Consider the following 91,199-nt stretch of genomic DNA (forward strand, 5'->3'; position numbering starts at 1 on the left):
GAGCGGCGATGATCGATCGGGAATTGCGCCGGGCGGAAGCTGGCGACATCGCGGCCCTGAACCGGCTGATGCACGCCTCGCGCGCCTATGACGGCGAATATCGCGCCATGCTGGCCGGCTATGTCGTGACCCCCGAGCAGGTCGCGCGCGATCACGTCGTGCTGGCCGAGAGATGCGGCGAGACCCTGGGCTTCTACAGCCTGATCGTAGAAGACGAGCCGGAACTGGACCTGATGTTCGTCGCCGACGCGGCCCAGGGAACGGACCTCGGCCGCGTTCTGTTCGAGGACATGCGCGGCGAGGCGCGGCGGCGGGGCCTCGCGCGGGTGCGGATCGTCTCCCACCCGCCGGCGCTCGGCTTCTACCTGCGCATGGGCGCTGTGCAGGTAGGGACCTGTGAGCCGACCGGGCGCGTCAGCTGGGCGCGCCCGGTCCTCGATTTGGCTCCTTAGACCGCTTCGGCCAGGCGGCTCTTGGTGCGGCCGTACAGCAGGTAGACCACCACCCCGACCGCGTTCCAGACGAAGAAGAAGGTGATCGTCAGGGCGGTCAGGCTGGTGAAGAGATAGGCGCAGCCGAGCAGCCCCAGAGGCCCGATCAGCCAGATCACCGGCGCGCGGAAGGTGCGCGGCAGGTCGGGCAGGCGGCGGCGCAGGATCATCACCGCGGCGATGGTGGCGATGAAGGCGGCCAGCGTACCTGCGTTGGCCAGCGAGGCGATCTGCGACAGCGGCATCACCCCGGCGATAATCGCCGAGATCACCCCGGTCAGGATGGTCACCGAGGTCGGAACGCCGCGCTTGCCGACCGTGGCCAGGCGCCGCGGCAAGAGGCCGTCGCGGGCCATGGCGAAGAAGACCCGGCTCTGGCCGAACATGAAGACCATGATCACGGTGGGCATGGCCACGACCGCGGCGCCGGCGATCAGCGAGGCGGCGACGGGCTGGCCCAACTGGCGCAGGATGAAGGCAAGGGGCTCGTCGCTCTTGGAGAACACCTCGAACGGCGAGGCGCCCAGGGCGACGGCGGCGACGATCATGTAGATCAGGGTGCAGGCGACCATCGAGCCGACGATGCCGATGGTCAGATCGCGACGCGGGTTCTTGGCCTCTTCGGCCGCCGTCGAGATGGCGTCGAAACCGTAGAAGGCGAAGAAGATGATCGCCGCCGCGCCCATCATCCCGAACTTATGGTCGCCGATCTGCTCGGCGCCGAACCCGAACGGGGCGAAGGGCTGGAAATGGGCGGCGTCGAAGCTCGGCAGGGTGATGGCCACGAAGGCGGCCAGGGCGACCAGCTTCACGCAGACCAGGATGAAGTTGACCGTGGCGCTCTCGCGGGTGCCGACCAGCAGCAGGCCGGTCACCACCAGGGCGATGAACACGGCCGGCAGGTTGACGATGCCGCCGGTCTCCGGCCCGGTCAGCAGGGCCGCGGGGATCGGCCATCCCGCCTGCTGGATCAGGCCCGAGGCGTAGCCCGCCCAGCCCACAGACACCGCACTGCAAACCAGGGTGTATTCGAGGATCAGGCTCCAGCCGATAATCCAGGCGATCAGTTCGCCCAGGGCGGCGTAGGAATAGGTGTAGGCGCTGCCGGCCTGGGGCATCAGCGTCGCCATTTCGGCATAGCAGAGCGCGGCGCAGGCGCAGACCGCGCCGGCCACCGCGAACGACAGGATCACCGCCGGACCGGCCAGGCCCGCAGCCACGCCGGTCAGGGTGTAGATGCCGGTGCCGATAATCGCGCCGATGCCGAGCGCCACGAGATGCGGCCAGCCGAGCGTCGGCTTCAGGCCATGGCCGGCATGGGCGGGCGGCTCGATCGGCCGGCGACGGGTGATGAAACTCATGGACGTTCCCCGAACTTGTTCTTTCGCGACCATGGCCTGTCGCGCGTCGGACTTGAAGTGGGATGATTCTTCGCCGCTCGGCGAGCGACGATAGCCGAAAATACCTTGGCGCAGGCGCCGAGTGGCGCCAGCTTTCCTGTTCTCATTGTGAAGGTGGACTGATCATGCGCCTGGCGCCGCTCGCCCTTATCCTCGCCCTCTCCGCCACGCCCGCCCTCGCCGACGACGGCGCCTTGAACAATCTCATTACCGAATACGAAAGCTACAGCCTCTCGATCGACCCCATCGAGGCCGGGGGCCAGGGCGACCGCGCCGCCCTCTCGCAACTCCCCGACGACTCGCCCGCCGCCGATGCGGCGCGGGTGAAGGGGCTAAGCGCTCTGAAGGCCAAGCTCGCGGCGATCGACGCGGCCTCCCTCTCGGACGAGGGCAAGATCAACCGCGAGTTCCTGGCCTGGACCCTGGATCGCCGCCTGCAGAGCCTGGCGTTCGACGAGAACCGGATGCCGTTCTCCTCGGACGGCGGCTTCCACTGGACCATGGGCTATCTCGCCTCCTCGGTCCCGATGCGCAGCCTGGCCGACGCCCGCGCCTGGATCGACCGCATCAACGCCGTGCCGGTCTATTACGCGACCGAGATCGCGAACGCCCGCCGCGGCGCCAGGGACGGCTTCACACAGCCGCGCGCCACCGTCGAGCAGGTGATCGCCCGCGCCAAGGAACAGGCGGCCGCGCCGGTCGAGACCGACGTGATGATGGGCCCGCTCAACCGCCTGCCGGCCTCCATCCCCGCCTCCCAGCAGGACGCCCTGCGCAAGGAGGCCGCCGCCGCCATCGCCGGCAAGGTCCGGCCGGCCCAGGCGCAGTTCGTGACCTTCCTGGAAAAGGAATACCTGCCCCGGGCGCGCAAGGCTCTGGCCGCCCGCACCCTTCCGAACGGCGAACGCTACTACGCCTGGCTGGTGCAGGATCACACCACCACGGCCCTGACCCCGGACCAGATCCATCAGAACGGTCTGGACGAGGTCGCCCGCATCCGCAAGGAGATGGACGGGGTGATCGCGCAGACCGGCTTCAAGGGCGATTTCGCCGCCTTCCAGACCTTCCTGCGCACCGATCCGCAGTTCTACGTGACTACCCGCCAGGCCCTGTTGGAAAAGGCCTCCGAGATCGCCAAGCGGATCGACGACCAGCTGCCCGGATGGTTCGCCACCCTGCCGCGCCTGACCTACGGCGTGCGCCCGGTGCCGGCCGACATCGAGAAGACCTACACCACCGGCCGCTATTTCTCCGGCAATCCGAAACTGGGCGTGGCCGGCGGTTACATGGTCAACACCTACGACCTGCCCCAGCGCCCGCTCTATGAACTGCCGGCGCTCACCCTGCACGAGGCGGTGCCCGGCCATCACCTGCAGATCGCGCTCGGCCAGGAAGCCGAAGGCGTGCCCTACTTCCGACGCGAGGCGAACGTCACCGCCTTCACCGAGGGCTGGGGCCTGTATTCCGAGAAACTGGGCGGCGAGATGGGCATCTACCGCAACGCCTATGAGCGCTTCGGCCGGCTGTCCTACGAGATGTGGCGCGCCTGCCGCCTGGTCGCCGACACCGGCATTCACTGGAAGGGCTGGAGCCTCGACCAGGCCCGCGAGTGCTTCACGAAGAACTCGGCCCTCTCGCCGCTGAACATCGAGGTCGAGCTGGCCCGCTACGTCTCCTGGCCGGGCCAGGCGCTGGCCTACAAGACCGGCGAGATGAAGATCGTCGCCATCCGCGAGAAGGCCAAGGCCGAGCTGGGCGAGAAGTTCGACATCCGCCGCTTCCACGACGCGGTGCTGCTGGCCGGCCCGATGCCGCTGGACATGCTGGAACGCCGCGTCGACGCGTGGATCGCGGCCGAGAAGAAACGGTAAGAATTTTCTCCCTCCCCCTTCGCGGGGCGGGGGACCTTTAGTCCGGCCAGAGCTCCTGCACGTCGCCCTTGCGGTTCAGCACGCGGACCGCGCGCTTGACCACCGTCAGCAGCCGCTCCTTGCGGGCCTGCTCGTCGAAGGTCAGGGCGCCGCGGGCCAGGCCTTCCAGCAGGAAGCGGCCCAGGTCGCGGCTGGTCTGGAAGCGTGGATCCTCGCCGGCCTGGGCCAGGGCCAGGAACCGCTCGCCGACCTGGTTGTGGTCGAAGGCGCTCTGGGCGGCGGCCAGCCGCCCCTTCAGCATCGGGTCGGTGCGGGCGGCGGCCTCGAGTTCGGCGAAGGCGATGAAGGGCGTTTCGTGCAGCAACGCCCAATAGGCGTCGATGGCGTGTTCGGCCGCGTCCACGCCCGGCGCGGCCGGCGCTGTCGCGGCCTGCTCGAACAGGCGCGCCCGCTCGATCTCGATATGGGCGATGGCCGCCTCGACCAGCTCTTCGCGGCTGGCGAAGTGATAGAGCATGGCCCCGCGGGTCAGGTTCGCCGCGTCGGCGATCATGGCGTTGGTCGCCGCGTGATAGCCGATCTCCGCGAACAGCCGCATCGCCGCGTCCAGGATACGCGCGCGGGTGCGCCGAGACTTCGGCGTCTCCTTCGCAGGATAGGTTCGGGCGTCCATCGGACCTTGTTGTCGGAAGACCTGGGGAGGGTCGGCCTTCCCAAACCCTTAGTTCAAAAGGCGGGGCGACAAAAGGGCGACAACGAGTTTCATGAGACTGACACGCAATCAGCCTAGCGGATGTGCAATCTGCACAGCCAAGGGGCCAGGGCATGTCAGGTATCGCCGTCCGCAAGTACCGGACCGTCTTCATTTCCGACGTCCATCTGGGCACCAAGGGCTGTCAGGCCGAGTTGCTGCTCGACTTCATCCGCCATGTGGAGTGCGAGACGCTCTATCTGGTCGGCGACATCATCGACGGCTGGAAGCTGCGCTCGGGCTGGCACTGGCCGCAGTCGCACAACGACGTGGTCCAGAAGATCCTGCGCATGGCCCGCAAGGGCGTGAACGTGATCTACGTGCCCGGCAACCACGACGACCGGGTGCGCGACTTCGTCGGCGTACACTTCGGCGGAGTGGTGGTGGCGCGCGACGCGATCCACGAGGCCGCCGACGGCAAGCGCTTCCTGGTCCTGCACGGCGACGAGTTCGACGGGGTGGTGCAGCACGCCAAGTGGCTGGCCTTCGTCGGCGACTACGCCTACCGCGCGCTGATCGCGGCCAACACCCTGTTCAACCGGGTTCGCCGCCGCATGGGCTTCGGCTACTGGAGCCTCTCGGCCTTCCTGAAAACCAAGGTCAAGAACGCCCTGCAGTTCGTCGAGAACTTCGAGGCCGCCGTGGCCGACGAGGCTCGGCGCCGCGGCGTAGACGGCGTGATCTGCGGACATATCCACAAGGCCGAGATGCGCGACATCGACGGGATCGCCTATATCAACGATGGTGACTGGGTCGAAAGCTGCTCGGCCCTGGTCGAGCACGACGACGGCCGAATGGAGATCGTGCATTGGGCTCAGCTGCGCTCGTGGTCGGCCATTGACCGGACCATCCGCCTGGTCGAGCCGGAGCCGGCGCGGGAGACCCTGCCCGCCCCAGCCGCGGCCTGAGGCCGAGCTCTGCGATTGACAGCCGCTCTGATTTGGTGACAGTCGCGCTGTCATGATGCCGCCGACCCGCTACGCTTCGAGCCTGCGCGACCGTCAAAAGCAGGCCACCCGCGACCAGATCATGCACGCGGTTGCGCGCAAGCTGGAATCGGGTCCGCTGGAAGATCTGAGCTTCGCCGAGATCGCGGCCGAGGCCGAGGTCGGCGAGCGCACCGTCTATCGCCACTACCCGACCAAGGAAGCGCTGCTGGGCGCCTTCTGGGCGTGGCTGCAGGCCCAGGCGCTGAACCCGGCCCGGCCGGCGACGCGCATCCGCGACGCCATCACCGCCCCGCGCGAGAACGGCCAGCGGCCGATGCGCATCCTGCTGGTCACCGACGCCTGGGAGCCTCAGGTCAACGGCGTGGTCCGCACCCTGACCCGCGTGGTCGGCGAGCTGCGCGCCATCGGCCATTCGGTCGAGGTGGTCAGCCCCGACCAGTTCAAGACCTTCCCGCTGCCGACCTATCCCGAGATCAAGGTCGCCATCGCCGCGCACGAGCCGGTGCAGGAACGCTTCAAAGCCTTTGAACCCGAGGCCATCCACATCGCCACCGAGGGGCCCCTGGGCCTGGCCGCGCGGCGCATCTGCGTGGAATGGAAACTGCCTTTCACCACCAGCTACCATACCCGGTTCCCCGAGTACGTCTCGGCGCGCCTGCCTTTGCCGCTGGCGGCGGGCTACGCCTACATGAAGTGGTTCCACAAGCCGTCCGGCCGGATGATGGTCACCACCCCGACCATGAAGGACGAGCTGGAGCGCCACGGCTTCGGCAACATCTCGGTCTGGTCGCGCGGCGTCGACACCGTGCTCTTCCACCCCAAGCGCGAGGACGAGCCCGACATCTTCGAAGGCCTGGCCCGGCCGATCTTCCTGTCGGTGGGCCGCGTGGCGGTCGAGAAGAACATCGAGGCCTTCCTGGGCCTCGACCTGCCCGGCACCAAGGTGGTGGTCGGCGACGGCCCGCAGCGCGAAGAACTGATGGAGCGCTATCCGAACGCAGTGTTCACGGGCGCCAAGTTCGGCGAGGAACTGGCCGCTCACTTTTCCTGCGCCGACGTCTTCGTCTTTCCGTCCCTGACCGACACCTTCGGCCTGGTGATCCTCGAGGCCATGGCCGCCGGCGTGCCGGTGGCCGCCTATCCAGCCCCCGGCCCAATCGACATCATCCCGGGCTCGGGCGCGGGCGTCCTGGCCCACAGCGCCACCGAGGGCCTGCGCGAGGCCTGCCTGGAGGCGCTGAAGCTCGACCGCAAGGCGGTCCGCGCCTTCGCCGAGGGCTTCTCGTGGACCGCCTGCGCGGAAGACTTCGTGAAGAACCTCCAGCCCTATCCCGAGCCGGAGAAGACCCGCTTCTGGCGCAAGCTGCGTCGGCTGGCCCGCGTGCGCCGCCGCCGGCCCGAGGCGGCCTGATCCGTCAAGGGACGCAAGGGAGGACGCCGATGTCCGCCGTGGTCCAGTCCGTAAGCTTCCCCGGCCATTCCGGCGCGCGCCTCTCGGCCCGGCTGGAGCTGCCCAACGGGCCTGTGCGCGGCTACGCCCTCTTCGCCCACTGCTTCGCCTGTTCGAAGGACGTACTGGCCGCCCGCCGCATCTCCGCCAACCTCGCGCGGATCGGGGTGGCGGTGCTGCGGTTCGACTTCACAGGCCTGGGCGGCAGCGAGGGCGAGTTCGCCGACACCAGCTTCTCCTCGAACATCGCCGACCTGACGGCCGCGATCGACTATCTGCGGACGCATTATCAGGCGCCGGCCGTGCTGATCGGCCATTCGCTGGGCGGGGCGGCGGTCCTGGCCCTGGCCAAGGACGTCCCTGAAGCCAGAGCCGTCGTCGTCATCGGCGCTCCCGCCGACCCGTCGCATGTGCTCAAGACCATCGGCCCCGCGGCGCAGGATGCCCTGACCGACGGGACCGCCGTGGTCGAGCTCGGCGGCCGCAGCTTCACCGTGACCCGGCAGTTCGTCGAAGATGTCCAGGGGCATCGGCTGGAGGCGGCGATCCACGCCGTGCGCAAGCCGTTGCTGATTCTGCATTCGCCCGTCGACCAGGTCGTGGGGGTCGACAACGCCACCAGGATCTTCCTGGCCGCCCGACACCCCAAGAGTTTCGTCAGCCTCGACCACGCCGACCACCTGCTGACCGCCCCACAGGACGCCGCCGCTGCGGCTCAGGTCATTGGCGGCTGGCTCTCGCGCTACCTGCCTGCCGACGCTCCGCAGGGCGAGGCGGCGATCGAGCACGTGCGGGTGATGGAGACCGGCGAGGGGCAGTTCCAGAACGCGGTCCAGGCCGGCCGCCATCGCCTGTTCGCCGACGAGCCGGCCAGCGTGGGGGGAACCGACACCGGGCCCTCGCCCTATGACTTCCTGTCGATCGCGCTGGGCGCCTGCACTTCGATGACCCTGCGCCTCTATGCGGCGCGCAAGGGCCTGGCCCTCGGCCGCATCCAGGTCGACGTCAGCCACGAGAAGATCCACGTCCGAGACGGCGTCGCCGGAGCCGATACGCCGGTCCAACCCAAGATCGACTGCTTCACCCGCATCATTACGGTCGATGGCGAGGTCGGCGAGGAACTGGCCGCCAAGATCGCCGAGATCGCCGGCAAGTGCCCGGTGCATCGCACCCTGGAGAACAGCGCCCAGGTCCTCACCCAGGTTCGCGGCCGGGCCTGAACGCAAAAGCGCCGCGGACCTCTCGGCCCGCGGCGCCCTTACCACTCTCCTCGGTAAGCTTACGCGGCCGGGCGGGCCATCGGCGTCAGCTTCTGGACCATGGCCTTCTGACCTTCGTGCTGGCCCGCCGGCAGCGGAATCAGGCCGCGGCTTTGCAGATAGCCGCCCCGGCCGGTGGCCGCGTCGGACACGAACTCGTTGACGTAGTCCTGCAGCCCTTGGGTCACCCCGATGTGGGCCTTCTTCACGTAGATGTAGAGCGAACGCGACAGCGGGTACGAACCGTCGGCGATGGTCTGGGCCGAGGGCTTCACGCCGTTGACGGCCGAGCCCTTGATCTTGTCCATGTTCTCTTCGAGGTAGGACCAGCCGAAGACGCCCAGCGAGCCGGGGGTCTTCACCAGGGTGCCGACGATGGCGTTGTCGTTCTCGCCGGCGTCGACCCAGCCGTCCTTGCGGAGCGGATCGACGATTTCCTTGAACTTCTTTTCGTTGTTCGAGCGCAGTTCGTCGGCGGTCGGGAACTTGCGGGCGCCGGCCTCGATGGCCAGTTCGACGAAGGCGTCACGGGTGCCCGAGGTGGGCGGCGGGCCGTAGACGTTGATGCGGTTGCCCGGCAGGCCCGCGCCGATTTCGTCCCAGGTGCTGTAGGGGTTCTTCACGAACTTGCCCTGGCGCAGCACGTTGGCGGCGAGGCCCAGATACAGGTGCTCGGTCTTGAAGTTGTAGTCGGCGCCGTCCTTGTCGGTCGCCACGACGATGCCGTCGAAACCGATCTTGATCTGAACGATGTCCTTCACGCCCTTGGCGGCGCAGGCGTCGAACTCCGACTTCTTCATCGGGCGCGAGGCGTTGGCGATGTCCGGGAAGGCGTCGCCGACGCCGCCGCAGAACAGCTTGATGCCGCCGCCGGTGCCCAGGCTCTCGACCTTCGGCGCCTTCTTGCCGGTCTTCTTGGCGTAGTTCTCGGCCACGCGCGTGGCGAACGGGAACACGGTCGAGGAGCCTGCGGCCCAGACATAGTCGCGGGCGGCGAAGGCCGGGGCCGCGGCGCCCATGGTGGCGGTCGCCACGGCGGCGCAGAGCAGAAGCTTCTTCATGTGATGTCTCCTTCGAGCGCGCCGACTAGAAGTCGAGCTGCGCGCGCACCTGGAATTGCTTGACCTTGACGTCGCGGCCCGGGCCCGGGTTGTCGATGTCGGCGTTGGTGTAGTTGGCCTGCAGGCGGACGTAGGCGGTCGGGTAATAGTTCGCCCCGACGGTCACGCCCTTGTACTTGCCGGCGTCCTGCGAAAGCGTCCGGCCGGCCGCGGTGGCGGCGGTGTCGTAGGCGTCGCTGAGGTCGGCGTAGTCGTAACGGGCCAGCAGTTCCACGCCGCCGTAGCCTCCGGCGGTGATCGGGTTCAGGATCTTCGGACGACCGAATTCACCCTTGGCCGGGTCGTAGTTGCGCTGCTCGCCGGTCGGCCACCAGCTGACGAAGGCGTAGCCGACGTTGACGGTGGGGTCGCCGCCGGGCTGAACCGTCTTCAGGCGGTCGATCTTGATGCGGGCGTATTCGCCCTGCACCGAGAACGGACCATGCTGATAGGCGCCTTCGAAGGCGATGGTCTGGTCGGTGTCGCCGATGGCGCCGGTCGAATAGTAGCGGGTGTTGCCGTAGTTGGTGTTGGTGCGGCCGCGGTAGTTGAAGGCCGCTTCGTCGCCATGGTTACGGGTCCGCGCCCAGACGCCCAGGTGCAGCTTGTCCACGTCGCCGTTGATCGGCGCGTAGGTGGCGCGGGCGGTGAAGCCGACGCGTTCCTTGCTGCCCGGATTGGCGCCGGAGGTGTTGTCGACATCGGCGTTGTTCAGGCTGTCGCCGGCGACCTGGCCGGTGACGGTCCAGTTCTGGCCGTTCACCTTGCCCACGACCGACAGCAGGTACGAGTCGACGGCGATGTCGCCGTACGGGCCGCGGTCCAGGAAGCTGATGAAGCGGGTCGAGGTCATGTTCTCAAGGCCGGCGGCCTTGATGTTGCCGACCATCAGCGAGGTCATGTCGTTCGGCTTGAACTCGATCACCACGTCGTCCCAGGCCCAGGCCGCGCCGTTCCACGAACCGCCTTCGGCCTTGTAGGCGAGGTAGTTGTTCAGCTTGCCTTCGACGCCGAGGAAGACCTGACGGCCGCGGGCGTTGCTGGTCTTGTAGTCGGCCAGCGGCGCGGCGCGATCGACGTCCTGATAGACGTAGTCGAGCAGGATCCGGCCGCGGACCTTGAATTGAACGTCGTCGTTGGTCCACTGCGGCGCGCCCTTCCAGGCGGTGGTGGTGTCTTGCGCCGCGGCGCCGCCGGCGATGGCGAGCGCGAACACGCCCAGCGCCGCCCCGGCGCAAAGCGAGGTTTTGATCTTCATGATCAGGATCCTTGTAGAGCTATCCCCGTGACCCTTTCAGGCCTGGGGGCGGCTTAACGAGGTCCCGTGACGCTTCCGCCAAGGTTGGGCGACGCTACGTCGTCAGTTTCGTGACAGTTTTGCGTAATCGGCCGTTCGACCCAAGAACCGCCTGCTAAAGCAGCCGTCCACGGATGGTCTGCGACAAAAGGTCAATCAGGCTGACGGCGATCACGATGACGATCGCGATGGCCGAGACCCGCGAATACGAGAACGAGTTCAGGCTGTCGAACAGGATCTGGCCGATGCCGCCGGCGCCGATCAGACCCAGGACGGTCGCCGCCCGGCTGTTCGATTCGAAGCGGTAGAGAGCGTACGAGGTCCAGAGCGGCGCCACCTGGGGTATCACCCCCCAGACAACCTCCTGCAGCGGCGCCGCGCCGGTGGCGCGCACGCCCTCGACCGGTCCCTTGTCGATCGACTCGACCGCCTCGGAGAACAGCTTGCCCAGCACCCCGCCGGTATTGAGCGCCAGCGCCATCACGCCCGCGAAGGGGCCCAGGCCCACCGCGACCACGAAGATCGTCCCGATGACCAGGTCAGGCACCGAGCGCAGGGCGTCCATCAGCCGCCGGATGGGCAGCTGGATATAGGGCGGGGTGACGTTGCGCGCGCCCAGCAGGCCCAGCGGCACGGCGATGAGCACGGCGATCGCCGTACCCCACAGGGCGATCTGGATGGTCAGCCACATCTGGCCGATCAGGAACGCCCCGTCGCTGAAGTCCGGGTGCAGGAACTCGCGCCCGAACTGGCGCATGTTGTCCGAGTTCTGGAACAGCAGCGGCAGCTTGGCCATCTCGGCGGGGCCGAAGCTGATGATCAGCAGCACCGCGATTCCGCCCCACAGGGCGACGTCGAACAGGCGCTGGCCGAGCGGCTTGGTCGGCGGCTTCAGGAGATCGGCCTGGGTCACGCTGGCGGTCACGGGAGCGTCCTACTGCGCGACCGGCTGGCCGGTCTTGGCCTCGAGCGCGGCGCGCTCGGCGGCGATCTGGTCGAGCGACTTCTGGGCCTGGCCTTCCTTGACCTTGTCGCCGGCGTTGCGGGCTTCCAGCAGCTGCTCGGTCGCCTCCATCTCGCGCACGGGCAGAAGGTGCGAATTGTCGGCAGGGCGGAAGCCGCCGATCGACAACGCCGCCAGCAGCTTACGCTGGCGCTCCGGCTCGGGCCCCTCGCCCTGGGCGTAGGTCAGGAAAAACTGGCGCAGCTTCTCCTTGATCGCGGGATCGAGGTCCTTGCGCCAGATGATCGGGTCCTCCGGCAGCTTGGGGCTCTCCCAGATCACCCGCACCTGGTCGGCGACCGGCGAGCCGCGCTCGCGCTGCAGGCGGATGGCGGTGGAGTTGTTGGTGGCGACATCCAGCACGCCCTTGGCCACCGAGAACAGGTTCGCCTGGTGATTGGCGGTGCGGACCTGCTTGAAGCAGGCCTCGGGGCGGATGCCCTTGGGCGCGAAGAGGTAGGTCATCGGGGCGAGCGTGCCCGAGGTCGACTTGGCGTCGCCGATGCCGAAGGTCAGCGACTTGTCGCACTTCAGCACGTCTTCCAGCGTCGTCTTCGAGCTGGCGGGCACGATCAGCAGCGATTTGTAGCCGTCCGATCCGCTGGGATCGAAGGTCCGCGCGAACACCTCGCCGTTCGAGCGGCGCACCGCTTCCAGGCCGGACTGGTTGGAGAACCAGCCGGCGTCGGTCTGCTTGAAGCGCAGCGCTTCGATCAGGGCGGTGTAGTTCGAGGCGAAGAACGGCTTCACCGGAATGCCGATCGACTTCTCCATGTCGGCCAGGATCGGCTTCCAGAAGGTCTCCATGCTGGAGGAGTTCTCGGTCGCCAGGATCGAGAAATTGATGACCTTCGGCGGCTCGCCCGCGCCCGGCGCCTTTTCGGTCTTTCCGCAGGCGGCCAGGCCAAGCGTGGCCAGGCTGCTGCTCAGCAGCAGTCGACGGTCGATCATTTCGGCGCTCCTTCCCAGAAGACGTCTTCGAATTCCGGGCCGTAGATGTCGATGAGTTGCTTGCGTTCCAAGCCCGAGGCCGGGCCGTCATAGACAACCCTGCCAGCCTTCAGGGCCACGACGCGGTCGCAGTAACGCAGGGCGTAGTCGACCTGGTGCAGGGTCACGACCACGGTCAGGCCGTCCTGCTGGTTGAGATCGCGCAAGATCTCCATGACCCGCCGGGCCGAAACCGGGTCGAGCGAGGCGACCGGCTCGTCGGCCAGGATGATCTTGGCCTTCTGGACCAGCGCGCGGGCGATGGCGCCGCGCTGCTGCTGGCCGCCCGAAAGGGTGTTGGCCCGCTGGCCGGCGTACTCGGCCACGCCCACGCGGGCGAGCGCGGCCATCACCGCCTGCTTGGTCTCGGCCGGCCAGGCGCCGAACAGGCCGCGGGCGAAGGGAATGCGTCCCAGCGAGCCCAGGGCGACGTTGGTGAACAGGGTCAGGCGGCCGACCAGGTTGAACTGTTGGAAGATGAAGCCGATGCGGATGCGCGCCTCGCGCACCTTGCCGCTGATCTTGCCGTCGGACTGGACCGCCCCGCCGAACGCCTCGATCTTGCCCTCGCCGCCGTCGATGGTCTGGAGGCCGCTGATCGAGCGCAGCAGCGTCGACTTGCCCGAACCGGACGGGCCGATCAGGGCGATCATCTCGCCCTTGGCGACATTGAGGGAAACGGAGTCCAGCGCGCGACGCGAGCCGAAGCTCTTCGAGGCGTTCCGCACGGACAGCACGGCGGCTTCAGACATGGACGGCGAGGCTTCCCCGGATCGGCGCGCGCATTGGTGTGGACTCAGCTTTGATCGCCGCCCCCTGCGACGGCTTCATGACATGAGGTCCCGCTTGCGGTCCAGCGCCGGATGTCGCCAGCGCGGTCACAAGCCTTGGGACGAGCACGAAAAAGTCATCCGGCCGCAGCTTTCTGCAGCGCCGGGAGCTGGTCCCAGGCGAAGACGACGTTTTCCGAGCGCCACAGCGGCCCCGGATCGGTGAAGCCTCCGATCTCGCGCCCGCCCAGCCGCCGATAGAAGCCCATCGCCCTTTCGTTGCCGACCACCACGGCCAGGGCGCAGCCGCCATAGCCCCGGTCCGCGAGCTCGCTCGCCAGCGCCGCCATCAGCATCCGTCCCAGCCCGCCCCCCTGGACCTGCGGATCGACGTGCAGCCAGCGGATCTCTCCGCGCCCCTCGAACATCGCCTCGCTGGGCGCCCCGGCCGAGCCGAAGCCGACGATCGCCCCGTCGCGCTCGGCGACCAGGGTGGTCCAGCGGCCGGGATCGGCGAGCGTCTCGCGCCAGCGTTCGGCGCGCACGGCCTCCGTCAGCCCCTCCCAGGCCGCCGCGGTGGCGAGGCTGCGATAGGTCGCGCGCCACACCTCATCGTGCAGCCGGGCGATCGCCGGCGCGTCTTCGTAAACGGCTGTGCGCAAAGCGATTTCGCCACTCGTGAATCCGCTGGAAACCACGTCTGCGCCTCCCCCTCGCAAGCCCTGGCCGGGCCTGGGTTTGATGACAATTTTTGGGCGGGGAAACAAACCCCTTTACATCGGGGATCATCGCCCCTATTTCGCAGCGCTCCGGCGGACCCGATGTCCTCAAAAGCGCTGCTAACGCCGGTCTGGGTTCAACTACCAATGGGGGTTACGTGAATTGCACACGTACCATACGCCCCTGGACCTGGTCCGTGAGCGGTCACCGGAACGCCCTGTCGCCATCGCGCGACCGGACGCGGTGGCGGTAGCGGCGCGCTGGTTCCAGGATAATTTCAAAGGCGACGTCTTCTACGCGGTGAAGGCCAATCCTTCGCCGTGGGTCATCAAGGCCCTGGTGGAAAACGGCGTGACGTCCTTCGATGTGGCCTCGGTCCCCGAGATCGAGCTGGTCGCGCAGCACGCGCCGGGTTCGCGCATGGCCTTCATGCACCCGGTGAAGAGCCGCGCAGCGATCGCGGCCGCCTATTTCGAACATGGGGTGCGGACCTTCTCGCTGGACACCCACGAGGAGCTCGCCAAGATTCTGGCCGCCACCGAAGGCGCCAAGGACCTGAACCTCATCGTCCGTCTCGGCGTCGCCGCCGAGGGCGCGGCCTATTCGCTGGCCGGCAAGTTCGGCGTCGATCCGCACCAGGCCCCGGGCCTGCTGCTGGCCGCCCGCCGCGCGACCCAGGACCTGATGGGCGTCTCGTTCCACGTCGGCAGCCAGTGCATGCGGCCTACGGCGTACCAAGCCGCCATGACCCAGGCCTCGCGCGCCCTGGTCCGCGCCGGCGTGTTCGCCGACGTGGTGGACGTGGGCGGCGGCTTCCCGTCGATCTATCCCGGCATGATCCCGCCGGACCTGGCCGACTACATGGACTCGATCAACCGCGGCTTCGCCGAGATGATGGTCCACGAGACGACCGAGCTGTGGTGCGAACCCGGCCGGGCTCTGGTGGCCGAGGGCTCGTCGATCCTGACCAAGGTCGAGCTGAAGAAGGGCGACGCGCTCTATCTGAACGACGGCTCCTACGGGTCGCTGTTCGACGCGGCGCACACCAAGTGGCCCTTTCCCGTCCGGCTGCTCCGCGCCGAGAACGGCGAGTCCTACGAAGTGCAGGGCGCTCTGAAGCCCTATCGCTTCTGGGGCCCGACCTGCGACTCGCTCGACCACATGCCCGGCCCTTTCTGGCTGCCGGAGGATGTGCGCGAGGGCGACTATGTCGAGATCGGCATGATGGGCGCCTATGGCGTGGCCATGAACACCCGCTTCAACGGCTACGGCGACGCCGAGACCGTGCAGGCCGGCGACGCCCCCATGGCCTCGATGTACGGCCTGGCCCGGCGTTCCATTCCGGTTCCCCGCCAGGAGAACCAGAATGTCGTGAAGCTGTCGCGTGCGCGCGGAAAGAAGCGTCGGCGGAAATAAGCCGGCTGCTCTAAAGTTATAGGCGCGGCCGGTCGCTCCGTCCCGGCCGCGCCTTTTCCATTTCGGACGGGCGCTCAAACTCTAAAGGTCTCAGAGAATGAACGCTGACGTTCAGAAGTCGAACCGCAAGGCCGAATTGCTGGCCAACACCGTCGAGCACGTGGCGATCGACCAGTACGACGCCCGTCCGGTCATCGACGCCATGCGCAAGATGAGCTTCACCAGCCGCGACACCGCGCGCGCCGCCGACATCTGGTCGATGTCGCTGGAGGACAAGGACTGCTCGACCTGGCTGACCCTGGCGGGCTCCACCTCGGCCGGCGGCTGCATGCACATCTACCGCGACATGGTGAAGTACGGGATGATCGACACGATCGTCTCCACCGGCGCCTCGATCGTCGACATGGATTTCTTCGAAGCCCTCGGCTTCAAGCACTATCAGGCCCAGTCGAACGTCGACGACCGCGACCTGCGCGACCTCTACATCGACCGGATCTACGACACCTATATCGACGAGGAAGAGCTCCAGAACTGCGACGGCACGATCTACGAGATCTGCAACCTGCTGGAGCCGCGCCCCTATTCGTCGCGCGAATTCATCTGGGAGATGGGCAAGTGGCTGGCCGCCGGCAACGCCAAGAAGCCGGGCTCGCTGATCGAGACCTGCTACCACGAGGGCGTGCCGATCTTCTGCCCGGCCTTCACCGACTCGTCGGCCGGCTTCGGCCTCGTGAAGCACCAGGTCGAGCGCATGAAGGAGGGCAAGCCCTACCTGACGATCGACTCGGTCGCCGACTTCCGCGAGCTGACCGACATCAAGCTGGCGGCGGGCACCACCGGCCTGTTCATGGTCGGCGGCGGCGTTCCGAAGAACTTCGCCCAGGACACCGTGGTCTGCGCTGAAATCCTTGGCCACGAAGCCGAGATGCACAAGTACGCGGTCCAGATCACCGTGGCGGACGTGCGAGACGGCGCCTGCTCGTCCTCGACCCTCAAGGAAGCCTGCTCGTGGGGCAAGGTCGACGTGACCTGGGAACAGATGGTCTTCGCCGAAGCCACCACAGTCGTCCCGCTCATCGCCTCGGACGCCTGGCATCGCGGCTCGTGGAAGACCCGCACCAAGCCGCGCTGGAACAAGCTCTTCGAAAAGAAGGCCTAAGACTTCAAACGGCGTCCCTCGGGACGCCGTTTTTCTTTGGGCGCCGCCTCAGGCCGGCTGCTTGGCCCCGAACCGCTCGGCCGAGCGCGCCCTGGCCTTGGCGGCCTCTTCTTCGCGGTCCTTGGGCCGCGCGCTCGTTTCGAGGGTCTCGAACAGCCGATGGGCGGCGGCGGCGACCTCGTCCACAGCGGTGTCGAAGGCCTCGCGATTGGCCTTCGACGGGGCGTTGAAGCCCGACAGCTTGCGGACGAACTGCAACGCCGCGTCGCGGATTTCGGCGTCCGTGGCGGGCGGGTCGAAGTTGAACAGCGTCTTGATGTTGCGGCACATGGGCGGACGTCTCCTTCTCCTCGCATCCTAGATGGGGAGCCGGTCGGCGCACGCGACCCTGGCCGGGGCCTTGCGCAAAGAATGGGCCGCCGCCCCTATCCCGCGGCGCGGCGACCCAGTTTCGGCGACCGGGAGCCGTCGCTACTCGCAGAAGATCCGCACCTTGGTCCGCTCCTGGTCGACGTCGACGGTCAGGTCGTCGAGCTGTTCGACCAGGGCTTCCAGGTTCTCGGGCTTCAATTGGTTGAGGTCGATGGCCACGCCGTGCTCGGCCATGGCGGCGTTGACCTTGTCGCGAGCCTGCGCCGGGATGACGCTCGAGAGCCGCACCCCGGCCCGCAGCAATTGCATCGGCACCTTGATGTTGACCTTGGTCGGGCCATCCTCGTCCGGCTCGCTGGTGTCGACCACGACCCGCAGGTAGCGGGCCGGCGCCTTGCGCACAGGCGCAGCGCCCAACGCCGGCTGCGGCTCGGCCGCGCCGCGCTCCATGGCGGCGATCAGGCGTTCGGCCTCGTCCGGGGTGATCTTCCCCTCGGCCAGCATCTGCAGGATGGTTCGGCGGTCCTGGTCCATCTGGAAGACTCCTAGACGATCTTGATACGGACGTCGGCGTCCGCGGCCTGCACCTCGACCAGCGTTCCGCCGATCGCCATCAGCACGCCGCCCAGCCGCAGGGCGACGACGAAACTGTTCATCCCGAAGATCGCCGCCGGAACGAAGGCCAGCAGCGCCAGCAGCATCGCGAAGGGCGACAGCACCAGCAGCAGGGCGGTCAGGGGCAGCCACAGCCGCACCGTCTTCCGCCTGTGGATTGGCGCCTGCGCGCCGCTCCAGCGGCGGGCGGTGCGCTCGGCCCGCTCGCGCATGGCCCCATAGGGCCGTCGCATCGGAAAGGCGGTCATCGGCGTCCCTCCAGTTCGGCGATCGCCTGCTCGGCGTCGATCTCGCCGGCGGCCAGGCGCTCCAGCACCTCGCTGCGGGCAGGCGGCGGGGCGGAGACCTCCACGAAGTCGAGCGCCCCGGAAATGCGGTTCAGCCGCGCCTTGATGGTCGGGTACGAGACACCGAACACCTGCTCCATCTCCTTGATCGAGCCGTGGCTCTTCACGAAGGCGGCGACGAACACCTGGTCCTCGAAGGACAGGGCCGCCAGCTGCGGCGGCTCGAAGGCGCCCTCGATCGCCACTCCGTTCTCCAGCCGCACCTTCTCGACGACGAACGCCCGGCCTTGGGTGAGCTCGGTCAGGGCCTGCCAATCATGTGCGGTTTTTGAAGCGGTCATCAGCGTCACTTTGAATTTCTCAAACCATGACTCAAGAAATTCAATTTCTCAAGGTCGAAATTGAGATTCTTCAAATTTGCCGCCTCAGACTTGAACCTCATCGCCCACAAGGCATGATCGGGCCCTAGCCGGAGGGGTCGCATGAACCGTGTCGTGACAAGCCTGAGCATCGTCGCAGCGATGGCCGCCGGGGGCGTCGCCCTCGCCCAGCAGTCCAAGCCTGCGCAAGCGCCGCCCGCCGGCTATCTCGGCGAGGCCGGCCCCGACACCTACAAGATCCTCCCGCCCGCCCCGACGCCCGGCACGATCCGCTACCAGGCCGACCGCGCCACCTTTCTCGCGACGCGCAGCGAGAAGGACAGCGCCCGCTGGCGCCTGGCGGCCGCAGACGCCGACGAGGCCGCGATCGTCAAGGACATGAGCTGCGCCATCGGCATGGAGCTGACGCCGCAGACCGCGCCCAAGCTGACCAAGGTGCTGATGACCGCCCGTTACGACGTGCGCCGGGCGGTCAACACGCCCAAGGACATCTACAAGCGCCAGCGACCCTACCTGATCGACCAGGGCGACATCTGCGTGGCCAGGACCGAGGGCCTGGCCAAGAGCCCGGACTACCCGTCCGGCCACACCACCTGGGGCTGGACCGTCGGCCTGATCCTGGCCGAGCTGGTCCCCGACCGCGCGACCCCGATCCTGGCCCGCGCCCGCTCGTTCGGCGAGAGCCGGCTGATCTGCGGGGTGCACAATATGAGCGCGGTGGAATCGGGCCGCACCAACGGCTCGATCGTGGTCGCCGGTCTGCACGGCTCGCCTCAATTCCGCGCCGACATGGACGCCGCCCGCAAGGAGATCGCCGCCCTGCGCAAGGCAGCCAAGGCGCCCGATGGCGCGACCTGCGCCGCCGAGGCCGATCTCATCGCCAAGTCGCCGTACAACTAGGGCCGCTGCGTGGCGGTCAGATCCCCGCGTACCACTCGTAGCCGCGGTCTTCCCAGAAGCCGCCCTTGCCGCCCCCGATCCCGGTGAGGTCGGCGACCGCCTCGATGCGCATCACGTACTTGGCGTGCTTGTAGCCGAGCTGGCGCTCGACCCGCAGGCGCAGCGGCGCCCCATGCGGCACGCCCAGGGGCGCGCCGTTCATGTCGTAGGCCAGGATGCTCTGCGGGTGATAGGCGTCGATCAGGTCGATGCTCTCATAGTAGCGCCCCAGGCCCTCCGGCGCGTTCGGGTCCAGCGTGTCGGCGCAATGGAAGACCAGATAGCGAGCGCCCTCCTTCAGGCCCGCCCTGTCCAGCAGCGGCCCCAGCCGCGCCCCGCTCCACTTGCCGATCGCCGACCAGCCCTCGACGCAGTCGTGGCGGGTGATCTGGGTGCGCGCAGGCTCGGCCCGCAGTTGCGTGAGGCTCAGCGACAGCGGCCGCTCCACCAGGCCGTCGATAACCAGCCGCCAGTCCGCAAAGCCGCCGGCGACCAGGGCGCGGTAGTCCGCATCACCGGGCGACGTCGAGCCGTTGGCGCGGAAATCGGGCGAGATCTCGTGCTCGGCGAACTCCTGGGCCAGGGCCTTGCGGTCGACAACCAGCCTCTGCGCGCGGCGGGTCAGGCCCTCGGCCCGCGCGAGAGTTTTCTGCACCCCCGGACTGGTGGTGAGCTTGTCGCAGGCGGTCAGCGCCGCGCCCAGGGCCGCGACGGCCATGCCCGAAAGCCAGCGGCGGCGGTTCATGCGGCGTCTCCCGCGCGGATGGCGAACTTGCCCGTGATCATCGAACGCAGGCTGTTCATCGGCCCCGACACCGCCACCATCGCCAGGTGCACGATCACGAACAGCACGATCAGGCTGGCCGACAGGAAGTGGATGGTCCGCGCCGACTGCCGCCCGCCGAACAACTCGGGCAGCCAGGTGAAGCCGGCGTTCATGCCGGGCGACATAGAGAGGCCCGTCAGCACCATCAGCGGCAGCAGGACGGCGATGACCGCCAGATAGGCCAGCTTCTGAAGCGTGTTGTATCGCAGCGCCGCCTCGCCCTTGGGAAACCGCAGCCGCGCATGATCGGCGACCTCCGCCGCCAGATGGCGCGGCGACAGCTCGTCCCGCCGCGGCAGGAGGTCACGGCGCAGATGTCCGCCGACCAGCGCCGCGCTCCAGTAGACGAGGCCGTTCAGCACGAAAAGCCAGGCGAAGAAGAAGTGCCATCGCCGCCCGTCCGCCAGGCTGCGATAGCTCGGCAAGGTCGCCCAGGCCGGAAAGCCCCGCACCTGATTGTCGGAAAAACCCAGTACGCCGGTGGTCTCGAAGATCATCGGCCCGATCTTGGTCAGGCCGACCGCCTCCCCGCTCCGCTCGGCGGCGACCATCGACACCCAGGGCCGCGCGAAGGTCGAGACGTCGCCCCAATAGAGGGCCGGATGGGCGTTGAAGATCTGCAGCCCGCTTAGCAGCAGCACCAGCAGCGCCGCCACGTTGATCCAGTGGGTCAGGCGCACGACCAGGCTGTGGCGGCGCACGAGCACGCTGGCGGTCGGGGCAGGCGACATCGGGCTTCCTTCGATCGCGGGCGAGCTTGCCATGCCCTATCTACGACGGCCACCCGCGCAGGGATGCACGCGCCTAGACCTTGCGGACGAACTCGGCCCGCAGCACCAGCCCCTTGATCGTCTCGTGCCGGCAATCGATTTCCTGCTCGTCCCCGGTCAACCGGATGGAGCGGATGACCGTGCCGCGCTTCAGGGTCTGGCCGGCGCCCTTGACCTTCAGGTCCTTGACCAGGGTGACGCTGTCGCCGTCGGCCAGCAGGTTGCCGACCGAGTCGCGGACCTCGACGGCGCTCGCCGCCGCGCTCTTCTCGGCCGCCTGCGCGGCGCTGATCCATTCGCCGGTCGCCTCGTCGTAGACGAACTCGTCCTGTCCGCTCATGCCGCCCTCCAGTGCTTCGGAGCGGGGGCTTAGACCCTCGCGGTCGCCGACACCAGCGGCCTATGGCGCCGGCGCGGGCCGCCCCCTATGGTCGCCCGCGCAGGCCAGCGGGGGAAAGATCACGTGTCCGACCAGGGCGTCGAGGTGTGGAGCGGCGGCGTCAACACCTGGGAATGCGACGAGATGGGCCACATGAACGTCCGCTTCTGGGCGGCCAAGGCCCTGGAGGGGCTGGCGGGCCTGGCGGCGGTCCTGGGCATGCCGCGCGCCTTCGCCGCCGACGGCGAGGCGACGGTCGTGGTCCGCGAGCAGCACATCCGCTTCCTGCGCGAGGCCCATGCCGGCGCCTCGCTCCACGCCACAGGCGGGGTGATCGAGATCGGCGAGAGCGACGCGCGCCTGCTGGTCGTCGTTCGCCACCCGAACGGGGACCCGGCCGCGACCTTCCAACTCCTCGTCGAGCACGTCACCAGCCGCGATCTGCGTGCGTTCCCCTGGCCGGCGCGCATCCGGGCCAAGGCCGACGCGCTGCGTGTTCCGCTGCCCGCCTATGCCGCGGCCCGCAGCCTCGACCTGTCGCCGGTGACCGCCACCGCCGGCCTGCCGCGCGCGCTCGAGCTTGGCCTGACCCGCATCGGGCTCGGCGTCGTCGGCCCGCCCGAATGCGACGTGTTCGGACGGATGCGCCCCGAGATGTTCATCGGCCGGGTGTCCGACGGCGTGCCCAAGCTGTTCGGCGAGGTCCGGCCCGGCCCGGAGCCGGTCCCGGGCGAGCCGCCGCCGCGCATCGGCGGCGCGGTGCTGGAATACCGCGTCCTGCACCTGGACTGGCCGCAGGCCGGCGACGGGGTGGAGCTGCGCTCAGGCCTGGTCGACTGCAACGCGCGCACGCGCCGGGTCGTACACTGGATGGTCGATCCGCAGAGCGGTCGTCCATGGGCCAGCGCCGAGGCGGTGGCGATCTCCTTCGATCTCGACCGGCGCAAGGTGGTCGACATCTCGGCCGCCGCCCTGGACGCCTACCGCGCACAGCTGCGGCCGGGACTGGCCCTCTAGCCCGCTGCGAGGCGCAGGGCGGCCTGGACCAGATCCGGGCGCTCCATGGGCAGGAAGTGCGTCGTGCCCGGCACGGTCTCGACCGCGATCCGACCAGCGGCGACCAGGGCGTCCAGCTGGGGCCCTTCCCGGCAGGTCGATCCCTCGTCCGCCCGCAGGATGCGGATCGGGACCTGGGCGGCCTCGAAGGCGCCCCAGGTGTCATGGGCGTGCGAGGCGAAGTTCGAGGCCTCCCATTCGGGCGCGCAGCTCAGCTCGACCTGGCCGTCGGCCCGCACGCGGAATCCGTCGGCGACGTAGTCGGCCAGCATCTCGGCGGTCCAGGTCTTGAAGGCGCCGCGGCCCGTATAGGCGGCGACCACGCCGGCCCGGTCGGGAAACACCGCGCGGCGACGCAGCGCGCCCTGCACCAGCGGCGAGTTGGCGAATTGGGCCGGATCGACCTCGCCGGGCGCGGGCATCACGACGGGATCGAACAGCACCACCCGGCGCACCCGCTGCGGCGCCAGCGCCTGCGCGAGGACGCAGGCCGTGCCGCCCATGGAATGGCCCGCAAGCACCACGTCCCGCAGGTCCAATGTCTCCAGCAGCGCCAGCAGGTCGTCGCGCAGGCCGTTCCACGACGTCCGCCCCTCGGTTTCCGCCGGCAGCGTCGAGCGGCCATGGCCGCGCTGGTCCACGGCCAGGATCCGGAACTGCGCCGCCAGGGGCGCCAGGATCGAGCGATAGGTCCTCGCGTTGAACCCGTTCGCGTGCACGAACACGACATCGACCGGCCGGGCGGCGTCGCCGAAGTCGAGCAGCGCCATCGCCCCGCCTCGGGCTGGAAGCTCGACCAGGCGGGTGCGGGGCTCGTCAGCCAGGGTCGAATCCATTCACAAACCTCCGTGGACGCGTCATATGGCGCGAAAGGCCCCTCGAAACCACATTGACGCGCCGTTCGCCAAGATGCGCGAACGCCTTGGTTTTTCAGGCAATCCGAAGCTCGGGGCGAAAAGTGATCACGAGGGCGTGAATTAAAGCCTTGCCCTCGGCGCGAAGCCGGGCATATTCCAGACCAGCGCACGCGAGTTTCCCATCAGGGTCGCTTCGTTCGGCGCTTCTAACCTCCGTTTTCCAGGGGACCCAGGGACATGACCACCGAAATCCTTCGCAAGCTGCTCGTCGCCGGCGCCGCCGTCGCCGCTCTGTCCGTCGCCGCCTGCAGCAAGCCCGCTGAAAAGGCCGCCGACACCGCCGAAGCCACCGCCGCTGACGCGACCGCCGCTGCCGAAACCGCCACCGACGCTGCGGCCACCGCCGCTGACGCCGCTGCGGACGCCACGAAGGCCGCTGGCGACGCGACCGCCGCCGCCGCTGCTCCGGCTGACGCCGCCGCCGCTCCGGCTGCTCCGGCTGCCGACGCCGCTGCTGCTCCGGCCGCTCCGGAAAAGAAGTAAGTCTTTCGAACGCTACGCGTTCTTAAGCGGGGGCCGCCCTTCTGGGCGGCCCTTTTCTTTTGCGCGTTATAAGCGCCGTCATGAGCGCCGATTCCCCTCTCGACTGGACTGACGACGGCCAGCCGCATTCGCGGCTCTATGGCGACGTCTATTTCTCGGCGCAGGACGGTCTGGCCGAAACCCGCGCGGTCTTCCTCGACGGCTGCGGCCTGCCAGGCGCCTGGGCTGGACGCACGCGGTTCACGGTCGGCGAGCTCGGCTTCGGAACCGGCCTCAACATCCTGGCTCTTCTCGACCTCTGGCGCCGCGAACGGCCGTCAGGCGCGCACCTGCACATTTTCAGCATCGAGGCCCACCCCATCACCGCCCAGGAGGCCGGCCGCGCTCTGTCGCGCTGGCCCGAGCTCGCCGACCTCGCCGGGATGCTGACGGCCGCCTGGCCCGATGGCGCGCGTAGTTTCCATCGCCTCGACTTTCCCGAGCTCGGCGCCAGCCTCGACCTGGCGATCATGGAGGTCGAGCCGGCTCTGTCGGCCTGGGCCGGCCGCGCCGACGCCTGGTTCCTCGACGGCTTCTCGCCCGCCCTCAACCCGGCCATGTGGCGCGAGGAGGTGCTGGCCCTGGTCGCGGCGCGGTCGGCCCCCGGCGCGGTCTGCGCCACCTTCACGGTCGCCGGCGCGGTGCGCCGTGGCCTGGCCGCCGCCGGCTTCACCCCCGAGAAGAAGCCCGGCTTCGGGCGCAAGCGCGAGCGGCTGGAAGCTCGCCTCGGCGGCGCGCCCGCCCCCGTTCGGCCACCGCGGCGCGTCGCCGTCGTCGGCGCGGGAATCGCCGGCGCGAGCGTCGTCCGCGCCCTGCGCGCCCTCGGCTGCGCGCCGGTGCTGCTCGACGCCGCCGGTCCCGGCGCCGGCGCCTCGGGCAATCCCGCAGCCCTGGTCACGCCCCGGCTCGATGCCGGGCTCGGTCCGGTCGCCGCCCTCTTCGCCCAGGCCCTGCGCCGCGCCGCCGCGCTCTATGCGGAGGTCCCCGACGCGGTGATCGCGCCCGGCGTGCTGCAACTGGCCGCCGGCCCCCGCGACGAGGGGCGTTTCGCAAAGATCGCCGCAAGCGACCTCTTCGCAAGCGGCGCGCTGGAGTTCATCGCGGCCGACGAGACGACCCGCCGCCTGGGCGAGGCCGGGCCGGCCGCCCTGGATATGACCGCCGCCCTGACCGTGGCGCCGGCCGCGATCCTGACGGCCTGGGCGGGCGAGACCTTGAAGGCCGCCCCGGCGAGCCTGGTCCGGGAAGGAGACGCCTGGGCGTTGCTCGACGCCGCCGGCGGCAGGATCCTGGAAGCCGAGGCGGTAATCCTGACGATAGGCCCCTCTACCGGCGCCTTTCTGGCCGACCTGCCGATAAGCCCCGTCCGCGGACAGGCGAGCTGGACGAGGACCGCCGAACCGCCGCCCGCGGCCGCCTGGGGCGGCTATGCCGTCCCTCTCCCCCCTGTCGGCCTGCTGTTCGGCGCCACCCACGACCGCGGCGAGACCGCCTGCGACGTCCGCGAGGCCGATCACCTGCGTAACCGCGAGGCCCTGGCTGCAGCCCTGCCCGATCTCGCCGGCCGGATCGCGGAGGCGCCGCTGGAGGGCCGCGCCTCGATACGCGGCGCCACCCCCGACCATCTCCCGCTCGCCGGCCCCGCGCCGGACGCCGAGGGCGTCTTCGTGCTGTCCGGTCTCGGATCCCGCGGCTTCTGCCTGGCTCCTCTGCTGGCCGAGCACGTGGCCGCCCTGGCGATGAACGCTCCCTCGCCCCTCCCCGCCGACCTCGCCGACCTGGTCGCGCCCGACCGATTCCTCAGGCGCGCGGCCCGGAAAGGCCGTACCGTCCCAGGCTCAAAGGATGGAGCAAGAGTATGATCCGGACCCTGATCCCGGCCCTGGCGGGGCTGGTCCTGGCGGGATGCACGACCGCCGCCTCCGAAAAGTCTGCCAGCGCCCAGCCGCGCCCGGCCCGGCAATGCTTCTTCGCCAGCACCGTCAGCAGTTTCAGCGCCGTCGACGAACGCACCGTGCACGTCCGTGTCGGCGTCAAGGATGTCTACCGCCTCGACCTCTTCGGCCGCTGCCCCGACGTCGACTGGAACCAGCAGATCGCCCTCGTCTCGCGCGGCGGCAATTCGATCTGCTCGGGACTGGACGCGACGATCATCACCAAGGGCCCGATCGGACCGCAGCGCTGCCCGGTCAGCAAGGTCACCAAGCTGACCCCGGAAGAAGTGGCGGCCCTGAAGGCCAGGCCCTGAAACGAAAAGGCGCCGCCCCCGAGGGAGCGGCGCCCGTATCGCGAAGACTGACGTCTCCTAGAAGCGCTTCTTCACGGCGATCGCATAGACGCGGCCGAGCGGCGTGCCGCTGGACGGGTCGTAGTTGTACTGCGTGCCGATCGCGAACGGCGGTTCCTCGTCGAAGAGGTTCTGCACGGTCGCGGTCATCGTGGTGTCCCACGGCAGTTCGAGCCGGTACGTCAGGTCGTGCTGCCAGTATTCGGGGATCTTGGTGGTCGACTTGGTCGCCAGAGCCAGCCCGATCGAGTTGCTCTCGATCTGGTTGACGCTGCTGATGTGCCGGATCTGCCAGCGCAGGTTATGCGGACCGCGCGACCAGTTCACGAACGCGTTGGCCCGCAGCTTGTTGTAGCCGGTGAAGATCGAAGCCCGATAGGTGCCCGCACGCTTGGAGGTGCCGGCGACCGGGGCCGCGACGCCTTCGATGGTGTAGGCGTCTTCGTCGTACTTCAGCAGGTAGCTGCCGTCGAAGCCGGTGGTCAGCGCGCCGCCGAACACGTCGCCCACGTCCAGGCTGGCCTGGAAGTCGATGCCCGCAGTCTTCACTTCGCCGCCGTTGATGTACTGCGTGCGGTAGGACTGGATGTTCGCGCGGCCGCACCCTGCGTCGGTGAAGGTGAACCGCGAGCGCAGCGCAACCAGCTTCGGATCGGTGCTGGTGCAGACATTGTTCGCGGTGAACGCCGCCGCGACCATGTCCGTGGCCGATTCCAGCAGCAGCTGGTCCTTGAAGTCGAAGTTCCAGTAATCGACCGTCGCCTTGAAGCGACCCACGTTGACCATAGCCCCGACGCTGTAGGTGAAGGCGGTTTCGGCGTCGAGGTTCGGATTGCCGAACTGGTCGTTGGCGCGCCAGGTGCCGTTGGCGTTGGTCAGGCCGCGCACGAAGGTGTTGGTCAGGATCGTCGCCGACGGCGCGCGATAGGTCGTACCGACCGAACCGCGGAACGCCAGCCAGTCCAGCGCCTGCCAGCGCAGCGAGGCCTTCGGATTGAAGGTCTCTCCTTGGCCGATATACGACTCGTAGCGGGCCGCCAGGGTCAGCTCCAGGTCGTCGGTGATCGGCAGCAGGGTTTCGGCGAAGACCGAGGCGATCTCCCGCGAAACGTCATACTGGGCGAGGTTGGCGTTGAAGAGATACGGGCCGGTCGGAACCAGGCAGTAGGGCTGGCCGTCGCCGAACGGGACCGAGTCGATGCAGGGCGTCGCATTGACATCGTGCAGCACTTCCGGGTTCTGACGGTACTGGTCGTAGCGGTATTGAGCGCCGGCCGCCCATTTCACGCTGCCGCCGCCCAGCTCCCAGGGCAACTCGCCGTTGAACACCAGATCGGCGACGAACAGGCGGGTCGACATCTTGTTGACCAGTCGCTCGTCCATCCACGACACGACGTCGTTGCGGGCGGCGACCGCGTCGTTGAAGCCGGGGATCGCGGCGCTGCCGATATAGTAGGGGTTGGCGCCGACGTTCGAGAGGCTTTGCTCAAAGCCGTTGGCGAAGGGGTTGAAATAGTAGCAGCCGAGAGCCGCATTGCCTGCGCCGGTGGTGAAGTTGTTGGTTTCGGCCGCGGTGCACTGGTCGGACTGGCCGGCGCGGCTGCCATAGCCGCGGAGGCCCAGCTGCAGGCGGTTGACCGAGAGGTCTTCCTGGACGCGGGTGTAGTCCTGCTGCTGGTAGGTCAGGGCCGCATCCCACTTGATGCCGCCCCACATCTCGCCCTTCAGGCCGCCGGCGACCCGGAAGGTGTCGACCTTGTAGCTGTAGTGGGCGTGCTTGTCCTCGGTGTAGGGGTTGCCCCCGAAGCCGATCGGCCGCCACGAGGTCTGGCTGGTGACCACGCCGTTGGCCCCCGCGGCCGTCGCATTGGCCAGGGCTTGATTCAACGCCGTTTGGCAGCTCGCCGCATCGATGCCGTAGGGCAGCACCGTGCCGTTGCAGTTCGCGCTTCGGATCTGACCGACCAGGGCGACCAGGCCCGGGTTGCTCGCCGGAACGTAGAAGCGGCCCTGATCGGAGGGCGCGATCGCCGGGATCGGCGAGGTGCCGCCCGCCAGCAGCGGGGTCGGGAACTGGTTCGGACCGGTGACCGCCCAGCTCTGGTTGGGCGTGTCGTGCATGGCGTAGAGCACCTCGACATTGGCCGACAGCGTGTCGGTGATGTCGAAGTTGAACTTGCCGTAGGCCTGGAAGTGATCCTCGTCCTCAACGAGGTTGTCGAAGACCGTGTACTGGAACTGGCAGGAGTTGGCGTCGGGCGTGATCGTGCGCAGGCCGATCACCGCCGAGATGTTGTAGGGCGCGCCTCCGTTGGCCGCGCAGCCGACGTCCGGCAGGCCGCCGCCGATGGTCGCGGCCGTGAAGCCGGTGTTGGGCGAGCCGGCGAAGGACGAGACGACGTTGTACTGGCCCGGGTTGCCGGTGCTGGCCCAGCCGCCCAGCGGGTTCTGCAGGAAGCCGGCGTTGCTGGTCCGCAGGGCCCAGTCACGCTCCTTGATCGGCAGCTTGGAGCGGTGGCGGTAGCCGATCGCGATCAAAGCGTCGGCGTTGTCCCACTTCTTGCCCCAGGCGATGCTGGTGTCGTAGTCGCCGTCCGAGCCATCGATGAACTGGTACTGACCGCTGACCTCGAAGCCGTCCAGGTCGGTGCGGGTGATGAAGTTCACGACCCCGCCGATAGCGTCCGAACCATAGGTCGCCGCCGCGCCGTCCTTCAGCACCTCTACCCGGCCGATCGCGGCCGTCGGCAACAGGTTGATGTCGACGGAGTTCAGGCTCTGGGGCGAGACCGGCACGCGCCGGCCGTTGAACAGCACCAGGGTCCGCGAACCGGTGGAGGGCGAGTTGAGGTTGCGCAGGTTGATGGTCGCCGCGCCCGAGCCCGAACCGAAGCGGTTGTTCTCGCCGATCACCGCGCCCGACGACGGAATGGTCTTGATAAACTGGACCATGGTGGGGGAGCCACGGGCTTCCAGTTCCTTCTGACCGATGACGTCGACCGGCAGGGCCGCGTCTTCCGGAGTGCCGGCGATGAATGAGCCGGTGACGACCACCTCCTCTACCGTCGCTTCCTGGGCTGCGGCGGCGCCGCCGAACGCCAGGGCGACAGCCAGAATCGAGCCGCCGCAGAAATATCTGCTCTTCAACATAGGTGTTTCCTTTCCCCCTCGAACCCGCGCTCCGATTGAAATGCAGCGCTTTGTCTATGTTCGAGTATGCCGATCTTCCCCGGCTATTCGCGGGATGACCAGCCCAATCTTGTCGAGATCACGGCGTTCTTGAAACGCGTCCTAGGCTGCGCTTTTGAGCGAGCCAGGCATACCGAGTATTGAAAAATCTGGAAAACTCGCAGAGCCGGAACTCGAAACATTGTTTCCCGAAGGAAATGCCGGCCCGCCGAGCACGACCGAACGCCGTTCGGATCAGTCGGCATATTCGAAGATGCAGTTCAGCGGGGTGAAAGAGCGTGAACGCCGTAACGCCAATGTGTGGCGCCTCCGCATCGCCCACGAAAAAAGGCGCCGCAAGGGAAGCCTTGCGACGCCTTCAGAGATCAGTGCGGGCCGCTCGCAGCCCGTGCGCCGCCTAGAATTTCTTCTTCACGGCGATCTTGTAGGTCCGGCCCAGCGCGTTGCCGGTGAACGGATCGTAGTTCAGGTCGAGGCGGGCGAACGACGGCTCGCTGTCGAACACATTGTCGATCGACAGGTTCACCGTGACATCCCACGGGGCCAGCCAGCGGTAGTCGATCTCGTGCAGCCAGGTGTCGTCGATCTTGGCGCCGTTGGGCTGGATCGCGCCGTTCACCGCATTGGGGGCGAAGATCGAAGCCCGCTGGTCCACGTAGGAGTCGATGTAGTTCACCGTCCAACGCAGATTGTGGTTGCCGTGCGTGTACTCGGCGAACACCGAGCCCTTGAGCGGCGGCAGCGAGGTCGCGGTGAGCTGGTAGTTCAGGTAGCCGACCGCATCGAAGGCCTTTTCGATCGTCACGTCGCCGATCTTGAAGGGGTCGACCTTGTACTCGATCGTGTAGCTGGCCGAGAGCCCGACCCGGAAGTCGCCGCCCCAGACATCGCCGAAATCATAGTCCGCCAGCACGTCGATGCCCGAGGTCTTCACCGCCGGGCCGTTGGCCCAGAAGGTCCGCAAGCGGTGGACCAACAAGGCCGGCGGGCCCGCTGGCGGCGGACGCACGAGCACCGGCGCAATCACCTACCTTCTGTCCAACCCGGTTTATCGCGGCGTAAACCGCCACAAGGACAAGACCTATGAAGGCGCCCATCCGGCGATCGTCGACGAGGAGACCTGGAACGAAGCGCAAGCGCTCCTTGCTGTCCGCAAGGCCAAACACGACGGACCGACCTTCAGCCAGCGTGGGAAACTTGCCCACATCCTGTTCGACGACCGAGGCAACGCGATGCCCATGGTCCACAACCGGCGTCGCGGAAAGTTCTACCGATACTATCTCTCTCGACCGAAGATCACCGGGGTCGGCGAGGTCGGCAGCCTGCCGCGGATCTCGGCTGGGGTTTTGGAGCAGTTTCTGGTCGAGCGCCTGGCGCCGATGCTGTCGCCTGCTCATGCGCCAGACGCCGAGGCGATCGACCGCGTCGTCTCCGCTCTGGAGCGCATTACCCTGGGCGAGGACCAGATTGTGCTGCAGGTCAGCGAGACGGCTGTTTCGCCTGACGCGTTGAAGGCCTTTCAACATGGCCCCGACGGCGTCGCGGGCGTGCGCACCTTGCGCCTCGCGTTCCATATGCGGCGACGCCAGGGCGCGGTGATCATCGAGCCCACGGATGCGGCGCCAACGCCCGCCGCAAAGTTGGATCGGGCACTGATCCGCGCCGTGGTTCTCGCCCGAACCTGGGCTGAGCGGCTGGAGCGGGGCGAGGTCGAGACCATCAAGGCCTTGGCCCGGGCTGAAGGGCTCTGCAACCACTACACCACGCGGCTTTTGCCGCTCGCATATCTCGCGCCTGATATCGTCGCCCAGATATTGGAGGGCCGCCAGCCACGGGCCGTCAGTCTCGGAGCCCTGACCGCTGCTCCGCTCCCAGCGGACTGGGAAGCGCAACGGCGACGGTTCCAGCAGTTGGGAAGCGCCGCGGCTTGAAATCGCTGTTCTGAGATGAAACTTCGCTGATCTCCATCCTGGCTCCGCATCGGCTGCGGAGCCGAAATCGTCTCTGATGCAAGGCGTTAACCTGCAAGGCGGATGCCGTGTCGGCGTTACCGAAACTGGAAAATCGCTGATGATTTCGCTGTTAGCAGCGATATCCAGGGTGGCTCGCGGACCGAAACCTACACTTCTGGAATGGCCCTGGAGAGAACCGGGCGAATTGCGGGCGTCGGCGCCGCTTCGCGGCTCTCGGAGAGCCGGGCGTAGGGATGCATAGCCGCCTAACCGGCGGACTTCTTGAAGGTATTCTCGGGAAGGGAATTCACGCCGGTTCAGCGGCGAAAGGAATGGTGGACGCGACAGGGATTGAACCTGTGACCCCTACGATGTCAACGTAGTGCTCTCCCGCTGAGCTACGCGTCCGAACCAAGTCGGGCTCCCTTTCGGGACCGGGAGGCGGCGGTATAGCGGCGAGGGCTGGCTTAGGCAAGCGCCCCCGGACGGTTTTTCGACAGCCTCAGGCCGCGGCCATCATCCGCTCCACCTCGGAGACGATTTCCCGCAGGTGGATAGGCTTTGACAGCACCTTGGCGCCGGGCGGCGCGCTTTCGCCCGCGGCCAGGGCCACGGCGGCGAAGCCGGTGATGAACATGATGCGCAGGCCGGGATGGCGGGCGGCGGCCAGGCGCGCGACCTCTATGCCGTCCATGCCGGGCATGACGATGTCCGTCAGCAGCAGATCCCAGTTCTGGTCGAGCACGGCGGCGGCCTCGTCGCCGTCGGCGCAGGACGTCACCTCATAGCCGGCCCGCTCAAGGGCGCGGGACAGGAAGCCGCGAAGCGAGTCGTCGTCTTCAGCGAGGAGGATCCGGGGCATAGGCGCTCGCAAAGGCATAAACGTAAGCCCGCAGCCTACGCCATCAGATGTAAATCCACGATGAACCGCGCGGGCGCCCCGATGTGTTTGACCGCAAACGAGACGCATCGTCATATGGCGGCGATGAACGCCTGGGAGCCCATCGCCAACGACCGCGGCGCGCCGTTTCCCGCACCCTTCGAGGTGCGCCGCGCGCGACGGGACGGCGAGCCTGCGCCGACGCCGCTGGTGTTCGCCTCGCCCCATTCCGGCCGGTTCTATCCCGACGACATGATGGCGGCCGCCGCCCTCGACGCCCATGCCATCCGCCGCTCGGAAGACGCTTTCGTCGACGAATTGATCGAGTGCGCCAGCCGCCACGGCGCGGCGGTGATCAGCGCCAACCTGGCCCGCGCCTATATCGACGTGAACCGCGAGGCCTTCGAGCTCGACCAGGCGATGTTCGCCGACGAACTGCCCGACTTCGCCCGCGCCCGCACGGCCCGGGTGGCGGCGGGCCTGGGCGCCATCGCCCGCGTGGTGTCGGAGGGGCAGGAAATCTACGCCCGCAAGCTGACCTTCGAAGAGGCCCGGGGACGGATCGAGAATGTCCATGCGCCCTATCACGCCGCCCTCGCCCGCCTGCTGGGCGAGGCGCACGCGGCTCACGGCTATGCAATCCTGGTCGACTGGCACTCCATGCCCGCCGCCGCCGCGCGAGTGGGCGGCCGGGGCGGCTGCGACATGGTGCTGGGAGACCGCTTCGGGGCGGCCTGCGCTCCGCTGGTGACCCAGACGGTCGAGCGCGAACTGGAGGCGTTCGGCTACCAGGTGGCCCGCAACGCGCCTTACGCCGGCGGCTACACCACCGAGCACTACGGCCGGCCAGGGCGGCGCACCCACGCCCTGCAGATCGAGATCAACCGCGCGCTCTATCTCAATGAGATGAGCCTGCAGCCCACCGCCGGCTTCGCCAAGCTCAAGGCCAACCTGGAAGCGGTGATCGCCACCCTCGGCCGCACGGACTGGTCGGGGCTGAGAGCCTAGGCCGGCCGGCGCGCGCGCATGGCCTGGTTGATGGTGCCGTCGTCGAGCCAGTCGAGTTCGCCGCCGACCGGCACGCCGCGCGCCAGCATGGTCACCGACACCCCGGCCCCTTCCAGCCGTTCGGCCAGGTAGTGCGCGGTGGTCTGGCCGTCGACCGTCGCCGGCAGGGCCAGGATCACCTCCCGCACGGCCGGATCGGTCGCCCGACCGACCAGCGGGCCGATGCGCAGGGCTTCGGGCCCTACCCCATCGAGCGCCGAGAGCAGGCCGCCCAGCACGTGGTAACGGCCGCGGAAGGCGCCGGCCCGCTCCATGGCCCACAGCGCGCCCACCTCCTCGACCACGCAGATCAGCGAGGCGTCGCGCTGAACGTCGGCGCAGATGGCGCAGGGGTCCTGGGTGTCGAGCGAGCCGCAGACGCCGCAGGTCTTCACACGCTCGGCCGCGATCGAGAGCGCATCGGAAAGCGGCAGCAAAAGCTGATCGCGCCGCTTCAGCAGCGCCAGCGCCGCGCGCCGGGCCGACCGGGGCCCGAGCCCCGGCAGCTTGGAGAGCAGGCCGATCAGCCGCTCGATCTCAGGTCCGGCGGAGGCGGCCAAGGGCTCAGAACTTCGGCATTCCGGGCAGGCCCATGCCGGCCAGCGGGCCGGCCGCCTGACGCATCAGCTCGCCCTGCTGGGCGTCCAGCTTGCGCTTGGCGTCGGCATGGGCGGCGACGATCAGATCCGAGATCACCTCACCCTCGCCGGGCGCCAGCAGACTTTCGTCCAGGTCGACCGAGGCCAGTTCGCCGGTCCCACGCAGGGTCACCTTGACCATGCCGCCGCCCGACGTGCCCTCGACGACGATCTCGGCGATCTTCGCCTGAGCGTCGGCCAGCTTCTGCTGCATGGCCTGGGCCTGCTTCATGATGGATCCGAGGTCTTTCATGGCGTCTCTCTCGAAATGGGGCGCAAGGTCGGCCGCGGGCGCGGCCGGCGCGGTCACTCGTCGTCTTCGTCTTCCGGGGTCTCGGCGGCCGGCGCGGCCTCCGGCAGTGGAATGTTGCGGATGCTGAGGATCTCGGCTCCCGGGAAGGCCTGCATGACCGACACCACGAAGGGGTCGGCCTCGATTTCGGCGCGGACCTCCAGGGCCTCGCGCTTCTGACGCTCCCAGGCGCTCTCGGCTCCGCCGCCGCCGCGGGCGGCGATCAGCCAGGGCTGGCCGGTCCACTCCTTCAGCCGAGCGACCAGGCGCTGGGCCAGGTTGTTCGGCGCGCCCGGCACCGGTTCGTATTCCAGCGCGCCCTGGCGGAAGCTGATCGGACGCACATAGCGCTCGACGTCCAGCTGCAGGACGATGTCGCGCTTGAGCTTGATGAGGTTCAGGACGTCGGCGAACGAGTTGAGCGTCGGGACCGCGTCGCCCTGGGCCTGGGCTTCCGGCGGCGCCATGACCCGCGCCTGGGCGCTCACGCTCCCGCCGCCGACGCTCGCGGCCACGCCGCCTCCCCCGCCACCCCCGCCGCTCGGCGGGACGCCGGGCAGGCCCTCGCCGGCCTGGAGCCGCTTGAGGGCTTCCTCGGGTCCGGGCAGGTCGGCGGCGTAGGCCAGACGGATCAGGGCCATGTCGCAGGCCGCGGCCGCGTCGGGCGCGCGGCGCACTTCGTCGTGGGCCTTCAGCAGCATCTGCCAGATGCGCGAGAGATTGCCGGCCGAAACCGAGGCGCCGACCGCCGCCAGGCGCGCGGCCTGCTCCTTCGGCAGGGTCAGGGCCTGGGGCCCGATCGCCTTGGCGACCGAGGCGCCGTGGGTGTGGTCCATCAGGTCCAGCACGACTTGCCCCGGCTCGGCGCCGAAGTTGTACAGCGTGCGGAAGGTCTCGACCGCCGGCCCCGCATGGCCGCGCATCACCTGCTCGAACAGGCTGATGGTCTGGGCGCGGTCGGCCAGGCCCAGCATGTCGCGGATCGAGGCGGCCGTGACCGTCTGGCCCGCCTCGGCCTGGACGATGGCCTGGTCGAGCATCGACTGTGCGTCGCGCATCGAGCCTTCGGCCGCGCGGGCGATCAGCAGCAGCCCCTCAGCCTCGACCATCGCGCCCTCGTTGGTCGCGATCATCTCCAGGTTCTTGACCACCACGTCCGGCTCCACCCGGCGCAGGTCGAAGCGCTGACAGCGGGACAGGATGGTCACCGGCACCTTGCGGATCTCGGTGGTGGCGAAGATGAACTTGGCGTGGGGCGGCGGCTCTTCGAGGGTCTTCAGGAGCGCATTGAACGCCCCCGTCGAGAGCATGTGCACCTCGTCGATGATGTAGACCTTGTAGCGCGCCTCGACCGGCGCGTAGCGCACCCCGTCCAGCAGCTCGCGCATGTCGTTGACGCCGGTGCGGCTGGCGGCGTCCAGCTCCAGCACGTCCATGTGCCGGCCCTCGATGATGGCGCGGCAGTGGCGGCCTTCGACCTTCAGGTCCAGGCTCGGCTCGTGGATCTGGTCGGTCTCGTAGTTCAGGGCGCGGGCCAACAGGCGGGCGGTGGTGGTCTTGCCCACTCCGCGCACGCCGGTCAGCATGAAGGCGTGGGCGATCCGGCCGCTGGCGAAGGCGTTGCGTAGCGTGCGCACCATCGCCTCCTGGCCGTACAGGTCCTCGAAGGTGCGCGGGCGGTACTTGCGCGCGATGACGGTGTAGGCGGCGGATTCTTCGACGGACGCAGCCGGCGGCGCGGCGGGCGCGCCGAACATGTCGCTCGTATTGGGATCGCGTTCGAGCGTCTCGGGTTCTTCGTCTTCGGCCATCGGCGCCCGAGAGAAAAGGGGTGGGTGGAGACCGAACGACGACCCGGAGCGAAACTCGTTACGGCTGCTTCCTTCCGGACCTGACCGGGTTGGCGAGGCGTCCGCCCGTCGCCGATCTCCGCCCCCTATATCGCGACCTTGGCGCTCGCGCGCAAGCGCCAGCGCAGCTACAACTCCGCGCATGCCGCTCTCAGCTCACCAGAACACCTTCGCCGGCAACCCTTTGAACCGTGCGAGCGAAAGACGCGGCGATGCGTCGTGGCTGGCCGAAAAGCTGCTGGCGCCCGATTCGCTGGCCATCGCGCTGTGGAACGGCAAGCCGCTGGTCGAGAAGTCGCAAACCGGCGACCTGCAGATCGCCTACATTCCCTCACGCCTCGCCGAGGATCTGTCCGGCGGGGCCGAGCGGCTGCTGTTCATGGGCCTCTGGCAGGAGACGGCGGTCTTCGCCGTCGACCTGGAGGGCGGGCACGATCCGGTCGAGGGGCCGCTGGCCGGCATGGGCGCCTTCGAGGAGCTGCGGGCCGTGGCCATGCGCATGCCCGGCCCCGACGCCGCCATGGCGGCCACCGCCAAGTCGATGTTCGAGTGGCGCCGGCGCCATCGCCACTGCTCGGCCTGCGGCCATCAGAGCGACGTGGTCGACGGCGGCTGGAAGCGCCAGTGCCCCTCGTGCAACGCCGAGCACTTCCCGCGCACCGACCCGGTGGTGATCATGCTGGCCGTGCACGAAGACCGCTGCATGGTCGGCCGCCAGGAAATCTGGCCCAAGGGCATGTTCTCGGCCCTGGCCGGCTTCCTCGAACCCGGCGAGAGCATCGAGGAGGCCTGCGCGCGCGAGCTGGAGGAGGAGGCGGGGCTGAAGACCGTGTCGGTCGCCTATCACTCGACCCAGCCCTGGCCCTACCCGTCCTCGCTGATGATCGGCCTGATCGCCCAGGTGGCCAGCGACGAAGCCACGCCCGACCAGACTGAGCTTTCCGAAGTCCGCTGGTTCACCAAACAGGAGGCCCGCGACGTCCTGGCCGGGAAGGTGGAAGGCGTCTTCGCGCCCGGCCCCCTGGCCATCGCCCACCAGTTGCTGAAGACCTGGGCGGAGAGCGACTGACCACAACTCTCCCTATCCGCGAATCTGATTGACGACCGCACGCCATACGGGTTTCGCTGGCGCATCGAACGGCTGAATCGATCAGTGGGGGTAATCTTGAAGTTTAGTTTGATGTCGCTGGGCGCGCTCGGCGCCCTGGCGCTCGCCGCACCGGCCCATGCCGCCGCGCAGTTGGACCAGAGCAGCATTCCGAACGGTCCGTCCTTTTTGGCTCAAGGGACCGGTCTTAAGGCCGGCCAGATCGACGTGCAGTCGTTCACAGCGGGCCTCAAGGGGCGCCTTGAGAAGATCGATCTCGCGCTGAACCGCTGGGGACAGGCCGAGAGCTCCGTCTCCTTCAGTCTGCAACGCCTCTCGGGCGAGACCCTGTTCTCGACCCAGATCAGCGCTTCGAGCCTTTCGGAGGTGGCCTGGGACGACTGGTACTCGTCACCCATCGACCTCTCAAGCGCCAACATCCTGGTCAATCAGGGCGATCAGTTCCGCCTGGTTCTGACCGGAGCCCCCCAGTCGACGCCCGGCGCCATCGGCTGGTTCTACATGACGAACGGCACGCCGTTCTCCTATGCTGGCGGAAACGCGTCGATCGACGGCTACGCCTTCAACTGGGACTACGGTTTCCGCACCTATGTGAACTCCGCGGTGCCCGAACCGGCCGCCTGGGCGTTGATGATCGTCGGCTTCGGCGGCGCGGGTCTGGCGCTGCGGCGCAGCCGGCGACCGCAGGTCGCCGGCTGCTGAGTCGAGTGGAGAGTTGAGTTCGAACGCTGCTGACAAACTGCTGTCAGCAGCGTGGTCTAAGGGGCCCATCAAAGCGGAGAACCCCGATGTCCGACGAACTCGTCTTCTACACCAACCCCATGTCCCGCGGCCGCATCATCCGCTGGGCGCTGGAAGAGGTCGGCCAGCCCTACGAGGCGGTGGTGATCGACCTTTCGGCCATGAAGGACCCAGCCTATCTGGCCGTGAACCCGATGGGCAAGGTGCCGGCCATCCGCCACGGCGGCGTCGTGGTCACCGAGGCCGCTGCGATCTGCGCCTACCTCGCCGACGCCTTCCCGCAGGTGAATCTGGCCCCGCCGCCTGGCGACAAGCTGCGCGGTTTGTATTTCCGCTGGCTGTTCTTCGCCGCCGGGCCGCTCGAGGCGGCTGTCACCACCCGGATGCTCGGCTTCGAGGTGCCTCCGGACCGCCGCAGCACGGCGGGCTGGGGCTGCTATGACGACGTCCTGAACGTCCTGGAGCGCGAGCTGACCGGCCGCGCGTTCATCGCGGGCGACGCGTTCACCATGGCCGACCTTTATGTCGGATCGCACCTGTCCTGGGGCCTGCAGTTCGGCAGCATCGAGCCGCGCGAGGTCTTCAAGGCCTATGCCGAGCGCATGACCGCCCGCCCGGCCGCACTCCGCGCCGCGGCGATCGACGACGCCCTGATCCCGGCCGCCTAGCCTACCCGACCTTCAGGATCACCTCGACGTCGTCGCCACGGCGGGTGCGGCGCTCCAGCCGCGCCTGTCCGATAGCGTTCGAGAGGTCGGCGGCGAAAGCCCGCACCGGCGGCTTCAAGTCGCCGGTGACGACGATCGTATAGGGCGGCGAAAGCTGGCTCATGGTCCCGAACACCATCGAGTCCACGAAGGCCTCGATGCTGGAGCCGTGGCCGGGGATGGCCTGGATGGCTTCATGCAGCAGCCGCGCGAATTCCTTGGGGTTGCCGCAGCGGCTCGCGTCGATCTCGATGGTCTTCATCAGCCGGCGCGCGAACGGAACGGATCGGCCGGATAGACGCCGAGAATCTCGAACTTCTCGGAGAAGAACTTGAGCTCCTCGAAGGCCAGCGCCAGGTCGCGGTCCTCGGGACGGCCATCGACCTCCGCGTAGAAGAAGGTCGCGGTGAAGGCGCCGTTCTCCATGTAGCTTTCCAGCTTGGTCATGTTGACGCCGTTGGTCGCAAAGCCGCCCAGGGCCTTGTAGAGGGCGGCCGGAAGGTTGCGGACGCGGAAGATGAAACTGGTCACGCAAGGGGCGGTGAAAGGCGGCGGCGGCGGGTCCTTGTCGGCCGTCATCACCAGGAAGCGCGTGGTGTTGTTGTGCTCGTCCTCGATGTCGCGGACCAGGATCTCCAGGCCATAGAGCTCGGCCGAGAGGGCCGGTGAGACCGCCGCTCGGCTGCGGTCGGGATTGGCGGCCAGCAGCTTGGCGGCGAGCGCGGTGTCGCCCACCGGCTCGGTGCGCAGCTTCAGGCGGCGGATGGTCTTGCGGCACTGGCCCAGCGCGATGGGCATGGAGGTCGCGACCTTCACCTCGTCCAGGGTCACGCCCGGATTGACCATGAGCTGGAAGTGAATGGGCTTGAACCGCTCGCCGATGATCTTCAGGCCCGAGGACGGCAGCAGGTGGTGCACATCGGCGACGCGGCCGGCGATCGAGTTCTCGACCGGGATCATGCCCAGCTGACAATCACCGGTCTTCACCGCCTCGAACGCCTCCTCAAAGGTGGCGTGGGGGACGGGCTCCATCTCCGGAAAGGCCGCGAGGCAGGCCTCGTGGCTGTTGGCGCCGAGCTCGCCCTGGAAGGCGATCCGTCCCTTGGTCATGCGTGTTCCCTTGCGTACTCCGACCATTTTCCGCCGAGGTGGCGGCCGGTTCGGCTTAGAAAATGGTTTAACCTACAAGTCTTGAGCATTCGCTCGCGCGAATGCGCGGGCCCGTTCGAGATCGGACGGGTTGTCCACCGAGATCGGCGCCTCGTCGATGACGGCGGCCCAGATCGACATGCCGAGCTCAAGCGCGCGAAGCTGTTCCAGCCGCTCGCGGACCTCCAGCGGCGAGGGCGGGGCGGCGCAGAAGCGCAGCAGCGACTCGCGGCGATAACCGTAAACTCCGTGGTGGAGCCACACCGGCGCATCGCCATAGAGCACCGAACGGGTGAAATAGAGCGCTCGGGCGCTGCGGCCGTCCGGAGCCATGGCCGCGACCACCTTCGGAATGTCCGGGTTCGTCCGTTCGGCGACGTCCGCTTCGGCGACCATGACGGTCGAGATGTCGCAGCTTGGCTGGTCGGCCAGCAGCCGAGCCGCCGCCTCGACCACCACGGGATCGAGGAACGGTATGTCGCCCTGCAGATTGATGATGACGTCGTGCCGACCGTCGGGATCGAGCGCGTTCAGCGCCGCGACGATGCGGTCCGAACCCGACGGCAGATCGGGGTCGGTCAGCACCGCGGTCCCGCCTGCGGCTTGAACAGCCTCGACAATTTCGACGTCGCCTGCCGCGACCGCGACCGGGCCGATCCCGGCGCGCTCGGCCTGGCGCAGGACACGGACGATCATCGGCGTACCCTCGATATCGGCGAGGGGTTTGCCCGGCAGTCGGGTGGCGGCCATGCGGGCCGGAATGAGGATGATCGGTTTCATGACGCGCCCGAGCGACCAACTGGCCGGTTGCGCGGGCGGCGGTAGCGTGTAAGAGAGCCGGGCGCAATAAGGGGCGGGGATTCCCGCGCGGACGTCAGCCTGTGCGGCTGGCCGTTGAGAGGGCCGATTTAGAGACTATGAGCGACCTCACGTTCAACAAAGTCGCTGGCGCTGTGCTGGCGACCGGCCTGGCCATCATTGGCCTTCGCGAGATTTCTTCGGGCGTGTTCGCCCCCAAGGAAGTTGAAAAGCCCGGCTATGCGATCGAGGTCGCCGAGGAAGCCGGCGGCGAAGGTGGGGCCGCCGCGGCCGCCCCGATCGACTGGGGCACCGTCCTGCCGGTCGCCGACGTGAAGGCTGGCGAAGCGGTCTTCGCCAAGTGCAAGTCCTGCCACACCATCGAAGCCGGCGGCCCGAACGGCACCGGCCCGAACCTGCACGGCGTGCTGGGTCGCATCTCGGGCACCCATGCCGGCTTCGCCTACTCGCCGGCCATGGTCGAGCACGGCAAGACCGTCGGCGCCTGGACCTTCGAGGAGCTCTCGGAGTTCGTGGCCGCGCCGCAGAAGCACACCCCCGGCACCAAGATGACCTTCGTCGGCCTCAAGAAGCCCGAAGACCGCATCAACCTGATCGCCTATCTGAACACCCAGGGCTCCAACCTGCCCTTCCCGGCTCCGAAGCCCGCCGCCGCTGCGGCCCCGGCCGCGGACGGCGCGGCGGCTCCGGCCGCTGCGGAAGGCGCTCCGGCGGCTCCGGCCGAAGGCGCTGCGGCTCCCGCCGCGGGCGCGGCTCCTGCGGCTGCGGCCCCGGCGGCGAAGTAAGCCTTTCTAATATCTGCGAAAAGCGGTGGGTTCGCCCACTGCGCCAGCGACATAACGAGCCCTTGTCACCGACAGGGGCTCTTTTGCTGTGGCCATGTGATGGGCGTTGGCGTGGATGATCGTCGCTCCGTCCAGCATCATCGCCACATGGCCCTTCCAGAACACCAGGTCGCCGCGGCGCAGGTCGCCTTCGGCCACCGCGGTTCCGGCCTGCGCCTGCTGGTCGGTGTCGCGCGGCAGGGCGATCCCGCAGGCGCCGAACGCCTGCAAGGTCAGGCCCGAGCAGTCCAGCCCCAGGCTCTCGCGCCCTCCCCAGAGATAGGGCGCCCCGAGATAGAGCTCGGCGACGCCGGCGGGGTCGGCCGCGAAGGCGCCGATCGGGGCCAGGTGATCCTCGACGAACCAGCCGGCGCCGGCCGCCCTGGCGAAACGCCCCTGCCGCGCCTCGATGCGCAGCAGGCTTCCGAGGCTGTAGGGGCCGAGGGCGCGGGTCTTGATGCTGGGCTCGGCGAAGGCGTAGGTGCGGACCGCAGAAACCTTCACATCCGGGGCGCCATCGGCAGGTTTAAGCGCCGCCGATTCCACAAACCCGACATAGCCGTCGCGGCGGGCCTGCCCCCAGGCGAAGCCGCCGGTCTCGTCGAGCACGTCGAACCCTTCTCCGAAAAGGAGTTGGTCCATCTGCTCGGCGTCGGGCGACGGATCGCGCCGGATCGCCGCCGCGGGCGCGGCGCAGGCGTATCGGCGCCTATCGGCATAGCGATCGGCCGTGACGATAGCCTCCAGGTCGCGGGCGGCGAGGTCGCCGCGGGCCAGGACGACGCGCGGATCCAGGCTCATGCGAAGCGGCCCGCGATCATCCGGTAGAGGGCGCGGATCGACTGCACCTCGCCGCCCGAGGGCCAGCCGGGCCGGCCGCGCGGGTTCCAGGCGAAGATGTCGAAATGCGCCCACGGACCGGCGGGCGCGAACTTCTGGAGAAACAGGGCCGCGGTGACCGAGCCGGCCTGGGCCCAGGCGTCGGAATCGTTCTTCACGTCGGCGACGTCGCTGTCGATCGAGTCGACGTAGCCCTTCCACAGCGGCATGCGCCACATCGGGTCATCGACCTCCTTCATGGCGGTCTCGATCTGGCCGGCCAGTTCCTCGTCGTCGGTGTAGTAGGGCGGCAGCTGCGGCCCCAGCGCCATGCGCGCGGCCCCGGTCAGCGTCGCGAGGTCGAAGGTCAGGGCCGGCTCCAGCTCGCCCGCCCGGGTCAGGGCGTCGGCGAGGATCAACCGACCCTCGGCGTCGGTGTTGCCAACCTCGATGGTCAGGCCCTTGCGGCTGGCGAGCACGTCGCCGGGGCGCATGGCGTCGCCCGAGATGGCGTTCTCGACCACCGGCACGAGGATCGCCAGACGGACCGGCAGGTTCGCCGCCATCACCATCCGGCCGAGCGCGAGGGCGTGGGCGGCGCCGCCCATGTCCTTCTTCATGTTGCGCATGCCGGCCGAGGGTTTGATGTCGAGGCCGCCGGTGTCGAAAACCACGCCTTTGCCGACCAGGGCGACCAGCGGCTTGCCCGCCTGCCCCCACTGGATTTCGATCATTCGCGGCGCGCGCTCGGGAACCGCCGCCCGACCGACCGCATGGACCGCCGGATAATTCGCCTCCAGCAGGCCCTCGCCGGTGGTGACGGTGATGGTCGCGCCATACTGCTCGGCGATCTCGCGGGCAATGGTCTCGATCTGCAGGGGGCCCATATCGCTGGCCGGAGTGTTGACCATGTCGCGGGCCAGGGCGCAGGCGTGGGCGATCTGGCGCGCCTCGGAGAGGTCGACGCCCTCGAACACCAGACGCGGGCGGCTCTCGCCCTTCTTCTTGTATCGGTCGAAGCGGTAGCTCCCCAGCGCGAAGGCCAGGGCGATCTGGTCGGGGGCGATCGCAGCCGGGGCCGAGGCGATGCGGTAGTCGCCGGGCGGCAGCTTGGCCGCCAGGGCGCGGAAGCCCTGGGCCTGCGCCCGCTCGCCCAGGCCGTAGAGCACCCGGTCCATGCCGCCGGCGGTGTCGGGCACGACCAGGAGCTGGCCGGCCTTGCCCTTGAACTCAGAGAGGGCTGCAAAGCCCTTCACGAAAGCCGCACGGCCCTCGAGGAAAGCGGCGGTCTCGCTTTCGAGCAGGGCGTGGACGGGGACGACGGCGCCCTCGGCATGATCGACGACGACTTCGCTCATGGAGTCCTCCAGCCCGCCGGATGGCGGAAAATTATGCTTAACGCTTCCTTTAAGCGGGCGGGGGATGCTGGCGGCGCAATCCTCCGGAGCCCGTCTCTCCATGTGTCGCATGTCGCCGCTGGCCGCAACCGCCCTGGGCCTTACCCTCATCGCCTCGCCGGCCCTGGCGTTCGGCAAGCGCGAGCCCGCCAAGCCGCAGGCCGCGCCGGCCGCGGCCCAGACACAGACGGCGGAACCCGCGCCGCGCCGGAAGGCCGCCGCCGAGGAGCGGGCCCGGGTCGCGCGCCTGGACCCGCTGGCGCGGGCGGCGTTCTGGACCAACGAGGCGCAGATCGATCCGGCCGACGCCGAGGCGGGAATCCAGATGGCCGTGGCCATGCGCCAGATGGGCAACTATCCCGAGGCGGTCGCCGCCGCCGACCAGGTGCTGGTCAGCCACCCCAATAATGTCGAGGCCATGCTGGAGATCGCCCGCGCGCATGTGGCGCGCGGCCAGGGCTTCTACGCTATCGAGCCGGCGCGCAAGGCCCAGGCGTTGGCCCCGCGCGACTGGCGCATCCCCTCCCTGCTGGGGGTGGCTTACGAACAGGCGAGCCGGCCGGACGAGGCGCGCGCCGCGCACGAGCAGGCGATCGCGCTCGCCCCGCACAGCGCCGTGGCTTTGAGCAACTACGCTCTGTTCCGGGCCGCCCACGGCGAGACGCGCGAGGCCGAGGCGCTGCTGCGTCAGGCCGCCGCCCTGCCCGACGCCACCATCTCGGTGCGCCAGAACCTGGCGCTGGTGCTGGGCCTGCAGGGCCGGATCGCGGAGGCCGAGCGGCTCGCCCGCCAGGACTTGCCGCCGCAGACCGTCGAAAACAACCTGGCCTGGCTGCGCGCCGCCACTGCGCCCGCCTCGACCGCGAGCGGCGCGGCCGCGACCGCGCGTTCTTGGGAAAGCCTGCGCCAGCCCTAGAGCGAAATCCGATCCGAGCTTTGCTCAGGACGCTTTGAAGCGGAAGCGGCCAGCCAGCCTTCTTCGCGCAGACGGCCGACCCTGGCGCGCGACACCGGCGCCTCCAGTCCGCCCTTGAGCCGCAGCCTGAGGCGGCGGCCGTCCTCGACCACACCGACGATGGCCGAGCGCGCCACCCACCAGGACCGATGGGTCTGCACGCCCTCCAAACCCTTCAGCCCGGCCATGGCCTGGGATAGAGACATCAGCACCAGGGCCGAGCCCTGGGCAGTGTGCACACGGACATAGTGATCCTCCATCCGCAGGCATACGAGGTCGCGGCCCAGCCGGGCAGGCAGGCGGTCGCGCGGGTCGGCCGAACTGGCGTCCGGACCCGCGGGCGCCGGATCGCTGACCGACCGCGTGAACCACAGGACCGCGGCGGTGATCAATGCGCTGACCAGTAGGCATTGGCCGTACCATTCGAGCACGCTCACGCCGCGGACCACCGGCCATAGCCACAGCGCCAGCGCGCGGCTGATGACGGCCGGCAGGATGGCGAGCAGGGCGACCGTCGGCGGCGCCCACAGCCAGAGCGGCGCGCGGCCCCGCGCCAGGGCGGCCAGGCGCGGCAGGCTGAAGCCGAAGGCCAGCCATCCGGACCATAGGCACGCCACCCAATAGGCCACGCGCACCGACGGCGTTCCGTTGAGATAGTTGCCGAACGGGCCGATGACGCCAAGAACCAGCCCGACCGCCGTCGAGACCGCCAAGCCCTTCGCCAGGCCCCAGGTCGTTTGATTTGCGCCCGCTCGCATCGGCCAAGCTTAGCAAAGAGCGCAGCCCGCCCAAACGCGAACCCGTTCGCCCGTTCACGCAGAACCGCTGGCGGGCGGGCCGGCCGGATCGCCAGGAAGTGGGCCCGACACACTGGAGCCCGCATGTCCGTCCTCGCCCTGATCGCCTTCGCCGCCGCCCTCGCCACATCCGAACCGACGCCCGTGACCGCGCCAACGCCGGTCGCGGCGGCCGCGCCGATCGCCTTCTCGCGCCTCTCCGTACCCGACGGGGACGGTCCGGCCATTGAGGCCGGGGTCTGGCTTCCCAAGACGCCGGCCGGACGCCTGCCGCTAGTGGTCATCTCGCACGGCAACGGCGGCGATTTCCGGAGCCATGTCGACACCGCCCAGGCGCTGGCGGAGGCCGGGTTCGCGGTCGCGGCCCTGACCCATACCGGTGACAACTGGCGCGACCAGAGCCGGGCCACCGACGTCGCCAACCGCCCGCGCCAGCTCTCGGTGCTGATCGACTACATGCTCGGCGCGTGGGAAGGGCGCGCCGGACTCGACCCAAAGCGCATCGGCGCCTTCGGATTTTCCGCCGGGGGCGCGAGCGTGCTGATCGCGGCCGGCGGCAAGCCGGACCTGGGGCGCGTCGCCGAACACTGCCGAGCCCGTCCGGGATTCTATGACTGCCGGCTGATCAGCCCCGATCAGCACCGGATCTGGAGCCAGGCCGCGAGCACGTCCTGGCGCAGCGACCGGCGGATCAAGGCCCTGGTTGTCGCCGCCCCGGCGCTGGGCTTCACCTTCACCGAGGCCGGGCTCGCGGACGTCCGTCAGCCGGTGCAGCTCTGGCAGGCCGAGGCCGACAGCATTCTGCCGGCCCCGTTCTATGTCGAACCTGTGCGCGCGGCCCTGCCCACGCCGCCGGAATTCCATCGCGTCGAAGGGGCCGCCCATTTCGACTTCCTGACCCCCTGCACCCCGCAGTTGGCCAAGGTCGCCCCGGCGATCTGCGCACCGACGCCCGGCTTCGATCGGACGGCGTTCCACGAGTCCTTCAACCGCGAGGTCACGCGCTTCTTCGTCGGAACGCTCTGAGCGGGCCGCTCAATCCCCAGCGAAGGCCAGACCGCGGCAGGCCAGTTCCTCGACAAGGATGCGGAACGTCTTCGGGCCGACGCCATGGATCGACAGCAGCGTCGCGCGGCCGACGGCGGACGAGAACTCGGTGGGCGAAGCGGCTGTGTCGGCCACGCTCAACGGCCCTCCAGCGCGGCCTTGTTGCGCGCGTGAATCTCGTCGGCTTCGGGCGTCATGGCGTAGTCGAAGTCCTCCAGCTCGTAGACCGGGCGGATTTCGATCTCGCTGGGGCCCGGCATGGGGTTGGGACAGCGTTTCACCCAGGCGACCGCCTCGTCCATGTCCTTGACCTGCCAGAGCCAGTAGCCGGCGACCAGCTCCTTGGTCTCGGCGAAAGGACCATCGATCACCGTGCGGGTGTCGCCGTCGAAGGCGACCCGCTTGCCGAGCGACGAGGGCTTCAGCCCGTCGCCGCCCTGCATGATCCCGGCGGCGATCAGTTCCTCGTTGTAGCGGCCCATGGCTTCCAGCAGGTCGCCCGTCGCCGGGTGGCCCGCTTCGCTGTCCACGGTCGCCTTCACAAACACCACCACGCGCATCGTCTTTCCTCCGGCTGGCTGGGGCCTCGCGCCCATTTCCCCAAGAACGAACGAGGCGGCCGCGATCCGACAAGACCGCGGCGAAAAAATCGCTCGCCTTCAAGAGTCGGCGATCCGGTCGAGGCCGCGCAGGTCGAAGATCTCGATACGAGCGTAGTCGCGACGCAGAAGCCCCTGGCGCTGCAGGTCGCCCAGCACGAGATTGACGGTCTTGCGGCTGAGGCCGGTCAGTTCGGCCAGCGCCTGCTGGCTGAGGCTAAGCACCGCCGGGGGACGGCGGGCGCGGGCATAGGAGGCCAGCCGCGCGGCGATCCGCTGGCGCGGCGGCAGGGCGACGACGTCGGCGGCCATCTGCATGGCGCCGCGCAGCTGGCGATAGACCACCGCGGCCACCGCCTGCCAGACGTCGGGGCGGTCGCGGGCGATGCGCATCAGGCCGGCGTCGGAGATTCGCAGGACCAGGCTCGGCTCGGCGCAGACCGCGGTGGCCAGGCGCGGCCCGCCGCCGAACCGCATGGCCTGGCCCACCGCCGCCCCAGGGCCGGCGTGGCCGATGCGGACTTCGCGGTCGCCGGGCGCCTGGCAATAGAGGTCGACGGCGCCCTCGATCACCACCGTCAGCCCAGTCTCCTCGTCCCCTTCCGCCTGGGCCCACTGACCCGCCGCCAGGCGCGACAGACGGCCTTCCGCGAGCAGCGCCTCGGCGAGCCCGGCCGGATAGGGCGTGAGCCAACGGGCCTCGCGCAACAGGGCCAGGGCGGTCATCTCGTCAGAGGTCATGGGAAAATTGTAACCTTGGTTACAATCCTGCGAAAGCCGGCGCGCAAGGCTGGGACAAGGACAACACCGCTAGGGAGGCGACCATGACCGCCAGCGTGCGCGAAACCGACGGCTGCGGAGCCGAGATCGTCGACATCGCCGTGGCCCGCGCCAGCGACCGGGACATCGAGCTGATCCGCCAGGCCGTGTTCGACCGGGGCGTCGCCTTCCTGCACGGGCAGAACCTGACGCCCGAAGAGCACATCGCTTTCGCCGAGAAGATCGGGCCGATCGTGGTCAACCGCTACTTCCCGCCGTCGGAGAAGTACCCGCAGATCGCCAAGGTCGAGAAGACCGAGGAACAGACCACCAATATCGGCGGCGGCTGGCACACCGACCACAGCTACGACCAGGCGCCGGCCATGGGCTCGGTGCTGCTGGCCGTGGAGACCCCGCCGACCGGCGGCGACACCCAGTTCGCCAACATGTACGCCGCCTACGACGCGCTGTCGGACGGCATGAAGGAGACGCTGGGATCACTGCGCGCCCTGCACGCCAGCGAGCACATCTATGGGGTCGACGGCGTCTACGGGAAGACCGACCAGGCGCATCTGGCCGGAAAGACCGACACGCCCAGCGCGGTGCATCCGGTGGTCATCACCCATCCGGGCAGCGGCAAGAAGGCGCTCTATGTGAATCCGGCCTTCACGATCTGCTTCGACGGCTGGAGCGTCGAGGAGAGCCGCCCGCTGCTGACCTATCTCTACCAGCACGCGGTCAAGCCGCAGTTCACGACCCGGTTCTCCTGGAAGCCCGGCTCGATGGCCATCTGGGACAACCGCGCCACTTGGCACCTGGCGATGAACGACTATCAGGGCCATCGCCGGCTGATGCACCGCATCACCATCGCCGGGGGACCGCTGGCGGCCTGAGCGGCGGTCGGGCCGTCCCGACGCGTGTCCGGACAAAGCTTGGCTTGCAATCGCCGCGCGCGGACGGCCATCTGGCGCCATGAACACGACCGCTGACGCACCCAAGAAATCCGCCGGCCAGGAACTGAAGGAGATTCTCTCCACCGTGCTCACCGCGCTGGCCATCGCGCTGGTGCTGCGGGTGGCGCTGTTCCAGCCCTTCACCATCCCGTCGTCCTCGATGGAGCCGGGGCTGGTGACCGGCGACTACATCATCGTTTCGAAGTTCAGCTACGGCTGGAGCTACGCCTCGTTCCCCCTGCTGCCGCCGATGGGCAAGGGCCGGGTGTTCGGCGAAGGGCCCAAGCGCGGCGACGTGGTGGTGTTCCACCTACCCTCGGATTCGCGCAAGGACCTGATCAAGCGCGTGGTCGGCCTGCCCGGCGACCGGGTGCGGGTGCTGGGCGGGGTGCTGTTCGTGAACGACAAGGCGATCCCGCGGGTGGTGGACGGCCCCGGCTACGATCACGACGATCCGGAGCAGCAGGTCACCCAGATCCTGGAATCCAAGCCGGACGGCTCGCGCTACGTGACCTTCGACCGCGGCCCTGGCCGGCCGATGGACGACACCGACACCTATGTCGTGCCGGACGGCCACTACTTCATGATGGGCGACAACCGCGACAACTCGCTGGACAGCCGGTTTCCGCCCGAGGTCGGCGGCGTGGGCTTCGTGCCGGTCGAGAACATCGTCGGCAAGGCCCAGATCGTGCTGATGTCGTGGAAGGCCGGATCGTCGCTGTTCAAGCCGTGGACCTGGCTCAATCTGGACGGCGACCGCTTCTTCAAGCCGATTTCCTGAAGTCTCAGCGGCGCAGCAGCTCGTCGAGACTGACCGCGCCGTCGTGATTGCGGTCGAGGCTGGCGAACTCGGCCAGACTGACCACCCCATCGTGATCGAGGTCGAAGCGGCCGAAGCCGCTGCGATCCACCTGGCCGGCCAGGGACGGCAGGGCCGTGGCCCCGACCGCCAGGGCCGCGGCGGCGGCGAGGGCCATCTTCAGCCGGCTGCGGCGCGGACGGGCCGGCTTCGGCGCGACGGGCGACGGCGGAGCGACCTGAGCTTCGATGAAGCCGCGCAGGGCCTCGCTGGCGCTGACGCCATCGGCCTTGCAGCGGGCCATGAACGCCTGCTTGGCCGCATAGGGAATACGGATCTCTAGGGTTTCGCTCTTCTTCGGCGGCCGGGTCATGGTCTTGCCTGGGAACTGGACAGGGCGGCAATGAAGCCGGTTTCGGCGCCGAAGGACAGTGAACTCTTGGCCATGCGCGCGGCGCGTTTTCCGGCCGCCGGCGGCGGTGTAGACTGGCGGTTCGAAGCCTCGGAACGTCTCATGCGAAAGCCCGCCCTCGCCCTCGCCGCCCTGTTCGCCCTCGCCGTCCCGGCGGCCGCCCAGCAAGGGCCGCGCACGGAACGCGTCCAGTTCGCGCCGGGCGCCTCGGCCAAGGCGGTGAGCGGATCGATCAAGGGCTACGGCGCGATCGATTACCTCGTCTCCGCCAAGGCCGGCCAGACGCTGAGCGTGAAGCTGAAGACCAGCAACGCCTCGAACTATTTCAACGTCACCGGGCCGGGCGCGGACGCGGCGCTGTTCGTCGGCTCGACCTCAGGCGGGGACTACAGCGGCGTGCTGTCCGCCAGCGGCGACTACAAGGTCAGCGTCTATCTGATGCGCAACGCCGCGCGCCGGGGCGAAAGCGCGAAATACACCCTGACCGTCGCGGTCAAGTAGCGGCCCGTCAGCCGCCCGCCGCGCCCGCCGCCATCAGGTCGCGCACCTTCAGGGCGGCCGGCCCGAGGATGACGATGAACAGCACCGGCAGGAAGAAGACGATCATCGGCACGGTCAGCTTGGCCGGCAGTTGCGCCGCCTTCTTCTCGGCCGCGGCCAGACGCATGTCGCGGTTTTCCTTGGCCATCACCCGCAGGGCCGCGCCGAGCGGGGTCCCGTAGCGCTCGGCCTGGATCATGGCGGTCATGACCGACTTGATGCCGGGGTGGTTGGTCCGCCGGGCCAAGCCCTCGTAGGCCATGCGCCGCTCGGGCAGGTAGGAGATCTCGGCCGTCAGCAGGGTGAGCTCCTCGGCCAGCTCGATCGAGTTGCCGCCGATCTCCTGGCTGACCTTCTGGATCGCCGCCTCGATGGACATGCCGCTCTCGACGCAGATCAGCAGCAGGTCGAGGGCGTCGGGAAAGGCGCCGACGATCGAGTCGCGGCGCTTCTGGGCCATGTTGCTGATGAACAGGTTCGGCGCGTAGTAGCCGGCCGTGAGGCCCGCCACCGAGAACGCCACCCGGGTCATGGCCGGAAGCCCGAAGTCGTTGATGAAGAACAGGTAGAGCGCGGTCAGGGCCGCAAAGACGAAGGGCAGGACGAAGCGGAAGAAGTAGAAGGTCGAGACCGGCCGCGGGCCGCGGTAGCCGGCCTGGGCCAGCTTGTCGACGACCTGGGGATCCTCCAGCAGGCGCGATAGCTGCAGCCGCTCCACGACCTTCTTGTAGAGCCCCTCGTCGACATGACGCAGGCTGCCGGGCTGGGCCGCCCCGCCCTTGGCCAGGGCTTCGCGGGACTTGCGGCGCAGCTCCTCGCGCCGGGTCGAGACCGACTTCAGCCGCGCCTCCAGGCTGCTGCGGTTCATCATCGGCGTGACGATCGTCATGATCGTCGCGAAGCACAGCACGGCCACGAAGGCCGCGAGGAGGTTGGCCGGGTTGGTGAGGATCTCGACCATGCGTCAGAGCCGGAAATTGATCATCTTGCGCATCGAGAGCACGCCCAGCGTCATCCAGAACGCGCCGATCATCAGCATGATATGGCCGCGGGGATCGGTGAACAGCGGGCGCATATAGTCGGGCGCGGTCAGGAAGATCAGGCCCGCGACCGCCGGCGGCAGCGAGCCGATGATGCCCGCCGAGGCGACCGCTTCGGCCGACAGCGCCTTGACCTTCTCGCGCATCAGCTTGCGCGAGCGGATGACGGTCGAGAGGTTGCCCAGGGCCTCGGCCAGGTTGCCGCCAGTCTTGGCCTGGATGGCCAGCACGATGGCGAAGAACCGAACCTCGGGGGTCGGCATCTCGTCGTGCATCTTCTCGAGCGCCTGGTCGATGGTCATGCCCATGCCGATGCTCTCGACCAGGCGGTTGAACTGGCTGGCGAGCGGCTCGGGCGCCTCGCGGCCGATGACCCGCAGGCTGTCGTGCACCGGCAGGCCGGACTTGATGCCCCGCACCACGATGTCCATGGCGTCGGGAAAGGCTTCGGTGAACTTCTTGATGCGCTTGGCGCCCAGGGACCCCACGACCCAGCGCGGCAGGCCGAGACCGGCGGCGAAGGCCAGGCCCAGTCCGATCAGCGGCGACTGGCCGAGCACCAGCACCATCAGCAGCACGAAGACCGCGAGGCCCCCGCTGATCATCCAGAAGGTCGAGACCTTCATGCTGAGGCCGGCCTGCTTGATCTTGGCCTCGATCGTGACCCGGGCCTTCTTGCTCTCGCGGTCCTGGTCCTTGAGGGTCTTGAGGATCTGCTTGCGCCGCTGCTCCTGGGCGCTGGCGGCCGGGCGGCGGCGGCTGGCCTCGCGGGCCTCCGCGCCGCCGGCGATCACTTGGGCGCGCTTGAGGGTCTTGGCGTCGGCGCCGCCCGGCGTGGTCAGGACGAAGCCGAGGCCGGCGATGACGATGAAGCCGAGTACGGCGACCAGGAGGGTGGCGAGCATCCCTTACTCCGCCGCGTCCAGAGCTTCGGCGAGCTCGCGCTCGAGGCCGTAGTACCGGGCGCGATCCCAGAAGCGCGGACGGGCGATGCCGGTCGAACGGTGGCGGCCCATGACCCGGCCCTCGGCGTCGTCGCCGCTGATCTCGTAGACGAACAGGTCCTGGGTGATGATCACGTCGCCCTCCAGCCCGACCACCTCGGTGATGTGGGTGATCCGGCGCGAGCCGTCGCGCAGGCGCGCGGCCTGGATGATCACGTCGACCGAGCCGACGATCATTTCGCGGATGGTCTTCGAGGGCAGGCCGTAGCCGCCCATGGTGATCATCGATTCCAGGCGGCTGATCGCCTCGCGCGGGCTGTTGGCGTGCAGCGTGCCCATCGAGCCGTCGTGGCCGGTGTTCATGGCCTGGAGGAGGTCGAAGGCCTCCGGGCCGCGGACTTCGCCGACGATAATGCGTTCGGGACGCATCCGCAGGCAGTTCTTGACCAGGTCGCGCATGGTGATCTGGCCCTGGCCTTCCAGGTTCGGCGGCCGGGTTTCGAGGCGCACCACGTGCGGCTGCTGCAGCTGCAGCTCGGCGGCGTCCTCGCAGGTGATGACGCGCTCGGTCGGATCGATGAAGGCCGTCAGGGTGTTGAGCAGGGTGGTCTTGCCCGACCCCGTCCCGCCCGAGATGATGATATTGCATCGGCAGGCGCCGATGACGCCGAGAACCCGGGCCCCTTCGGGACTGATGGAGGCGTACTCCACCAGGTTCTTCATGGTCAGCTTGTCTTTCTTGAACTTCCGGATGGTGAGCGTCGGCCCGTCCAGCGCCAGCGGCGGGGCGATGACGTTCACGCGGCTTCCGTCGGGCAGGCGCGCGTCGCAGATCGGCGAGCTTTCGTCGACCCGGCGGCCGACCTGGCTGACGATCCGCTGGCAGATGTTCATCAGCTGGGCGTTGTCGCGGAAGCGGACATTGGTCAGCTGGACCTTGCCGGCCACTTCGATGAACACCCGGCCAGCGCCATTGACCATGACGTCGGCGATGTCGTCGCGCGCCAGCAGCGGCTCCAGCGGCCCATAGCCGAGAACGTCGTTGATGATGTCCTGGACGAGCGTGTCCTGCTCGGACACCGACATCGACACGTTCTTGATCGCCACCAGCTCGGCGACGATGTCGCGGATCTCTTCGGCGGCCTGCTTGGCGTCGAGCTGGGCGAGCTGCGCCAGGTCGATCGTGTTGATCAGGGCGTTGAAGATCGTGGTCTTGGTGGCGTGATAGTAGTCGCTCTGCTCTCGGACGACCTGGGTCGTGGGCGCGGGCCCCTGGGCCGCACGGAGCTGCTCGAAGGCCATGGTCGGCTTCGGACCGGCGGCGGGCTTGGCGGCCCGCGGCGGCTCGGAGGCCGGCGGCGGCGTCTGGACCGGGGCGGCTGGGGCCTCCGGCGCGGCCGGCTCGATCCGCTGCGGGCGCGTGGCGATGGCCGCTCCCTCCACCACCGGCGGCGGGGCCTGGCGGGGGGCAGGCCCCCCGGTGGCCGTAGGACGCTTGCCGAACATCTACTTCTTCTTGAACAGGCTGGAGAGCAGCGAGGTCTTCTGGACCGCCGGCGGCTCGCGGCGGGCGATCTGCTGAGCCAGGTGGTCAAGCCCCTCGGCCGAGCGCGACTTGGGGCCGACCTCGGCGATCATCTGGCCGTTGTTGGCGGCCTGGCCGAACAGCTTCGGGTCGAAGGGCAGGCAGAGCGCCGGCGTGAGGCCGAGCGCCTCGCCGAAGTCCTTGACCGGGATCTCAGGACGGCCGGGCACACCGACCTGGTTCAGCACCAGGCGGGGCGGCGCGTCGTTGGGCCGGGCGCGGCGCACCAGGTCGATCATGTTCTTTGCGTTGCGCAGCGAGGCGAGGTCGGGCGTGGCCACGATCACCAGGTCGTCCGACGACAGCAGAATCTTGCGCTTCCAGGCCGTCCAGACGTGAGGCAGGTCCAGGACGACGAACGGGGCTGCCGAGCGAATCTTCTGGGTGACCTCCTCGAAGGCCTCGGTCGAGATGTCGTAGTCCCCGTCGAGGGTGGCTGGGGCGGCGAACAGCGACAGCCGCTCGGTGCAGCGCGCCATCATCCGGTCCATCAGCACCGAATCGAGGCGGTCGGGCTGGCTCAGCGCGTCGGCGACGCCCTGTAGCGGATCCTGGTTGAAGTCGAGGCCGGCGGTGCCGAACGGCAGGTCTAGGTCGACCAGCACCGCGCCGGTCTGCAGCCGCTCGGTGATCGAATAGGCGACGTTGTGGGCGATGGTCGAGGCGCCCGCCCCGCCCTTCGCGCCGCAGAAGGCGATCTGGCGGCCCACGAAGGGCGCGGACGGATCGGCGTAAAGGCTGGTGGCCGTGCGCACGATCAGCAGGGGATTGAGCGGCGGAACCAGATACTCGGACACGCCGCGGCGCATCAGTTCGCGATAGAGGGCGATGTCGTTGGCGCCCCCGATGACCACCACCTTGGTGCCGGGATCGCAGACCTCGGCCAGGCGGTCGAGCAGGCCCAGTAACTGGACGCCGGGATCGGCGCTCTCGACCATGACCAGCGAAGGCGTCGCCTGGTTCTGATAGATCTCCACGGCCGCAGCCAGGCCGCCGGTCCGGACGACCACGGTCGCCCGCTCCATCCGCCGGTCGCCGGCCGCCTTCTCGGCGATCTCCGCGGTCTCGGCGCTGACGCAGAAGATGTGGACCGTGATCCGCGGCAGGCTGGCCTCGCCGAACGCGGCCTCGGCCCCGGCGATCATGTCATGGACGGGATTGGCCTCCGCACGCGGCGGCGGCGCATCGAGGCCGAAGGGGTCCTCATCGTGGTCGCCCCCCGTCTCAAGCAGGATCTGCTCGATCGGATCGGGTTTGCGCGACGGCGGCAGATCGGCGAACGGGTCGGATCCGGCGGCCGGCGCCGGGACGCCCGCGAGCGGATCGGCGCCCAAGGGATCAGCCGCGGCGGCGGGTGGCGGCTCGCGCCACGCATTATCGGCGGGCGCGAACTCGTCGTCGGCGTCGAAGTCGGGATCGAAGGGATCGTGACCCTGTTGCGGCTTCATGAAATCCCGCCTCGCCTCACTTGCCCGCCTGCGCGACCGCACCGCTGGCCTGTTCGTCCTTGGCCGCGGCCGTGACCTCGCCCTTGCGATACTTGTCGAGCACGACGTCGCGACGCTGGGCGTCCGGCGGCCCCATTGTCGCGGGACGCAGCAGGTCGCTCGGATTGGCGATCTGGGCGGCCATGTTCGCGGTGGTGGCGCAGCCGAAGTTCGCCTGGACCTCGTTGGTTCGCGAATGGGCGATGTTGGTCCATTCCCGCCCGCAGTTCGGCACGGTCACCGAATACTGCTGGCGCGTCAGCATGAGCGGTGCGGCGCGATCGCCCTTGGCATCGTAGCCCATGACGCTGACATCGGCGTTGGAGACGCCCTGATCGAGCAGGTAGCCACGTACGTGCTCGGTCGACCGCGCCACGGCCGCAGCGTCCGGCCCGCCGACCGGCGCACGCAGGACAATCGGCCCGCCCTCGGCACGCCAGCCCTCGGCGAAGTCCGCCAAGGCGTCAGACTGGGCGGCGGAAAGCCCCTGGCCGTGCACGGCCAAGCGGATCTCCTGCGGCTGGCTCTTCACCTCGGCGCGCCAGAGCTCAGTGGGCGTCCGCGGCGCGTCGGCCTTGCCAACGGGCGGCGGCGCCTGGGTCGCGCAGGCGCCGAGCGTCAGCGCCGCAAGCGAGAGGACGAAGAGGCGGGATGTGCTCATTCGATCACGTAGCCGTACGGCCCCTGGTAGGTGCGCCCGGCGGGGGCGTTCGGATTGGCCTTGTAGGCCTTGGTCAGCGAGCCCATCAGCACGGTCGACATGTCGTCGGCGATAATCAGGCCGTCGACCGGGGTCTGCAGGCGGTCGGGGCTGACGGGATTGACCAGATACGGCGTGACGATCACCACCAGCTCGGTCTCGCCGGCCAGGTAGTCGCGCGAGCGGAACAGGCTCCCGAGCACCGGCAGGGTGGTCATGCCCGGCAGGCCGTCGAGGTTCTGCTTGGTCTTCTCCTGCAGCAGGCCGGCGATCATCATCGCCCCGCCGGACGGCAGCTCGACCGAGGTTTCGGCCCGGCGCACGATCAGGGCCGGGATGGTCAGGGCCGTGCCGGCGGCGCCGTTGTTGATCGTGAAAGCGCCCTGGCTGGTCACCTCCGACACCTCGGTCGAGACCTTCAGGGCGATACGGCCGGACGACAGCACGATCGGGGTGAAGCCGAGGCCGACGCCGAAGGGCTTGAATTCGACGCTGATCGAGCCGGACCGGTCCTGAGCCACGGGGATCGGGAACTCGCCGCCGGCCAGGAACTTGGCCGACTCGCCGGAAACCGCGGTCAGGTTCGGCTCGGCCAGGGTCCGGACCAGACCGACGCGCTCGAAGGCCTTGAGGGTCGCTTCGCCCTTGTTGAGACCGGGGCTGCCGGCGGTGTCCTTCAGGGTGGCGGTGTCCCAGTTGCTGGCCTGGGTCGCGTCGCGCACCACCACGTCGCACATCTTCTGTGGGTCGAAGCTGCAAGGAAATTGCATGACCGGCTGCTTGGTGGTGTTGGTCTGCCAGCCGCCGGACACGCCCCCCAGCAGCGAGCCGTTCACGCCCCAGGTCGGAGAAACCCCGAACAGGTACTGGGTCTCGCCCAACTGCCCCAGCACGGCGTTCAGGTTGAAGCCGAGCTGCTTGATGACGTTGCGCTGCATCTCGACGATGCGCACCTTCAGCATCACCTGGTCCTTGCCGGCGATGGCCAGCATGTTGACCACCTGCTCCGGCTTTTCGACCGCGGCGCGGGCGATCTGGGCGGCGCGGTCGGAGTCGGCGAGGTTCGCGACCTGGCCCGACAGGATCAGGCTGCTGTTCATCGCATCGACCTTGACCCGCGCGCCCGGCACGAGGCGATTGATGGTCTGGGCGACGGAGGCGGGATCCTGATCGACCCGGACGTCCAGCGACAGGATTCGCCGCCCGGCGGCGTCGAAGAACACCGCGTCGGTCGAGCCGTTCTTCAATCCCATGATGATGATGCGCCGCGGCGAGCGCAGCATGGCGTCGGCGACGGCCGGGTTGGTCACCAGCACGTCGCGCACGTCGACCGGCAGTTCGACGATCGCCGACTTGCCGTTGGGCAGGGTCAGGGATTGGGTCGCCGGTCCACCGGAAAGGTTGACGCGCACGACCGCGGCCTGGCCGGCGACGCCGGCGGCCATGGCCGGCGCGGCGGCTTCGACCGACTGCGCCGAGACGGCGACAGGCGCCAGCAGGCTGGCGCCGAGGGCGGCAAGGGCGATCAGGAAGCGCGGGATCATGGGTTGGACACCTCGGCGATTTCTCCGGCGCGGAACACGCGGACCCCCTGGCTGTTGTTGCGGGCGGTCTCGCCGCGGCCCGGCCCGCCGCCGATGTCGGCGTAGGAGCGCAGGGCCAGCTGGATTTCGCCCTGGGCCTTGCCGCGGGCCATGACCTCGGCGTCGGAGGCCGGGACTTCGAGGGTCGCGACGCCGCCGACGATGGTCTTGGCGTCCTTCCCAGGTTCGATGCTCTGGTCGATCGCCAGGACGCGCAGGTTTCGCATCAGCACTTCGGTGACGAAGACCTTGTTGTTCCCGTCGCCGACCTGGCGGCTCTGCAGCACGTCGACGCGGTCGCCGGGCAGGATGAAGCCGCCGGCGGCGGTCTCGGCGTTGATCGGGACGGCCATGGCGCGCATGCCCGGCTGCAGCACCACCGCCATGAAGCCGCTCTGGCCGGCGCGCACGACCTTGCGCGCCACCACCGGTTCGCCGGCGGCGAGGGCTTCCTTGACGATCGCGCCTTCGAAGGCCTGCATCGGCCCCTGGGAGCTGATCACGTCGGAGGCGGCGCGGGCAGCCTTCTGCACGGCCTTGTCCGGCATCTGGGCCGGCAGGGCCGGGGCGGCGCCGTCGGTGACGAAGGAGGCGTTGAGCGCGTCGGCCGGCCAAGCCTGCCAGGTCAGGTCGGCGACGGTGAGGCGCGTGCCGATCGGCAGGTCGCGCTTGGCGACCAGAACCTGGGCGACGGGACGCGGCGGCGGAGCGGGCGCGGCGGCGACCGGTTCGGGCCGCTTCGGGGTCGCCATGCTGCGCACGACCAGCGCCATGCCGATGGCGGCGACGAAGGCGATGGCGAGAATGGCGATACGGACAGGTGCCATGAATGCGCGCTCGAGACGCCCGCCGGGCGGGCCTGAGACGCCTGCGTCCGCGTCCGCGTCCGCATGCGATTCGGTCTGTCAGCCTTTTGCCGACCTCCGGTTAATTGCCGCGCGCATGGTTAACGCGAACTAAAGCGGCGTTTACAAACCGCCCCAGGCGCGCATCAGGGCCGTCCCCGGAAAAGCCGCCATGGCGCCGACCGCGATCGCGACGCCGTAGGGCACGCTTTCGCCGGGCGTCGCCAGTCGTCCCATCCAGGCCGGGCCGCCGACCACAAAGGCGCGCATCCACATCGAGCGCAGCCCGATCAGGGCGAGAGCCAGGGCTCCGCCGGCGATCGCCGTATAGACCAGATAGGGAAGGACGGCCGGCCAGCCGAGCCATAGTCCGGCCGCGGCGAACAGCTTGGCGTCGCCCCCGCCGATCCAGCGCAGGGCGAACATGATCACGCCCATGACCAGGGCCGCGGCGCCGACCGCCGCGTGAAGGCCGATCTGGGGCAGAGAAAGGCCCAGGGCGAGCGCCGCCGGAAAGAAGGCCAGGATCAACAGGCCCGAGATCCAGTTGGGGATGGTGAAGCTGGTCACGTCGCGCAGGGCCGCGACGATCACCAGCACGGGGAAGACCAGCAGCAGGACGGCTTGCAGGATCGGAGGCATAGGCGGCGGCCCGGGAATTGACGTTCGCCGCGCAGATTGCCCCAGAGCCGTGAACGGAGGGTTGAAACGCAAGAGGGCCGCGACATGCGCGGCCCTCTCGTTCCGCCCCGCGCCATATGGTGCGGGGCCTGCGGGCGGGGCGTAGGCCGCAGCGGCGTTCGCCGCCGCGGCGCGGCGCCCTCGGAGAGAACCTCGCTTAGGAAGTCTTCTCGAGCTGGGTCTTGATGTTGTCGAACGCAGTGGTCAGGCCGCCCTTCAGGGTGCCCATGACGGTCACCAGCACGACGGCGATGAGCGCGGCGATCAGGCCGTACTCGATGGCGGTGGCGCCGGACTCGTCCTTCATGAAACGCGAAACGAACTTCGACATGGCTCGATCTCCTTTAGCTAGCGAGCAGACTGATGAGGTCGGGCTTGTCTGCTCGCCTCGAAACGCAGGCCAATATTCGCGCCACTGCACTTAATCTGCACAAAAGAAGTTTGGTTACTTTGGGATCAACACCAACCGCTGGAAACCATCCGAGCGCGGGCACGAAAAAAGCCGCCGGGACGCCGGCGGCTTCTTTTCTTCCAACATGGCCGGCCCTTAGGGCTGCGGCATGGCGTTGGCGACCGTCTGGAAGGTGTTGGTCAGCGCCACCTTCACCGGCGCCATCACGCTTACCAGGATGATGGTGATCAGCCCCGCGATGAGGGCGTACTCCACCGCGGTGGCGCCGGCCTGGTCGGCCAGGAACCGTTTGAGAAAGCTCTTCACCCCAACTCCTCCCCGGTCGCGATCCAGTCCAAAACGCGAAACCGCGGCGGCTTTCGCCGCCGCGGCGCAGCGTTCTCGAAGACGATCCGGTTAGGAGGTCTTCTCAAGTTGGGTCTTGATGTTGCCGAACGCGGTGGTCAGACCGCCCTTCAGGGTGCCCATCACGGTCACCAGCACGACGGCGATGAGCGCGGCGATCAGGCCGTACTCGATGGCGGTGGCGCCGGACTCGTCCTTCATGAAACGCGAAACGAACTTCGACATGCTCGATCTCCTTTTATTGGCGAGCAGATTGATGAGGCATCAAACCCACAATGGTCTGCTCGCCCCGAAACGCACGAGGACCTTCGCAGAGCGCGCTTAATCTCCAGTAAACAGCGAACGGTAAATCTATCTAAACTTATGGTTTACTTTGATTTACTGTAAATATTGATTAACCAAGCGGGGAAAAGCCGCCGAATCCACGGAATCGACATAATGATTCTCGCGCACACGAGGCGCGAAAATTCAGGCTTTATTGACCATTCCGGCCGAGTCTGCGGGTGACGGAAACTCTTCTCGGAAACCGCCATGCGTGGCTCGGCAGCCGGCTTCATCAGCGCCCTCACCCTCGCCTTCGCCGCCGGTCCGGCCCTCGCGGCCTCGACCATGGTGGTGCCGATCGACCAGAGCGCAGCCGTCTCCCTGCCCCGCGGCACCCGCGACGTGCTGATCGGCAACCCCGCCATCGCCGACGTCAACGTGCTGGACCCCGGCAAGGCCATCGTGCTGGGCAAGGGCTACGGGGTGACCAACATGATCGTGGTCGACCAGCTGGGGCGCACGGTCATGGAGCGGCAGATCGTCGTCACCGCCCCCGAAGGCCGTGTCTCGGTGATCCGCGGCTCGAAGGTCGACGATTACGCCTGCGCCGGCGGCTGCGAGCGCGAGCAGCGCAAAGCCCCGGCCGGCGATTCAGCTAAGCCTTAAACCTCCGGTTAGGCAGACTTTCGTAGGTTCGGGCGACCGAGCCGACGGAAGCCCTATGCGCCGCCTTGCCTGCAGACTTCGCGCCCTCTCCCGCCGCCTGGCGGAGGACCGCAAGGGCGCGACCGCGATCGAGTTCGCGCTGATCAGCATCCCGATGATGATGCTGATGCTGGGCGTGATCGAGCTGGGCCTGATCCTGCTGGTCTCGGTGACCCTGGAGACCGCCACCGAGTTCACCGCCCGCGACATTCGCACCGGCGTATTCCAGATGAGCGGCGCCAACAGCAAGAACGACTACAAGGCCAAGGTCTGCCGCAACATGAGCTGGCTGAGCGGCATGTGCACGACCAAGCTCTATGTCGAGACCCAGACGTTCGACACCTTCAACAGCGCCGGGGCCTCGGCGCCCGCCGAGCCCAGCGCCTTCGACCCGACCAAGACCTGCTGGTCGCCGGGCAATCCCGAGGACATCGTGCTGGTCCGGACCTATTTCGAATGGCCGATCATCACGCCGCTGCTGAAGCCGGTCTTCACGGACTACGGGAGCGGCGCACGGCTGCTGAGCTCGGCGCGGCTGTTCCGCAACGAGCCGTTCAATCCGAGCCTAAAGAACGCCGGCGCGAAAGGCTGAAGCTGACGCGGTGCGCGCGCGACCGGAACGGCGCGGCGGCGGTCGAATTCGCCCTGACCATTCCGGTCATGATCCTGCTCTACTACGGCATGGTCGAGGCCACCCAGGCGCTGCTGGTCAACCGGCGCGCCAGCTATATCGCCACCGCCGTCGGGGACCTGGTCACCCAATCGGCCCAGGTGCGCGAGAGCGACGTCACCGACATCTTCAAGGTCAGCTCGGCGGTGATGAAGCCGTTCCCGACCTCGGCGCTGGGCATGCGGATCACCAGCATCCAGTTCGACAACAGCGGTGTGGCCAGCATCGCCTGGACGCGATCCAGCGGCACGATCCCGGCCATGGACCTCAGCACCATCGACCCGAAGTTGAAGGTGCCGAACACGGCGCTGGTGCGAGCCGAGACCCGCTACACCTATTCGACGCCGTTCCAGAAGATGATGCCGGGCGTGTTTACCTTCAAACACAAGATGGACCTGCGCCCGCGGTCCGGCGTGGCCATCCCGATCATCAGCTGATCGCGGCCGCGAGACGGCCCGTCAGCGGCGAGACCGGGAGGTCGAAGCCGTCGAGGCCGGCGATCTCGCGCACCCCGATCAGGGCGTTGGTAAGGAAGGCCCCGTCGGCGCGAGCCAGTTCCCCCGGATTCGCCCGCACCTCGGCGACGTCGAGGCCCATAGAGCGCGCAGCTTCGATCACCCGCGCGCGGACGGTCCCGGCCAGGATCCCGCAGTCGAGGCTGGGGGTGAAGAGCCGCCCGCCCCAGACCCAGAAGACGTTGGCCGCCGCCGCGCAGGCGACGTCGCCGCGGCCGTTGAGCATCAGCGCCTCGTCCACCCCGGCCCCGGTCGCCTCGGCGCGGGCCAGGACATTGTCGAGATAGGAAAGCGTCTTCAGCCGCGCCGCGGGCGAGGTCTCGCTGCGACGGACGGTGCTGGTGATCAGGCTGGCCGGGCCCAGCGGCGCAGATGCCGGCGCGGCGGTGGCGAACATCCTGACCTGAAGCTGAGCGGGCCGGTCGAGGCCGCGGCCGCCCGATCCGGCGGTGAGCGTCAGCCGCACCGCGACCCGCGGCGCCGAAACGCCGGCCAGCGCCTGGCCCATCAGCGCCAGCGCCTGGGCGCGGTCGGGCGGCGGCAGGCCGAGCGCCGCGCAGCCGGCGCTCATACGGTCGAGATGGGCCTCGGGCCGCACGAGCCGGCCGTCCACAGCCAGCAAGGTCTCGAACAGGCCGTCGCCCAGCAGCAGGCCGCGGTCGTCGCCGGGAATTTCCGGGATCATGGGCAGGGCTCCGTGAGGGCGCGGGCGATGGCGGCGATCTTGGCGGCGGTCTCTTCGCGTTCGGCGACCGGCTCGCTGCCCTCCACGAGCCCGGCGCCAGCTCGCGCCTCGACCCGCCAGCCCGCCGCAGTCTCGACGCAGGCGGCCGTGCGGATCAGGACGCTGGAGTCGAGATCGCCGTCGAAGCCGAGCCAGAAGAGCGAGCCGCAGTAGGGACCCCGCGGGGATTCGAGCGAGGCGATGACCTTCATGGCCTGGACCTTGGGCGCGCCAGTGATCGAGCCGGGCGGGAAGGCGGCAGCCAGCAGGTCGGCGGCGCCGCGCCCCTGCGCCAGCCGTCCGGTCACGGTCGAGACCAGATGATGGACGTTGGCGAAGGTCTCCAGGGCGCACAGCGCCGGGACGCGCACGCTGCCCGGCGCGCAGACGCGGGCCAGGTCGTTGCGCATCAGGTCGACGATCATCAGGTTCTCGGCCCGGTCCTTCTCGCTCGCCAGCAACTCGGCGGCGAAGGCGGCGTCCTGCGCCGGGCTAGCGCCGCGGGGACGCGTGCCCTTGATCGGCTGGGTGAGAGCCGAGCGGCCGCGCACCTGCAGGAAGCGCTCGGGCGAGTTGGAGACCAGGGCCAGGCCCGGCAGGCGGAGATAGGCGGCGAACGGCGCTGCGCTCTGGGCGGCTAGGCGGGCGAGGAGGTCGAAGGGTCGCGCGTCCGGCGAAAGCTCACCGCCCCAGGCGCGGGCGATATTGGCCTGGAAGATCTCGCCGGCGCGGATGCGGGTCACCACCTGGGCGACCGCCGCTTCATAGGCCCCGCCGTCGCCTTCGACGAGACCGGCGGTCAGGGGGCCGTGCGAAGGCGGCCGGGGCGGCGCCTCGAGCCAGGCGAGGGCCGCGCGGGCGCGGGCGCGGGCGGCCGCCGCGTCCTCGCCACGGCCGATGGCGAGGACGCGGCGCTCCACGCTGTCGAAGGCGAGCACGGCGGAGTAGCGGGCGGCGGCCAGGTCGGGCCAGTCCGGCTGGCGGGCGAGGCCGAGCGCCTCGATGCGATCGCCGAGCTCGTAGGCGGCGAGGCCCACCACCCCGCCCTGGAACGGCGGCCCGTCCGGATCGCGAGGCTGCACCGGCCCGGCCAGTTCAGCCAAAGTTGCAAACGGATTGCGCGGATCGTCGGGCGTGAGCAGCAGGGTCGCGTCCGGATCACGCGCGACATAGGACCAGCGCCCCGCCTCCCCAGCTCCGCCGGAAACCAGACCGACGGCGAAGGGCTCGTCGGCGAAGGCCGAGAGGACCTCCACCGGATCGCGCCAGTCCGCCGGGAGCTGCACCACGCACCGCATGGTGCGCGCCTTAGCGCCGCGGCGCGGTGAGGGGAAGTCAGATGCGGCGCCCGCCGCCGCGCACGAACAGCAGGCCCAGGAAACCGACGCCGAGGAGGATGGTCACGGTGGCGAAGCCGCCCTGCTGGCTCTGGGTCAGCTTGGTGCCCCAATTGACCATCATCGGCCCCAGCCAGCCGGTGGCGACGCCCGACAGGGCATAGACCCCGAAGAAGGCCCCGGTCTGGTCGGGCGGGGTGATGCGGGTCAGCATTGTGCGGCTGGAGGCGTACTGGGCGGTGATGAAGACCGCATTGGAGAAGCCGATCAGGATGAATATCCACTCGGGCAGGGTGCGGAACACCGGCCCGTTCCACATCGGAGCGTGGGCGGCCGCATCATAGGCCCAGACGTAGAGGATACGGTCGGGCGCCATGCCCAGCATGGCGATGATGCCGAGCAGAGACATGAAGATTTCGACCCGCACGGCCCCCTTGGGGCCGAGGCCGGCGTCGAGCCAACGGCCGACGAAGCCGCCGAACACCGCGAGGATCGAGAGCACTATGCCGTAGAGCAGCATCTCGAGCGCGCCCCACTTCATCACGCCGATGGCGTAGAGCCCGGCATAGATGAGGATGGCGTTCATGCCGTCGACATAGAACATGCGGCTGACCAGATAGACGGCCGCGTCCTTGTAGCGGCGCACGGTGGCGATCATTCGGAACAGCTGCACCGCGCCATTGCGGAAGGCGGTCAGCATCGGAATGCCGGTCTTCGGCGCGTCGGGTGTGAAGAAGAACAGCGGCAGGGCTCCGATCGCGAAGATGCCGGCCGCCAGCAGAGCCACGACCCGCTCAGGCTCGTGCGCGGCGGGGTCGAGGCCGAACAGCGGCGCCTTGGGCACCCAGGCCCAGTCGACCTTGCCCGGCAGGGCGAAAGCCCAGGCCGTAAAGGCCAGCGCCACCACCGAGGTCAGGTTGCCGAGCGCCAGCGCCAGGCCCGAGGCCTTGTGTGCTCCGTTCAGGCCCGCGGCGCGGACCAGCAGCGAATTGTGCAGCACCTCGCTGAAGGCGAAGAGCAGGCCGATGGCGGTGGTCAGCAGCATGACCATGGTGACCGAGACGCCCGAACCGTCGGGGCGCGCCCACCAGAGGGCGACGATCATCGGGACCATCAGGGCGACGATCAGGCCAAGCCATCCCTTGCGCGGCCCGAGCTGGTCGATCGAGGCGCCCAGCAGCGGCGCGGTCAGCATCACCGCCCAGCCTGCGTACTGGCTCCAGCGGGAGATGATCTCCTGCCCGCGCACCGGGTCGCCGACCATCGCGCCCGCCACATAGGGCATGAAGATGTAGATGGTGATCAGGATCACATAGGGATTGCGTGCGCCCTCGAAGAGCGCCCAAGCGGCCCTGCCCCTGGTCAGGCGGCCATCGCCCATCACCTCGGCGTCGATAGGAAGATCGGCGACGGCCCCCGATCCAGCGGCTTCCACGCTACTCACCTGCGGCCTCCCGACACGACCGCACGACGAGGCGGACTTGTGCAGACGTTACGCCTTCGGCCGGCCTTGGGGAGAGGAAATCGCCAGTTTTCTGACTAAGCGGTCTCTCGCTTGGCCTGGGCCTTGCGCGGTTCTTCGGCGAGGCGGGCGTGGCGCAGGGCGGTGATTTCGCCGATCACCGACAGCGCGACCTCCCACGGCGCCTTGCCGCCGATGTCGAGGCCGATGGGGGCGTGGAGCTGCTGCAGCCGCGCCTCGGGGAACCCCGCGGCGCGCAGGGGAGCCAGCCGCTCGGCCAGGCGCTTGCGCGCGCCCAGCAGCCCGACATAGCCGGCCGCGGAGGGAAGAGCGGCGGCCAGGGCCTCCTGGTCCATCTCCAGATTGTGGGTGGCGATGGCGATCGCGCTCCAGGCGTCGGTCCCGATGGCGGCCAGGGCGGCGGCCGGATCGTCGCGGCGATAGGCGACGCCTGGCAGCGGCGGCGGGGCCTCCGGCCCCTTGGGCCGCACCAGGGTGGTCTCCATGCCGGCCTGGGCGCCCAGCGAGGCGATGGCCATGGCGGTCGGATCGGCGCCGATGACGATCAGGCGCGGAACCGGGTCGAAGGCCTGGACGATAGCGCCGTCCCAGGCGCGCGCGTGCGGGCCGCAGGCGCGGCGGCGTCCGTCGCTGACCCACACGGTCGGCCGGCGCGCCTCGTAGGCGGCGAGCAGTTCGGCCAAGGCCGGATCCTCGGCCTCGATCTTCTCGACGAAGATCTCGATGCGCGCACCGCAGAGCAGCTGGATATCGGGCCAGGGGCTGCCGGCGCCGTAGACCAGGCGCCGAGGTTCTCCGTCCTCAAGGCAGGCGAAGGCATGGTCGGCCACATCGCTCTCCACGCAGCCGCCGGAAAAATAACCGGCGACGACGCCCGGCGCGAAGACCATCTGGGTTCCGGGCGGGCGCGGACCGCCGCCTTCGACCGAGATCAGGGTGGCCAGAGCCAGCGGCGTTTTTCCTTGCCGGGCCTGGCGTAGGGCCGGTCGGACATCCTCGGCCATGCCGAACAGCGGCCATTCGGGGAGCGGGTCACGCATGGCTCGACTTTAACTCCCTGGAAAGGTCCTAGACACCGGTTCTTTAGGCATTGCCGTGAAGATGGGCGCTCCCAGCTTTCGTATCCAGCGTTCCCGGCTTCATGATCTCACCGCTCTCCAAGCTTGGCCTCGGCGCCGCGCAGTTCGGTCTCGACCAGACAGCCCTGGTGCGCGGCCGCGCGCCTCAGGCCGAGGCCCGCGACATTCTGGACATCGCCGCCCGCGCCCAGCTGAGCGTGCTGGACGTCGACGGCCATTCGGCCGTGGCGGAAGCCGCGCTCGGCGAGATCATGCCGCGCCCGAACCCGTTCAACGTCTCGATCTCGACCGTGCGCCCCGATCGCGGGCCGGACTATGTCGAGGCCGAGGCCCGCGCCGCCCTGCGCCGTCTGGGCGTCGAACAGGCCGACGCCATCCTGGTGCCGTGCGCGGCCGATCTGTTCGGCCCCTACGGCATGGCGCTGTGGAACCGGCTGAAGGCGATGAAGGACGCGGGCCTGACCCGCAAGATCGGCGTGGCGGTGTTCGCCTCCGACGACCCGCTGGGCGTGGCCCGTCGCTTCCGCCCGGACGTGATGCAGGCGCCAGCCTCTTTGCTCGACCAGCGGCTGCTGCTGGACGGCACCCTGGCCGCCCTGACCGGGCTCGGCATCGAGGTGCACCTGCGCTCGATCTTCCTGAACGGCCTTTTGTTCCTGCCGCCGGACCGGGCGCCGAACCATCTGAAAGCCGCGGCCAGCCGCATTTCGCGCGCCCGGCGGATGATCGCCGAGGGCCGCTCGGATCCGCTGCAGGCGGCCCTGGGCTTTGCGCTGTCGCGCGTCGAAGCGGCCAAGGTGCTGGTCGGCGTCACGTCCGCCGCCGAAGTCTCGGCGGTGATCGCGGCGGCCTCCAGCCCGCCGCCGGATTTGGATTGGGACGAGATGGCGATCGACGATCCGGTCGCCCTCGATCCCCGCGCCTGGGCCGCCGCCTAAGTCGCGCGCCCCGCGCTCCTGGGGGGAGCCGCACCATGATCCTCGCCGTCCTGCAATCCCGGATGACCTCCGCACGGCTGCCGGGCAAGGCGATGGCCCCGCTGAGGGGCGAACCGATGGTCTGGCGCCAGGTCGAGCGCATCCGCCAGGCGCGGAGCCTCTCGAAACTCATCGTCGCCACCAGCGTCGAGCCGGTGGACGATCCGCTGGCCGCCTTTCTGGTCTCGCGCGGCCAGGCCGTGCTGCGTGGAGCGGCCGGCAATCTCTCCGAACGTTTCGCTCGCGCGCTTGAGGCCGCCGGACCGGTGAGCCACGTCGTGCGCATCAAGGGCGACTGTCCGTTCGTCGATCCGGCGATCATCGACAAGGTGGTGCGGGAGGCCCTGGACAGCGGGGCCGCCTACGCCTCCAACCGCCGGCTGCGCAGCTATCCGCGCGGGCTGGAGGTCGAGGTCGCGACCGCAGGGGCGCTGGGCGTCGCCCTGGCGGCCACGGACCCCGAGGACGCGGCGACCGCCTCCCCCTTTGCGCGGGTGCGCGAGCAGGCGCAGCCGCAGGCCCACTGCGTAGCGCCGCGCGACCTGTCGGGGCTCGACTGGCGGGTGAAGACGCCGGCCGACTACGGCTTCGCCCGCGCGGTCTACGACGCGCTCTACGACGCCGACCCGGGCTTTTCGATGCAGGACGTGCTGGACATCATCCAGGGCCGCCAGGACCTGGCGCGCTGGGCGGCGTAAAGACCGCCGTTCATTCCGTGTCATCCCGGTTTCGGCGACGCCGAAGACCGGGCCCCATTCGCGCCTGAGCTTGGAGAATGAGGCGCGGCCCAGCCGCGTCCTGCCCCCATCCGGTGTTCATGGGTCCGGGTCTTGCTTCGCAAATCGGGATGACATGCGAGAAATTGGCCCCTACCGCTTGGCCCAGGCGCCGAAGGGATCGACGAATTCCTTGCCGAGCGCCTCGGCCACGGCCGGGTGGGTGACGGCCCCTTTCAGGACATTGAGCCCCTTGGCCAGGTGTGGATTCTCGCGCAGGGCGGCCAGGCCCTTGTCGGCCAAGGCCAGGCCGAACGGCAGGGTGGCGTGGACCAGGGCCTCGGAGGAGGTACGCGGGGCCGCGCCCGGCATGTTGGCCACGCAGTAGTGGACGACGCCATCGACCACATAGGTCGGGTCGGCGTGGGTGGTCGGGTGCGAGGTCTCGAAACAGCCGCCCTGGTCGATGGAGACATCGACCAGCACGCTGCCCGGCTTCATCCGCTGCAGGTGGTCGCGCCGGACCAGCTTGGGCGCCGAGGCGCCGGGCGTCAGGACCGCGCCGATCACCACGTCGGCCTTCAACACCTCCTCCTCCACCGCATCGAGGGTTGAGTAGCGAGTCAGGATCCGCCCCTGGAACAGGTCGTCGATCTGACGCATGCGCGGGATCGAGCGCTCGACCACCACCACCTCGGCGCCAAGGCCCGCGGCCATGCGCGCGGCGTTGATGCCGACCACCCCGCCGCCCAGCACGCAGACCCGCGCCGGCGGCACGCCCGGCACGCCCGAGATCAGAAGGCCCATGCCGCCGTTGTGCTTGAGCAGGGTCTCGCCGGCCGAGAAGACCGCGATGCGGCCGGCGACCTCGGACATCGGCGCGAGCAGCGGCAAGCCGCCGGCCGCGTCGGTCACCGTCTCGTAGGCGATGGCCGCACAGCCCGACTTCAGCAGCCCCTCGGCTTGTTCAGGGTCGGGGGCGAGGTGGAGATAGGTGAAGAGGATGTGGTCGTCGGTCAGCCGCACCCATTCACCGGGCTGCGGCTCCTTGACCTTCACGATCAGCTTGCTGTCGCCAAAGACCGTCTCGGCGTCGGGCGCGATGACCGCGCCGGCCCGGACATAGGCGTCGTCGGCATAGCCAGCGCCGGTCCCGGCCCCGGCCTGGACCATCACCTCGTGGCCCTTGGCGACGTATTCACGGACCGCGGTGGGGGTGAGGCCGACCCGGTGCTCGTTCGGCTTGATCTCACTGGGAACACCGACCTTCATCCGCCGCCTCCGTTGGGATTTCCTGCCGCTGGCCGCGGCATTGGAGGGCATAACGAATTCAGGTCAAGACAGGACGCAGGCGGCCATGCCTTCGCGGTTGATGGTCCCGGCGGCGCGGGTGATCTTGCCCGAGCGGCGCTTCACATAAGGGCCGGGCCGGGCCGCCTTCCACTTGAGCGGGCTGGGCAGGATGGCCGCCAGGCGCGCAGCCTGGGCCGGGGTCAGCTGGTCGGCGCCGACCCCGAAATTCTTGCGGGCGGCGGCCTCGGCCCCGTAGACGCCGGGCCCCCATTCGACCGAGTTGAGATAGACCTCCATGATCCGCGGCTTGCCCCAGATCACCTCGATCAGCACGGTGAAATAGGCCTCCAGTCCTTTGCGGACGTAGGAGCGGCCCGGCCACAGGAAAACGTTCTTGGCGGTCTGCTGGCTGATGGTCGAGCCCCCGCGCAGCTTGCGGCCCTTGGCGTTGCTTTCGAACGCCTTCTCCATGGCGTCGAAGTCGAAGCCGTTGTGATCGCAGAACTTGGCGTCCTCGGCGGCGATCACCGCGCGGACCAACTTGGGCGACATGTCGTCCAGCGAGCGCCAGCGGCGATCGAAGCCCTTACCCTCGAACACCCGCTGGATCATCAGCCAGGTCACCGGCGGCGGTACGAAGCGGTAGATGGTGGTGACCATCACCGGCCCGATCAGCCCGAACACCAGCACCAGCAGCAGCACGCCGCGCAGCAGCCGCCCCAAGAACCCCTTCGACGCCCTAGCCAAGACCCTTGCCCTTACCCCACGGCGAGATGTTAGCGATGCTTCGCCGTCTGGTCATCCGCCGCAGGGGCTTGAGAAAACTTGAACGTCACCGACGCCGTCGCCGCCCGCACCTCGATCCGCGCCTTCAAGCCCGACGTCCCGCCCGCCGCGATCGTGCGCGAGATCCTGGAGGCCGCCGCCCGCGCGCCCTCCGGCGGCAACCTGCAGCCCTGGCGGGTCTACGCCCTGGCCGGCGAGCCGCTGGCGCAGCTGAAGGCCGCGGTGGCGGCCAATCCGATGGGCGAGCCGATGGAGTACGACGTCTATCCGCCGGATCTATGGGAGCCCTTCCGCACCCGGCGGTTCCAGAACGGCGAAGGGCTCTACGCCTCGGTCGGCATCCCGCGCGAGGACAAGCCTGCGCGCCTGCGCCAATTCGCGAAGAACGGCGAGCTGTTCGGCGCGCCGGTCGGCCTGTTCTTCTGCCTCGACCGCAAGATCGGCCCGCCGCAGTGGTCGGATGTGGGCATGTACATGCAGACGGTGATGCTGCTGGCGACCGAGCGCGGCCTGGACACCTGCGCCCAGGAGTACTGGGCGCGCTATCCGCGGACCCTGGCCGACGTCCTGGGCCTGCCGGACGACCACATGGTGTTCTCCGGCATGGCGCTGGGCTGGCGCGACGAGACCGCCCCGATCAACAGCTTCCGGTCCACCCGCGACCCGTTCGAGGTCTGGGGCGAGCTGCGGGGATTCGACTAGACGCTCGCCACGCCGGCCGCGCCGTCCTCGTCGCCCCAGGCGACGCGCAGGCCGTCCTTGCTCATGGCCAGAGCGGTGATTTCGGCGCCCTTCTCGGCCTTCAGCGGGACGATCTTCTGGCCGGCCAGGTCGCAGGCCCAGACCCGGCCGTCGTCGAGGCCGGCGCAGACCCACTGGCCGCCCGGCATGCCGTCGACGCGCAGGACCATGGCGCTCTCGTCGAATCCTACCTCGGCCGCCTGCTTGCCCATCGGGCCGGTCGCGCCCGCGAAAGGCCAGGCCACCAGGCCGTTGGCGCCCGAGGTTATCAGGAGCTGGCCCTTGGCCACGAAGGCCAGGCTCTTCACCTTCACCGGGTAGCCGCCCATGCGGAGGTTCTTGTCGTCGGCGACGCGCCAACCGTGCAGGGCGTTCTCCTGCATGGCCGACATCAGGAACTTGCCGTCGGGGCTGAAGGCCAGGCCCACATGGCTGCCGGCCCACTTCAGGACATAGGGCTTCTGCTCGGCGATCTTGGCGTACCAGAGCCAGGCGCCGCCATAGGTGGCCGCGGCGATCCGCCGGCCCTTGGGCTCGAAGGCGACGGCGGCCACCGACTTCTCATGGACGAAGACGCGCGAGAAGGCCGGGTCTGCGCTGTCGCGCACGTGTAGCTCCTTGCCCGCGGCGAAGGCGATCAGCCTGGACTCGGGAGATGCATCGATCGCGTCGATCCAGCGGCCGGCGACCTTGGCGATCTCCTGCGCGCCCGACGGGCGGCTCCAGACCAGGCGGCCGTCGTCGCCGCCGGTCAGCAGGCCCTCGCCCGAGGGATGCAGGCAGGCGCAGAGGATCGCGCCGTTGTGCGCCTCAACGCTCTGGCCCGACTCGAATCGCACCGTGCCGTCGCCAAGGGCGAAGACGGCGGTTCCGTCCTTCTGGAACAGGGCCGCGGTGACATAGGCGTCGAACTGGAAAGTCATGGCGCGGGTCATACCTGCCTAACATCGGTCTTGGCGAGAGGCGGAATCGCGCAGATTCCCGCCGCGGAATCAGGCGCCCGGCCAGAGTCTGCAAACCAAGGCGGAAAAGTTCGCAGGTTCGGGCTTTACAAGCGCATTTTGTTTAGCGAAGGGTGTCAGCGACTGTGCAGCGGCCCCAAAGTAGGGGCCCTAGGGAAGGAAATTCATATGGGTGCGAAGCTGGGCGGCGGAGGCGGAAGCCGTTTCGACCTCGGCCAAAACAGCGACATCAACGTCACGCCCTTCGTGGACGTGATGCTGGTGCTCCTCATCATCTTCATGGTGTCGATCCCGGCCGCGACCGTGTCGATCAAGCTCGACCTGCCGCCGGCGGTTCCGCCGCCCCCGGGCACGAAGGTCGAAGAGCCGACGCTGATCAACGTGCAGCAGGGCGGCAAGCTGTTCATCGGCGACCAGCCGACCAGCCTCGACACCCTGACCGCGGACCTGACCCGCATCCTGAACAAGCCTGAGCCGACCGAAGAGCGCGTCTATATCCGCGCCGACCGGACCGTGCGCTACGGCGACTTCATGGCGGTGATGAACACCCTGCAGGGCAACGGCTTCTACCAGGTCGCCCTGATCAACGAAGAACTCTAAGAGCTCTTCGGACCAGAACCGAAAAGCCCGCCCAGGGAAACCCGGGCGGGCTTTTTGCTGTCTTGAGTTTCGCGAGAGCGCCAGATGCTCGCCCTTCTCCCCTTGCGGGAGAAGGCGGCCCCGCGCAGCGGGGTCGGATGAGGGGTCTTCAACGCGATGACGGAGAGGAGCGGGCGCAGACAGGCCCTCCTCGTCCGTCAGGCTTCGCCTGCCACCTTCTCCCACAAGGGGAGAAGGCAAGACGATCCTAGGCCGCGCAGGCCTCGAAGCCGGCCCGCAGCTTGGCCTCGTCCAGGTTGCGGCCGATGAAGACCAGGCGGCTGTAGCGCTTGTCGCCGTCCTTCCATTGTCCCTGGAATTCGCCCTCGAGGATCATGTGCACGGCCTGGAACACCAGGCGGCGGTCCTCGCCCTCGACGTCGAGGATGCCCTTGGCGCGCAGGATGTCGGGCCCCTGGTCCTGGAGGACCTGGTTCAGCCAGTTGGTCACCCGCTGGCCGTGGATCGGCCGGTTCAGCGTGAGCGAGATCCCGCGAATGCCCGCTGCCGCCGCATGGTCCTGATGATCATGGTGGTGGTGACCGTGGTCATGATCGCCGTGGTGATGATGATGGTCGTGATCATGGTCGCAATTCTCGTCGTGAACGTGGCCTTCTTCGCCGTGCGGCGGGTTCAGGAAATCGGGGTGGACCTCGGTAATGCGGCCCAGGTCGAAGCCGCCGCGGCCGAGAATGGCGTCGAGCGGTACGTTCGAGCGCTGGGCGCGGTGGATCGGAGCCAGCGGATTGAGGCGGCGGATCGCGGCCTCGACGTTCTTCAGCTCCTCCTCGGAGACCAAGTCGGTCTTGTTCAGCACGATCTGGTCGGCGAAAGCGATCTGCTCGACCGCCTCCTTGGAGTCGGCGAGCCGCAGCGGCAGGTGCTTGGCGTCGACCACAGCGGTGACGCTGTCGAGCTGGGTCTTGGCCTTCACGTCGTCATCGACGAAGAAGGTCTGGGCCACCGGGCCCGGATCGGCCAGGCCCGTGGTCTCGACGATGATCGCGTCGAACTTGCCCTTGCGCTTCATCAGCCCTGACAGGACGCGGATCAGGTCGCCGCGCACCGTGCAGCAGACGCAGCCGTTGTTCATCTCGAACACTTCTTCATCGGCCCCGACGATGAGGTCGTTGTCGATGCCCACCTCGCCGAACTCGTTGACGATGACGGCGTAGGTCTTGCCGTGGTCCTCGGTGAGGATGCGGTTGAGGAGCGTGGTCTTGCCGGCGCCGAGATAGCCGGTGAGGACGGTGACGGGTGTCTTGTCGGTCATGGACGCCATCTAGTCATTGAATGCGGCGAAGGGAACAGGCTGCGGCCTTCCACCGCTTGACCATTATAGAGTGTTATCGAATAACGCCGCCCCCCGGCCGCAGAACAAGGGTCCGCTTCGGTTCCCGACCGCCGCCATGCTAATAGAGCGACCGTGACCGCCTCCGCGCCCGAACGCCAAGGACCGATGGACGCCTTCCGGGGCGACCGCGTCTATCTGGGCGCCGACCACGCCCGCAACGAGCGGCGCACCTGGATCGTGGCGGGCATCTGCGTCCTGACCCTGGTGGCGCAGATCGGCGGCGGGATCGTCTTCAACTCCATGGCGCTGATCGGGGGCGGCGTGCACATGGGCGCACACGTCGCGGCCCTGGCGGTGGCGGCCGGCGCCTATCGCATGGCGCGGCGCTTCGCCCACGACCCGCGATTCTCGTTCGGCACCGGCAAGCTGGGCTATCTGGCGGGGTTCGCGAACGCCGCCGTGCTGGCGGTGAGCGCCGTGCTGGTAGCGGTGGAGAGCGGCCGGCACATGCTCTCGCCCAGCCCGGTGGCCTATGACGGCGCCCTGGCGCTGGCGGCGCTGGCGCTGGTCGTCAACCTGATCTGCGTGTGGCTGTTGCGGCCGGTGCACGACCACGCCAACGACAAGGAAGGCGACCTGAACCTCTCGGCCGCCCACCTGCACCTGGCGGGCGACGCCGGCGTCTCGGCGCTGGCGATCATCGGACTGGGCTTGGGCCGCGTCTTCGACTGGCCCTGGGCCGACGCCCTGGCGGGCTTGGCCGGGGCGGCGCTGCTGGCCCACTTCGCCTTCCGTCTGCTGGTCCGCACCGGGGCGGTGCTGCTGGACGTCAATCCTTCGCCCGAGCTGACCGCCGAGATCCGCCGGCGGCTGGAGAGCGAGGGCGAGCGGCTGATCGACCTGCACCTCTGGAAGCTGGGCCCCGGACACCACGCGGCGATCGTCGTGGTCGAGGCCGGCGGGCCCCAGACCGCCGAGGCCTATCGCGCGCGCCTCGCGGGCCTGCACGGATTGAGTCATGTGACCGTGGAAACACGCCAAACGCGTTGACTCTCAACGGCCCCTCTGTATAAGTCCGCGCCTCTCGCCCGCGGGCTATCTCGCGGGCGCAATCCATTTTGCTATAAGTCCTAAGGCGCAACGATGTACGCGGTGATCAAAACCGGCGGAAAGCAGTACCGGGTTCAAGCCGGTGACCTGCTGGTCGTCGAAAAGCTCGACGGTGAACCCGGTGCGGAAGTCGCGTTCGGCGACGTCCTCATGCTGGGCGACGGCGAGGCCGTGACCCTCGGCGCTCCGCTGGTCGACGGCGCGAAGGTCTCCGCCACCCTGATCGAAACCCGCAAGGGCGAGAAGGTGAAGATCTTCAAGAAGATCCGCCGCCAGGGCTATCGCCGCACCCGCGGTCACCGTCAGTCGGAAACCGTCCTGCGCGTCACCGCGATCGACGGCGCCGGCAAGTCGGCCAAGTGGGACGGCAAGGTCGACCTGACCTCGAAGGCCCTGCTGGACGCCCGCGCCCGGAACCTGAAGAACGTGGTCGCCGAGCTGGAGGCCGCTGCGGCTCCGGCCGCCGAAGCGCCGGCCAAGAAAGCCGCGCCGAAGAAGGCCGCCGCGCCGAAGGCCGAAGGCGAAGCGAAGGCTGCGCCGAAGAAGGCCGCCAAGAAGTCCGACGACGCCGCCGAATAAGCGCGTCCTAGAGAGTTAGGAGAGAGCTATGGCTCACAAGAAATCTGGCGGCTCCTCGCGCAACGGTCGCGACTCGGCTGGCCGCCGCCTCGGCGTCAAGAAGTTCGGTGGTGAAGCTGTCGTTGGCGGCAACATCATCGTGCGTCAGCGCGGCACCAAGTTCTTCGCCGGCGAAAACGTCGGCATGGGCAAGGACCACACCCTTTTCGCCACCGCCGCGGGTTCGGTGAAGTTCATCACCAAGCGTGATGACCGCACCTACGTGAACGTGGTCGTGCCGCAAGCGGCCGAATAATCAGGCGAACCTCTTGAAACCGGGTTCGCCGCAAGGCGATCCGGGCAGGAAGCTTCCGAGGGGGAGTCCGGACCGCCGGACTCCCCCTCTTCGTTTTCTGCAATAGGCCCCCAAAAGAGGGCCGGGAGGCAAGCCAATGTGCGCGATCGAACTGGAGCCCGTCATCACCACGCAGCGTCTGCGGCTGCGTAAGCCCCGCCGCAGCGACGCAGCCCAGCTGGCGATTCACGCCAACGACTTCGACGTGGCCCGCATGACCACGGGCATGCCCTATCCCTACGGCGTCGACCACGCCGAGGGCTTCCTCGAGAAGACCAGCGAGGGCGACCCCGCACGCGAGGCGGTGTTCGTCATCGACCACCCGGACCACGGCGCGATCGGCGTGCTGGGCTTCCACACGCAGGAAGGCCGCGATTCCGAGATCGGCTATTGGCTGGGCCGGCCATGGTGGGGCGAAGGCTACGCCACCGAGGCGGCCAAGGGGGCCCTGATCTGGGCCCATCAGGCCTGGGGGCGGCGTTTCATGCGCGCCGGCCACTTCACCGACAACCCAGCATCGGGCCAGGTGCTGTGCAACGCCGGCTTCCTCTATACCGGGGACGTCGAACTGCGCAGCAGCGTCGCCCGCGGCGGGCAGGCCACGCCGACCCGCATGATGGTGTGGCTGGCGTGACACCACGCCGCCGATGAAATGAAGCGCTCCGCGGCCCCAAGGCTCGACGGAGCGCTTCCCATGCTACAAAAGGCCCCGATGAAGTTTCTCGACCAGTGCAAGATCTATATCCGCTCCGGAAACGGCGGCGGCGGCGCTGTGTCGTTCCGCCGCGAGAAGTACATCGAGTACGGCGGCCCTGACGGCGGCGACGGCGGCAGCGGCGGCGACGTCTGGATCGAGGCGGTCGACGGGTTGAACACCCTGATCGACTATCGCTACCAACAGCACTTCAAAGCCGGCACGGGCGTGCACGGCATGGGCCGCAACCGCCACGGCGCGGCCGGCGAGGACGTGGTGCTGAAGGTGCCGGTCGGCACCGAGGTCCTCGATGAGGACAAGGAAACCCTGATCGCCGACATGGACGTCCCCGGCAAGCGCCTGCTGCTGCTGAAGGGCGGCAATGGCGGATGGGGCAACGACCGTTTCAAAGGCCCGATCAACCAGGCCCCGCGCCATGCCAATCCCGGCCAGGAAGGCGAGGAGCGCTGGATCTGGCTGCGACTGAAGCTGATCGCCGACGTCGGCCTGGTCGGCCTGCCGAACGCCGGCAAGTCGACCTTCCGGGCCGCGGCCAGCGCCGCCAAGCCGAAGATCGCCGACTATCCGTTCACCACCCTGGCCCCCAACCTCGGCATGGTCGATCTCTCGCCCAGCGAGCGGTTCGTGCTGGCCGACATTCCCGGCCTGATCGAGGGCGCCTCGGAAGGCGCTGGTCTTGGGACCCGCTTCCTCGGCCACGTGGAGCGCACCGCGGTGCTGATCCACCTGGTCGACGCCACCCAGACCGACGTCGCCGAAGCCTGGCGCACGGTGCGCGGCGAACTGGAAGCCTATGGCGAGGAGCTGGGCGACAAGACCGAGATCCTGGCGCTCAACAAGATCGACGCCCTGGACGACAGCGTCATCGAAATGCAGCGCGAGGCGCTGGAAGAAGCGAGCGGCGCCAAGGTGCGGCTCGTGTCCGGCGTCTCGGGCAAGGGCGTGACCGAGCTGCTGCGCGAGGCCTATGGCCTGGTGCGGGCCCGCAAGGCCGAGATCGCCGAGGAAGAAGCCCAGGCCATCGGCGGGACGGGCTGGGAGCCGTGAGCGAACTCACCGCCGCCAAGAAGGTCGTCGTCAAGGTCGGCTCGGCCCTGGTGGCGGGCGAGGCCGGACCCGATGCGGCCTGGCTGGCCGCCTTCGCCAGCGACGTGGCGCGGCTGCGCGCCCGCGGCCAGCAGGTGCTGGTGGTGTCGTCGGGCGCGGTGGCGCTGGGCCGCCGCCGGCTGGGCGTGGGCCGGCGCAAGCTGACCCTGCCGGAAAAGCAGGCCTGCGCGGCGGCCGGGCAGTCGGCGCTGATGCGGGCCTGGGAAGAGGCGCTGGAGCCGCACGGCATCGCCGCGGCCCAGGTTCTGATCACCCGCGACGACACCGAGATCCGCCGCCGCTGGCTCAACGCCCATGCGACGCTCTCGACCTTGCTGGCGCTGGGCGTCACGCCGGTGATCAACGAGAACGACACGGTCGTCACCGAAGAGATCCGCTACGGCGACAACGATCGGCTGGCCGCGCGCGTGGCTCAGATGATCGGCGCCGAGGCGCTGGTGCTGCTGTCGGACATCGACGGCCTCTACACCGCCGACCCGCGGAGCCATCCGGGCGCCGAACACCTGGCGCGCATCGCCCGCCTGACGCCGCAGATCGAGGCCATGGCCGGCGGCGCCAACGCCAGCGCCGGGGTCGGAACCGGCGGCATGGCCACCAAGATCATGGCCGCCCGCATCGCCCAGTCGGCCGGCTGCGCCACCATCATCACGCTTGGTCGCCGTCCTGCCCCGCTGGCCGCCATCGAGGCCGGGGAGCGGGCGACCGTGATCGAGCCTTCGGTCTCGGTGGCCGCCGCCTACAAGGCCTGGATCGCCGGATCGCTGGCCACGGCCGGAGCGCTGGTGGTCGACGATGGCGCTGCGCGGGCCCTGGCCGGCGGCAAGAGCCTGTTGGCCGCGGGCGTGAAGGCGATTTCGGGCCGCTTCGACAAGGGCGATGCGGTGCTGATCAACGACGAGGCCGGCCACGAGATCGGCCGCGGCCTGGTCCGGTACGATTCGGCCGACGCCGAAAAGATCCGCGGCCTGAAGTCGGACGCCATCGAGGCTGTCCTGGGCTTCAGCTACGGCCCGGTGGTCCATGCCGACGACCTGGCGCTGTCAGCGCGCGCGCCGGCCTAGGCTCCAGGGTCTGAAATCGGGATTGCGGATTTGCGACGGGGCTTAAACGAGCCTACTAAACCTCAAACTGAGCATTAGGGCGCGATGGACGACGCGACGGCGAGCAGGGCGCAGACAGGCGCCGGCACGGGCAGGCTGGAGACCCTGGCCGCAGGCATGCCGATCCCGTTTGGCGGCGATCGCGTGGCGTTTGTCCCCCAGGGCCTGGCCGACGCATTCAAGCCCGGCGATCGACTGGTGGTGGTGCAGGAGAGCGGCGACCTGCTGCATGTGCCCGCCGCCGTCCAGGCCATTGCGGCGGGCGCCGTCGGCCGCGCCCACGCCGCCTTCGCGGGGCTGGCGCAGGTGTCGGACGCCGCCATCACCACCTTCTTCGAGGCCTTCGCCGCCAACCTGGCCGACGACGGCGCATGGAGCGCCATCGCCAGGGCCAACGCCGAGGACGTCGCGCGCGCCCGCGCGCGCGGGCGCTCCACCACCCGCCTGGCGGTCAGCGAGGCGATGCGGGCCGACATGATCCACGGCCTGCGGGTCTGGCGCGACACGAAAGGCGGTCGCGGCCGCATCGTCGAACAGGTCGTTCACCAAGGTTGGACCATCGACCAGGTGGCCGCGCCCCTCGGCGTGGTCGGCTTCGTCTTCGAGGGCCGCCCCAACGTCTTCGCCGACGCCACCGGCGTGCTGCGCACCGGCAACACCGTGGTCTTCCGCATCGGCTCCGACGCCCTGGGCACCGCGCGGGCGATCGTCGAGCATGCGCTGGACCCGGCGCTGGAGGCCGCCGGCCTGCCGCCCGGTTCGGCCGCCCTGGTCGACAGTCCCGAACACGCGGCCGGCTGGGCGATGTTTTCCGACCCGCGCCTGGCGCTGGCTGTGGCCCGCGGCTCCGGCCCGGCCGTGGCCCAACTGGGCGCCATCGCCCGCCAGGCCGGGACTCCGGTCAGCCTGCACGGCACGGGCGGCGCCTGGATGACCGCCGCCGCGGACGCCGATCCTGAGCGGTTCAAGGCCGTCGTCTACCACTCGCTCGACCGAAAGGTCTGCAACACCCTGAACGTCTGCGCCATCGTGCGGGAGGCGGCCGCGACGCTGGTGCCGGCCTTCCTCGAAGCGCTCGACCTGGCCGGCGAGCGCCGCGCGGGCGTGAAGCTGCACGTCGTCGAGGGTTCGGAAGGCGCCCTGCCCCAGGCCTGGCGCCAGGCCCGCGTGGTCGTCGGCCGCGCCGAAGGGCCCCTCGAGGAGCCCAAGGTCGAACTCCTGCCCGAAGACCAGCTGGGCCGAGAGTGGGAGTGGGAAGAGACCCCGGAGCTGACCCTGGTGCTGGTCGAGTCGGTCGATGAAGCGGTCGCCCTGTTCAATCGCTACAGCCCGCAATTCGCCGCCACCCTGATCTCTGAGGACGCGACCGCGCACGAGCGGTTCTACGGCGGGGTCAACGCCCCGTTCGTCGGCGACGGCTTCACCCGCTGGGTCGACGGCCAGTTCGCCCTCAGCCGCCCAGAGCTCGGCCTGTCGAACTGGGAGAATGGGCGCCTGTTCGCGCGCGGCGGCGTGCTGTCGGGCGACGGCGTCTTCACCGTGCGCGCCCGCGTGCGCCAGGCCGACCGCAATATCGACCGCAATCCGGCCACGGCGAAGACGCTTTGAGCCCGAGAGACGCCCATGTGGTTCGCGGGCGCGGCTAGGCGCCGTCCCGTCGCGGGGCGCCCTGCGGCCCTTCGTCTCGGCTTCGACCTGAAGCCGGGCATGCGCGTCGGCCTCTATGGCGGCTCGTTCAACCCGGCCCACGAGGGTCACGCCCACGTCGCCGAGACCGCGCGGCGGCGCCTTGGTCTCGACCGGGTGATCTGGCTGGTCTCGCCGCAGAACCCGCTGAAGTCGGGGCATGAGACGGCGCCGTTGCCTGCGCGCATGGCCGGCGCGCGCAAGGTGGCGCGCGGGCGCAACATGATCGTGAGCGACGCCGAGACCAGGTTCGGATCGCAATACACCATCGACACCCTGCGCGCGCTGAAGGCGCGGTTTCCAGGGGTTCAGTTCGTCTGGATCATGGGCGCCGACAGCCTCGCGAGCTTCCACCGCTGGCGCGGTTGGACCCAGATCATGGCTGAAGTTCCGGTCGCCGTAGTCTCGCGTCCGTGGATTTCGCTGAAGAGCCGCTCGTCACCCGCCGCTCGGCGGTTCGCCGCCGCCCGGGCCCCTATTCAGCAGGCCAAGCTATTGCCGGGGACCGATCCGCCGCGCTGGGTCTTCCTGACCGGACCGCTGAATTTCCAGTCCTCGACGCTGTTGCGGGAACGCATGCGCGGCGGGCGGAATTGAAGACTTTGTGAGCCTGGGCTGACCGAAGCCGCCGGCCGTGCTATGGATGGCCCAGCGAGGCAACAAAGGAGCGACCCCGCTGAGCCCTGACCCTGCGCCTAGAGCGCAAGAAGCCCCGGTTTCCGCGGCTTCCACCGACCCGGAGGCGACCATCACCGCCCTGGGCGATATGATCCTGCAGCGCCTGGACGACGACAAGGCGCAGGATGTCGTCTTCATCGACCTGAAAGGCAAGAGCGCCGTCGCCGACGCCCTCATCGTGGCGTCCGGCCGTTCGCACCGGCATGTCGGCGCGATGGCCGACCATCTGCTGCGCGCGCTGAAAGAGCACGGCCACGGCAAGGCCCGGGTCGAAGGCCTGCCCCACTGCGACTGGGTGCTGATCGACACCGGGGACGTGATCGTCCACCTGTTCCGCCCGGAAGTGCGCCAGTTCTACAACATCGAGAAGATCTGGTCGGTCGACGCCCCGCACCGGACGCAGGCAAGCTGATAGTCTCATAGATCCTCCCCCGCTGGGGAGGTGGCGCGCGAAGCGCGACGGAGGGGGACGGCTCCCAGAGTCAAAGTCCCCCTCAGTCGGCCGAACGGCCGACAGCTCCCCCAGAGGGGGAGCATCTGACCGGTGACGCCCCTCAATGAAGATCACCCTCCTCGCCATCGGACGCCTGGCCCGCTCGCCGGAAGTCGAGCTGGTGAAGATGTATGTCGAGCGCGCCACGGCGGCGGGACGGGCCCTGGGCTTGGGCCCCGTCGAGGTCGTCGAGGTCGAAGCGAAAAAGCCCGGCAAGGCGGCCGAGGCCGAGGTGCTGCGTCCGCACCTTGAGGGCGCGCATGTCATCGCCTGCGACGAGCACGGGGCCGCGCGGCCTTCGCGGGCCTTCGCCGCCGAGATCGGTCGCCTGCGCGACGACGGCGTGCGCCGCCTGGTGTTCGTGATCGGCGGCGCCGACGGGCTCGACCCGACCCTGCTGGCCGCAGCGAACGGCAAGCTGGCCTTCGGGCCGCAGACCTGGCCGCACGCCCTGGCCCGCGCCATGCTGGCCGAGCAGGTCTATCGCGCCGTGACCATCCTGGCCGGCGGCCCCTATCACCGCGATTGAGGCCGGTGCGGCGGCGGAGTATCGGTTGCTGATGATCCGCCGGCGCCTTCTCCTGCCCGTGAGCGGCGCGCTCGCCGCCAGCCTGGCCGCCGCGGCCCTCGCCTACGCCGCCGGCGACAGCCAGATGCGGCTGGAGCGGCTGAACGTACGCGAGACCACCCTGAACGCCGAGCAGGGCCGCAACCTGAACCGCATGGCGCGGCTGCTGACGGCGCTTGCCCAGTTCCGCCGCGATCCGCCGCCCGCCCTGCTGGTCAATCCTGACGACGCGACGCAAGCGGTGCGCGCGGCGATCCTGGTCAAGGCGGTGACGCCCGAGCTGCAGAAGCGCGCCAGGGCCTATGCCGCCCAGGCCACCGAGATCGCCCGCCAGCGGCGGTTGGCGGCGGTGGCCAGCGAGACCCTGTTCACCAGCGACTCCGAACTGGCCGAGCGGCGCGAGCGGCTGGAAGCGACGCCGCCCGGCGCCCTGCCGCTCGAGGACGGACCGACCAGTCCGCCCGCAACCCTGCTGCGCCCGGTGGGCGGGGCGCTGCTGCACCGCTTCGGCGATCCGGTCGCCGGCGGCGGCGAGGCCAGCGGCGTGACCTTCGCCGCCGAAAAGGGCGCGCGGGTCGCCGCCCCGGACGGCGGGCTCGTCCAGTATGTAGGCCCTGTTAAGGGGTGGGGAGTCATCCTGATCATACGGCTGGCGGGCGGATACCACCTGGTATTGGCCGGCCTGGACCGGGCCAGCGTCGAGATCGGACAATCGGTCGCGGCCGGCGCCCCCGTCGGATGGATGCCGGGCGAAAAACAGGCCCCATCTGAGCTCTATCTGGAGGTCCGCGAACGCGGAACGCCCGTCGATCCGGCGAGATGGCTGGACAGGCAGGCGGATTAGGTCGAACCATTTCCGCCGAAATTGGCGTGGAACGTGGTTCTGGAATTTTCCGGAGCGGCGCCGTTCCGCCGCAAGGGAGGCTCAAGGGCCTGATATGCGTAAGTATCTTCTGATCGGGGTTTCGGCTTTCGTGCTGGGCGCGGGCTCCATGGCCTACGTAAGCCAGCAGGCGCTCGCCTCGGCCCAGGCGCCCAAGGCCAAGACCTATAAGATGCTCGAGCTGTTCGGCGACGTGGTGGACACGGTCGAGCGGCAGTACGTGACCGAGGTCGACGACCAGAAGCTGATCGAGGCCGCCATCGACGGCATGCTGACCTCGCTCGACCCGCATTCGGGCTATCTGAACCCCGACAGCTTCGACGACATGCGCGACCAGACCCGCGGCGAGTACGGCGGGCTGGGGATCGAGGTCACCAGCGAAGAGGGCGTGGTCAAGGTGATCTCGCCCATGGACGGCACCCCGGCCTTCCGCGCCGGGATCAAGCCGGGCGACTTCATCACCGCCGTGAACGGCGAGAGCGTGCTGGGCCTGTCGGTCAACGAGGCGGTCAAGCAGATGCGCGGCAAGCCCGGCGAGACCGTCACCCTGACCATCGCCCGCGAAAAGACCGACCCCTTCGACGTGAAGGTGGTGCGCGAGGTCATCAAGCCGAAGTCGGCCACCGCCAAGATGGAAGGCGACTACGGTTATCTGCGCGTCTCGGCCTTCAACGAGAAGACCACCGAGGAGGCCCAGGCGGCGCTGGCGGACCTGCGCGCCAAGAACCCGAAGATGAAGGGGCTGATCCTCGACCTGCGCAACAATCCGGGCGGGCTGCTGGACCAGGCGGTCGGCATCTCGGACATGTTCCTGGAAGGCGGCGAGATCGTCTCGCAGCGCGGCCGCGACCCGCGCGACATCGAACGCTACAACGCCCGGCCCGGCGACGACGCCGGCGGCCTGCCGATGGTGGTGCTGGTGAACTCGGGCTCAGCCTCGGCGGCCGAGATCGTGGCCGGCGCCCTGCAGGACCGCAAGCGCGCCGAGGTGGTCGGCCTGACCAGCTTCGGCAAGGGGTCGGTGCAGACCGTCATCCCGCTGCGCGGCGGCATGGACGGGGCGCTGAAGCTGACCACGGCGCGCTACTACACCCCGTCCGGCCGCTCGATCCAGAAGACCGGCATCGAGCCGGACCTGGAGGTCGCCGAGACCCGCGAGCAGGCCCAGCGTATCGCCAACCGCGCCTTCCAGTTCTCGGAGGCTTCGTTCCGCAACGCGCTGAACGCCGAGGAGGGCAAGGCCCGTCGCGGCGCCCACGTGCCGGCCGAATCGCCGCCCGAGGGTTTCGACGAGCAGAAGGGCGACTTCCAGCTGGCCCGCGCCAAGGACGTGCTGAAGTACGGATCGGTCGCCGCGACGCCCAAGCTGCCCAAGCCGGAGCCCAAGATGGCCGCCGTCGTCGCGCCGAAGGCCGGTGTACCCGCCGGGACGATCGACAAGCCCTTGCCCGACAAGAAATAACCTGCGGCGAAACCCTGCGCCGAAGTTAACGCCTCGGCGCTGATGTTCACTGTATAAGTCGTTTGTTAACCATATTCGCGGACGCTCCAATGCTGGAACGTTCCGTGACCATGGCCATGTTTTCGAAGAAGCAGTTCGCGATCGCGGCGCCGGCGCCGGCGCCTTCCCCCGCGCTCCCCGAGCTGGCGATGCGCGCCTTCTCCAACCCTTATGTCGGCGCAGGCGCCGCCGGGGTGCTGTTCCTGCTGGTGCTGATCGCCCTGATCGCCCTGATCGGCGACCCGAAGGCCAGCTCGCCCGTGGTGCGGCTCTCGCTCGCCAAGATCACCGCCGGCCCGACCCCTGAAGGTTGGCGCGAGGGGCTGAGCCAGAACGGTCAGCCGACCGTGACCGAAGACATCTTCCAGCTTTCCGAGACCCCGATCGGGGCGATGGGCGAGGCGACCATCACCGTCCAGGGCGCGCGGCCGTTCCACGCCGCCGACCCGCTGCCGCCCGCCCCACTGGCCGGCTTCCACACCCAGGGCCCCAACGGCCCGCTGCCGATCATCGCGGCGGGCGGCAAGACCCCGGCCGAGGCTTATGCGCGGCCCTTCACCCCGAACGGCCGCCCGAAGGTGGCGCTGGTGATCGGCGGCCTGGGCCTCAACGCCGCAGCCACGCGGCAGGCGATCGACACCCTGCCGCCGGAGATCACGTTGTCGTTCGTGCCCTATGCCGAGGGCCTGCAGGGCTGGATCGACCTGGCCCGCGCGGCCGGCCATGAGGTGCTGCTGGAAACGCCGATGGAGCCTAACGACTATCCCGACAACGATCCGGGCCCCTACACCCTGATGGCCAATGCGCCAGGCGCCGAAACGGTGAAGAAGCTGGAGTGGGTGCTGTCGCGGGCCACCGGCTATTTCGGCGTCACCAACTATCTCGGCTCGCGGTTCATGACCTCGGACAACGGCATGAGCGCGTTCCTGACCGCCCTGCGCGGGCGCGGCCTGGCCTTCATCGACGACGGTCAGGCCGCGCGCCGCACGGGCCCCGGCCGCGCCTCCGCCCTGCGGGTGATCGACGAGCAGCTTTCGGGCGAGGCCATCGACCAGCAGCTGCTGGCCATCGAGGCCGGGGCCCTGCAGAACGGCCAGGCTCTCGGCTCCGGCTTCGCCTACCCTGTGACGCTTTCACAGGTCGCTAAATGGGCTGAATCGGTCGAATCTAGAGGGTATCAGCTGGCTCCGGCTTCCGCTTTGGCCGCGCGTCGCTAAATGGAATGAGATGACCGACCTGTCCGCCTATCGCCCGAACGTGGGAGTGGTTCTGTTCCATCCTGACGGCCGCGTGTGGCTGGGCAAACGCTTCCAGACGCCCGAACCCTACAACTGGCAATTCCCGCAGGGCGGCGTCGACGCGGGCGAGGACCTCTATCTGGCCGCCAAGCGCGAGCTGGCCGAGGAGACCGGCGTCGTCAGCACCACCCTGCTGGGCCGCACCGACGGCTGGCTCGCCTACGACTTCCCGCCAGGCCACAACGGCTCGAAGATCGCCAAGGGCTGGAAGGGCCAGCGCCAGGTCTGGTTCGCCCTGCGCTTCGACGGGCAGGAGAGCGAGATCGACCTGAGCGGCCACGGCCATCCTGAGTTCGACGCGTGGCGCTGGGGCCGGCTGGACGAAGCCCCTGGCCTGGTGGTGCCGTTCAAAAAGGCGATCTACGAGGCGGTGGTGCGGGCCTTCCACGACTTCGCCGGCCTGCCCGGCCGCGCGGCCTGATCGCCCCAGGATGACCGACGCCCCTGCGCCCGTCGTCATGGTCCATGGCGCCTTCTGCGGCGGGTGGGCGTTCGAGAATTTCCGCCAGCCCTTCGAGGCGGCCGGCCATCAGGTGACCGCGCCCGACCTGCGCGGGCACGGCTCCCAGGACAGCTCCAGCGCCGTGGTCGGCGTCTCGATGGCCGACTACGCCCGCGATATCGCCCGCCTGTGCGAGGAACAGGCCGCACCGCCGATCCTGGTCGGACATTCCATGGGCGGGCTGGCGGCGGCCATGGCCGCGCGCCGCGCCAAGGTGCGCGCGCTGGTGCTGCTGGCGCCCTCGGCCCCGTGGGGCGTCGCGGGCTCGTCGATGGAGGAGGCGGTCACCGCCATGGGCCTGCACCTGCTGGGGCCGTTCTGGGCTCAATCAGTGACGCCGGATCGCGGCGTGATGGCCACCTACAGCCTCGACCGCATGGCCAAGCCCGACCGTGACGCGGTGACCGCGCGCCTTCGGCCCGAAAGCGGCAGGGCGCTGTGGGAGACGCTGAACTGGTGGCTGGACCCGATGATGACCACCAGCCTGGCGTTCGGCCGCGGCGACGCGCCCTGCCTGGTGCTGGGCGGCGAGCGCGACGTGGTGCATCCGCCGGCGACGGTGCGCCAGACCGCCGGGCGGCTGAACGCGACCTTCATCGAGGCCCCCGGCATGAGCCACTGGCTGCTGGGCGAGCCCGGCTGGCGAGAAGTCGCCGAGATCTCCCTGGGCTGGCTGGAGGACGCCGCGGCGCAGGCCTAGGCGCCCTCCGCGGGGCGATCTACTTCACCCCCAGCACCTTCTTCAGGAACATGATCTCGGTGGTGCGGACCGCCTCGACGTTCTGCTTCTTGCTGACGCCGTGGCCCTCGTCCTTGGCCAGGACGTACCAGACGTCCGTGCCCTGGGCGCGCAGCTTTGCGACCATCTGTTCGGACTCCGACTGCGGCACGCGCGGGTCGTTGGCGCCCTGATAGATCATCATCGGCTTCTTCATCCGGTCGCTCATGAAGACCGGCGAGATCTTGTCGAACACGGCCTTCATCTTCGGGTCGCGCTCGTCGCCGTACTCCACCCGCCGCAGGTCGCGGCGGTAGCCCTCGGTGTTCTGGAGAAAGGTCGTCCAGTTGGAGATGCCGTAGAGGTCGATCGCCCCGGCGATGCGATCGTTGTAGTGCGCCGCCACCGCCAGGGACATGTAGCCGCCGTAGGACTGGCCAACGATGGCGACGCGGCTGGCGTCCAGGTCCGGCTGGGTCGCCACCCAGTCCAGCAGCGCGCCGATGTCCTTCACGGAGTCCTCGCGCTTCGGCCCGTTGTCGAGGTCGAGATAGGTCTTGCCGTAGCCGGTCGAGCCGCGGACGTTCGGAATGATGACTGCGGCCCCGATTTCGTTCACCCACGATTGGCGACGGGGGTTGAAGTTGGGCTGTTCCTGGCCCTCGGGACCGCCATGGATCTGGATGATCACCGGCAGCTTTTCGCCCGCCTTGGCGGCCGGCTTGTAGATGAAGGCCGGGATCGAGCGCTTATCGAAGGTCGGGAAGCGGAACAGCGTCGGCTCCACCAGACGGGCCGGATCAAGGCCGCCCAGTTCGCTCTGCGTCCAGCGGACCAGCTGCTGGTCGTCCAGGCTGTAACTCCAGGCGTCGCCAGAGGACGTAGAGGTCGAAAGGCTGAGGCCCAGCCTGTGGCCGTCCGGCGAGAAGCCCAGCCCGGTGAGCACGCCGAGCGGCAGCTTCGGGGCGGCCAGCAGCTTTCCGGTGGCGACGTCCTTCAGCAGGACCTTCGAATACCCCTCCTCATTGACCATGTAGGCCAGGGTCTTGCCGTCGGGCGAGAGATCGAAGGCCTCGGCCGACCACTTCGCCCCGGGGTCCAGGTCACGGGCCTTGCCGGTGGCGATGTCGATCACCACGGGCCGGGTGAAGTCCGAACCATCGTCCGACAAGGTCACGACGCCCGCGCCGTCTGCGGTGAAAGCGCCGCCCTGATAGGCGACCTTGCGGCCGATCGCGCCAATCTGCTTCAGCGTTCCGCCGGTCAGGTCTAGGACGAAGAGGTCGGTGTGGGTGGCCGAGACCGAGCGGCTGACCAGCAGCGACTTGCCATCCGGCGAAAACGCCTCGACCGACATGGCGCCCGTCCCCTCGTGAACGACGCGGCGGCCCTCCGGGTTTGCGGTGTCGGCCAGCAGGATGTCGTAGTTGGGATCGCCTGGGGTGACCTGGCTCCAGGCGACCTGGCGGCCATCCTTCGAGAAGGTGAAGGCGGCGTTGCGGGTCTTGGGCGCGGTGAGCTGAACCTCCTCGCCATTCAGACCGCGCAGATAGGCCTGGTAGTACTCCGCCCCGCCGACGTCGCGCGGATAGACGAAGCGCTGGGCCCCTGGCTGGGCCTTGGCGCTGTTCACCGGCTCGTCGAAGAAGGTGAGCTGGGTGCGGGCGGCCCCCGGCGCGGCCACGCGGTGGATTTGGTTCACCTCGCCGAAGCGGGTGGCGATCAGCATCGAGCCGTCGGCCAGCCAGTCCTCGAACACCGCGGTGCGCGCGTTGTAGTAGGGCGCGATGGCGGCCCTCAGGACGGCCGGCGTCTCGGGCACGTTGTCGTAGACGATCTGGCCCGCCTCGCGGCGGGGAAGGTCGGCGGCGGTTGCGGCGGCGGCGCAGGCGAGGCTGAGGGCCGTGCCAAGCAGCAGGGCGCGCGTCGTCATGAGCGGAACTCCAAACAGCAAGGGTTTGGAGGGGACCCTAGAGAGCGTTCCGCGATACGAAAACGCTCAATCGACCAAAGCCGCCGCCGAAGGGCGTCAGTGACCGGACGGGCTGAGGAACTTCAGGCCGAGGATGCCGCTAACGATCAGGCCGACGCAGACCAGCCGTGCGACCGTGGCCGGTTCCTTGAAGAGGACGATGCCGAGGATGACGGTGCCGACCGCGCCGATGCCGGTCCAGACCGCATAAGCGGTGCCGAGCGGCAGCGACTTCACGGCGATGCCCAGCAATGCCATGGAGACCACCAGGCTGACGCCGGTGAACACCGTCGGCCAGAGCCGGGTGAAGCCCTCGGTGTATTTGAGCCCGACGGCCCAGCCGATCTCACAGATGCCGGCGACGAACAGAACGACCCATGCCATGGCTTGCGCCTCCTAGCTTATGGGGCCGTCCCCGATGACAGGCGTGATGTGCGGGGGTCGTCCCCCGCGCCCGAAAAAGGGAGATAGGGCGCCCGTCGCCGGGCGCCAGTCCTCTTAGAACTTGCGTTCCGAATAGAGCACTTCAGCCGTGTCCCACTTGTCGCTGACGGGCGAGCCGTCCGGCTTCTTCAGCTGCAGGAACACCAGGCCGATCGACTCGTGGTCGGTGAAGTACTCCCACGAGTTGGTGATGCGCTTGTAGTCGGTCGCCGGGGCGAAGTCGTTGCGCTGTTGCAGCAGCTCGGGCTTGTGCAGGAACGAGAAGATGTTCAGGCCGACGATGATCGGCTTTTCCTGGTTGATCTCGTAGTTCACCGTCAGCCGGCAGACGTCCTTGTTGGAGCCCTGCGGCCACAGGGTGATCGTGTAGGGCTTGGCGACCAGGGTGCCGACATAGGTGCCCTCGCGCTTGTTCTTCTTGTAGCCGCCGAGCGCAGTGGCCAGCTGGTCGAAGTTACCGCCCTTGACCAGCGGTTTGCAGAAACGGGTGACCACGTCGATGATCTGGCCTTCGGCCCCGGTGGTCGGGATCGTGTAGGTCTTTTCCTCCGCCGGCGGAGCGGCGGGCGCGACGGGCGCGGCTTCAGCCGGGGCGGCGGGCGGCGCGGGGGCCGGCGCCGGCTCGGCCGGGGTTTGGGCGGTGGCCGCCGTGGCGAGGCCGGCGAGAGCGATCAGACTGACGATGGCGGTGCGCATGGCGGGTCCCCTAACTGACTCGGCGCATAACAATAGGAACACGTCATCCCTCGCAACCCCTCTAGCGCCGCAATTGGGCCAATCGGGGGCGATTGAGTCGCCTAAAAGCAAAAGGGCCCCGGAATCCCGGGGCCCTTCGCTTCGATAGGGTGTCGGCTCAGGCCGCGACTTCGCTGGCCTGTTCGGCCAGGATCGTCAGGCCGTCCGGCGTCACGTCGGCGAAACCGCCTTCGATCGCAAAGACCTTCACGGCGCCGCCGCTGTAGACCTTCACCTCGCCGACCTTCAGCGTCGTCATGAACGGCGCGTGGTTGGCCAGGACGCCGAAGTCGCCTTCCGTACCCGGCGCGTCGACCTGATCGACCTCGCCGGAGAACAGTTCGCGCTCGGGCGAGACCAGGGAAAAGTGCAGCTTACCGGCCATGGGGCTTAGGCTTCCGCAGCCAGCTTCTCGGCCTTGGCCACCGCGTCTTCGATGGTGCCGACGTTGTAGAAGGCCGCTTCCGGCAGGTAGTCGTATTCACCATCCACGACCGCCTTGAACGAGCGGATGGTGTCTTCCAGGCTCACGAAGATGCCCGGCATGTTGGTGAACTGCTCGGCCACGTGGAACGGCTGGCTGAGGAACTTCTGGATCTTCCGGGCGCGGGCCACGGTCAGCTTGTCCTCTTCCGACAGCTCGTCCATGCCCAGGATGGCGATGATGTCCTTCAGGGCCTTGTAGGCCTGCAGGGTTTCCTGGACGCGGCGGGCGACGC

Annotated in this window: 99 protein-coding genes, 1 tRNA gene, 1 other RNA gene and 3 pseudogenes; 46 read left to right on the plus strand and 58 right to left on the minus strand. The window is 68.8% G+C overall.

All coding sequences use genetic code 11. The features are described 5' to 3' along the window. Positions 1 to 8 precede the first annotated feature (8 nt). Positions 9 to 452 carry a GNAT family N-acetyltransferase gene (locus ACE3T2_RS06385; RefSeq protein WP_374655869.1) on the plus strand — a complete coding sequence of 148 codons (444 nt, stop codon included), beginning with the start codon at positions 9 to 11 and terminating at the stop codon, positions 450 to 452. Here the strand turns inward: ACE3T2_RS06385 and ACE3T2_RS06390 are convergent. Then, positions 449 to 1,852, minus strand: a complete 1,404-nt coding sequence (locus ACE3T2_RS06390) for an amino acid permease (RefSeq protein WP_374655871.1) — start codon at positions 1,850 to 1,852, stop codon at positions 449 to 451. The two genes, ACE3T2_RS06385 and ACE3T2_RS06390, sit on opposite strands and share 4 nt — an antisense overlap. Before the next feature lie 164 nt (positions 1,853 to 2,016). Between ACE3T2_RS06390 and ACE3T2_RS06395 the strand changes: the two genes are divergently transcribed. Then, positions 2,017 to 3,762: a DUF885 family protein gene (locus ACE3T2_RS06395; protein ID WP_374655873.1), complete on the plus strand. Its 1,746-nt coding sequence runs from the start codon at positions 2,017 to 2,019 to the stop codon at positions 3,760 to 3,762. 37 nt (positions 3,763 to 3,799) lie between these two features. Here the strand turns inward: ACE3T2_RS06395 and ACE3T2_RS06400 are convergent, their stop codons facing one another. After that, on the minus strand, positions 3,800 to 4,435 hold the full coding sequence (locus tag ACE3T2_RS06400; protein ID WP_374655875.1) for a TetR family transcriptional regulator: 636 nt from the start codon (positions 4,433 to 4,435) through the stop codon (positions 3,800 to 3,802). 152 nt (positions 4,436 to 4,587) lie between these two features. Here ACE3T2_RS06400 and ACE3T2_RS06405 point away from each other — a divergent pair, with 152 nt between their 5' ends. The 4 genes and pseudogenes from ACE3T2_RS06405 (at position 4,588) to ACE3T2_RS06420 (ending at position 8,133) form a co-directional block, all read left to right on the plus strand. After that, complete coding sequence (locus ACE3T2_RS06405) at positions 4,588 to 5,421, plus strand: UDP-2,3-diacylglucosamine diphosphatase (protein WP_374655877.1); 834 nt, start codon at positions 4,588 to 4,590, stop codon at positions 5,419 to 5,421. A gap of 121 nt (positions 5,422 to 5,542) precedes the next feature. Further along, a pseudogene (locus ACE3T2_RS06410) lies at positions 5,543 to 5,665 on the plus strand (TetR family transcriptional regulator); the annotation flags it as partial. A 111-nt stretch (positions 5,666 to 5,776) separates the two neighbouring features. Further along, complete coding sequence (locus ACE3T2_RS06415) at positions 5,777 to 6,874, plus strand: glycosyltransferase family 4 protein (RefSeq protein ID WP_374656062.1); 1,098 nt, start codon at positions 5,777 to 5,779, stop codon at positions 6,872 to 6,874. A 29-nt stretch (positions 6,875 to 6,903) separates the two neighbouring features. Further along, on the plus strand, positions 6,904 to 8,133 hold the full coding sequence (locus ACE3T2_RS06420) for an alpha/beta fold hydrolase (RefSeq protein ID WP_374655879.1): 1,230 nt from the start codon (positions 6,904 to 6,906) through the stop codon (positions 8,131 to 8,133). Between the two features lie 59 nt (positions 8,134 to 8,192). Here the strand turns inward: ACE3T2_RS06420 and ACE3T2_RS06425 are convergent, their stop codons facing one another. The 6 genes from ACE3T2_RS06425 to ACE3T2_RS06450 form a co-directional block, all read right to left on the minus strand. After that, positions 8,193 to 9,233, minus strand: a complete 1,041-nt coding sequence (locus ACE3T2_RS06425) for a substrate-binding domain-containing protein (RefSeq protein WP_374655881.1) — start codon at positions 9,231 to 9,233, stop codon at positions 8,193 to 8,195. A 25-nt stretch (positions 9,234 to 9,258) separates the two neighbouring features. Next, a complete protein-coding gene (locus ACE3T2_RS06430; RefSeq protein WP_374655883.1) occupies positions 9,259 to 10,530 on the minus strand; it encodes an OprO/OprP family phosphate-selective porin in 1,272 nt (423 codons plus the stop codon). A 154-nt stretch (positions 10,531 to 10,684) separates the two neighbouring features. After that, entirely contained in the window at positions 10,685 to 11,494 is an 810-nt protein-coding gene (gene phnE / locus ACE3T2_RS06435; RefSeq protein ID WP_374655885.1) for a phosphonate ABC transporter, permease protein PhnE, read from the minus strand. Positions 11,495 to 11,503: 9 nt separating this feature from the next. Continuing rightward, positions 11,504 to 12,523, minus strand: a complete 1,020-nt coding sequence (phnD, locus tag ACE3T2_RS06440; protein WP_374655887.1) for a phosphate/phosphite/phosphonate ABC transporter substrate-binding protein — start codon at positions 12,521 to 12,523, stop codon at positions 11,504 to 11,506. Continuing rightward, on the minus strand, positions 12,520 to 13,314 hold the full coding sequence (gene phnC / locus ACE3T2_RS06445; protein WP_374655889.1) for a phosphonate ABC transporter ATP-binding protein: 795 nt from the start codon (positions 13,312 to 13,314) through the stop codon (positions 12,520 to 12,522). The genes phnD and phnC overlap by 4 nt, the downstream gene beginning before the upstream one ends. A gap of 155 nt (positions 13,315 to 13,469) precedes the next feature. Next, positions 13,470 to 13,994 (minus strand): N-acetyltransferase family protein, encoded by a 525-nt coding sequence (locus ACE3T2_RS06450; protein WP_374655891.1) that lies wholly within the window; start codon positions 13,992 to 13,994, stop codon positions 13,470 to 13,472. Between the two features lie 220 nt (positions 13,995 to 14,214). Here ACE3T2_RS06450 and ACE3T2_RS06455 point away from each other — a divergent pair, with 220 nt between their 5' ends. Then, entirely contained in the window at positions 14,215 to 15,468 is a 1,254-nt protein-coding gene (locus ACE3T2_RS06455; protein ID WP_374655893.1) for a type III PLP-dependent enzyme, read from the plus strand. 97 nt (positions 15,469 to 15,565) lie between these two features. Then, positions 15,566 to 16,627, plus strand: coding sequence for a deoxyhypusine synthase (locus tag ACE3T2_RS06460; RefSeq protein WP_374655895.1), 1,062 nt, complete (start codon positions 15,566 to 15,568; stop codon positions 16,625 to 16,627). Between the two features lie 48 nt (positions 16,628 to 16,675). On the opposite strand, the gene ACE3T2_RS06465 is transcribed toward ACE3T2_RS06460, so the two are convergent. The 4 genes from ACE3T2_RS06465 to ACE3T2_RS06480 all read right to left on the minus strand — a co-directional run bounded on the left by ACE3T2_RS06465 (position 16,676) and on the right by ACE3T2_RS06480 (position 18,242). Then, positions 16,676 to 16,957 carry a DUF2277 domain-containing protein gene (locus ACE3T2_RS06465; protein ID WP_374655896.1) on the minus strand — a complete coding sequence of 94 codons (282 nt, stop codon included), beginning with the start codon at positions 16,955 to 16,957 and terminating at the stop codon, positions 16,676 to 16,678. A 141-nt stretch (positions 16,958 to 17,098) separates the two neighbouring features. Then, positions 17,099 to 17,533 carry a hypothetical protein gene (locus ACE3T2_RS06470; protein ID WP_374655898.1) on the minus strand — a complete coding sequence of 145 codons (435 nt, stop codon included), beginning with the start codon at positions 17,531 to 17,533 and terminating at the stop codon, positions 17,099 to 17,101. An 11-nt stretch (positions 17,534 to 17,544) separates the two neighbouring features. After that, entirely contained in the window at positions 17,545 to 17,862 is a 318-nt protein-coding gene (locus ACE3T2_RS06475; RefSeq protein ID WP_374655900.1) for a hypothetical protein, read from the minus strand. Beyond that, a complete protein-coding gene (locus ACE3T2_RS06480; protein ID WP_374655902.1) occupies positions 17,859 to 18,242 on the minus strand; it encodes a DUF2089 domain-containing protein in 384 nt (127 codons plus the stop codon). The genes ACE3T2_RS06475 and ACE3T2_RS06480 overlap by 4 nt, the downstream gene beginning before the upstream one ends. A 141-nt stretch (positions 18,243 to 18,383) precedes the next feature. Here ACE3T2_RS06480 and ACE3T2_RS06485 point away from each other — a divergent pair, with 141 nt between their 5' ends. Further along, on the plus strand, positions 18,384 to 19,181 hold the full coding sequence (locus ACE3T2_RS06485) for a phosphatase PAP2 family protein (RefSeq protein WP_374655904.1): 798 nt from the start codon (positions 18,384 to 18,386) through the stop codon (positions 19,179 to 19,181). Positions 19,182 to 19,197: 16 nt separating this feature from the next. Here ACE3T2_RS06485 and ACE3T2_RS06490 read toward each other — a convergent pair whose 3' ends face one another. The 3 genes from ACE3T2_RS06490 to ACE3T2_RS06500 form a co-directional block, all read right to left on the minus strand. Then, positions 19,198 to 19,965 (minus strand): molybdopterin-dependent oxidoreductase, encoded by a 768-nt coding sequence (locus ACE3T2_RS06490; RefSeq protein WP_374655906.1) that lies wholly within the window; start codon positions 19,963 to 19,965, stop codon positions 19,198 to 19,200. Then, positions 19,962 to 20,777 carry a cytochrome b/b6 domain-containing protein gene (locus ACE3T2_RS06495; protein WP_374655908.1) on the minus strand — a complete coding sequence of 272 codons (816 nt, stop codon included), beginning with the start codon at positions 20,775 to 20,777 and terminating at the stop codon, positions 19,962 to 19,964. Before ACE3T2_RS06495 ends, ACE3T2_RS06490 begins: the two co-directional genes overlap by 4 nt. Before the next feature lie 73 nt (positions 20,778 to 20,850). After that, positions 20,851 to 21,108: an alkylphosphonate utilization protein gene (locus ACE3T2_RS06500; protein ID WP_374656064.1), complete on the minus strand. Its 258-nt coding sequence runs from the start codon at positions 21,106 to 21,108 to the stop codon at positions 20,851 to 20,853. 171 nt (positions 21,109 to 21,279) lie between these two features. Here ACE3T2_RS06500 and ACE3T2_RS06505 point away from each other — a divergent pair, with 171 nt between their 5' ends. Beyond that, positions 21,280 to 22,212, plus strand: a complete 933-nt coding sequence (locus ACE3T2_RS06505) for a thioesterase family protein (protein WP_374655910.1) — start codon at positions 21,280 to 21,282, stop codon at positions 22,210 to 22,212. On the opposite strand, the gene ACE3T2_RS06510 is transcribed toward ACE3T2_RS06505, so the two are convergent. Then, complete coding sequence (locus ACE3T2_RS06510; protein ID WP_374655912.1) at positions 22,209 to 23,087, minus strand: alpha/beta fold hydrolase; 879 nt, start codon at positions 23,085 to 23,087, stop codon at positions 22,209 to 22,211. The two genes, ACE3T2_RS06505 and ACE3T2_RS06510, sit on opposite strands and share 4 nt — an antisense overlap. A gap of 258 nt (positions 23,088 to 23,345) precedes the next feature. Between ACE3T2_RS06510 and ACE3T2_RS06515 the strand changes: the two genes are divergently transcribed. From ACE3T2_RS06515 to ACE3T2_RS06525, 3 genes are all read left to right on the plus strand, one after another. Beyond that, the gene (locus ACE3T2_RS06515; RefSeq protein ID WP_374655914.1) at positions 23,346 to 23,651 is read left to right on the plus strand and encodes a hypothetical protein; all 306 of its coding nucleotides are present in this window, start codon (positions 23,346 to 23,348) and stop codon (positions 23,649 to 23,651) included. A gap of 80 nt (positions 23,652 to 23,731) precedes the next feature. Then, on the plus strand, positions 23,732 to 25,552 hold the full coding sequence (mnmD, locus tag ACE3T2_RS06520) for a tRNA (5-methylaminomethyl-2-thiouridine)(34)-methyltransferase MnmD (RefSeq protein WP_374655916.1): 1,821 nt from the start codon (positions 23,732 to 23,734) through the stop codon (positions 25,550 to 25,552). After that, positions 25,549 to 25,938 (plus strand): DUF6491 family protein, encoded by a 390-nt coding sequence (locus tag ACE3T2_RS06525; protein WP_374655918.1) that lies wholly within the window; start codon positions 25,549 to 25,551, stop codon positions 25,936 to 25,938. The genes mnmD and ACE3T2_RS06525 overlap by 4 nt, the downstream gene beginning before the upstream one ends. Before the next feature lie 57 nt (positions 25,939 to 25,995). On the opposite strand, the gene ACE3T2_RS06530 is transcribed toward ACE3T2_RS06525, so the two are convergent. Then, entirely contained in the window at positions 25,996 to 29,127 is a 3,132-nt protein-coding gene (locus ACE3T2_RS06530) for a TonB-dependent receptor domain-containing protein (protein WP_374655920.1), read from the minus strand. 436 nt (positions 29,128 to 29,563) lie between these two features. Next, positions 29,564 to 30,100, minus strand: a complete 537-nt coding sequence (locus tag ACE3T2_RS06535) for a hypothetical protein (protein ID WP_374655922.1) — start codon at positions 30,098 to 30,100, stop codon at positions 29,564 to 29,566. Here ACE3T2_RS06535 and ACE3T2_RS06540 point away from each other — a divergent pair. Beyond that, on the plus strand, positions 30,084 to 31,097 hold the full coding sequence (locus tag ACE3T2_RS06540) for a recombinase family protein (RefSeq protein ID WP_374655924.1): 1,014 nt from the start codon (positions 30,084 to 30,086) through the stop codon (positions 31,095 to 31,097). The genes ACE3T2_RS06535 and ACE3T2_RS06540 overlap by 17 nt on opposite strands. A gap of 354 nt (positions 31,098 to 31,451) precedes the next feature. On the opposite strand, the gene ACE3T2_RS06545 is transcribed toward ACE3T2_RS06540, so the two are convergent. Together ACE3T2_RS06545 and cpdR are read right to left on the minus strand one after the other, a co-directional pair. Further along, positions 31,452 to 31,526: transfer RNA gene (locus ACE3T2_RS06545), tRNA-Val, on the minus strand. Positions 31,527 to 31,620: 94 nt separating this feature from the next. Next, a complete protein-coding gene (gene cpdR / locus ACE3T2_RS06550) occupies positions 31,621 to 31,980 on the minus strand; it encodes a cell cycle two-component system response regulator CpdR (RefSeq protein WP_374655926.1) in 360 nt (119 codons plus the stop codon). Between the two features lie 123 nt (positions 31,981 to 32,103). Here cpdR and ACE3T2_RS06555 point away from each other — a divergent pair, with 123 nt between their 5' ends. Then, positions 32,104 to 33,006, plus strand: coding sequence for an N-formylglutamate amidohydrolase (locus ACE3T2_RS06555; protein ID WP_374655928.1), 903 nt, complete (start codon positions 32,104 to 32,106; stop codon positions 33,004 to 33,006). Here the strand turns inward: ACE3T2_RS06555 and recR are convergent. From recR to ffs, 4 genes are all read right to left on the minus strand, one after another. After that, the gene (recR, locus tag ACE3T2_RS06560; protein WP_374655930.1) at positions 33,003 to 33,605 is read right to left on the minus strand and encodes a recombination mediator RecR; all 603 of its coding nucleotides are present in this window, start codon (positions 33,603 to 33,605) and stop codon (positions 33,003 to 33,005) included. The two genes, ACE3T2_RS06555 and recR, sit on opposite strands and share 4 nt — an antisense overlap. Before the next feature lie 4 nt (positions 33,606 to 33,609). Next, on the minus strand, positions 33,610 to 33,993 hold the full coding sequence (locus ACE3T2_RS06565; protein ID WP_374655932.1) for a YbaB/EbfC family nucleoid-associated protein: 384 nt from the start codon (positions 33,991 to 33,993) through the stop codon (positions 33,610 to 33,612). Further along, entirely contained in the window at positions 33,990 to 35,786 is a 1,797-nt protein-coding gene (locus tag ACE3T2_RS06570) for a DNA polymerase III subunit gamma/tau (protein WP_374655934.1), read from the minus strand. The genes ACE3T2_RS06565 and ACE3T2_RS06570 overlap by 4 nt, the downstream gene beginning before the upstream one ends. 22 nt (positions 35,787 to 35,808) lie before the next feature. After that, an RNA gene (gene ffs / locus ACE3T2_RS06575) (signal recognition particle sRNA small type) lies at positions 35,809 to 35,907 on the minus strand. 60 nt (positions 35,908 to 35,967) lie between these two features. Here ffs and nudC point away from each other — a divergent pair. From nudC to ACE3T2_RS06590, 3 genes and pseudogenes are all read left to right on the plus strand, one after another. Further along, positions 35,968 to 36,894: an NAD(+) diphosphatase gene (gene nudC, locus ACE3T2_RS06580; RefSeq protein ID WP_374655936.1), complete on the plus strand. Its 927-nt coding sequence runs from the start codon at positions 35,968 to 35,970 to the stop codon at positions 36,892 to 36,894. Positions 36,895 to 37,524: 630 nt separating this feature from the next. Then, positions 37,525 to 37,635: pseudogene (locus ACE3T2_RS06585) on the plus strand (PEPxxWA-CTERM sorting domain-containing protein); the annotation flags it as partial. An 86-nt stretch (positions 37,636 to 37,721) separates the two neighbouring features. After that, entirely contained in the window at positions 37,722 to 38,342 is a 621-nt protein-coding gene (locus ACE3T2_RS06590; protein WP_374655938.1) for a glutathione S-transferase family protein, read from the plus strand. Position 38,343: 1 nt separating this feature from the next. Here the strand turns inward: ACE3T2_RS06590 and ACE3T2_RS06595 are convergent, their stop codons facing one another. The 3 genes from ACE3T2_RS06595 to ACE3T2_RS06605 all read right to left on the minus strand — a co-directional run bounded on the left by ACE3T2_RS06595 (position 38,344) and on the right by ACE3T2_RS06605 (position 40,310). Beyond that, the gene (locus ACE3T2_RS06595) at positions 38,344 to 38,643 is read right to left on the minus strand and encodes a hypothetical protein (protein WP_374655940.1); all 300 of its coding nucleotides are present in this window, start codon (positions 38,641 to 38,643) and stop codon (positions 38,344 to 38,346) included. Beyond that, positions 38,643 to 39,491, minus strand: coding sequence for a prephenate dehydratase (locus ACE3T2_RS06600; protein ID WP_374655942.1), 849 nt, complete (start codon positions 39,489 to 39,491; stop codon positions 38,643 to 38,645). Before ACE3T2_RS06600 ends, ACE3T2_RS06595 begins: the two co-directional genes overlap by 1 nt. A gap of 72 nt (positions 39,492 to 39,563) precedes the next feature. Then, positions 39,564 to 40,310: a 3-deoxy-manno-octulosonate cytidylyltransferase gene (locus tag ACE3T2_RS06605; RefSeq protein ID WP_374655944.1), complete on the minus strand. Its 747-nt coding sequence runs from the start codon at positions 40,308 to 40,310 to the stop codon at positions 39,564 to 39,566. Positions 40,311 to 40,447: 137 nt separating this feature from the next. On the opposite strand from ACE3T2_RS06605, the gene ACE3T2_RS06610 reads away from it, so the two are divergent. Then, the gene (locus ACE3T2_RS06610) at positions 40,448 to 41,134 is read left to right on the plus strand and encodes a cytochrome c family protein (protein WP_374655946.1); all 687 of its coding nucleotides are present in this window, start codon (positions 40,448 to 40,450) and stop codon (positions 41,132 to 41,134) included. Between the two features lie 6 nt (positions 41,135 to 41,140). On the opposite strand, the gene ACE3T2_RS06615 is transcribed toward ACE3T2_RS06610, so the two are convergent. Together ACE3T2_RS06615 and ACE3T2_RS06620 are read right to left on the minus strand one after the other, a co-directional pair. Then, positions 41,141 to 41,974, minus strand: coding sequence for a C40 family peptidase (locus tag ACE3T2_RS06615; protein WP_374655948.1), 834 nt, complete (start codon positions 41,972 to 41,974; stop codon positions 41,141 to 41,143). After that, positions 41,971 to 43,350 (minus strand): M17 family metallopeptidase, encoded by a 1,380-nt coding sequence (locus ACE3T2_RS06620; RefSeq protein WP_374655950.1) that lies wholly within the window; start codon positions 43,348 to 43,350, stop codon positions 41,971 to 41,973. The genes ACE3T2_RS06615 and ACE3T2_RS06620 overlap by 4 nt, the downstream gene beginning before the upstream one ends. 100 nt (positions 43,351 to 43,450) lie before the next feature. Between ACE3T2_RS06620 and ACE3T2_RS06625 the strand changes: the two genes are divergently transcribed. Then, positions 43,451 to 44,305, plus strand: a complete 855-nt coding sequence (locus tag ACE3T2_RS06625; RefSeq protein WP_374655952.1) for a tetratricopeptide repeat protein — start codon at positions 43,451 to 43,453, stop codon at positions 44,303 to 44,305. On the opposite strand, the gene ACE3T2_RS06630 is transcribed toward ACE3T2_RS06625, so the two are convergent. Next, positions 44,302 to 45,102: a LytTR family DNA-binding domain-containing protein gene (locus tag ACE3T2_RS06630; RefSeq protein WP_374655954.1), complete on the minus strand. Its 801-nt coding sequence runs from the start codon at positions 45,100 to 45,102 to the stop codon at positions 44,302 to 44,304. The two genes, ACE3T2_RS06625 and ACE3T2_RS06630, sit on opposite strands and share 4 nt — an antisense overlap. A 123-nt stretch (positions 45,103 to 45,225) precedes the next feature. Here ACE3T2_RS06630 and ACE3T2_RS06635 point away from each other — a divergent pair, with 123 nt between their 5' ends. Further along, positions 45,226 to 46,167 carry an alpha/beta hydrolase family protein gene (locus ACE3T2_RS06635; protein WP_374655956.1) on the plus strand — a complete coding sequence of 314 codons (942 nt, stop codon included), beginning with the start codon at positions 45,226 to 45,228 and terminating at the stop codon, positions 46,165 to 46,167. Between the two features lie 9 nt (positions 46,168 to 46,176). Here ACE3T2_RS06635 and ACE3T2_RS06640 read toward each other — a convergent pair whose 3' ends face one another. From ACE3T2_RS06640 to ACE3T2_RS06650, 3 genes are all read right to left on the minus strand, one after another. Next, complete coding sequence (locus ACE3T2_RS06640) at positions 46,177 to 46,323, minus strand: hypothetical protein (RefSeq protein ID WP_374655958.1); 147 nt, start codon at positions 46,321 to 46,323, stop codon at positions 46,177 to 46,179. Between the two features lie 2 nt (positions 46,324 to 46,325). Beyond that, positions 46,326 to 46,748 (minus strand): YciI family protein, encoded by a 423-nt coding sequence (locus tag ACE3T2_RS06645; protein ID WP_374655960.1) that lies wholly within the window; start codon positions 46,746 to 46,748, stop codon positions 46,326 to 46,328. Positions 46,749 to 46,847: 99 nt separating this feature from the next. Further along, positions 46,848 to 47,528: a Crp/Fnr family transcriptional regulator gene (locus ACE3T2_RS06650; RefSeq protein WP_374655962.1), complete on the minus strand. Its 681-nt coding sequence runs from the start codon at positions 47,526 to 47,528 to the stop codon at positions 46,848 to 46,850. Positions 47,529 to 47,611: 83 nt separating this feature from the next. Between ACE3T2_RS06650 and ACE3T2_RS06655 the strand changes: the two genes are divergently transcribed. Together ACE3T2_RS06655 and lepB are read left to right on the plus strand one after the other, a co-directional pair. After that, positions 47,612 to 48,439, plus strand: a complete 828-nt coding sequence (locus tag ACE3T2_RS06655) for a TauD/TfdA dioxygenase family protein (protein ID WP_374655964.1) — start codon at positions 47,612 to 47,614, stop codon at positions 48,437 to 48,439. Between the two features lie 79 nt (positions 48,440 to 48,518). After that, complete coding sequence (gene lepB, locus ACE3T2_RS06660) at positions 48,519 to 49,280, plus strand: signal peptidase I (protein ID WP_374655966.1); 762 nt, start codon at positions 48,519 to 48,521, stop codon at positions 49,278 to 49,280. A 4-nt stretch (positions 49,281 to 49,284) separates the two neighbouring features. Here the strand turns inward: lepB and ACE3T2_RS06665 are convergent, their stop codons facing one another. Continuing rightward, positions 49,285 to 49,671 (minus strand): hypothetical protein, encoded by a 387-nt coding sequence (locus ACE3T2_RS06665; RefSeq protein ID WP_374655968.1) that lies wholly within the window; start codon positions 49,669 to 49,671, stop codon positions 49,285 to 49,287. A gap of 141 nt (positions 49,672 to 49,812) precedes the next feature. Here ACE3T2_RS06665 and ACE3T2_RS06670 point away from each other — a divergent pair, with 141 nt between their 5' ends. Next, complete coding sequence (locus ACE3T2_RS06670; protein WP_374655970.1) at positions 49,813 to 50,211, plus strand: hypothetical protein; 399 nt, start codon at positions 49,813 to 49,815, stop codon at positions 50,209 to 50,211. A 7-nt stretch (positions 50,212 to 50,218) separates the two neighbouring features. Here ACE3T2_RS06670 and ACE3T2_RS06675 read toward each other — a convergent pair whose 3' ends face one another. From ACE3T2_RS06675 to ACE3T2_RS06725, 11 genes are all read right to left on the minus strand, one after another. Further along, the gene (locus ACE3T2_RS06675; RefSeq protein ID WP_374655972.1) at positions 50,219 to 51,211 is read right to left on the minus strand and encodes a type II secretion system F family protein; all 993 of its coding nucleotides are present in this window, start codon (positions 51,209 to 51,211) and stop codon (positions 50,219 to 50,221) included. A gap of 3 nt (positions 51,212 to 51,214) precedes the next feature. Beyond that, positions 51,215 to 52,195, minus strand: coding sequence for a type II secretion system F family protein (locus tag ACE3T2_RS06680; RefSeq protein WP_374655974.1), 981 nt, complete (start codon positions 52,193 to 52,195; stop codon positions 51,215 to 51,217). 3 nt (positions 52,196 to 52,198) lie between these two features. Then, complete coding sequence (locus ACE3T2_RS06685; protein WP_374655976.1) at positions 52,199 to 53,740, minus strand: ATPase, T2SS/T4P/T4SS family; 1,542 nt, start codon at positions 53,738 to 53,740, stop codon at positions 52,199 to 52,201. After that, positions 53,741 to 55,267: a CpaE family protein gene (locus ACE3T2_RS06690; RefSeq protein WP_374655978.1), complete on the minus strand. Its 1,527-nt coding sequence runs from the start codon at positions 55,265 to 55,267 to the stop codon at positions 53,741 to 53,743. Positions 55,268 to 55,283: 16 nt separating this feature from the next. Continuing rightward, positions 55,284 to 55,967, minus strand: coding sequence for a CpaD family pilus assembly protein (locus ACE3T2_RS06695; protein ID WP_374655980.1), 684 nt, complete (start codon positions 55,965 to 55,967; stop codon positions 55,284 to 55,286). Further along, positions 55,964 to 57,550 carry a type II and III secretion system protein family protein gene (locus ACE3T2_RS06700; RefSeq protein ID WP_374655982.1) on the minus strand — a complete coding sequence of 529 codons (1,587 nt, stop codon included), beginning with the start codon at positions 57,548 to 57,550 and terminating at the stop codon, positions 55,964 to 55,966. Before ACE3T2_RS06700 ends, ACE3T2_RS06695 begins: the two co-directional genes overlap by 4 nt. Next, a complete protein-coding gene (gene cpaB, locus ACE3T2_RS06705) occupies positions 57,547 to 58,416 on the minus strand; it encodes a Flp pilus assembly protein CpaB (protein WP_374655984.1) in 870 nt (289 codons plus the stop codon). Before cpaB ends, ACE3T2_RS06700 begins: the two co-directional genes overlap by 4 nt. A gap of 141 nt (positions 58,417 to 58,557) precedes the next feature. Then, complete coding sequence (locus ACE3T2_RS06710) at positions 58,558 to 59,076, minus strand: prepilin peptidase (RefSeq protein ID WP_374655986.1); 519 nt, start codon at positions 59,074 to 59,076, stop codon at positions 58,558 to 58,560. Between the two features lie 196 nt (positions 59,077 to 59,272). Further along, complete coding sequence (locus tag ACE3T2_RS06715; RefSeq protein WP_374655988.1) at positions 59,273 to 59,446, minus strand: Flp family type IVb pilin; 174 nt, start codon at positions 59,444 to 59,446, stop codon at positions 59,273 to 59,275. A 216-nt stretch (positions 59,447 to 59,662) separates the two neighbouring features. Next, positions 59,663 to 59,833, minus strand: coding sequence for a Flp family type IVb pilin (locus tag ACE3T2_RS06720; protein ID WP_374655990.1), 171 nt, complete (start codon positions 59,831 to 59,833; stop codon positions 59,663 to 59,665). A gap of 90 nt (positions 59,834 to 59,923) precedes the next feature. Next, positions 59,924 to 60,097, minus strand: coding sequence for a Flp family type IVb pilin (locus ACE3T2_RS06725; protein ID WP_374655992.1), 174 nt, complete (start codon positions 60,095 to 60,097; stop codon positions 59,924 to 59,926). 306 nt (positions 60,098 to 60,403) lie between these two features. Between ACE3T2_RS06725 and ACE3T2_RS06730 the strand changes: the two genes are divergently transcribed. The 3 genes from ACE3T2_RS06730 to ACE3T2_RS06740 are packed head-to-tail and all read left to right on the plus strand — an operon-like array spanning position 60,404 to position 61,948. Beyond that, positions 60,404 to 60,802, plus strand: coding sequence for a pilus assembly protein N-terminal domain-containing protein (locus ACE3T2_RS06730; RefSeq protein WP_374655994.1), 399 nt, complete (start codon positions 60,404 to 60,406; stop codon positions 60,800 to 60,802). Between the two features lie 55 nt (positions 60,803 to 60,857). After that, positions 60,858 to 61,433, plus strand: a complete 576-nt coding sequence (locus tag ACE3T2_RS06735) for a TadE/TadG family type IV pilus assembly protein (RefSeq protein WP_374655996.1) — start codon at positions 60,858 to 60,860, stop codon at positions 61,431 to 61,433. 2 nt (positions 61,434 to 61,435) lie between these two features. Further along, a complete protein-coding gene (locus ACE3T2_RS06740) occupies positions 61,436 to 61,948 on the plus strand; it encodes a TadE/TadG family type IV pilus assembly protein (RefSeq protein WP_374656066.1) in 513 nt (170 codons plus the stop codon). Here the strand turns inward: ACE3T2_RS06740 and ACE3T2_RS06745 are convergent. The 4 genes from ACE3T2_RS06745 to ACE3T2_RS06760 form a co-directional block, all read right to left on the minus strand. Beyond that, positions 61,941 to 62,711, minus strand: coding sequence for an aminotransferase class IV (locus ACE3T2_RS06745; RefSeq protein WP_374655998.1), 771 nt, complete (start codon positions 62,709 to 62,711; stop codon positions 61,941 to 61,943). The genes ACE3T2_RS06740 and ACE3T2_RS06745 overlap by 8 nt on opposite strands. Next, complete coding sequence (locus tag ACE3T2_RS06750) at positions 62,708 to 64,048, minus strand: anthranilate synthase component I family protein (RefSeq protein WP_374656000.1); 1,341 nt, start codon at positions 64,046 to 64,048, stop codon at positions 62,708 to 62,710. The genes ACE3T2_RS06745 and ACE3T2_RS06750 overlap by 4 nt, the downstream gene beginning before the upstream one ends. A 37-nt stretch (positions 64,049 to 64,085) precedes the next feature. Further along, positions 64,086 to 65,531 carry an MFS transporter gene (locus tag ACE3T2_RS06755; RefSeq protein WP_374656002.1) on the minus strand — a complete coding sequence of 482 codons (1,446 nt, stop codon included), beginning with the start codon at positions 65,529 to 65,531 and terminating at the stop codon, positions 64,086 to 64,088. A 95-nt stretch (positions 65,532 to 65,626) separates the two neighbouring features. Continuing rightward, on the minus strand, positions 65,627 to 66,610 hold the full coding sequence (locus ACE3T2_RS06760; protein WP_374656004.1) for an XdhC family protein: 984 nt from the start codon (positions 66,608 to 66,610) through the stop codon (positions 65,627 to 65,629). Between the two features lie 101 nt (positions 66,611 to 66,711). Here ACE3T2_RS06760 and ACE3T2_RS06765 point away from each other — a divergent pair, with 101 nt between their 5' ends. Together ACE3T2_RS06765 and ACE3T2_RS06770 are read left to right on the plus strand one after the other, a co-directional pair. After that, the gene (locus tag ACE3T2_RS06765; protein WP_374656006.1) at positions 66,712 to 67,587 is read left to right on the plus strand and encodes a bifunctional regulator KidO; all 876 of its coding nucleotides are present in this window, start codon (positions 66,712 to 66,714) and stop codon (positions 67,585 to 67,587) included. 35 nt (positions 67,588 to 67,622) lie between these two features. Continuing rightward, positions 67,623 to 68,324: a cytidylyltransferase domain-containing protein gene (locus ACE3T2_RS06770; protein WP_374656008.1), complete on the plus strand. Its 702-nt coding sequence runs from the start codon at positions 67,623 to 67,625 to the stop codon at positions 68,322 to 68,324. A 171-nt stretch (positions 68,325 to 68,495) separates the two neighbouring features. Here the strand turns inward: ACE3T2_RS06770 and ald are convergent, their stop codons facing one another. Further along, on the minus strand, positions 68,496 to 69,614 hold the full coding sequence (gene ald / locus ACE3T2_RS06775; RefSeq protein WP_374656010.1) for an alanine dehydrogenase: 1,119 nt from the start codon (positions 69,612 to 69,614) through the stop codon (positions 68,496 to 68,498). A 63-nt stretch (positions 69,615 to 69,677) separates the two neighbouring features. Beyond that, entirely contained in the window at positions 69,678 to 70,382 is a 705-nt protein-coding gene (gene mtgA / locus ACE3T2_RS06780) for a monofunctional biosynthetic peptidoglycan transglycosylase (protein ID WP_374656012.1), read from the minus strand. Between the two features lie 78 nt (positions 70,383 to 70,460). On the opposite strand from mtgA, the gene ACE3T2_RS06785 reads away from it, so the two are divergent. Further along, positions 70,461 to 71,123, plus strand: a complete 663-nt coding sequence (locus ACE3T2_RS06785; RefSeq protein WP_374656014.1) for a nitroreductase — start codon at positions 70,461 to 70,463, stop codon at positions 71,121 to 71,123. Here ACE3T2_RS06785 and ACE3T2_RS06790 read toward each other — a convergent pair. Continuing rightward, a complete protein-coding gene (locus ACE3T2_RS06790) occupies positions 71,120 to 72,085 on the minus strand; it encodes a WD40 repeat domain-containing protein (RefSeq protein WP_374656016.1) in 966 nt (321 codons plus the stop codon). The genes ACE3T2_RS06785 and ACE3T2_RS06790 overlap by 4 nt on opposite strands. Positions 72,086 to 72,292: 207 nt before the next feature. Between ACE3T2_RS06790 and ACE3T2_RS06795 the strand changes: the two genes are divergently transcribed. After that, entirely contained in the window at positions 72,293 to 72,724 is a 432-nt protein-coding gene (locus ACE3T2_RS06795) for a biopolymer transporter ExbD (protein WP_374656018.1), read from the plus strand. A 247-nt stretch (positions 72,725 to 72,971) separates the two neighbouring features. Here the strand turns inward: ACE3T2_RS06795 and ACE3T2_RS06800 are convergent, their stop codons facing one another. Then, positions 72,972 to 74,045, minus strand: coding sequence for a GTP-binding protein (locus ACE3T2_RS06800; protein ID WP_374656020.1), 1,074 nt, complete (start codon positions 74,043 to 74,045; stop codon positions 72,972 to 72,974). 144 nt (positions 74,046 to 74,189) lie between these two features. Here ACE3T2_RS06800 and dmeF point away from each other — a divergent pair, with 144 nt between their 5' ends. From dmeF to ACE3T2_RS06875, 15 genes are all read left to right on the plus strand, one after another. After that, positions 74,190 to 75,107 carry a CDF family Co(II)/Ni(II) efflux transporter DmeF gene (gene dmeF / locus ACE3T2_RS06805; protein ID WP_374656022.1) on the plus strand — a complete coding sequence of 306 codons (918 nt, stop codon included), beginning with the start codon at positions 74,190 to 74,192 and terminating at the stop codon, positions 75,105 to 75,107. Positions 75,108 to 75,200: 93 nt separating this feature from the next. After that, positions 75,201 to 75,746 (plus strand): 50S ribosomal protein L21, encoded by a 546-nt coding sequence (gene rplU / locus ACE3T2_RS06810; protein WP_374656024.1) that lies wholly within the window; start codon positions 75,201 to 75,203, stop codon positions 75,744 to 75,746. A 28-nt stretch (positions 75,747 to 75,774) separates the two neighbouring features. Beyond that, positions 75,775 to 76,041: a 50S ribosomal protein L27 gene (gene rpmA / locus ACE3T2_RS06815; RefSeq protein ID WP_374656026.1), complete on the plus strand. Its 267-nt coding sequence runs from the start codon at positions 75,775 to 75,777 to the stop codon at positions 76,039 to 76,041. Between the two features lie 136 nt (positions 76,042 to 76,177). Beyond that, positions 76,178 to 76,714: a GNAT family N-acetyltransferase gene (locus ACE3T2_RS06820; RefSeq protein WP_374656028.1), complete on the plus strand. Its 537-nt coding sequence runs from the start codon at positions 76,178 to 76,180 to the stop codon at positions 76,712 to 76,714. Positions 76,715 to 76,792: 78 nt separating this feature from the next. Beyond that, positions 76,793 to 77,842: a GTPase ObgE gene (obgE, locus tag ACE3T2_RS06825; protein ID WP_374656068.1), complete on the plus strand. Its 1,050-nt coding sequence runs from the start codon at positions 76,793 to 76,795 to the stop codon at positions 77,840 to 77,842. Beyond that, on the plus strand, positions 77,830 to 78,963 hold the full coding sequence (gene proB / locus ACE3T2_RS06830; RefSeq protein WP_374656070.1) for a glutamate 5-kinase: 1,134 nt from the start codon (positions 77,830 to 77,832) through the stop codon (positions 78,961 to 78,963). The genes obgE and proB overlap by 13 nt, the downstream gene beginning before the upstream one ends. An 84-nt stretch (positions 78,964 to 79,047) precedes the next feature. Then, the gene (locus ACE3T2_RS06835) at positions 79,048 to 80,610 is read left to right on the plus strand and encodes an aldehyde dehydrogenase family protein (RefSeq protein ID WP_374656030.1); all 1,563 of its coding nucleotides are present in this window, start codon (positions 79,048 to 79,050) and stop codon (positions 80,608 to 80,610) included. A gap of 15 nt (positions 80,611 to 80,625) precedes the next feature. Then, positions 80,626 to 81,285, plus strand: a complete 660-nt coding sequence (locus ACE3T2_RS06840; RefSeq protein ID WP_374656032.1) for a nicotinate-nucleotide adenylyltransferase — start codon at positions 80,626 to 80,628, stop codon at positions 81,283 to 81,285. A gap of 46 nt (positions 81,286 to 81,331) precedes the next feature. Further along, the gene (gene rsfS, locus ACE3T2_RS06845) at positions 81,332 to 81,778 is read left to right on the plus strand and encodes a ribosome silencing factor (RefSeq protein ID WP_374656034.1); all 447 of its coding nucleotides are present in this window, start codon (positions 81,332 to 81,334) and stop codon (positions 81,776 to 81,778) included. Positions 81,779 to 81,923: 145 nt separating this feature from the next. After that, on the plus strand, positions 81,924 to 82,388 hold the full coding sequence (gene rlmH, locus ACE3T2_RS06850) for a 23S rRNA (pseudouridine(1915)-N(3))-methyltransferase RlmH (protein WP_374656036.1): 465 nt from the start codon (positions 81,924 to 81,926) through the stop codon (positions 82,386 to 82,388). A 31-nt stretch (positions 82,389 to 82,419) separates the two neighbouring features. Beyond that, entirely contained in the window at positions 82,420 to 83,271 is an 852-nt protein-coding gene (locus tag ACE3T2_RS06855) for a murein hydrolase activator EnvC (protein WP_374656038.1), read from the plus strand. A gap of 94 nt (positions 83,272 to 83,365) precedes the next feature. Next, on the plus strand, positions 83,366 to 84,772 hold the full coding sequence (locus ACE3T2_RS06860; protein WP_374656040.1) for a S41 family peptidase: 1,407 nt from the start codon (positions 83,366 to 83,368) through the stop codon (positions 84,770 to 84,772). Positions 84,773 to 84,861: 89 nt separating this feature from the next. Further along, the gene (locus ACE3T2_RS06865) at positions 84,862 to 86,028 is read left to right on the plus strand and encodes a divergent polysaccharide deacetylase family protein (protein WP_374656042.1); all 1,167 of its coding nucleotides are present in this window, start codon (positions 84,862 to 84,864) and stop codon (positions 86,026 to 86,028) included. Positions 86,029 to 86,038: 10 nt separating this feature from the next. Further along, on the plus strand, positions 86,039 to 86,530 hold the full coding sequence (locus tag ACE3T2_RS06870; RefSeq protein ID WP_374656044.1) for an RNA pyrophosphohydrolase: 492 nt from the start codon (positions 86,039 to 86,041) through the stop codon (positions 86,528 to 86,530). 10 nt (positions 86,531 to 86,540) lie between these two features. Next, positions 86,541 to 87,311, plus strand: coding sequence for an alpha/beta hydrolase (locus tag ACE3T2_RS06875; RefSeq protein ID WP_374656046.1), 771 nt, complete (start codon positions 86,541 to 86,543; stop codon positions 87,309 to 87,311). Between the two features lie 19 nt (positions 87,312 to 87,330). On the opposite strand, the gene ACE3T2_RS06880 is transcribed toward ACE3T2_RS06875, so the two are convergent. The 5 genes and pseudogenes from ACE3T2_RS06880 to ACE3T2_RS06900 form a co-directional block, all read right to left on the minus strand. Beyond that, positions 87,331 to 89,262, minus strand: coding sequence for a S9 family peptidase (locus tag ACE3T2_RS06880; RefSeq protein WP_374656048.1), 1,932 nt, complete (start codon positions 89,260 to 89,262; stop codon positions 87,331 to 87,333). 96 nt (positions 89,263 to 89,358) lie between these two features. Next, positions 89,359 to 89,685 (minus strand): quaternary ammonium compound efflux SMR transporter SugE, encoded by a 327-nt coding sequence (gene sugE, locus ACE3T2_RS06885; protein ID WP_374656050.1) that lies wholly within the window; start codon positions 89,683 to 89,685, stop codon positions 89,359 to 89,361. Positions 89,686 to 89,799: 114 nt separating this feature from the next. Beyond that, positions 89,800 to 90,441: a hypothetical protein gene (locus ACE3T2_RS06890; RefSeq protein ID WP_374656052.1), complete on the minus strand. Its 642-nt coding sequence runs from the start codon at positions 90,439 to 90,441 to the stop codon at positions 89,800 to 89,802. A 157-nt stretch (positions 90,442 to 90,598) separates the two neighbouring features. Continuing rightward, positions 90,599 to 90,865 carry an ATP synthase F1 subunit epsilon gene (locus ACE3T2_RS06895; RefSeq protein ID WP_374656054.1) on the minus strand — a complete coding sequence of 89 codons (267 nt, stop codon included), beginning with the start codon at positions 90,863 to 90,865 and terminating at the stop codon, positions 90,599 to 90,601. 5 nt (positions 90,866 to 90,870) lie between these two features. Next, positions 90,871 to 91,199, minus strand: a pseudogene (locus tag ACE3T2_RS06900) (F0F1 ATP synthase subunit beta); the annotation flags it as partial.

The organism is Phenylobacterium sp. (assembly GCF_041919955.1).
Classification (GTDB): Bacteria; Pseudomonadota; Alphaproteobacteria; order Caulobacterales; family Caulobacteraceae; genus Phenylobacterium.

Excerpts from the sequence above, each read along its gene's own strand:
- ACE3T2_RS06385 (WP_374655869.1), top strand. The coding sequence starts at position 9 with ATGATCGATCGGGAATTGCGCCGGGCGGAAGCTGGCGACATCGCGGCC.
- ACE3T2_RS06390 (WP_374655871.1), bottom strand. The coding sequence starts at position 1,852 with ATGAGTTTCATCACCCGTCGCCGGCCGATCGAGCCGCCCGCCCATGCC.
- ACE3T2_RS06395 (WP_374655873.1), top strand. The coding sequence starts at position 2,017 with ATGCGCCTGGCGCCGCTCGCCCTTATCCTCGCCCTCTCCGCCACGCCC.
- ACE3T2_RS06400 (WP_374655875.1), bottom strand. The coding sequence starts at position 4,435 with ATGGACGCCCGAACCTATCCTGCGAAGGAGACGCCGAAGTCTCGGCGC.
- ACE3T2_RS06405 (WP_374655877.1), top strand. The coding sequence starts at position 4,588 with ATGTCAGGTATCGCCGTCCGCAAGTACCGGACCGTCTTCATTTCCGAC.
- ACE3T2_RS06415 (WP_374656062.1), top strand. The coding sequence starts at position 5,777 with ATGCGCATCCTGCTGGTCACCGACGCCTGGGAGCCTCAGGTCAACGGC.
- ACE3T2_RS06420 (WP_374655879.1), top strand. The coding sequence starts at position 6,904 with ATGTCCGCCGTGGTCCAGTCCGTAAGCTTCCCCGGCCATTCCGGCGCG.
- ACE3T2_RS06425 (WP_374655881.1), bottom strand. The coding sequence starts at position 9,233 with ATGAAGAAGCTTCTGCTCTGCGCCGCCGTGGCGACCGCCACCATGGGC.
- ACE3T2_RS06430 (WP_374655883.1), bottom strand. The coding sequence starts at position 10,530 with ATGAAGATCAAAACCTCGCTTTGCGCCGGGGCGGCGCTGGGCGTGTTC.
- phnD (WP_374655887.1), bottom strand. The coding sequence starts at position 12,523 with ATGATCGACCGTCGACTGCTGCTGAGCAGCAGCCTGGCCACGCTTGGC.
- phnC (WP_374655889.1), bottom strand. The coding sequence starts at position 13,314 with ATGTCTGAAGCCGCCGTGCTGTCCGTGCGGAACGCCTCGAAGAGCTTC.
- ACE3T2_RS06460 (WP_374655895.1), top strand. The coding sequence starts at position 15,566 with ATGAACGCTGACGTTCAGAAGTCGAACCGCAAGGCCGAATTGCTGGCC.
- ACE3T2_RS06465 (WP_374655896.1), bottom strand. The coding sequence starts at position 16,957 with ATGTGCCGCAACATCAAGACGCTGTTCAACTTCGACCCGCCCGCCACG.
- ACE3T2_RS06470 (WP_374655898.1), bottom strand. The coding sequence starts at position 17,533 with ATGGACCAGGACCGCCGAACCATCCTGCAGATGCTGGCCGAGGGGAAG.
- ACE3T2_RS06475 (WP_374655900.1), bottom strand. The coding sequence starts at position 17,862 with ATGACCGCCTTTCCGATGCGACGGCCCTATGGGGCCATGCGCGAGCGG.
- ACE3T2_RS06480 (WP_374655902.1), bottom strand. The coding sequence starts at position 18,242 with ATGACCGCTTCAAAAACCGCACATGATTGGCAGGCCCTGACCGAGCTC.
- ACE3T2_RS06485 (WP_374655904.1), top strand. The coding sequence starts at position 18,384 with ATGAACCGTGTCGTGACAAGCCTGAGCATCGTCGCAGCGATGGCCGCC.
- ACE3T2_RS06490 (WP_374655906.1), bottom strand. The coding sequence starts at position 19,965 with ATGAACCGCCGCCGCTGGCTTTCGGGCATGGCCGTCGCGGCCCTGGGC.
- ACE3T2_RS06495 (WP_374655908.1), bottom strand. The coding sequence starts at position 20,777 with ATGTCGCCTGCCCCGACCGCCAGCGTGCTCGTGCGCCGCCACAGCCTG.
- ACE3T2_RS06510 (WP_374655912.1), bottom strand. The coding sequence starts at position 23,087 with ATGGATTCGACCCTGGCTGACGAGCCCCGCACCCGCCTGGTCGAGCTT.
- ACE3T2_RS06515 (WP_374655914.1), top strand. The coding sequence starts at position 23,346 with ATGACCACCGAAATCCTTCGCAAGCTGCTCGTCGCCGGCGCCGCCGTC.
- mnmD (WP_374655916.1), top strand. The coding sequence starts at position 23,732 with ATGAGCGCCGATTCCCCTCTCGACTGGACTGACGACGGCCAGCCGCAT.
- ACE3T2_RS06525 (WP_374655918.1), top strand. The coding sequence starts at position 25,549 with ATGATCCGGACCCTGATCCCGGCCCTGGCGGGGCTGGTCCTGGCGGGA.
- ACE3T2_RS06530 (WP_374655920.1), bottom strand. The coding sequence starts at position 29,127 with ATGTTGAAGAGCAGATATTTCTGCGGCGGCTCGATTCTGGCTGTCGCC.
- ACE3T2_RS06540 (WP_374655924.1), top strand. The coding sequence starts at position 30,084 with ATGCCCGAGGTCTTCACCGCCGGGCCGTTGGCCCAGAAGGTCCGCAAG.
- cpdR (WP_374655926.1), bottom strand. The coding sequence starts at position 31,980 with ATGCCCCGGATCCTCCTCGCTGAAGACGACGACTCGCTTCGCGGCTTC.
- ACE3T2_RS06555 (WP_374655928.1), top strand. The coding sequence starts at position 32,104 with ATGAACGCCTGGGAGCCCATCGCCAACGACCGCGGCGCGCCGTTTCCC.
- ACE3T2_RS06570 (WP_374655934.1), bottom strand. The coding sequence starts at position 35,786 with ATGGCCGAAGACGAAGAACCCGAGACGCTCGAACGCGATCCCAATACG.
- nudC (WP_374655936.1), top strand. The coding sequence starts at position 35,968 with ATGCCGCTCTCAGCTCACCAGAACACCTTCGCCGGCAACCCTTTGAAC.
- ACE3T2_RS06590 (WP_374655938.1), top strand. The coding sequence starts at position 37,722 with ATGTCCGACGAACTCGTCTTCTACACCAACCCCATGTCCCGCGGCCGC.
- ACE3T2_RS06595 (WP_374655940.1), bottom strand. The coding sequence starts at position 38,643 with ATGAAGACCATCGAGATCGACGCGAGCCGCTGCGGCAACCCCAAGGAA.
- ACE3T2_RS06600 (WP_374655942.1), bottom strand. The coding sequence starts at position 39,491 with ATGACCAAGGGACGGATCGCCTTCCAGGGCGAGCTCGGCGCCAACAGC.
- ACE3T2_RS06605 (WP_374655944.1), bottom strand. The coding sequence starts at position 40,310 with ATGAAACCGATCATCCTCATTCCGGCCCGCATGGCCGCCACCCGACTG.
- ACE3T2_RS06610 (WP_374655946.1), top strand. The coding sequence starts at position 40,448 with ATGAGCGACCTCACGTTCAACAAAGTCGCTGGCGCTGTGCTGGCGACC.
- ACE3T2_RS06615 (WP_374655948.1), bottom strand. The coding sequence starts at position 41,974 with ATGAGCCTGGATCCGCGCGTCGTCCTGGCCCGCGGCGACCTCGCCGCC.
- ACE3T2_RS06620 (WP_374655950.1), bottom strand. The coding sequence starts at position 43,350 with ATGAGCGAAGTCGTCGTCGATCATGCCGAGGGCGCCGTCGTCCCCGTC.
- ACE3T2_RS06625 (WP_374655952.1), top strand. The coding sequence starts at position 43,451 with ATGTGTCGCATGTCGCCGCTGGCCGCAACCGCCCTGGGCCTTACCCTC.
- ACE3T2_RS06630 (WP_374655954.1), bottom strand. The coding sequence starts at position 45,102 with ATGCGAGCGGGCGCAAATCAAACGACCTGGGGCCTGGCGAAGGGCTTG.
- ACE3T2_RS06635 (WP_374655956.1), top strand. The coding sequence starts at position 45,226 with ATGTCCGTCCTCGCCCTGATCGCCTTCGCCGCCGCCCTCGCCACATCC.
- ACE3T2_RS06645 (WP_374655960.1), bottom strand. The coding sequence starts at position 46,748 with ATGCGCGTGGTGGTGTTTGTGAAGGCGACCGTGGACAGCGAAGCGGGC.
- ACE3T2_RS06650 (WP_374655962.1), bottom strand. The coding sequence starts at position 47,528 with ATGACCTCTGACGAGATGACCGCCCTGGCCCTGTTGCGCGAGGCCCGT.
- ACE3T2_RS06655 (WP_374655964.1), top strand. The coding sequence starts at position 47,612 with ATGACCGCCAGCGTGCGCGAAACCGACGGCTGCGGAGCCGAGATCGTC.
- lepB (WP_374655966.1), top strand. The coding sequence starts at position 48,519 with ATGAACACGACCGCTGACGCACCCAAGAAATCCGCCGGCCAGGAACTG.
- ACE3T2_RS06665 (WP_374655968.1), bottom strand. The coding sequence starts at position 49,671 with ATGACCCGGCCGCCGAAGAAGAGCGAAACCCTAGAGATCCGTATTCCC.
- ACE3T2_RS06670 (WP_374655970.1), top strand. The coding sequence starts at position 49,813 with ATGCGAAAGCCCGCCCTCGCCCTCGCCGCCCTGTTCGCCCTCGCCGTC.
- ACE3T2_RS06675 (WP_374655972.1), bottom strand. The coding sequence starts at position 51,211 with ATGGTCGAGATCCTCACCAACCCGGCCAACCTCCTCGCGGCCTTCGTG.
- ACE3T2_RS06680 (WP_374655974.1), bottom strand. The coding sequence starts at position 52,195 with ATGCTCGCCACCCTCCTGGTCGCCGTACTCGGCTTCATCGTCATCGCC.
- ACE3T2_RS06685 (WP_374655976.1), bottom strand. The coding sequence starts at position 53,740 with ATGTTCGGCAAGCGTCCTACGGCCACCGGGGGGCCTGCCCCCCGCCAG.
- ACE3T2_RS06690 (WP_374655978.1), bottom strand. The coding sequence starts at position 55,267 with ATGAAGCCGCAACAGGGTCACGATCCCTTCGATCCCGACTTCGACGCC.
- ACE3T2_RS06695 (WP_374655980.1), bottom strand. The coding sequence starts at position 55,967 with ATGAGCACATCCCGCCTCTTCGTCCTCTCGCTTGCGGCGCTGACGCTC.
- ACE3T2_RS06700 (WP_374655982.1), bottom strand. The coding sequence starts at position 57,550 with ATGATCCCGCGCTTCCTGATCGCCCTTGCCGCCCTCGGCGCCAGCCTG.
- cpaB (WP_374655984.1), bottom strand. The coding sequence starts at position 58,416 with ATGGCACCTGTCCGTATCGCCATTCTCGCCATCGCCTTCGTCGCCGCC.
- ACE3T2_RS06710 (WP_374655986.1), bottom strand. The coding sequence starts at position 59,076 with ATGCCTCCGATCCTGCAAGCCGTCCTGCTGCTGGTCTTCCCCGTGCTG.
- ACE3T2_RS06715 (WP_374655988.1), bottom strand. The coding sequence starts at position 59,446 with ATGTCGAAGTTCGTTTCGCGTTTCATGAAGGACGAGTCCGGCGCCACC.
- ACE3T2_RS06725 (WP_374655992.1), bottom strand. The coding sequence starts at position 60,097 with ATGTCGAAGTTCGTTTCGCGTTTCATGAAGGACGAGTCCGGCGCCACC.
- ACE3T2_RS06730 (WP_374655994.1), top strand. The coding sequence starts at position 60,404 with ATGCGTGGCTCGGCAGCCGGCTTCATCAGCGCCCTCACCCTCGCCTTC.
- ACE3T2_RS06735 (WP_374655996.1), top strand. The coding sequence starts at position 60,858 with ATGCGCCGCCTTGCCTGCAGACTTCGCGCCCTCTCCCGCCGCCTGGCG.
- ACE3T2_RS06745 (WP_374655998.1), bottom strand. The coding sequence starts at position 62,711 with ATGATCCCGGAAATTCCCGGCGACGACCGCGGCCTGCTGCTGGGCGAC.
- ACE3T2_RS06750 (WP_374656000.1), bottom strand. The coding sequence starts at position 64,048 with ATGCGGTGCGTGGTGCAGCTCCCGGCGGACTGGCGCGATCCGGTGGAG.
- ACE3T2_RS06760 (WP_374656004.1), bottom strand. The coding sequence starts at position 66,610 with ATGCGTGACCCGCTCCCCGAATGGCCGCTGTTCGGCATGGCCGAGGAT.
- ACE3T2_RS06765 (WP_374656006.1), top strand. The coding sequence starts at position 66,712 with ATGATCTCACCGCTCTCCAAGCTTGGCCTCGGCGCCGCGCAGTTCGGT.
- ACE3T2_RS06770 (WP_374656008.1), top strand. The coding sequence starts at position 67,623 with ATGATCCTCGCCGTCCTGCAATCCCGGATGACCTCCGCACGGCTGCCG.
- ald (WP_374656010.1), bottom strand. The coding sequence starts at position 69,614 with ATGAAGGTCGGTGTTCCCAGTGAGATCAAGCCGAACGAGCACCGGGTC.
- ACE3T2_RS06790 (WP_374656016.1), bottom strand. The coding sequence starts at position 72,085 with ATGACTTTCCAGTTCGACGCCTATGTCACCGCGGCCCTGTTCCAGAAG.
- ACE3T2_RS06795 (WP_374656018.1), top strand. The coding sequence starts at position 72,293 with ATGGGTGCGAAGCTGGGCGGCGGAGGCGGAAGCCGTTTCGACCTCGGC.
- ACE3T2_RS06800 (WP_374656020.1), bottom strand. The coding sequence starts at position 74,045 with ATGGCGTCCATGACCGACAAGACACCCGTCACCGTCCTCACCGGCTAT.
- rplU (WP_374656024.1), top strand. The coding sequence starts at position 75,201 with ATGTACGCGGTGATCAAAACCGGCGGAAAGCAGTACCGGGTTCAAGCC.
- rpmA (WP_374656026.1), top strand. The coding sequence starts at position 75,775 with ATGGCTCACAAGAAATCTGGCGGCTCCTCGCGCAACGGTCGCGACTCG.
- ACE3T2_RS06820 (WP_374656028.1), top strand. The coding sequence starts at position 76,178 with ATGTGCGCGATCGAACTGGAGCCCGTCATCACCACGCAGCGTCTGCGG.
- obgE (WP_374656068.1), top strand. The coding sequence starts at position 76,793 with ATGAAGTTTCTCGACCAGTGCAAGATCTATATCCGCTCCGGAAACGGC.
- ACE3T2_RS06835 (WP_374656030.1), top strand. The coding sequence starts at position 79,048 with ATGGACGACGCGACGGCGAGCAGGGCGCAGACAGGCGCCGGCACGGGC.
- ACE3T2_RS06840 (WP_374656032.1), top strand. The coding sequence starts at position 80,626 with ATGTGGTTCGCGGGCGCGGCTAGGCGCCGTCCCGTCGCGGGGCGCCCT.
- rsfS (WP_374656034.1), top strand. The coding sequence starts at position 81,332 with ATGGCCCAGCGAGGCAACAAAGGAGCGACCCCGCTGAGCCCTGACCCT.
- rlmH (WP_374656036.1), top strand. The coding sequence starts at position 81,924 with ATGAAGATCACCCTCCTCGCCATCGGACGCCTGGCCCGCTCGCCGGAA.
- ACE3T2_RS06855 (WP_374656038.1), top strand. The coding sequence starts at position 82,420 with ATGATCCGCCGGCGCCTTCTCCTGCCCGTGAGCGGCGCGCTCGCCGCC.
- ACE3T2_RS06860 (WP_374656040.1), top strand. The coding sequence starts at position 83,366 with ATGCGTAAGTATCTTCTGATCGGGGTTTCGGCTTTCGTGCTGGGCGCG.
- ACE3T2_RS06865 (WP_374656042.1), top strand. The coding sequence starts at position 84,862 with ATGCTGGAACGTTCCGTGACCATGGCCATGTTTTCGAAGAAGCAGTTC.
- ACE3T2_RS06870 (WP_374656044.1), top strand. The coding sequence starts at position 86,039 with ATGACCGACCTGTCCGCCTATCGCCCGAACGTGGGAGTGGTTCTGTTC.
- ACE3T2_RS06875 (WP_374656046.1), top strand. The coding sequence starts at position 86,541 with ATGACCGACGCCCCTGCGCCCGTCGTCATGGTCCATGGCGCCTTCTGC.
- ACE3T2_RS06880 (WP_374656048.1), bottom strand. The coding sequence starts at position 89,262 with ATGACGACGCGCGCCCTGCTGCTTGGCACGGCCCTCAGCCTCGCCTGC.
- sugE (WP_374656050.1), bottom strand. The coding sequence starts at position 89,685 with ATGGCATGGGTCGTTCTGTTCGTCGCCGGCATCTGTGAGATCGGCTGG.
- ACE3T2_RS06890 (WP_374656052.1), bottom strand. The coding sequence starts at position 90,441 with ATGCGCACCGCCATCGTCAGTCTGATCGCTCTCGCCGGCCTCGCCACG.
- ACE3T2_RS06895 (WP_374656054.1), bottom strand. The coding sequence starts at position 90,865 with ATGGCCGGTAAGCTGCACTTTTCCCTGGTCTCGCCCGAGCGCGAACTG.